The organism is Streptomyces sp. NPDC019396 (genome assembly GCF_040632375.1).
Classification (GTDB): Bacteria; Actinomycetota; Actinomycetes; order Streptomycetales; family Streptomycetaceae; genus Streptomyces.
Genome location: NZ_JBEYBS010000021.1, coordinates 1 through 115,343, shown reverse-complemented (window position 1 = coordinate 115,343; position 115,343 = coordinate 1). Strand labels below are relative to the sequence as shown.

93 protein-coding genes, 1 tRNA gene and 1 pseudogene (1 of these 95 running past the window's edge) are annotated in these 115,343 nt (G+C 70.7%); 51 read left to right on the top strand and 44 right to left on the bottom strand.

Translation table 11 applies throughout. The features are described from left to right. The 4 genes from fxsB to fxsT all read left to right on the top strand — a co-directional run. On the top strand, positions 1 to 809 hold the 3' end of the coding sequence (gene fxsB / locus ABZ532_RS23595) for a radical SAM/SPASM protein FxsB, inactivated metallohydrolase extension form (RefSeq protein WP_361287049.1). It extends 1,438 nt beyond the left edge of the window; the window shows 809 of its 2,247 coding nt (coding positions 1,439–2,247); the start codon falls outside the window, past its left edge; the stop codon is at positions 807 to 809. 25 nt (positions 810 to 834) lie between these two features. After that, positions 835 to 1,569 carry an AAC(3) family N-acetyltransferase gene (locus tag ABZ532_RS23590; RefSeq protein WP_361287112.1) on the top strand — a complete coding sequence of 245 codons (735 nt, stop codon included), beginning with the start codon at positions 835 to 837 and terminating at the stop codon, positions 1,567 to 1,569. Between the two features lie 81 nt (positions 1,570 to 1,650). After that, positions 1,651 to 3,033 (top strand): FxsC protein, encoded by a 1,383-nt coding sequence (fsxC, locus tag ABZ532_RS23585; protein WP_361287109.1) that lies wholly within the window; start codon positions 1,651 to 1,653, stop codon positions 3,031 to 3,033. Further along, on the top strand, positions 3,017 to 6,946 hold the full coding sequence (fxsT, locus tag ABZ532_RS23580; RefSeq protein ID WP_361287046.1) for an FxSxx-COOH system tetratricopeptide repeat protein: 3,930 nt from the start codon (positions 3,017 to 3,019) through the stop codon (positions 6,944 to 6,946). The genes fsxC and fxsT overlap by 17 nt, the downstream gene beginning before the upstream one ends. A 52-nt stretch (positions 6,947 to 6,998) precedes the next feature. Here fxsT and ABZ532_RS23575 read toward each other — a convergent pair whose 3' ends face one another. Continuing rightward, positions 6,999 to 7,874, bottom strand: a complete 876-nt coding sequence (locus ABZ532_RS23575) for an alpha/beta hydrolase (protein WP_361287043.1) — start codon at positions 7,872 to 7,874, stop codon at positions 6,999 to 7,001. 383 nt (positions 7,875 to 8,257) lie between these two features. On the opposite strand from ABZ532_RS23575, the gene ABZ532_RS23570 reads away from it, so the two are divergent. After that, entirely contained in the window at positions 8,258 to 9,343 is a 1,086-nt protein-coding gene (locus tag ABZ532_RS23570) for a S1 family peptidase (RefSeq protein ID WP_361287106.1), read from the top strand. Positions 9,344 to 9,407: 64 nt separating this feature from the next. Here the strand turns inward: ABZ532_RS23570 and ABZ532_RS23565 are convergent, their stop codons facing one another. After that, complete coding sequence (locus ABZ532_RS23565; protein WP_361287040.1) at positions 9,408 to 10,586, bottom strand: AI-2E family transporter; 1,179 nt, start codon at positions 10,584 to 10,586, stop codon at positions 9,408 to 9,410. Positions 10,587 to 10,793: 207 nt separating this feature from the next. On the opposite strand from ABZ532_RS23565, the gene ABZ532_RS23560 reads away from it, so the two are divergent. Together ABZ532_RS23560 and ABZ532_RS23555 are read left to right on the top strand one after the other, a co-directional pair. Then, the gene (locus tag ABZ532_RS23560; RefSeq protein ID WP_361287037.1) at positions 10,794 to 14,333 is read left to right on the top strand and encodes a DNA polymerase III subunit alpha; all 3,540 of its coding nucleotides are present in this window, start codon (positions 10,794 to 10,796) and stop codon (positions 14,331 to 14,333) included. Further along, entirely contained in the window at positions 14,330 to 15,316 is a 987-nt protein-coding gene (locus ABZ532_RS23555; RefSeq protein ID WP_361287034.1) for a hypothetical protein, read from the top strand. The genes ABZ532_RS23560 and ABZ532_RS23555 overlap by 4 nt, the downstream gene beginning before the upstream one ends. A gap of 29 nt (positions 15,317 to 15,345) precedes the next feature. Here ABZ532_RS23555 and ABZ532_RS23550 read toward each other — a convergent pair whose 3' ends face one another. Then, positions 15,346 to 15,780 (bottom strand): GNAT family N-acetyltransferase, encoded by a 435-nt coding sequence (locus ABZ532_RS23550; RefSeq protein WP_361287031.1) that lies wholly within the window; start codon positions 15,778 to 15,780, stop codon positions 15,346 to 15,348. Positions 15,781 to 16,064: 284 nt separating this feature from the next. On the opposite strand from ABZ532_RS23550, the gene ABZ532_RS23545 reads away from it, so the two are divergent. The 7 genes from ABZ532_RS23545 to ABZ532_RS23515 all read left to right on the top strand — a co-directional run bounded on the left by ABZ532_RS23545 (position 16,065) and on the right by ABZ532_RS23515 (position 23,829). Then, the gene (locus ABZ532_RS23545; RefSeq protein ID WP_361287028.1) at positions 16,065 to 16,895 is read left to right on the top strand and encodes an SCO2525 family SAM-dependent methyltransferase; all 831 of its coding nucleotides are present in this window, start codon (positions 16,065 to 16,067) and stop codon (positions 16,893 to 16,895) included. Positions 16,896 to 16,982: 87 nt separating this feature from the next. Beyond that, positions 16,983 to 18,824 carry an SCO2524 family protein gene (locus ABZ532_RS23540; RefSeq protein ID WP_361287025.1) on the top strand — a complete coding sequence of 614 codons (1,842 nt, stop codon included), beginning with the start codon at positions 16,983 to 16,985 and terminating at the stop codon, positions 18,822 to 18,824. Positions 18,825 to 18,827: 3 nt separating this feature from the next. Further along, positions 18,828 to 19,739 carry an SCO2523 family variant P-loop protein gene (locus ABZ532_RS23535; RefSeq protein WP_361287022.1) on the top strand — a complete coding sequence of 304 codons (912 nt, stop codon included), beginning with the start codon at positions 18,828 to 18,830 and terminating at the stop codon, positions 19,737 to 19,739. Further along, positions 19,736 to 20,695: an SCO2522 family protein gene (locus ABZ532_RS23530; protein WP_361287019.1), complete on the top strand. Its 960-nt coding sequence runs from the start codon at positions 19,736 to 19,738 to the stop codon at positions 20,693 to 20,695. The genes ABZ532_RS23535 and ABZ532_RS23530 overlap by 4 nt, the downstream gene beginning before the upstream one ends. A 1-nt stretch (position 20,696) precedes the next feature. Further along, a complete protein-coding gene (locus ABZ532_RS23525; protein WP_361287016.1) occupies positions 20,697 to 21,671 on the top strand; it encodes an SCO2521 family protein in 975 nt (324 codons plus the stop codon). Positions 21,672 to 21,724: 53 nt separating this feature from the next. Beyond that, the gene (locus tag ABZ532_RS23520) at positions 21,725 to 22,690 is read left to right on the top strand and encodes a DUF6879 family protein (RefSeq protein ID WP_361287013.1); all 966 of its coding nucleotides are present in this window, start codon (positions 21,725 to 21,727) and stop codon (positions 22,688 to 22,690) included. A 269-nt stretch (positions 22,691 to 22,959) separates the two neighbouring features. Continuing rightward, positions 22,960 to 23,829, top strand: coding sequence for an alpha/beta fold hydrolase (locus ABZ532_RS23515; protein WP_361287010.1), 870 nt, complete (start codon positions 22,960 to 22,962; stop codon positions 23,827 to 23,829). Between the two features lie 49 nt (positions 23,830 to 23,878). On the opposite strand, the gene ABZ532_RS23510 is transcribed toward ABZ532_RS23515, so the two are convergent. After that, entirely contained in the window at positions 23,879 to 24,820 is a 942-nt protein-coding gene (locus tag ABZ532_RS23510) for a lytic polysaccharide monooxygenase (RefSeq protein WP_361287007.1), read from the bottom strand. Positions 24,821 to 25,284: 464 nt separating this feature from the next. Here ABZ532_RS23510 and ABZ532_RS23505 point away from each other — a divergent pair, with 464 nt between their 5' ends. Then, on the top strand, positions 25,285 to 26,094 hold the full coding sequence (locus ABZ532_RS23505) for a serine protease (protein WP_361287004.1): 810 nt from the start codon (positions 25,285 to 25,287) through the stop codon (positions 26,092 to 26,094). A gap of 146 nt (positions 26,095 to 26,240) precedes the next feature. Further along, a complete protein-coding gene (locus ABZ532_RS23500; protein WP_361287001.1) occupies positions 26,241 to 27,338 on the top strand; it encodes a methyltransferase domain-containing protein in 1,098 nt (365 codons plus the stop codon). Here the strand turns inward: ABZ532_RS23500 and ABZ532_RS23495 are convergent. Further along, positions 27,319 to 27,837, bottom strand: coding sequence for a DUF402 domain-containing protein (locus ABZ532_RS23495; protein WP_361286998.1), 519 nt, complete (start codon positions 27,835 to 27,837; stop codon positions 27,319 to 27,321). The two genes, ABZ532_RS23500 and ABZ532_RS23495, sit on opposite strands and share 20 nt — an antisense overlap. Beyond that, entirely contained in the window at positions 27,818 to 28,747 is a 930-nt protein-coding gene (locus tag ABZ532_RS23490; protein WP_361286996.1) for a GNAT family N-acetyltransferase, read from the bottom strand. The genes ABZ532_RS23495 and ABZ532_RS23490 overlap by 20 nt, the downstream gene beginning before the upstream one ends. A gap of 64 nt (positions 28,748 to 28,811) precedes the next feature. Between ABZ532_RS23490 and ABZ532_RS23485 the strand changes: the two genes are divergently transcribed. Next, entirely contained in the window at positions 28,812 to 29,204 is a 393-nt protein-coding gene (locus ABZ532_RS23485; RefSeq protein WP_361286993.1) for a GntR family transcriptional regulator, read from the top strand. Positions 29,205 to 29,362: 158 nt separating this feature from the next. Here ABZ532_RS23485 and ABZ532_RS23480 read toward each other — a convergent pair whose 3' ends face one another. Genes ABZ532_RS23480 through ABZ532_RS23470 form a run of 3 tightly spaced genes read right to left on the bottom strand, consistent with a single transcriptional unit; the run spans position 29,363 to position 32,096 of the window. Continuing rightward, positions 29,363 to 30,172, bottom strand: coding sequence for a polysaccharide deacetylase family protein (locus ABZ532_RS23480; RefSeq protein ID WP_361286990.1), 810 nt, complete (start codon positions 30,170 to 30,172; stop codon positions 29,363 to 29,365). Continuing rightward, the gene (locus ABZ532_RS23475) at positions 30,169 to 31,179 is read right to left on the bottom strand and encodes a glycosyltransferase family 2 protein (RefSeq protein WP_361286987.1); all 1,011 of its coding nucleotides are present in this window, start codon (positions 31,177 to 31,179) and stop codon (positions 30,169 to 30,171) included. Before ABZ532_RS23475 ends, ABZ532_RS23480 begins: the two co-directional genes overlap by 4 nt. Then, complete coding sequence (locus ABZ532_RS23470; protein WP_361286984.1) at positions 31,176 to 32,096, bottom strand: glycosyltransferase family 2 protein; 921 nt, start codon at positions 32,094 to 32,096, stop codon at positions 31,176 to 31,178. Before ABZ532_RS23470 ends, ABZ532_RS23475 begins: the two co-directional genes overlap by 4 nt. 592 nt (positions 32,097 to 32,688) lie before the next feature. On the opposite strand from ABZ532_RS23470, the gene ABZ532_RS23465 reads away from it, so the two are divergent. Continuing rightward, positions 32,689 to 33,498: an SGNH/GDSL hydrolase family protein gene (locus ABZ532_RS23465; protein WP_361286981.1), complete on the top strand. Its 810-nt coding sequence runs from the start codon at positions 32,689 to 32,691 to the stop codon at positions 33,496 to 33,498. On the opposite strand, the gene ABZ532_RS23460 is transcribed toward ABZ532_RS23465, so the two are convergent. The 4 genes from ABZ532_RS23460 to ABZ532_RS23445 all read right to left on the bottom strand — a co-directional run bounded on the left by ABZ532_RS23460 (position 33,482) and on the right by ABZ532_RS23445 (position 40,017). Beyond that, complete coding sequence (locus ABZ532_RS23460) at positions 33,482 to 35,287, bottom strand: serine/threonine-protein kinase (protein ID WP_361286978.1); 1,806 nt, start codon at positions 35,285 to 35,287, stop codon at positions 33,482 to 33,484. The genes ABZ532_RS23465 and ABZ532_RS23460 overlap by 17 nt on opposite strands. 58 nt (positions 35,288 to 35,345) lie before the next feature. Next, positions 35,346 to 37,070 (bottom strand): hypothetical protein, encoded by a 1,725-nt coding sequence (locus ABZ532_RS23455; RefSeq protein ID WP_361286975.1) that lies wholly within the window; start codon positions 37,068 to 37,070, stop codon positions 35,346 to 35,348. A gap of 113 nt (positions 37,071 to 37,183) precedes the next feature. After that, positions 37,184 to 38,491: a tetratricopeptide repeat protein gene (locus ABZ532_RS23450; protein ID WP_361286972.1), complete on the bottom strand. Its 1,308-nt coding sequence runs from the start codon at positions 38,489 to 38,491 to the stop codon at positions 37,184 to 37,186. Beyond that, positions 38,488 to 40,017 (bottom strand): DUF4331 domain-containing protein, encoded by a 1,530-nt coding sequence (locus tag ABZ532_RS23445; RefSeq protein WP_361286969.1) that lies wholly within the window; start codon positions 40,015 to 40,017, stop codon positions 38,488 to 38,490. Before ABZ532_RS23445 ends, ABZ532_RS23450 begins: the two co-directional genes overlap by 4 nt. Before the next feature lie 275 nt (positions 40,018 to 40,292). Between ABZ532_RS23445 and ABZ532_RS23440 the strand changes: the two genes are divergently transcribed. After that, a complete protein-coding gene (locus tag ABZ532_RS23440) occupies positions 40,293 to 40,559 on the top strand; it encodes a hypothetical protein (RefSeq protein WP_361286966.1) in 267 nt (88 codons plus the stop codon). A 179-nt stretch (positions 40,560 to 40,738) separates the two neighbouring features. Here the strand turns inward: ABZ532_RS23440 and ABZ532_RS23435 are convergent, their stop codons facing one another. From ABZ532_RS23435 to hmgA, 7 genes are all read right to left on the bottom strand, one after another. Continuing rightward, positions 40,739 to 42,043, bottom strand: a complete 1,305-nt coding sequence (locus tag ABZ532_RS23435) for a M1 family metallopeptidase (RefSeq protein ID WP_361286963.1) — start codon at positions 42,041 to 42,043, stop codon at positions 40,739 to 40,741. Between the two features lie 54 nt (positions 42,044 to 42,097). Further along, positions 42,098 to 45,997, bottom strand: coding sequence for a Pls/PosA family non-ribosomal peptide synthetase (locus ABZ532_RS23430; RefSeq protein ID WP_361286960.1), 3,900 nt, complete (start codon positions 45,995 to 45,997; stop codon positions 42,098 to 42,100). Between the two features lie 260 nt (positions 45,998 to 46,257). Next, positions 46,258 to 47,451, bottom strand: a complete 1,194-nt coding sequence (locus ABZ532_RS23425) for a CaiB/BaiF CoA-transferase family protein (protein ID WP_361286957.1) — start codon at positions 47,449 to 47,451, stop codon at positions 46,258 to 46,260. Positions 47,452 to 47,461: 10 nt separating this feature from the next. Beyond that, positions 47,462 to 47,680 carry a hypothetical protein gene (locus ABZ532_RS23420; RefSeq protein WP_361286954.1) on the bottom strand — a complete coding sequence of 73 codons (219 nt, stop codon included), beginning with the start codon at positions 47,678 to 47,680 and terminating at the stop codon, positions 47,462 to 47,464. A gap of 106 nt (positions 47,681 to 47,786) precedes the next feature. Continuing rightward, complete coding sequence (locus tag ABZ532_RS23415) at positions 47,787 to 48,962, bottom strand: type ISP restriction/modification enzyme (RefSeq protein WP_361286951.1); 1,176 nt, start codon at positions 48,960 to 48,962, stop codon at positions 47,787 to 47,789. Between the two features lie 6 nt (positions 48,963 to 48,968). Then, positions 48,969 to 49,718, bottom strand: coding sequence for a GntR family transcriptional regulator (locus ABZ532_RS23410; RefSeq protein ID WP_361286948.1), 750 nt, complete (start codon positions 49,716 to 49,718; stop codon positions 48,969 to 48,971). A gap of 12 nt (positions 49,719 to 49,730) precedes the next feature. Beyond that, positions 49,731 to 51,083: a homogentisate 1,2-dioxygenase gene (gene hmgA, locus ABZ532_RS23405; protein WP_361286945.1), complete on the bottom strand. Its 1,353-nt coding sequence runs from the start codon at positions 51,081 to 51,083 to the stop codon at positions 49,731 to 49,733. Positions 51,084 to 51,360: 277 nt separating this feature from the next. On the opposite strand from hmgA, the gene ABZ532_RS23400 reads away from it, so the two are divergent. From ABZ532_RS23400 to ABZ532_RS23385, 4 genes are all read left to right on the top strand, one after another. Continuing rightward, the gene (locus tag ABZ532_RS23400) at positions 51,361 to 53,613 is read left to right on the top strand and encodes a molybdopterin-dependent oxidoreductase (RefSeq protein ID WP_361286942.1); all 2,253 of its coding nucleotides are present in this window, start codon (positions 51,361 to 51,363) and stop codon (positions 53,611 to 53,613) included. A 167-nt stretch (positions 53,614 to 53,780) separates the two neighbouring features. Then, the gene (locus tag ABZ532_RS23395; RefSeq protein ID WP_361286939.1) at positions 53,781 to 54,197 is read left to right on the top strand and encodes a hypothetical protein; all 417 of its coding nucleotides are present in this window, start codon (positions 53,781 to 53,783) and stop codon (positions 54,195 to 54,197) included. A gap of 206 nt (positions 54,198 to 54,403) precedes the next feature. Continuing rightward, positions 54,404 to 55,795, top strand: a complete 1,392-nt coding sequence (locus ABZ532_RS23390) for an aldehyde dehydrogenase family protein (protein WP_361286936.1) — start codon at positions 54,404 to 54,406, stop codon at positions 55,793 to 55,795. Positions 55,796 to 55,836: 41 nt separating this feature from the next. After that, the gene (locus ABZ532_RS23385; RefSeq protein WP_361286933.1) at positions 55,837 to 56,916 is read left to right on the top strand and encodes a Zn-dependent alcohol dehydrogenase; all 1,080 of its coding nucleotides are present in this window, start codon (positions 55,837 to 55,839) and stop codon (positions 56,914 to 56,916) included. A 93-nt stretch (positions 56,917 to 57,009) separates the two neighbouring features. On the opposite strand, the pseudogene ABZ532_RS23380 reads toward ABZ532_RS23385, so the two are convergent. Next, positions 57,010 to 57,620: pseudogene (locus tag ABZ532_RS23380) on the bottom strand (helix-turn-helix domain-containing protein); the annotation flags it as partial. Between the two features lie 57 nt (positions 57,621 to 57,677). Beyond that, complete coding sequence (locus tag ABZ532_RS23375; RefSeq protein ID WP_361286931.1) at positions 57,678 to 58,340, bottom strand: TetR/AcrR family transcriptional regulator C-terminal domain-containing protein; 663 nt, start codon at positions 58,338 to 58,340, stop codon at positions 57,678 to 57,680. 63 nt (positions 58,341 to 58,403) lie between these two features. Here ABZ532_RS23375 and ABZ532_RS23370 point away from each other — a divergent pair, with 63 nt between their 5' ends. From ABZ532_RS23370 to ABZ532_RS23360, 3 genes are all read left to right on the top strand, one after another. Then, positions 58,404 to 59,555: an acyl-CoA dehydrogenase family protein gene (locus ABZ532_RS23370; RefSeq protein WP_361286928.1), complete on the top strand. Its 1,152-nt coding sequence runs from the start codon at positions 58,404 to 58,406 to the stop codon at positions 59,553 to 59,555. Positions 59,556 to 59,665: 110 nt separating this feature from the next. Beyond that, entirely contained in the window at positions 59,666 to 59,953 is a 288-nt protein-coding gene (locus ABZ532_RS23365; protein ID WP_361286925.1) for a YiaA/YiaB family inner membrane protein, read from the top strand. 80 nt (positions 59,954 to 60,033) lie between these two features. Further along, the gene (locus ABZ532_RS23360; RefSeq protein WP_361286922.1) at positions 60,034 to 60,684 is read left to right on the top strand and encodes a TetR/AcrR family transcriptional regulator; all 651 of its coding nucleotides are present in this window, start codon (positions 60,034 to 60,036) and stop codon (positions 60,682 to 60,684) included. A gap of 34 nt (positions 60,685 to 60,718) precedes the next feature. Here ABZ532_RS23360 and ABZ532_RS23355 read toward each other — a convergent pair whose 3' ends face one another. The 3 genes from ABZ532_RS23355 to ABZ532_RS23345 form a co-directional block, all read right to left on the bottom strand. Beyond that, the gene (locus ABZ532_RS23355) at positions 60,719 to 61,180 is read right to left on the bottom strand and encodes a MaoC family dehydratase (RefSeq protein WP_361286919.1); all 462 of its coding nucleotides are present in this window, start codon (positions 61,178 to 61,180) and stop codon (positions 60,719 to 60,721) included. A 154-nt stretch (positions 61,181 to 61,334) separates the two neighbouring features. Further along, entirely contained in the window at positions 61,335 to 62,402 is a 1,068-nt protein-coding gene (locus ABZ532_RS23350; RefSeq protein ID WP_361286916.1) for an RNA ligase (ATP), read from the bottom strand. Between the two features lie 150 nt (positions 62,403 to 62,552). Beyond that, positions 62,553 to 63,164, bottom strand: coding sequence for a hypothetical protein (locus tag ABZ532_RS23345; RefSeq protein ID WP_361286913.1), 612 nt, complete (start codon positions 63,162 to 63,164; stop codon positions 62,553 to 62,555). Positions 63,165 to 63,408: 244 nt separating this feature from the next. Between ABZ532_RS23345 and ABZ532_RS23340 the strand changes: the two genes are divergently transcribed. Beyond that, entirely contained in the window at positions 63,409 to 66,234 is a 2,826-nt protein-coding gene (locus tag ABZ532_RS23340) for a penicillin acylase family protein (protein WP_361286910.1), read from the top strand. A gap of 48 nt (positions 66,235 to 66,282) precedes the next feature. Here the strand turns inward: ABZ532_RS23340 and ABZ532_RS23335 are convergent, their stop codons facing one another. After that, a complete protein-coding gene (locus ABZ532_RS23335) occupies positions 66,283 to 67,488 on the bottom strand; it encodes an alpha/beta hydrolase (RefSeq protein ID WP_361287103.1) in 1,206 nt (401 codons plus the stop codon). 260 nt (positions 67,489 to 67,748) lie between these two features. Between ABZ532_RS23335 and ABZ532_RS23330 the strand changes: the two genes are divergently transcribed. Both ABZ532_RS23330 and ABZ532_RS23325 read left to right on the top strand, forming a co-directional pair. Beyond that, positions 67,749 to 68,516 (top strand): SDR family oxidoreductase, encoded by a 768-nt coding sequence (locus ABZ532_RS23330; protein WP_361286907.1) that lies wholly within the window; start codon positions 67,749 to 67,751, stop codon positions 68,514 to 68,516. Between the two features lie 146 nt (positions 68,517 to 68,662). Continuing rightward, a complete protein-coding gene (locus tag ABZ532_RS23325; RefSeq protein WP_361286904.1) occupies positions 68,663 to 69,256 on the top strand; it encodes a TetR/AcrR family transcriptional regulator in 594 nt (197 codons plus the stop codon). A 91-nt stretch (positions 69,257 to 69,347) separates the two neighbouring features. Here ABZ532_RS23325 and ABZ532_RS23320 read toward each other — a convergent pair whose 3' ends face one another. The 3 genes from ABZ532_RS23320 to ABZ532_RS23310 form a co-directional block, all read right to left on the bottom strand. Next, a complete protein-coding gene (locus tag ABZ532_RS23320) occupies positions 69,348 to 70,580 on the bottom strand; it encodes an acyl-CoA dehydrogenase family protein (protein ID WP_361286901.1) in 1,233 nt (410 codons plus the stop codon). A gap of 8 nt (positions 70,581 to 70,588) precedes the next feature. Then, complete coding sequence (locus ABZ532_RS23315) at positions 70,589 to 71,611, bottom strand: phosphotransferase family protein (RefSeq protein ID WP_361286899.1); 1,023 nt, start codon at positions 71,609 to 71,611, stop codon at positions 70,589 to 70,591. Between the two features lie 105 nt (positions 71,612 to 71,716). Next, positions 71,717 to 72,628 carry an MBL fold metallo-hydrolase gene (locus ABZ532_RS23310; RefSeq protein WP_361286896.1) on the bottom strand — a complete coding sequence of 304 codons (912 nt, stop codon included), beginning with the start codon at positions 72,626 to 72,628 and terminating at the stop codon, positions 71,717 to 71,719. A 197-nt stretch (positions 72,629 to 72,825) separates the two neighbouring features. On the opposite strand from ABZ532_RS23310, the gene ABZ532_RS23305 reads away from it, so the two are divergent. Further along, complete coding sequence (locus ABZ532_RS23305) at positions 72,826 to 73,761, top strand: NADP-dependent oxidoreductase (RefSeq protein WP_361286893.1); 936 nt, start codon at positions 72,826 to 72,828, stop codon at positions 73,759 to 73,761. 79 nt (positions 73,762 to 73,840) lie between these two features. On the opposite strand, the gene ABZ532_RS23300 is transcribed toward ABZ532_RS23305, so the two are convergent. Genes ABZ532_RS23300 through ABZ532_RS23290 form a run of 3 tightly spaced genes read right to left on the bottom strand, consistent with a single transcriptional unit; the run spans position 73,841 to position 75,109 of the window. Next, positions 73,841 to 74,161, bottom strand: coding sequence for a DUF202 domain-containing protein (locus ABZ532_RS23300; RefSeq protein WP_361286889.1), 321 nt, complete (start codon positions 74,159 to 74,161; stop codon positions 73,841 to 73,843). After that, entirely contained in the window at positions 74,158 to 74,547 is a 390-nt protein-coding gene (locus ABZ532_RS23295) for a DUF202 domain-containing protein (protein ID WP_361286886.1), read from the bottom strand. Before ABZ532_RS23295 ends, ABZ532_RS23300 begins: the two co-directional genes overlap by 4 nt. Positions 74,548 to 74,557: 10 nt before the next feature. Then, entirely contained in the window at positions 74,558 to 75,109 is a 552-nt protein-coding gene (locus ABZ532_RS23290) for an NUDIX domain-containing protein (RefSeq protein WP_361286883.1), read from the bottom strand. Between the two features lie 156 nt (positions 75,110 to 75,265). On the opposite strand from ABZ532_RS23290, the gene ABZ532_RS23285 reads away from it, so the two are divergent. The 5 genes from ABZ532_RS23285 (at position 75,266) to ABZ532_RS23265 (ending at position 81,267) form a co-directional block, all read left to right on the top strand. After that, entirely contained in the window at positions 75,266 to 76,921 is a 1,656-nt protein-coding gene (locus tag ABZ532_RS23285) for an FAD-binding dehydrogenase (RefSeq protein WP_361286880.1), read from the top strand. A gap of 281 nt (positions 76,922 to 77,202) precedes the next feature. After that, positions 77,203 to 78,159, top strand: a complete 957-nt coding sequence (locus tag ABZ532_RS23280; RefSeq protein ID WP_361286877.1) for a hypothetical protein — start codon at positions 77,203 to 77,205, stop codon at positions 78,157 to 78,159. Between the two features lie 60 nt (positions 78,160 to 78,219). Continuing rightward, positions 78,220 to 79,791, top strand: a complete 1,572-nt coding sequence (locus ABZ532_RS23275; protein WP_361286874.1) for an APC family permease — start codon at positions 78,220 to 78,222, stop codon at positions 79,789 to 79,791. Positions 79,792 to 79,940: 149 nt separating this feature from the next. Continuing rightward, the gene (locus tag ABZ532_RS23270; RefSeq protein ID WP_361287100.1) at positions 79,941 to 80,660 is read left to right on the top strand and encodes a molybdopterin-dependent oxidoreductase; all 720 of its coding nucleotides are present in this window, start codon (positions 79,941 to 79,943) and stop codon (positions 80,658 to 80,660) included. Beyond that, positions 80,602 to 81,267, top strand: coding sequence for a cytochrome b/b6 domain-containing protein (locus ABZ532_RS23265; RefSeq protein WP_361286871.1), 666 nt, complete (start codon positions 80,602 to 80,604; stop codon positions 81,265 to 81,267). Before ABZ532_RS23270 ends, ABZ532_RS23265 begins: the two co-directional genes overlap by 59 nt. A 71-nt stretch (positions 81,268 to 81,338) precedes the next feature. Here ABZ532_RS23265 and ABZ532_RS23260 read toward each other — a convergent pair whose 3' ends face one another. After that, on the bottom strand, positions 81,339 to 81,860 hold the full coding sequence (locus ABZ532_RS23260) for a gluconokinase (protein ID WP_361286868.1): 522 nt from the start codon (positions 81,858 to 81,860) through the stop codon (positions 81,339 to 81,341). Positions 81,861 to 82,217: 357 nt separating this feature from the next. Here ABZ532_RS23260 and ABZ532_RS23255 point away from each other — a divergent pair, with 357 nt between their 5' ends. Further along, positions 82,218 to 83,681, top strand: coding sequence for an amino acid permease (locus tag ABZ532_RS23255; protein ID WP_361286865.1), 1,464 nt, complete (start codon positions 82,218 to 82,220; stop codon positions 83,679 to 83,681). Positions 83,682 to 83,843: 162 nt separating this feature from the next. Beyond that, the gene (locus ABZ532_RS23250) at positions 83,844 to 84,941 is read left to right on the top strand and encodes an S-(hydroxymethyl)mycothiol dehydrogenase (RefSeq protein WP_361286862.1); all 1,098 of its coding nucleotides are present in this window, start codon (positions 83,844 to 83,846) and stop codon (positions 84,939 to 84,941) included. Between the two features lie 30 nt (positions 84,942 to 84,971). On the opposite strand, the gene ABZ532_RS23245 is transcribed toward ABZ532_RS23250, so the two are convergent. Together ABZ532_RS23245 and ABZ532_RS23240 are read right to left on the bottom strand one after the other, a co-directional pair. Then, the gene (locus ABZ532_RS23245; RefSeq protein ID WP_361286859.1) at positions 84,972 to 85,880 is read right to left on the bottom strand and encodes a pseudouridine synthase; all 909 of its coding nucleotides are present in this window, start codon (positions 85,878 to 85,880) and stop codon (positions 84,972 to 84,974) included. Positions 85,881 to 85,985: 105 nt separating this feature from the next. Next, positions 85,986 to 86,073 (bottom strand) — tRNA-Leu (locus ABZ532_RS23240). A 190-nt stretch (positions 86,074 to 86,263) separates the two neighbouring features. Between ABZ532_RS23240 and ABZ532_RS23235 the strand changes: the two genes are divergently transcribed. The 3 genes from ABZ532_RS23235 to ABZ532_RS23225 all read left to right on the top strand — a co-directional run bounded on the left by ABZ532_RS23235 (position 86,264) and on the right by ABZ532_RS23225 (position 88,926). Then, positions 86,264 to 87,589, top strand: coding sequence for a M20/M25/M40 family metallo-hydrolase (locus ABZ532_RS23235; protein ID WP_361286856.1), 1,326 nt, complete (start codon positions 86,264 to 86,266; stop codon positions 87,587 to 87,589). A gap of 186 nt (positions 87,590 to 87,775) precedes the next feature. Continuing rightward, positions 87,776 to 88,009 carry a chaplin ChpH gene (gene chpH / locus ABZ532_RS23230; protein WP_361286853.1) on the top strand — a complete coding sequence of 78 codons (234 nt, stop codon included), beginning with the start codon at positions 87,776 to 87,778 and terminating at the stop codon, positions 88,007 to 88,009. 131 nt (positions 88,010 to 88,140) lie between these two features. Then, a complete protein-coding gene (locus ABZ532_RS23225) occupies positions 88,141 to 88,926 on the top strand; it encodes a chaplin (RefSeq protein WP_361286850.1) in 786 nt (261 codons plus the stop codon). A 79-nt stretch (positions 88,927 to 89,005) separates the two neighbouring features. On the opposite strand, the gene ABZ532_RS23220 is transcribed toward ABZ532_RS23225, so the two are convergent. Further along, complete coding sequence (locus ABZ532_RS23220; RefSeq protein WP_175410115.1) at positions 89,006 to 89,194, bottom strand: DUF5703 family protein; 189 nt, start codon at positions 89,192 to 89,194, stop codon at positions 89,006 to 89,008. A gap of 47 nt (positions 89,195 to 89,241) precedes the next feature. On the opposite strand from ABZ532_RS23220, the gene ABZ532_RS23215 reads away from it, so the two are divergent. Then, positions 89,242 to 89,913 (top strand): hypothetical protein, encoded by a 672-nt coding sequence (locus ABZ532_RS23215; RefSeq protein WP_361286847.1) that lies wholly within the window; start codon positions 89,242 to 89,244, stop codon positions 89,911 to 89,913. An 83-nt stretch (positions 89,914 to 89,996) separates the two neighbouring features. Here ABZ532_RS23215 and ABZ532_RS23210 read toward each other — a convergent pair whose 3' ends face one another. Together ABZ532_RS23210 and ABZ532_RS23205 are read right to left on the bottom strand one after the other, a co-directional pair. After that, positions 89,997 to 92,120, bottom strand: coding sequence for an ATP-dependent RecD-like DNA helicase (locus ABZ532_RS23210; protein ID WP_361286844.1), 2,124 nt, complete (start codon positions 92,118 to 92,120; stop codon positions 89,997 to 89,999). After that, entirely contained in the window at positions 92,117 to 93,100 is a 984-nt protein-coding gene (locus ABZ532_RS23205; protein WP_361286841.1) for an aldo/keto reductase, read from the bottom strand. Before ABZ532_RS23205 ends, ABZ532_RS23210 begins: the two co-directional genes overlap by 4 nt. 125 nt (positions 93,101 to 93,225) lie before the next feature. On the opposite strand from ABZ532_RS23205, the gene ABZ532_RS23200 reads away from it, so the two are divergent. Next, positions 93,226 to 94,275 (top strand): LLM class F420-dependent oxidoreductase, encoded by a 1,050-nt coding sequence (locus ABZ532_RS23200; RefSeq protein ID WP_361286838.1) that lies wholly within the window; start codon positions 93,226 to 93,228, stop codon positions 94,273 to 94,275. 266 nt (positions 94,276 to 94,541) lie between these two features. Next, entirely contained in the window at positions 94,542 to 95,327 is a 786-nt protein-coding gene (locus tag ABZ532_RS23195; RefSeq protein WP_361286835.1) for a ferritin-like domain-containing protein, read from the top strand. A 40-nt stretch (positions 95,328 to 95,367) separates the two neighbouring features. Here ABZ532_RS23195 and corA read toward each other — a convergent pair whose 3' ends face one another. Continuing rightward, the gene (gene corA, locus ABZ532_RS23190; RefSeq protein ID WP_361287097.1) at positions 95,368 to 96,360 is read right to left on the bottom strand and encodes a magnesium/cobalt transporter CorA; all 993 of its coding nucleotides are present in this window, start codon (positions 96,358 to 96,360) and stop codon (positions 95,368 to 95,370) included. A 70-nt stretch (positions 96,361 to 96,430) separates the two neighbouring features. Here corA and ABZ532_RS23185 point away from each other — a divergent pair, with 70 nt between their 5' ends. From ABZ532_RS23185 to mshC, 4 genes are all read left to right on the top strand, one after another. Next, positions 96,431 to 97,126, top strand: coding sequence for a histidine phosphatase family protein (locus ABZ532_RS23185; RefSeq protein ID WP_361286832.1), 696 nt, complete (start codon positions 96,431 to 96,433; stop codon positions 97,124 to 97,126). A 60-nt stretch (positions 97,127 to 97,186) separates the two neighbouring features. Then, positions 97,187 to 97,777, top strand: a complete 591-nt coding sequence (locus ABZ532_RS23180; protein WP_361286829.1) for a DUF3090 domain-containing protein — start codon at positions 97,187 to 97,189, stop codon at positions 97,775 to 97,777. Beyond that, positions 97,741 to 98,562, top strand: a complete 822-nt coding sequence (locus ABZ532_RS23175; RefSeq protein ID WP_361286826.1) for an SCO1664 family protein — start codon at positions 97,741 to 97,743, stop codon at positions 98,560 to 98,562. The genes ABZ532_RS23180 and ABZ532_RS23175 overlap by 37 nt, the downstream gene beginning before the upstream one ends. Positions 98,563 to 98,736: 174 nt before the next feature. After that, on the top strand, positions 98,737 to 99,966 hold the full coding sequence (gene mshC, locus ABZ532_RS23170) for a cysteine--1-D-myo-inosityl 2-amino-2-deoxy-alpha-D-glucopyranoside ligase (protein ID WP_361286823.1): 1,230 nt from the start codon (positions 98,737 to 98,739) through the stop codon (positions 99,964 to 99,966). A 260-nt stretch (positions 99,967 to 100,226) separates the two neighbouring features. On the opposite strand, the gene ABZ532_RS23165 is transcribed toward mshC, so the two are convergent. The 5 genes from ABZ532_RS23165 to ABZ532_RS23145 form a co-directional block, all read right to left on the bottom strand. Beyond that, positions 100,227 to 101,240 carry a PAC2 family protein gene (locus ABZ532_RS23165; RefSeq protein WP_361286820.1) on the bottom strand — a complete coding sequence of 338 codons (1,014 nt, stop codon included), beginning with the start codon at positions 101,238 to 101,240 and terminating at the stop codon, positions 100,227 to 100,229. 254 nt (positions 101,241 to 101,494) lie between these two features. Continuing rightward, positions 101,495 to 103,105, bottom strand: coding sequence for a glycerol-3-phosphate dehydrogenase/oxidase (locus tag ABZ532_RS23160; RefSeq protein ID WP_361286817.1), 1,611 nt, complete (start codon positions 103,103 to 103,105; stop codon positions 101,495 to 101,497). 15 nt (positions 103,106 to 103,120) lie between these two features. Next, complete coding sequence (gene glpK, locus ABZ532_RS23155; protein WP_361286814.1) at positions 103,121 to 104,650, bottom strand: glycerol kinase GlpK; 1,530 nt, start codon at positions 104,648 to 104,650, stop codon at positions 103,121 to 103,123. Between the two features lie 37 nt (positions 104,651 to 104,687). Next, positions 104,688 to 105,476, bottom strand: a complete 789-nt coding sequence (locus ABZ532_RS23150) for an MIP/aquaporin family protein (RefSeq protein WP_361286811.1) — start codon at positions 105,474 to 105,476, stop codon at positions 104,688 to 104,690. A 438-nt stretch (positions 105,477 to 105,914) separates the two neighbouring features. Next, positions 105,915 to 106,679 carry an IclR family transcriptional regulator gene (locus tag ABZ532_RS23145; protein WP_361286808.1) on the bottom strand — a complete coding sequence of 255 codons (765 nt, stop codon included), beginning with the start codon at positions 106,677 to 106,679 and terminating at the stop codon, positions 105,915 to 105,917. Positions 106,680 to 106,936: 257 nt separating this feature from the next. On the opposite strand from ABZ532_RS23145, the gene metH reads away from it, so the two are divergent. The 4 genes from metH (at position 106,937) to ABZ532_RS23125 (ending at position 115,188) form a co-directional block, all read left to right on the top strand. Beyond that, a complete protein-coding gene (metH, locus tag ABZ532_RS23140) occupies positions 106,937 to 110,515 on the top strand; it encodes a methionine synthase (RefSeq protein WP_361286805.1) in 3,579 nt (1,192 codons plus the stop codon). A 252-nt stretch (positions 110,516 to 110,767) separates the two neighbouring features. Beyond that, positions 110,768 to 111,469 carry an HAD family phosphatase gene (locus ABZ532_RS23135; RefSeq protein WP_361286802.1) on the top strand — a complete coding sequence of 234 codons (702 nt, stop codon included), beginning with the start codon at positions 110,768 to 110,770 and terminating at the stop codon, positions 111,467 to 111,469. 471 nt (positions 111,470 to 111,940) lie between these two features. Further along, positions 111,941 to 113,542, top strand: coding sequence for an ABC transporter substrate-binding protein (locus tag ABZ532_RS23130; RefSeq protein ID WP_361286799.1), 1,602 nt, complete (start codon positions 111,941 to 111,943; stop codon positions 113,540 to 113,542). Positions 113,543 to 113,601: 59 nt separating this feature from the next. Further along, positions 113,602 to 115,188, top strand: coding sequence for an ABC transporter substrate-binding protein (locus ABZ532_RS23125; RefSeq protein ID WP_361286796.1), 1,587 nt, complete (start codon positions 113,602 to 113,604; stop codon positions 115,186 to 115,188). The last annotated feature ends 155 nt before the right edge of the window (positions 115,189 to 115,343 follow it).

Genomic DNA, 115,343 nt, shown 5'->3' with positions numbered 1-115,343 from the left:
TGCCGGTCCCGGTGCCGTACGAGCACCGCGTGATGTATCTGCCCACTCTCGGCGAACTCCGGCTGACCGGGGCCGAAGAGCGCGGCACGGCGCGGGTGTGCGCCGTCGAGAAGGGCTTTCTGGTGCGGGTCGGCCGTGACGAGCGCCTGATCGTGCGCCCGGGCGAAGCTGCCGCCGGCTGGCGGCCGGTGCGCCGGTTCGGCCGGGACGGTGCCCCGGACCTCGTGATCGATGACCTCGATCCGTACCGGGACTGCTTCGGTGCACCCGTCGAGCCCAGGCTGGGCCTCGGTGAGGCCGCCGACTGGACCGGCCGGCTGGCCGCTGCCTGGAGCCTGCTCCGTGCACGCGTGCCGCGGCAGGCGGACACGGCCGCGGCCTGCCTGACCACACTCACTCCGCTCACCCGGCTGAGCGGCAACGGCCCCGTGGTGGGCCGGCACGGCCTCGGCGCCCTCGGGCTGCCGCTGCGCGCGGACAGCCGGGAACTGGCGCTCGCGCTGCTGCGCGGCCAGCGCAGGGCGCGGTTCCAGGCCCTGCGCGAAGTCACCGACCTGTACGCACAGGACGGCTGGTGGACCCACCCGGCGCCGTGGACGGACGCGCCGGTGCCCGTTTCGGAACTGCTGGCCGGCGCACACGAACGGGCCGGTCTCGCGGCGTTCGACCCGGACGCCGCCGAGCAGGCACTGCGGGCGCTCACCACCCTGGAGCGCGCCGCCGAACTGACCGTCAGCGGGAAGCGCCTGCTGACGCAGCTCGAGGACGAGCTGAGGGAAGAGGTGGACCGTGACCTGTGCCGCGCATGAGCGGGTTGGGCTTGCGTACGACCTCATGCGGTTGGGAATCGGGGCAGGGGACGTGGTCCTCGTCCATGCCGCACTCGGCGGCAGCGGGCTGGAGGCCGGTGCCGTACGCGACGCGCTGCTGACGGCGCTGGGCCCGGACGGCACTCTCGTCGTCCCCGCCTTCACCGCGGAGAACTCCGACACCTCCACCGCTCATCTGCGCCGGGTGGCAGGCATGACACCCACTCAGGCGGCGGCCTTCCGGGCAAAGATGCCGGCCTTCGATCCCGCCACCACGCCCTGCACGGGTGTGGGCCGATTGGCCGAGTGTGTGCGGACCACTCCCGGGGCGGTCCGCAGCACCCATCCCCAGGTCTCCTTCGCCGCGCTGGGCAGCCGCGCCGGGGAGCTGCTCACCGCACATCCGCTGGAATCGCATTTCGGTGAGGATTCCCCCCTGGCCGCCTTGTACCGGGCCGGGGCACGGGTGTTGTTGATCAACGTGGGCTTCTCCGCGTGCACCGCCTTTCATCTGGCCGAGTACCGCACCGGTTCGCCGTTGCGGAGTTATCGCTGTGTGGTGCGCGGCACGGACGGAAGCCCGGAATGGACGGAATACAAGGACGCCTCTCTGGACGACAGTGATTTCGCATGCATCGGAGATGCGTTCGATAGGCGTCGGGTGCAGAACGGACAAGTGGGAGGAACAGCCGCTCGATTGTTTTCGATCAAGGAAGCCGTGGATCACGCCGTGTTGTGGATGACCGAAAAGCGGCGCTGATTGACTGACGGTGAGGGGATGGAGCACGGTCAGCTCCGGAATGATTAATTCGCTCGCACTTCATCAGCCCTGAGAGTGCGAGTGCTCACACAGGACCAGGACGGGGGTCGTGTGCACGCGTCATCGCAGCAGCGAGCGGCGGACCATCGGCCGTACTTCTTTTTGAGCTATGCGCACACACCGAGGTACGGACCCGGGGGTCCCGACCCCGATATGTGGGTCGAGCGCCTCTTCCGTGATCTGTGCGGCCATGTGATGGCCATGACCGATCTGCCGGCCGGCGCCCCCGCCGGCTTCATGGACCGGGAGATACGCTCGGGCGAAGGCTGGTCGGAACGGCTCGGCGAAGTGCTCGCCACCTGCCGTGTCTTCGTACCGCTCTTCTCGCCCCGCTACTTCGCCAGTGAGATGTGCGGCAAGGAGTGGTATGCCTTCGCGCAGCGGGCCATCTACCACCAGGCCAAGAGCAACCGGCCCGCCGAGGCCATCGTGCCCGCACTGTGGGTACCGATACCGCCCGAACAACTCCCGGGACCGGCGGAGCGGTTGCAGTTCAATCACCGGGCCTTCGGCGACCGCTATGTCACCGACGGCCTCTACGGGCTCATCAAACTCCGGATATTCGCCGAGGAGTACGAGCGCGCGGTCTACGAACTCGCCAAACGCATCGTCAGTGTGGCGGACACCGCCGGAGTAGGCCCCAGCCGACCGCTCGACTACCGGCAGGCCCCGAGTGCCTTCGGCACACCGCGCGTGTCCGAACCGCGCAGCACCGGGCCCCGCCCCATCAAGGTCACCGTCGCCGCACCCACCCGGCACGACGTGCCCCGGGGACGCGATCCCGTCTACTACGGCGACATGCCGCAGGACTGGAACCCGTACCACCCGGAATCCGCCCGGGCCCTCGCGTATGTCGCACAGGACCTGGTCCGCTCCCTCAACTACCAGGCCACCATAGGGTCCTTCGACCACGACGCGACTCCCCTCGATGCCAAACAGCCGCCGACCCAGCCCGAGCTGCTGATCATCGACCGCTGGGCGCTGGAGGACGAGGAGAGACGGGCACGGCTCGCGGCCTTCGACGCCGAGCACCGCCCCTGGGTGAGTGTGGTCGTCCCCTGGAACCGCGACGACCACCAGAGCCGGGCCGCCGAGGCCGAGCTGGCCGCCAAGCTGGAGGCCACGCTGCCCACCAAACTCAGCCAGGGCAGGGCCGCCTGCCGCGCCGCAGCCCGGGGGGTGCCCAGCATGGAGGCATTCGGCCAGATCCTGCCGCAGGTGGTGGAGGCGGCCGCCCAGCAGTACCTCAGACACGCACAGGTCTATCCACCTGCCGGCGGCAGTCACACCGAACGCCCACGGCTGCGCGGTCCGATGGCGGCCGAGTACGCCACCACGCAGTTCATTCCCGACATGCTCGACCGTGCGCCTGATGCGGAGGACCCGGATGACAGTCAGTCGTGACGGACGCATCGTCACCTTCTACTCCTACAAAGGAGGCACCGGCAGGACGATGGCGATGGCCAACACGGCCTGGATACTCGCTGCCAACGGCAAGAGGGTCCTTGCCGTGGACTGGGACCTGGAGGCCCCCGGTCTGCACAAGTTCTTCCACCCCTTCCTCGACCCCTCCACGCTCGGCGCCACCACCGGTGTCATCGACCTGATCACCGAGTACGCCTGGGCCGCGACCAGCCCCGTCCAGCGCCCCGACGACTGGCACCGCGACTACGCTCGCATCCAGCCGCACGCCGTGTCCCTGACACCGGAGAGCCTGGGCTGGGAGTTCCCCGACGGCGGCACACTCGACTTCGTCTCCGCCGGAAAGCAGAACCGCGAGTACTCGGCGACCGTCTCCACCTTCGACTGGGACAACTTCTACGACCGTCTCGGCGGCGGGCACTTCTTCGACGCCCTGCGCGACGACATGAAGGCCAACTACGACTACGTCCTGATCGACAGCCGCACCGGCCTCAGCGACATCGCCGACATCTGCACCGTCCACCTTCCCGACATCCTGGTCGACTGCTTCACCCTCAGCGACCAGTCCATCGACGGCGCGGCGGCCGTCGCCCGCCAGATCGACGAGCGCTACGGCGGCCGGGGCATCCGGATCTTCCCCGTCCCCATGCGCATCGACGAGGGCGAGAAGGAGAAGGCGGACGCCGGACGGGCCCTCGCCCGGCTGAAGTTCGACCGCTTCCCGACCGGACTCTCCGGCGAGGAACTCACCTCCTACTGGGGCGCGGTGGAGATCCCGTACCGGCCCTACTACGCCTACGAGGAGACCCTGGCCACCTTCGGCGACGAGACGGGGCTCACCAACTCCCTGCTCTCCGCCTTCGAACGGCTCACCGCCGTGATCACCGAGGGCCGGATCACCGCCATGCCCGCGGTCGGCGAAGACGTCAGGCTGCGGATCCGGGACGCCTTCACCCGCCGCCGGCCCGCCCTGCCCGCCGACCTCTTCCTCAGCTATGTCGCGGAGAACCGGATGTGGGCCGACTGGATCGAGTCCGTCCTCACCCGGGCCGGGTTCCGCGTGGTCCCACGCGATGTCTCCGCCGAACCCTCCCCGGAGGACAGTGCCGTCCAGGCCGCCGAGACCGCCGCGCGCACCGTGGTGCTGCTCTCCAGCGCCTACCTCAAGTCCGCTCGGGCGATGGCGGTCTGGGAACGTGCCGCGTCCGAGGACCCGGGCGGCGGACGGCGCCATCTGCTGCCGTTGCGCGTCGGCGACGTACGCCTGACCACCCCCTACATCGACCGCAATCCCGTCGACCTGTTCCGGCTCGACGAGGTGCATGCCACCACGGCGCTGCTGCGCGCCCTCGACCGCCCGGTGCAGCTCGCCGACGGGGTCTCGCCCGGCCCGCGCTTCCCCGGCACCGTGCCCAAGATCTGGAACGCGCCGCCCCGCAACCCCGGATTCACCGGTCGCTCCGTCGTGCTCGAACGTATGCGTGACCAGCTCGGCGGTGGAATGGCCGTCGTCCTCCCGCAGCCGCAGACCCTCTACGGACTCGGCGGCGTCGGCAAGACCCAGGTGGCACTGGAGTACGTGCACCGCTTCATGGCGGACTACGACCTGGTGTGGTGGATCTCGTCGGAACAGGTCGACGACGTCATCGCCGGGCTCGCCGAACTCGCGGTCCGGCTCGGTGCCCAGGGCGGCGAGGACATGGCCGCCGCCTCCCAGGAGGCCGTCGACCTGCTGCGGCGCGGTGTGCCGTCCGCACGCTGGCTGCTGGTCTTCGACAACGCGGACGACCCCGAACAGCTCAAGCGCTTCTTCCCGACCGGGGGACACATCCTGGTCACCTCCAGGAACCAGACCTGGTCCCAGTACGGCGACGCACTGCCCGTGGACGTGTTCCTGCGCGAGGAGTCCATCGAGCACCTCCGGCGCCGCGCCCCCGGACTCACCGCACAGGACGCCGACCAGGTCGCCAGCGCGGTGGGCGATCTGCCGCTCGCCGTCGAGCAGGCCGCGGCCTGGATCGCGGAGACCGCTACCCCCGTCTCCGCGTATCTGGAACGGCTAGGTCAGCAGGCCTCCAGCGTCCTCGCGCTCAACCAGCCCGCGGGCTACCCCGAGCCGGTCGCGGCGACCTGGAACGTCTCCATCGAGCGGCTCAAGGAACGCTCGCCCGCCGCGGTGCGGCTCCTCCAGCTCTGCGCCTTCTTCGCGCCCGAGCCGATCTCCGCGAACCTGCTCTACAGCAAGGAGATGATCGAAGCCCTCAAGCCCTACGACGCCTCCCTCCAGGAGAAGCTGGTCCTGGGGCGGGTCATCCGGGAGATCGGCCGGTTCGCCCTGGCCAAGGTCGACCAGGTCTCCAACTCCATCCAGGTCCACCGGCTGGTCCAGGCCGTGATCAGGTCCCAGCTCAGCGAGCAGGAGCAGATGGACGCGCGCCATGCCGTCCACCGGATCCTCGCCGGCGCGCGTCCCGACGACGACGAGCCGATCGACAACCCCGAGACCTGGCAGCGGTTCGGCACCATCTGGCCGCACCTCGCCACGTCGGAGGCCCGCTACTGCAAGGAGCCGGAGACCCGCCGACTGCTCATCGACCGGGTGCGCTACCTGTGGAAGCGTGGCGACTGGCAGACGGCGGGAGAGCTCGCCGAGGACCTGAGGGACTCCTGGCGGGAGATGCTCGGCAACGACGACCTCCAGTACCTCTACCTCCGCTTCCACCTCTCCAACATCTTCCGCTCCCAGGGGCGCTACACGGACGCCAAGGAGCTGGACGAGGTGACCCTGGAGCGCCAGAAGGCGGTGCTCGGCACCTCCCACCCGCACACGTACATGACCACGTCCGGGCTCGCGATGGACCTCGGCGCGCTCGGCGAGTACGGCCAGGCGATGGAGCTGGCCACCGAGGCGCACGAGGGCTTCAGCCAGATCTTCCACGAGTCCCATCCGCGCACCCTGGCCGCTGCCAACAACCTCGCCCTGAACCTGCGGATGGTCGGCCACTACTCCCGCGCCCGGGAGATCGACCAGGAGGTCTTCGACCGGCGCACCGAGGTGCTCGGCCCCGAGCACCCGTACACCCTCTCCTCGGCCACCTCACTCGCCCGGGATCTGCGAGAGGTCGGGCACTACGAGGACTCGGTGACGCTGCTGTCGCGCACCTACGAGAGCTACAAGCAGACCCTCGGCCGGGCCTTCCCCGGCACGCTGGCCGCCGCCAAGAGCCTCGCCGTGTCGCTGCGCAGGGCGGGACGGCTCGAGGACGCGCGGCGGCTCACCACGGCTACCCGCAACCGTTACCGCGCCAAGTACACCTATGCCCACCCGGACTCACTGGCCTGTGATCTGAACCTGGCGGCCGACCTGTTCGCCGCGGGGGATCCGGTCGCGGCCAGGGACCTGGCGCAGGAGGTGGTCGACCAGTACATCGAGGCGCCGGGCGCGAAGCACCCCTACACCCTCGCCGCGATCAACAACCTGGGCATCTACCACTGGGGCTGCGGTGATCCCGAGACCGCGGACGAAGTTCTCCGGCCCACCGTCCGGAGGATGACCGGCATCCTCGGCAGCGCCCATCCCCACACCCTGTTCTGCACCGTCAACCTTGCCAACGGCCGGGCTGACCAAGGGGAGTTGGAGGAGGCGCTGGAAACCGAGCGGCGTGCGCTGAGCAAGCTCCGTGAGGTCCTGGGCGTCCACCACCCGGAGACGCTCGCCGTCGCCTCCAACATGTCCGTGACACTCGGCGCGCTCGGCCGCAAGGACGAGGCGGCGGCGCTGCGTGCGGAGACCGTCGAGGAGCTGGGGAGGCTGCTCGGCGACGATCACAACATGACGCGGATCGCCAGGGAGGAGCGGCGGATCCACCGGGATCTGGAGCCGCTCGCGGTGTGACGCGGCGCCTCGTGGTGCGGGGCTGGCCCCGCACCACGAGGCGCCGGGCGTGTCAGCGATCCGGCTCCAGCAGCCAGGTGAGGATCCCCGGCAGGGCATGCAGTGCGTCGAAGTGGGCGGCGGCCGGCTCCAGTACGGCCGTCGCGCCCGGGATGCGCTGAGCGAGCCAGCGCGAGTGGCCGACCGGTGAGAAGACGTCCTTCTCGCCGTGCCAGAGCAGCACCGGTGGCTTGATCTCGGCAGGGTCGAAACCCCACGGGCTACAGAAAGCGAGGGCGTCGTCGATCCAGCCGTACGCCGAAGTGCGCAGCGCTTCCTGGTAGTTGCGCAGCAGCATCGTCCGGACACCGGCATCCGCGACCACCATACGGTCGGAGTCGGTGAGCTCCCTGCGCAGATCGTCGAGGAGCTTGACCGGATCCCTGCGGATCTCGTCGGAGCGCATGATGAAGCGCTCCGTCAGCCGGTCCGGGTCCGTGGTGGCCGTCGAGTACTCGAGGACATTGGACGCGGCCATGCCCTCGAACCAGTCGAGACCCTCCGCGTCCCGCGGGGCCAGTGTGACCAGTGCGGCTGCCCTGGTCACCCGGTCGGGGATCAGCGCGGCACAGGCCAGAGCGTGTGGTGCGCCGCCTGAACGGCCCACCACGGCGAAGCGGTCCAGCCCGAGGGCGTCGGCGATCACCCGGATGTCCTCCGCGACATCGGCCACACTGCGGCCCGGCAATCGGTCCGAACCGCCGTATCCAGGACGGTCGTACGCGATCAGCTGCATTCCGCGCTGGTACAGCACCATGCCCCGCGGGGCCGGGCCGAGTCGGCTGCCCGGGGTGCCGTGCAGCAGGAAGACGGGCCTGCCACGGGGATCCCCGAGTCGCTCCACCATCAGGTGTCGCCGCCCGTCCGAGGCGCGCACGCGACGTCGCAACCCCCGCCTCCTTCACGCTATGAGCCCGTCGGTCCGTGTATCGGGCCGTATGTGCTGTGTGCAGCCATACTGTCCTGGCATTCCCCTCCCTCGTGATGATTACCCATCAACCGACCGGAAACAGTGGGCCCGACAGCGTCGAAATCAGGACAGGACTAGTCCTTACGGGCCGCCCACCGCCCGATTGCAACGGGTGTTCGCAAAAGGAACTGGTGGGTGATGTTCGACGGTTGTGAACGAACGAGGGGCACGTTCGGTCGGTCGTGTGTGCGTCCTGAAGTCGACCTTGTGTGTTACCGGCCGGTCTCGGAATAGTGGACGGCTCATCCTCCGTACTCGGCCACCCCACTTGGCCGCGCACGGTCCCCCACAGGAGGTTGATGTTGAAGCACCGCCGCATATCCCGGAAGCGCGCGACGATAGCGGGCGGCGCCGTCGTCGCGCTCGCCGCCGCCGGAGTCACCTTCCAGACTGCGAACGCCAGTGAGGAAGCCCCGAAGCCCACCCTCAAGACCCTGACGGCGACGGCGGCCGGAAATCTCGCGTCGACCCTGGTCAAGGATCTCGGCGGCGACGCGGCAGGCGCCTACTACGACGCCGAGGCCAAGGCCCTGGTGATGAACGTGGTCGACGAGGAAGCGGCCGAAGCCGTGCGCGAGGCGGGCGGCAAGGCCAGAGTCGTCCAGAACACCCTGGCCGAGCTGAAGTCGGCCCGGAAGACCCTGACCGACCGCGCCACCATCCCCGGTACGTCGTGGGCCACCGACCCGGTGACCAACAAGGTGGTCGTCACTGCCGACCGCACGGTCAAGGGCGACGCCTGGACCAAGCTCCAGGCGGTCGTGGAGGGCCTCGGCGGCAAGGCGGAGCTCAAGAAGTCGGCAGGCGAGTTCAAGAAGTACATCGCTGCCGGTGACGCCATCCACAGCGGTGGCGGCCGCTGCTCGCTCGGCTTCAACGTCGTCAAGGACGGCGCGCCGCACTTCATCACGGCCGGCCACTGCGGTGAGTCCGGCAGCGAGTGGTCCGAGTCCGCGGGCGGACCGGCCATCGGCTCCATGGTCGAGTCCCAGTTCCCCGAGAACGACTTCGCTCTCGTCAAGTACAGCGGTGACACCGAGCACCCGAGCGAGGTGAACCTCTACGACGGCACCACCCAGAAGATCACCAAGGCGGCCGATGCGACCGTCGGCATGAAGGTGAAGCGCAGCGGCTCCACCACCCAGGTGCACGACGGCGAGGTCACCGGTCTCGACGCCACCGTGAACTACGGTGACGGCCAGGTCGTCAACGGCCTCATCCAGACCAACGTCTGCGCCGAGCCCGGCGACAGCGGCGGTGCCCTCTTCTCGGACGACTCCGCGGTCGGTCTGACCTCGGGCGGCAGCGGTGACTGCACCGCCGGCGGCGAGACCTTCTTCCAGCCGGTCACCGAGGCGCTCCAGGTCCTCGGCGCGGAGATCGGCTAGGACCGGACAGGGCCCCCAAGCCCTGACGGACCTGCTGAGGGCCGAGCACGATCCCGAGCCCGGCTCACCCTGAGGGGTGGTCCGGGCTCGGTGCGTCCGAGTGCTCCGGCGTGTTCGTCCGGCGCAGGGCCTGGCGTACGGCCCAGAGCACCGACACCAGGGGCACGGCCACGATCGCGCCGATCACACCTGCTGCGATGGCCCCGCCGACGACCGTGAGGGCGACCACCACCGGGTGCAGCCGGACGGCCCAGCTCATCACGATCGGGTGCAGCACATGCCCCTCGATCTGCCCGATCACCACGATCAGCGCGATGACGACGGCCGCGATGACCGGGCCCTTGGCCGCCAGGGCCACCACCGCCGCCACGGCGAGCGCGATGGGGGAGCCGATCAGGGGGATGAAGGCGGCGAAGAACTCGAGCAGCGCCAGGGGCAGGGCGAGCGGCACGCCGATGAGGTAGAGCGCCACGCCGACGAGTACCGCGTTGGTCGCCGCCACCAGCACGATGCCGTGGGTGTATCCGGTGAATGTGCGCCATGCGGCGCGGCCCGCCACCGCCACCCGGTCCCGGACGGTCAGCGGCAACTGGGCGCAGAACCAGGCCCACTGCCGGTCACCGGAGTGCAGGAAGAACACCGCGCAGAACAGCCCGAGCGCGAGTGTCGTCAGCACCTCCACCAGTCGTCCGGCACCGCTGAGGGCCCTGCTGGCCAGTGTGGAGCGATGTTCGGACAGAAAGCGCCCGATACGTGACTGGATATCCGTGAGGGCCTCCGGGTCCAGCCCGAGCGGCGACTGCTCCAGCCAGCGCTGGATCCTGCCGATCCCGGCTCCGAGCTCCCGCTGAAGTGTGTCCCACTCCCTGGCGACCGTCTCGCCGACCAGTGCCAGGATGCCGAAGACGACGATGATGCTGCCGATCAGCGTGAGGGCGACGGCGAGCGGCCGTGGCAGCGTCCGGGCCAGCAGATCGGCCACCGGCCGCAGCATCGCCGTGCCGACGAGTCCCAGGAAGACGGCCACGGTGAGCTCGTGGAAACGCCCGAGCACCGAGAAGACCGCATAGACGACGATGCCCACGGCCAGCAGCCGCCAGCAGTAGGCGGCTGCCGTGCGCAGGGCGGGTGCGACCGCGGGTTCGCCGCCCGGGGCGGGGCGGGTCGGGCGTACAGGACGGCGCGCGGGGCGCGACGGCCGGTGCCGGCCGCTGCCGTGCCGCGTGGCGGATCGCCTCGGCATCTGCCGTCACCACCTCCCGGTACGCCCGGACTCGTACCACCCGGTGGGGTCGGTCCAACGCCTCCGCTCCGGTATTCCCCCGATGGCACCCCTTACGTCTGTGCGTCCCGGCTGGATGCCCGCCCCTGTGATTCGCACGGACGTTCGAAACTTGGTCTATGGTGGAGGTGAGGGGGAGGTGAGAGCGGATTGAGCCAGGAGGTGCGGATGCCCGGTTTCACGCATCTGCACAGCGCGTCCGGGTTCTCCATGCGGTACGGAGCCTCACACCCGGAGCTGCTGGCCGCGCGCGCCGCCGAGCGGGGCATGGACGCGCTGGCCCTGACCGACCGCGACACCGTCGCGGGGGCCGTCCGGTTCGCCAAGGCCTGCGCCAAGGCGGGGGTGCGCCCGCTGTTCGGCGCCGGGCTCGCCGTACGGGGCGGCGAGCGGCTCGGGGAGAACCCCGGGCAGCACGGGGTGCCGGGCGCGCGTGCCGCACGCCGGCGCACCCCGGTGCGTGGCGGTGCCTTCATCGATGAGTCGACTCCCCGGGTCACCTTCCTCGCCCGTGCCGGCGCTGCCGGCTGGGCGGAGCTCTGCCGGCTGATCACCGCCGCCCATGCCACCGCCACCGACGGCCTGCCCGCCCTCGAGTGGGACGCCCTGGGCGAGGCCGCCGACGGGGTCACCGTGCTGCTCGGCCCCGGTTCCGGGGTCGGCGGGGCGCTGGCCGCGGGCCGCCCCGACCGGGCAGCCCGGCTGCTCACTCCCTGGCGGGAGCGTTACGGCGACGCCCTGCGGCTCGAAGCCGTGTACCACGGGACCACGGGGACCGGGCCGGGTTCGCTGCGGCTCGCCGCCCGTACCGTCGGTTTCGCGGCCGAGCAGGGCGTCCGGGCGGTGCTGAGCAATGCCGTGCGGTACGCCGACCCGGGCCAGGGCCCTGTCGCGGACGTACTGGACGCTGCCCGCAGGCTCGTCCCGGTGGACCCGTCCAGAGGCCTGGACAGTGGGGAGCGCTGGCTCAAGGGGCCGGACGAGATGCACCGCACGGCCGAGCGGATCGCCGAGGCCGCCGGATGGCGGCGCGACGCGGCGCACCGGCTGCTCGCCGCCACGGAGGAGACCGCAGCCGAGTGCCTCGTGGACCCCGAGGACGACCTGGGCATGGGATACGCCTACTACCCGGAGCCGCATCTCGTCGGCGCCGACCGGCGCACCGCGCAGCGGGTCCTCGCCTCCCGGGCCGCGGCGGGAATGGTGCTGCGGGGATACGACCGGATCCCCGGCGCCCGCGCCTACTGGGAGCGTATGCACTCCGAGCTGGACGTCATCGCCGCCCACGGCAACGCCACCTATTTCCTGACGGTCGCTCAAGTGGTCGATGACGTAAGAAGGATGGGCATCAGGGTGGCCGCACGCGGCTCCGGGGCGGGCTCCCTGGTGAACCATCTGCTCGGCATCGCCCACGCCGACCCGGTCGAGCACCACCTGCTGATGGAACGCTTCCTGTCCAAGCGCCGGTTCGTGCTGCCCGACATCGACATCGACGTCGAGTCCGCGCGCCGCCTGGAGGTCTACCGCGCGATCATCGACCGCTTCGGCGGAGAGCGGGTCGCCGCCGTCGCCATGCCGGAGACCTACCGGGTGCGGCACGCGATCCGGGATGTGGGCGCCGCGCTGAGCATGGACCCGGCCGAGATCGACCGGCTCGCCAAGGCGTTTCCGCACATCCGTGCCCGCGATGCCCGCGCCGCGCTGGCGGAGCTGCCCGAACTGCGCGAGGTGGCACGGGAGTACCGGCCGGACGGAGGCAGGCACGGCAGGCTCTGGGAGCTGGTCGAAGGGCTGGACGCGCTGCCGCGCGGAGTGGCCATGCACCCGTGCGGGGTGCTTATCTCGGACGCCTCGCTGCTCCGGCGTACGCCTGTGGTGCCGACCAGCGGTCTGGTCCCGCAGGGCCTTCCGGGCGAGCCGGGCACCCCCTTTCCGATGTCGCAGTTCGACAAGGACGACGTCGAGGACCTCGGGCTGCTCAAGCTCGATGTGCTGGGCGTACGGATGCAGTCGGCGATGGCCCATGCCGTCGCAGAGGTCGAGCGGGCGACGGGGCGCCGGATCGACCTGGACGACCCGGAGCAGGTGGTGCCGGACGATCCGGCGACCTACCGGCTGATCCGCTCCGCCGAGACACTGGGCTGCTTCCAGATCGAGTCCCCGGGCCAGCGCGACCTCGTCGGCAGGCTGCAGCCCGCGGACTTCCACGACCTCGTGGTCGACATCTCACTCTTCCGGCCGGGGCCGGTCGCCGCCGACATGGTGCGGCCGTTCATCGAGGCCCGGCACGGGCGGGCGCCGGTCCGCTATCCGCACCCGGACCTGGCCGGACCGCTCGGGGAGACCTACGGGGTCGTCGTGTTCCACGAGCAGATCATCGAGATGGTGAACATCCTGACGGGATGCGGGCGGGACGAGGCCGACCGGGTGCGCCGGGGGCTCTCCGATCCCGAGTCGCAGGGGCGGATCAGGGTGTGGTTCGCACAACAGGCGGAGCGCAGGGGATACGCGGCTGAAGTGATCGAACGGGCCTGGGAGATCATCGAGGCGTTCGGTTCATACGGATTCTGCAAGGCGCACGCGGTGGCCTTCGCCGTGCCGACGTACCAGTCGGCGTGGCTCAAGGCCCACCATCCGGCTGCCTTCTACGCGGGGCTGCTCACCCATGACCCCGGGATGTACCCGAAACGGCTGCTGCTGGCGGACGCGCGGCGACGCGGGGTGCCGGTGCTGCCGCTGGATGTGAACCGGTCGGCGGTCGCTCATCACATCGAACTGGTGTCCGATGACGGTGATGGCGGGGTGTGGGGCCTGCGGCTGGCGTTCGCCGATGTGCACGGCATCAGCGAGTCGGAGGCCACCCGGATCGAGGCGGAGCAGCCGTACGCGTCCCTGCTGGACTTCTGGGAGCGGGCGCACCCCGGGCGACCCGTGGCGGAACGGCTCGCGCAGGTGGGTGCGCTCGACGCGTTCGGCGCCAACCGCCGCGACCTGCTGCTGCATATCGCCGAACTCCACCGCACCCGGCAGGGGCCGCCCTCCCACGGACGCGGTGGCCAGCTTCCGCTGGGCGGCGGTCGCAGGACCGCGTCCGTCGGACTGCCCGACCTCAACGAAGCCGAGCGGCTCAGCGCCGAGCTGAACATCCTCGGCATGGACACTTCCCGGCATCTGATGGCGGATCACCATGTCTTCCTCGACGAACTCGGCGCGATCCCCGCGAAGCGGCTGCGCGAGGCCGAACACGGCGCCACCGTGCTGGTCGCGGGGGCCAAGGCGGCCACCCAGACCCCGCCGATCCGCTCCGGCCGCCGGGTCATCTTCACCACCCTGGACGACGGCACGGGCCTGGTCGACCTCGCCTTCTTCGACGACAGCCACGAGGCCTGCGCCCACACCGTCTTCCACTCCTGGCTGCTGCTGGTACGCGGAGTGGTCCAGCGCCGCGGCCCGCGCAGCCTCAGTGTGGTCGGCTCCGCTGCCTGGAACCTCGCGGACCTGATCGAGATCCGCCGCGAGGGGGGACTCGACGCGGTGGCACGGCGGCTGGCCGCGGGCGGTCCGTCCACCGGTACTCCGTCCACCGGCCGCAGCATCCGTATGTCCACCGGCTACGAGATGAACGCATGGGCCGACCTCCGTCCGGCCGGTGAAGGCACCGCGTCCACCAGGAAGTTGTGGCACCAGAGCCCGGGGAGCGCGGGATGACGGCGGAACCATCGATCCTGTGCCTGCGGTTCCGCGTGGCCGGGGGCAAGCACCCTCCGGACGAGGCCGCCTACGCGGGACTGCTCGAGTTGCTCGGGGCGTTCACCCCCGTGGTGGAGGCCCTGCCACCCGACGGAGCACTCGCCGACGTACGGGGCGCGCTGCGGTACTTCGGCAGGGACGCGGCCGGACTGGCCGCGGTGATACGGGTACGGGCACTCGCCCTGTACGGGGCCGACTGCGTCATCGGCGCCGGCCCCAACCCGCTGCTGGCCCGGATGGCGGCACGCGAGGCCGGACCCGGTACCACCCTGGCCGTGGGTGACACGGCGGAGTTCCTCACCGGACGCCCGGTCGCCGCACTGCACGGGGTCGGCCCGGCGACCGCCCGTGTCCTGTGCGGATACGGACTCGACACCGTCGACCGGGTCGCCGCAGCGCCGCCGGCCGTACTCCAGCGCATCCTCGGCGCACGCACCGGGCGCGAGGTCCACGAGAAGGCTCATGGCACCGACCGCACCCGGGTCGTCCCGAACGCCGCGGCCCGCTCCACCGGCGCCGAACGAGCCTTCCCCCGGGATGAGCTGGACCCGGCCGAACACCGCCGCGCCCTGGTCTCGCTGGGTGAGGAACTCGGCGCCCGGATGCGCGCGAAGAGCCAGGTCTGCCGGTCCCTGAGCCTCACCGTCCGCTATGCCGACCGCACCACGACCACCAGGTCACGTGCCCTGCCCGAGCCGACCGCCCACTCCGCGTCCCTCACCGGCACCGCGTACGGACTGCTCGACGCCCTCGGCCTGCAGCGCGCCCGCGTCCGCGGCATCGCCCTGCGCGCCGAGGGACTGCTCCCGGCCGGGCGGGCGACGCAGCAGCTCACCTTCGATCCCGCCGACGAGAAGGCCCGCCGTATCGAGGCGGCGGCTGACCGGGCCCGTGCCAGATTCGGACCCCGGGCGGTCATGCCGGGCTCGCTCGCCGCGTGAGCGGGTGTGCCCCCACCCGGTCGCTCCCGCTACAACCTCAGCACCATGACCAACCGGTCGTCTCCGGGGCCGAAGTAATCCGGATAGTGGTCGACCTTGTCGAAACCCAGCGACTCGTACAGCTCGATGGCGGCGGCGTTGGCCGGTTCCACGGTCAGCCGGACCTCGCCCACCTCCTGCGCGCGTAATCGTTCCAGCGCCTCCGCCATCAGCCAGCGGCCGAACCCCCGGCCCCGCGAGCGGCGGTCGATGGCCAGCCCCAGGATCCAGCTGCGGGACCTGTCGGGCGCGGTGCCCATCAGCACGTACCCGAGCAGTTCTCCGCCGTCGTCGACCACCAGCAGCTGGTCCCCGTAGACGTCGTAGAGCTGGCGCAACACAAAGAAGGGGTAGGCGTGTTCGGCGAAGACCTCCTGGTCGAGCGTCGCCAGCGCACTGAGGTCCTCGTCGGTGACCGGTCTCACCCGTGGCGGCCGGCCCCGGGCGGCCAAAGGCACCGCGACGGGGCGCGACGGGGGACGATCTCCGGGCAGAGGAGTCATGCCACTCCCTCACGAAGGGGTCAGAGGCGATGCGCATCACCCACACGAGTGATACGGGCCGGGTGACCCGGTGCCGTGCCCGCCGGACCGCGGGCGGAGGTGGTCGGATCAAGCATTGCCCGCCCCAGCAGGACCTTCAAGGTGGGAACGGGCCGTCGACGGCTCCACGCACCGACGCGCCCCCCGTGCTTCGGAAGTTGTGCGTAGTGCAGGACCTGACGGTGTTTCTCCATTACCATTGGAAGATGGTTCTGAAACCGACTGGCCGTCCGGAGATCCGCGAGTCCGGGAAGCCGGAGCTCAACGACGAGGCTGACTGGAACTCGTTCGACTCCGACGCGTATGTTGATCACAACTATCGCGAGCTGCGTCCCGATGACGAGCAGATCATTCGCATCGTCCGTGATTACTTCTGTGATCACTTCCAGCGGAACCCGGGACTCCCTGATTCGGGCATTGACGTCGGTTCAGGTGCCAATCTCTATCCCGCCCTCACCCTGCTTCCCTGGTGCACGGGGATGACCCTCTTCGAACGGGCCGGGACCAACGTCCAGTGGCTGGAGCGCCAGGTCCCGGGCTACGACGCCAACTGGGACGCGTTCTGGGACGTGCTGTCCGAGCTGAAGCCGTACGCGGCGGTCGAGGACCCGCGCCCGGCGTTGCGCCTGGCCGCCCATGTCAAGCAGGGCAACCTCTTCCACCTGCCCGAGCGGCGCTGGGGCATCGGCACGATGTTCTTCGTGGCCGAGTCGATGTCCACCTCGATCGAGGAGTTCCGGGAGGGCGTACGGCGCTTCGCCGAGTGCCTGACCCCGGGCGCTCCCTATGCCGCCGCCTTCATGGAGGGGTCGAAGGGCTACTCGGTGGGCGACGAATTCTTCCCTGCGTGCAGTGTCGACGCGACTGACGTACGGGACAGCCTGGCGCCCTTTACGGAAGGGGAGGTTCAGGTTTCCCTCATCGGAATTCCAGAGGATCCGCTCCGGGTTGGCTACGACGGAATGATCGTGGCCTGCGGAAAGCGGAATTCCGCATAGCGCCGAGCGCTTCACACAGCTCGCTCAACCAGAACGGCCGATTCATTCACTTCACGCTGCCGGGCAGCAGTACGAGGGGTATGGGGGATGCAGATCAAGCCGCGCCAGCAATTGCTGGACATCTGGCGGGCCATTGCACGCCACTCGTTCAAGGACGGTGAATGGGACTGGGGTGAATGGGGCGGGCGCAGCAGCGTCGCGGACGCCGAGCGCCTGCTCTGCCTCATGTACCCCGCCACCGAGATCCCGGCGTTCCGCCTGGACGATCCGGACACGACGGACCGCGACGTGCAGGACACCCTCAAGGGCGTCGGCGGCCGGCTGGAGATCCCCGGGAAGCTCCTGACGGTGCTCGCGGAATTCATGCGCACCCACACCGCGGGTGACAAGCAGCCCAGCTTCGCGGGCGGCCACTACTTCGTGTCCGGCGACGCGGAACGTGAACTCACCAAAGAACAAAGGGAGTTGGGAGTCGTTGACTCCTTCTCCATGTCGATCACGCTGTCCCTCGCCACACTCGGCTTTCTCAAGGTCTACCTCAGCAAGCCCCGGCGCGCCGAGGTACGAGCCCTCGCCGACGAACTCAGAGCGGCCACCGAGGCACGGCTCACCGCCGCGATGGTCAGCCTGCTGCGCTCCTTCACCATCAACGTCTTCGACGCCGACGCGCCCCAGGGCCGCACGCTCTGCCGGCTCATCGGCCAGGACCAGGTCTCGGACCGGATCGTCGTCCAGCAGTTCCAGCGCCGCTTCAAGTCGCTGCGCGCGGTCCTGCGCGACCAGTTCGTCCTCGGTGTCGACGTCGCCGACGGCCTCAACGACGAGAACCAGCTCTTCGAATGCGGCTGGGCCTGGGGCCTGGTGCAGGACGCACCCATCGTGGAGACCAGCGAGCCGATCGGGCCGCAGCCCTCGGGCATCGCCAAGCCCGTCCCGTACCTCTACTTCACCGTGGTCGCCCTCGACGGCATCCAGGACCTCTTCTCCGACCGCACCCTCACCCTCGGCCTGCTCAATCCCGAACAGCAGCGGCTCGCCGAGGCCCTGCGACTGCGCTGGGAGATCACCCAGCAGTACTGGTCGGCCATCGCCCGTTTCGGGGACGGCGCCTGGCCACTCGAGGACATCCCCTGGCGTACCACCGGACAGCGGCTCGAATCGGAGTACTTCTCGCTCTGTGTGGCCGCCATCCTCGTCTACGACCTCGTACGCCGGCGCGCCACCGACGACGACCTCACCCGCACCGTCGCCATCATGGAACGCCTCGCCGAACGGGGCCGCGTCACCAGCCGGATGACCCAGCGGGACAGGGCCATCACCCTCCACAACCCCGGCATCGAACTGCCCTTGCAGGGCAGTGACGCACTCGGGCCGCCCATGCAGTGGAACATGACGGACTTCTCCGCACAGCTGCTCAAGCGGACCATCCAGCTGTGCGCACTGTCCCGCAACGTGTCCTCGCACGACCGGCTGCTGCGGCTGGGCGAGCGGATCTTCGACCATGTGTGGCAGCGCCGACTGCGGGTCGGTGAGGGCGTCGGCCTCTGGGACAATCCCCGCGCCGTCTATCCCGACTCACCGGAGCGCACCGGCCCGCTGTCCTGGAACGTCACCGAGCGCGTCACCGAGTGCATGGTCGCCGCGCGTCAGCTCTACACCCAGTCGCCGATCCGCAGCGCAGACCTCTCCATGCTCGCCGGCGATCTGCTGAGCGAGGCCACCCATCTCCTCGGCAGCGAACAGCTGGAACCGACCTCGGTCGCCGAAGGCTCCCGGGGCATCGCGCTGAAGAGCATCGAGGTCAAACTGCGGCGGGCTCGCGAGATCATCGACGAACAGCCGGGAACCGCCTACGCGTTGACCATCGAGGTGCTCGGGCAGCTCGACACCCTGGCCCTGGCCAGGCACACCGCTTCCAGGGGAGTGTGAACGGTGCTCGTCTTCGCCGCATCCGACAAGGGGGGCACCGGACGCTCCGTCACCAGCGCCAACCTCGCCTACCGGCGTGCCATCGCCGGTGACAACGTCTGCTATCTCGACTTCGACTTCGGCTCACCTACCGCCGCCGCCGTCTTCGACGTACCCGGTGCGCTGCGCGGAATCGACCACGGCGGCCTCCACTCCTACCTCCAGGGCAAGATCCCCGAGCCGGTGCGGATCGATGTCTGGGCCGAGACCGAGCACGACGTGCTGCGGCACCGCCCCACCGGTTCCGGCGACCTCACCCTGCTGCCCGGTGATCTCAGCGGCGGCGAGTTCGGTGTCACCAAGGACGTCCTGCGCCGCTGTATCGATCTCTTCCTCACTCTGAACAGCGAGTACGACCTGGTCGTGGTGGACCTCAGCGCAGGGCGCAGCTACGCCGTGGACATGGCCCTGGACGCCACGTCCCAGATGCGCAAGGTCAAGGCACGGTGGCTGGTCTACCACCGCTGGACCAGACAGCATGTCATTGCCGCCGCCGGTCTTGTCTTCGGCCAGCGCGGCATCGTCTCCGGGGGAGTCGCCCGCGGCCACGACGAGGAGGAACTGCGGGGCGCCATCCGCTTCGTACGTGCCGCGGTTCCCGACCCCGAGTCACCGCTCTGGTCCCAGGTGCCACCCGCGCAGTCCGCCTGGATGCGCATGTGCGACCAGGACCTCAACGACCTCGCGGGCGATCTCGACATCGGCTTCACCAAGGTGCTCGGCTCGGTGCCACTGGAGCCCGTGCTCCAGTGGCGGGAGCAGCTCATCACCGACGAGGACGTGCTGGCCAGCCAGATCGCCAACATGGAGACCTGGCAGGCGCTCGAGGAACTCGCCGCGAAGCTCACCGACGACGAGTCCTGGGGGCAGCCGTGAGCGATGCCGTGTTCCGCGAGACCACCGCGGAGCCCCGCACCCAGTCCGTACCGCTCTCCCATGTCTCCCTGGAACTGGGCCACCTGTACATGGAGGACTTCGAAGCCGGCCCCGAGCGGCTCGGGGAGCACTTCGCGATGGTGCGGCCCTGGGTCGAGGCGGTACGCGGCACGGCGGCCGGAAACAACGGCAAGCGGGCCCGGGTCAGCACCTGCTTTCTCATCGACGACTACTTCACCCGCTTCTCGACCCCGGCCGAGCTCGTACCGGTGCTGCTCGGCGAGGCCGAACGGCACGGGCTGACCATCGACTACCTGGCCCGGGAGTCCGGCTGCGCCGTCGCCGACGGCATCGGCATCGCCGAGATCGTGGAACACCGGCTGGTCGAGTCACCCCCGCCCGGCAGCGACGGATCCCGCCCGCCGGCCAGGGAGATAGGGTGGCTCGCCAACGGCGAACGCACACCCGGTGTGGAATCCCTGGAGGCCATGGCCAACGTGCCGTCGTGGCGCCCGCCCACCGAGACCGCCGCCCGCCGCCACTCGGTCTTCATGGACGTCGAGCTCTGGGACGACCTCGACCAGCGCCGCACCTGGTCCTGCCCCTTCCTCGCCGCCGTCTGGCAACTGGCCCGGATGGGGCTGCTGCGTTACCGGGGCGAACCAGTGCTGCGACCCAAGCCGTGGTCCGGCAAGGAGTTCCCCCGCCGCTGGGACGATCTGCCCCCGCTGATCCAGCTCAACGCGACCGCCGCGCCCTTCTGCGCGTACCGCACCCACTCCGTACTGCCGTCCCGCTTCCTGCCCGTGGAACACGCCGTACGGGTCATCCTGGGCCAGGTCGAGGTGGATGCGGTCGCGTTCGGCCAGATCGCCGAACGCTCCGCCCGCGAGGGGGTGTCCGTTCCCGACGGCATCGCCGACCGGGCAGGCTACGTGTTCTACCCGGGACCATGACATGGGCGGACCTGAAGAGCCCAGGACATACGCGCTGGCCTGCGGCGAGATCCGCACCGGTCTGCTCAGGACCCACCAGTCGCTGCCCGCGGCCGGGGCCCTGGAACTGCTGCGGCTGCGTGCCGACGAACGGGTAAGGGTCTCCGAACGCCCCAATCTGCACGCGGTGTCACCGGATGTCCTGACGGGCGTGGACTGCCGGCTGCCCACGGCGTCCGGTGCGAAGGTGCGCGTGGTCGGCACGGTCGCCGCGCATGCCGTGCTCACCGAGGGCCGGGTGCTCCAGGCCACCGCGTACTTCCGTGCCCCGGCCGCGGGCCCTGAGCAGCGGCAGCCCTGGGACCACTATCTGGTCCGGCCCGGGGTGATCGAGCCGCTGGGACGGCTCCCCGGACAGGACGCGGCCGAAGCGTTCCTGACGGCGCAGCAGCGCCCGGGGGAGCTCGACCTCGGCACCATCGCCGAGCAGCTCCTGGGGAACGTCATGCGCCATCCCCTCCTCGACCAGTCGCCGCCCTTCAAGTCGGGCCGCACCCGGCTGCGCTGGACGGCGCTGCCGTCCGGCGCCGCCGGACCGGCCCCGGCGATCGAGCGCTTCACCCTGGCCACGGACGGCCTGCGCACCGTGGAACTGCGAGTGCCCACGGACATGGAGCCTGCCGCGGTCGCGGGGCTCTGCGAGGACCTCGCCCTGCACGACTGGCTGCTGACGACCCTCGTCAGGATGGTCGAGCGTAGCCGGCTCGGGTCGGTGGACGGGCACGACGCCGTCATGGCGCTGCGGCCGGCCGTCGATCACCTGCTCCATCTGTGGATGCCCAAGGCACGTACGGACAGGGCCCTGTGCCCGCTCTGGGAGGTACTCGAAAGGGAGCCGGGATTCACCCGGCAGTGGCAGACGCTGGTCCAGCGGATCCGGGACCAGTTGGCTCTGCAGGCCATTCCGTTGCTGCGCGAGGCCTTGACGGCACGCTGACACACCGCTGGGAGTGTGGGCACGCGCGACCCTAACCGGGGGAGTAGACCGAAGTGAACGCATCGACGACAGCGCGCGGAACATCGGACTCCTTAGCGCGCCCGCAAGGGGGCGGCATACCACCGTTCCTGCTGAAGACCCTGATCACGGTGGTGATCGGCGGATTCACCTACGCCCTGACGAACGCCACGGACCAGCCCGAGGTGTGGAAGCTGACGGCTTCCATCTTCCTCGGCGGGGCCGCCATGATCATTCAGTACATGGTCGACTTCGAGCGGCGGCTGGGTGCCGTGGAGTCCAGCCTGACCGTACACAACTCCGAGATGAAGGGCCTGGTCGCCGAGGGATTCGCCAAGATCAACCAGGCTACGGAACTGTTCGGACTTGTCGAGGGGTCCGCACTGCGTCCCGACGGTGTGACCCGGCTGGTGCGCAATGCCACCTCGGTGGGTTCCGACGGGCCCCCGATCATCCGGGCCTTCGCACAGGCCGAGATCAACCGGCTCGCCACGCTGATGGCCAACCTCAACCAACAGCACACGGACTACGACGGCGAGGACCACGACTGGATCGTCTCGCTGACCCAGTGTGCGAGCGGCAGCATCGATGCCACCAGCACCTCGGTCGACCATGACTTCTGGCCCAGTGAGCTGGGTCAGCGCTACCTGCGGGCGCAGCGAGACGCCATCCGCAGCCGAGGGGTACGGATCCGCCGGCTCTTCATCGTGAACACCCCCGACCAGATCGACCGCGCGCTCGAGAAGCTCGTGGAGCGTCAGCAGAGCCTCGGCATCCACGTACGTGTGCTGGCGCTGTCCCAGCTGCCGCCGGAGGCCGGGATCGACACCACGAACGACTTCATCGTGTTCGACGACTCCCTGTCCTATGAGGTCGAGCCGGATCTCCAGGGAATGAACGCCAAGACCACGCTGGACCTGCGGGAGGACCGAGTGGCCCGGCGCGTCAAGCGCTTCGAGGAACTCTGGGAGGCAGGGGACGGAGACCCCGAGGGGGAGTGACCCCAGCGGCTCTGTGCCGGCCCAGGGCCGGCGACATCCGCACCTGCGACCACCGGGAGGCACCATTCCCGGTGGTCGTTCGCGTGTGCACTATCAGATCGCACGATGACGGGCGGTCAGTTTTTACCAACGCGTAACTTCCCAGTTCTGGTTACTCGTGCGTACGTTGGCAGTGGTACAGCTCTCACTTGTGGTCCGGGCCGCAGGGAATCCCCACATCCCCATCCCCAGTCGTCGCCATTTCCCTTGAGCCGCAAGGAGATCGCCCGATGCTGTCCTGGAAACGTGCCCTGAGACCATTCGCCGCACTCGCACTGGCCGCCGTCATCGGCTTCACCCCCGCAGCCACCGCGACCGCCGCCCCTGCCGTCACCGCTCCCAGCAGTGGCTGGAACGACTACTCCTGCAAGCCGTCGACCGCCCACCCCCGCCCGGTCGTCCTCGTCCACGGAACCCTCGGGAACTCCTGGGACAACTGGCTCGCCCTCGCGCCGTACCTCGTCCACCGCGGCTACTGCGTCTTCTCGCTCGACTACGGTCAACTGCCCGGCGTCCCCCTCTTCCACGGCCTCGGCCCCATCGACAAGTCCGCAGCGCAACTCGACGTGTACATCGACCGGGTACTCGCCGCGACCGGGGCTGGTGAGGTCGACATCGTCGGGCACTCCCAGGGCGGGATGATGCCCCGCTACTACCTCAAGTTCCTCGGCGGGGCGGACAAGGTGAACGCACTCATCGGCCTCGCCCCCAGCAACCACGGCACCACCCTGAGCGGGCTCACCGGCCTGCTGAAGTACTTCCCCGGCGCAGCCGACCTGCTGAACGCCGCCACCCCGGCTCTCGCCGACCAGATCACCGGGTCCGCCTTCCTCGCCAAGCTCAACGAGGGCGGGGACACGGTCCCTGGCGTGCGCTACACGGTCATTGCCACCAAGTACGACGAGGTGGTCACGCCCTACCGCTCGGCCTTCCTCAGCGGGTCCGACGTCAAGAACGTCACGCTCCAGGACCTGTGCTCCGTCGACCTCTCGGAGCATGTGGCGATCGGTCTGTGGGACCGGATCGCCTACCACGAGGTGACCAACGCACTGGACCCCGCGCACGCCCGACCCACCAACTGCGCGTCGGTCTTCGACTGAGCGGCAGCCGGGGTTGCCGCCCGTAGGGGCAACCCCGGCCCGTCGCCCGTCAGGTCCTGCGGCGCCTGGCCCCGAAGACCGCCGCGGCCCCGAGCGCGAGCACGGACGCACCGCCCACGGCCAGATAGGGTGTCGCATCGCTGCCACCGGTCTCGGCCAGGTCCGCACCAGCGCTGTTCACCCGAGGGGCACTCTCCGCCGGAGCGGCGTCCTGGCCCTCGGCGCCGTGGCTGCCATGCCCCGCGTGGTCCGCGGTGGACTTGTCGCCGCCCTCCGCTATCTGGTCCTCCGTCGGCGCGGACGCGGTCGGCGACGGCGCGCCCACCTCGGGGGACGGCGGGGCCGAACCGCCGCTGTCCCCGCCGAACACCACGTCCGAGCAGGTGTAGAAGGCCTCCGGGGAGTCGGAACGCTGCCAGATCGAGTAGACGAGATGGCGGCCGGACTTGTTCGGGACGGTCCCGTCGAAGACGTACTCACCGTTGACCAGCTTCGGGTCGCTGACTCTGGCGAACGGCGCCTTTTCCAGATCGGACCACGTGAGCGGCTTCGACGGGTCGTACCCGTCCTTGGTGATGTACAGCTCGAAGGAACCCTTGTGCGGTGCCGTCCCCTTGTAGCGGAAGGTGTGACGGCCGGCGGTCAGCTTCGACGCCGGCCAGTCGGCGCGCGGCAGATCAAGGCCCTTGTACTTGTCCCGGCCGGCGCTGCACAGCTTTCCGTCAGGGATCAGCTGCCGGTGGTTTCCGGCCGCATTGGCGATGTTGACCTCGTTCCAGTCGTAGAACGCCTGCGCCCCACTGGTGGCGACCGCGGCCCTGCACGCCGCCGACTCGGGGCTTTCCGGTCCTTCCGCGTAGCACGAGGACACGCGGCTCACCGGGTCCGTCATCGAGCCGTGCGCGACGGCCGGGGCGGCGGCCAGGACGGTCAGCACCACCGATACGGCACCGAATGCGGCGACCACGACGGTCCTGTGGCGAGCGGTCATGGCGGGGGATCTCCTTCGTCGGCGGCACGGGGGGAGGGGGGGCGCGGAGCGCCCCGTCTGACAGCAAGCTAGCCGCACATTCCGCTGAAAACCGCTGCTGGGAGCGGGTGGAGGGGATCCTTATGCTTCCTTTAAGGGGGGCGTAAGCAGGGGCTCAGGAACGCGCGGTGCGTTGGGTCGGCGGACACCAGCGGTCGTCCGCAGTGTCAGGAGTGTCACGCTGGCCGGGAACAGCCGCTTTGAATCAAAGAGGCTCCACGGCACGTCAGTTGTGGTGCCAGACCCTTGTCCATCGAGTGTTCGTTCCACATAATCGCTAGGCGCTCTGCGAACTCATCCCCCACTGGGTTCGGACGCCTTACGCCGTGCTGCCGTCGTTTCGCCGTGCAACACCGGTGGCGACTTCCGTTTCCCGGACGCGGGTCTGGGCTCGTGGCGCTCATCCCCCCACGAGAGGAAGTCCCTTGACCAGTTTCCTGAAGCACCTCAGGGCGGCGACCGCGATCGGTGCCGTCGCCCTCGCCGCCTTCAGCCTCCAGTCCAACACCGCCATCGCAGCCCCCGAGCCGACCCCACGCGGCGACCTGGGCCCGGCGGTCGTCGGCGGAACCCCGGCCGAGCAGGGCGAGTTCCCGTTCATGGTCCGGTTGTCCATGGGGTGCGGCGGTGCGCTGTACGCCAAGGACATCGTGCTCACCGCCGCTCACTGTGTCGACGGCAGCGGTCCCGACACGGGGATCACCGCGACCGCCGGAGTCGTCGACCTGGAGGACTCCGGCGCGGTCAGCGCGAAGTCCACCCAGGTGCTCCAGGCCCCGGGATACGACGGCAAGGGCAAGGACTGGGCGCTGATCAAGCTCGAGAAGCCCATCGACCTGCCGACGCTGCCGATTGCCGAGGACGACAAGCTCACCAACGGCGACTTCGACATCGCCGGCTGGGGCGCGGACAAGGAAGGCGGCTCCCAGCAGCGCTACCTGCTCAAGGCCAAGGTGCCGTTCATCGATGACGCCACCTGCCAGTCGGCGTACGGCGACCAGCTCACCCCCGGTGAGGAGATCTGCGCCGGAAACCTGGACGCCGGTGGCATCGACACCTGCCAGGGCGACTCGGGCGGCCCCATGTTCCGCAAGGACGAGGCCGGGGCCTGGATACAGGTCGGCATCGTCAGCTGGGGCGAGGGATGCGCTCGTCCCGGTAAGCCCGGCGTCTACACCGAGGTGAGCGCCTTCGCCGCGGACATCAAGAAGGCCGCCGGAGAACTGGGCGGCTGAGCGGGCCGCGTCCTGCCCGGACAGCCCCGGGCATCCGGTGCCGGCGGCGGCAACTCCCCGCCGCCGGCACCGGACTGCCGGTCGGCCGCGGCCGCCGGGAACCGGCCCGCGTATCAGTGTCAGTGGTGGCTGTGAACATCGGACCCATGACGACGATCGACTGGGACGCTGCCGCCGACACCTTCGACGAGGAGCCCGACCACGGGCTGCGTGACCCAGCCGTGCGGGCCGCGTGGGCGGCGCGGATGGCAGGGTGGTTGCCCGATGAGCCGTCCGACGTGCTGGACCTCGGCTGCGGCACGGGCAGCCTGGCCCTGCTCGCTGCCGACCAGGGCCACCGGGTGACCGCGGTGGACCTCTCGCCCCGGATGACCGACGCCGCCCGTGCCAAGCTCGCTGGCACAGGTGCCGAGGTGCTCACCGGGTCCGCCGAGCGGCCACCGGTGGGGCAGCGGCGCTTTGATGTCGTGCTGGTCCGGCATGTCCTGTGGGCGCTGCCCGACCCCGAGGCCGCACTCGGTGGTTGGGCGGCACTGCTGCGGCCGGGCGGCCGGCTGGTGATCATCGAAGGCGTGTGGAACGGCACCGGGCTACCCGCGCGGCGACTGACGGAAGCCCTCGCACCGCTCACGGTCCATGTCGAGCTGGAGCGGCTGTCGGGAGAGCCCGCGCTGTGGGGCGGACCCGTGGACGACGAGCGGTACGCACTAGTGGCACGGGTGGCGCCGCCCACGCGGCACCAGGAGGTGGTCGACGTACATCTCATTCTCCGCAGGGGCGATGAGATCCTGCTGGCCCGGCGCGCGGGCACCGGCTATGGCGACGGGTTGTGGAACGGGCCGTCGGGGCACGTCGAGGACGGGGAGGACGTGTGCCAGGCGATGGTGCGCGAGACGTCCGAGGAGATCGGTGTGGCGCTCGGGCGGGAGGACCTGCGGGTGGCCCTCGTGATGCAGCACCGGGGGCCCGGCGGCCCGCCCCGGACCGGCTGGTTCTTCGAAGCCGCGTACGGTAGTGGCGGCGAGCCCTACAACCGCGAGCCGCACAAGTGCTCCGAGCTGGCCTGGTATCCGCTGGACGCACTGCCGCGCGACGTGGTGGCCTACTGCCGGGCCGGGATCGAGGCCTACCGCGCCGGTGAGCGATTCGTCATCCACTGGCACGAGGACGGCGACCCGATCGGATACGACCCGGGCACACCCGATCGCGCGCTGTCGCTTCCCGTCACTCGAACAGCGACATGAACCGCCCATCGAGGGCGAGACGTTCAAGGGCGTCCAGCGCCCCGGTGGCCTCCCTGGCCGCCGCGGGGTCGGTCCGGGCGAGGCCGCTCGCGGCGAACTCGTCCTCGTCCAGCCGGACGGTCAGACGGCCGTCGGCAGAGACCCAGAGGTCCAGATCCAGGTCCTCCGAAACCACCTCGGTGGCCCCTGCTCGTTCCGTCACCACCACGGGCCTGGTGATGTCGCAGTACCAGCCCTTCAGCTCCCCGTCGTCCGCCCTTACCTCCTTCACGGCGTACCAGCGGTCGCGCCAGTAGTGCTCCGTGAACACATCGCCGGGCTCGAAGCGAACGAAGCCGAAGTCCCGTGCGCCCTCCCCGGCCCAGGGCGCACGGACCGTGATCCGGGAGCCGTCGTCCGAGACCAGCCGGGCCGGATAGCGGATCTTCGTGCGCCCCGCCTTGACGAGCACGACCTCCGCTTCTTCGGCTGCCCCCGGATCAGCCGAGTCCGCGGACATACCGCACCTCCGTGGCGCAGACCCGGTAACCGAACCAGCTGTTGACCGCCAGCATCGGGCCGTTGCCCGTGTCATTGCCGGTGAACGCCTCAGTGAGCCCCGCTGCCCTGGCCCGGTGCAGCGAGTCGTTCTTGGCGAGCTTGGCCAGGCCCCGGCCGCGGTAGGCGCGGGCGGTTCCCGTCATCGCGGTGGAGTAGCGGGTGGAGCCGTCGGTGTAGGCCGCGGTGAACGCGACGGGGCGGCCGTCGGCCACCGCCACGGAGGTCAGCTCGCGGTTGAGCAGCGGATGGCCCCAGGTCTGGCCCAGCCAGTGGTCGTAGTCGGAGAACTCCACGTCCACATCGCCCGGTTCGTCCGCCGTGGTCTCGGCGTCGAGCTCGTACAACGGCCGGGGGTCGTCCTCGAACGCCGTGCCGGGGACGATCTCCACGCCGGTCGGCGACTGCTGAAGCGGCGGCAGGGTGCCGTCCGTGAGATCGAGCCTGAGGAAGTGGGCGGCGCGGCTGGGACGGTAGCCGTGCCGCTCCGCGAAGGCACGGTTGGCTGGCTCGTCGAACACCCAGGAGTACACCGTCGTGACGCCCTCGTCCGCCAGATGCCGCTCGGCGGCGCCCACGATCAGCGAACCCGCGCCACGCCCGCGACGCTCCGGGTGCACATAGATGTTCGCCTGCCCCACACCGGGCTCGACGCTCTCGAAGTCGACGCTCACCTGCGCCGTGCCGATGATCTCGCCGTCCTCCTCCGCGACCAGCGGGCGCCAGTGTGCGTCGGGATGCGCATGGGTGCAAGCGAAGGCCACGGACTCGGCGGTGGCCAGCATGAACGGCACTGCCGCTCGCCGGACGCGGGCGAAGCCCTCGGTGTCCCGGGGATCATCCGGACGTAGATCACGCACGATTACTGTCATGGGCCGCCACGCTAGGCGCGGGCCGGGGCGTGCGCCTCCCATTTTCCGCCACCCGGGTGCAGGGATGGGGGACAATCGCCCGGTGACTTTGCACCTCGTCATCGAAGCCGGCTCCACCGCCGCGCCCTATGAACAACTCCGCGCCCAGATCTCCGAGCAGGCCCGGTCGGGTGCCCTGCCCGTCGGCTACAAGCTGCCCACCGTCCGGGGCCTCGCCGAGGAACTGGGTCTGGCCCCGAACACCGTCGCCAAGGCCTACCGCGCCCTGGAAGGCGACGGGGTGATCGAGACCCGCGGCCGTCACGGCACCTTCGTCGCCGCGGCGGGCGCCGCGGCCGAGCGACGGGCGGCTTCGGCCGCGCAGGCCTACGCGGAGGAGGTCAGACGCCTCGGGCTGCCGCGGGCCGCTGCGGCATCCGCGGTGGAGGAAGCACTGCGGGCGGTGTACGGGGACTGATGCGCACGAGGCCCCGGTGCCACGGGATTCTTCCGGTGGCACCGGGGCCCGGTCGAACAGCGGCGGGGCCAGGATCCGAACCCGCGCCTCTCCGGGTCATGAGCCTGTAGCACTGCCGAACTGCACCACCCGACAGCTTCCTGTGCCCGGACCACGCTCTACGGGACAACGGAACTGACCGCGGTGCGCAGCAGACGCACACCGCCGCGCGACCTGCGGACCATGGCGTATCCCTTCGTCAGGACCCGGTCCCGGGCGAACGAACGGGCCAGGGCGCGCCCCTCGACCAGCCGCTCGAACTCCTCGATGCCGGTGCTCCGCCGTACCGTCACCCGTTCCAGCGCCTGGGGCCCCTGCCTGCGGCGGGCCAGGGCGTTGCCCACGGCGAGCGACTGTGTGAAGCCCGCCGCGCGCACGATTCGGCGCACCCGGCTGCTGGAATAGCCGTACGGGTACGCGAACGAGACCGGGGCCGCGCCCAGTTCGCCGGTGATGATCTCCCGGCAGCGCCGGGCCTCGTAGCGCAGCCGGACGTCGTCGAGCTGGTCGAGCTGCGGATGGGTGTGGGAGTGGCCTCCGATCTCCGCACCGGTGGCGGCGAGTTCCCGCACCTGGTGCCAGTCGAGCATGGTGTCAGGGGCGTCGCCCGTCTCGTGTCCGCCCCGCAGCCAGCCGGTCGACACGAACAGCGTCGAGGCGAATCCGTGCCGGGCGAGTACGGGGAGGGCGTGGCGGTGCACGCCCTCGTAGCCGTCGTCGAAGGTGATGAGCACGGGCCGCGGCGGCAGCGGCTCACCCTGCCGCCACGCCCGGGCGAGCCGGGCCGTGGTGACCGGGGTGAAGCCCCGTCCGCCGAGCAGCTCCATCTGCTCGGCGAACGCCTCCGGGGCCACGGAGAGGCCGAAGGCAGCCGGCGCCGGCCGGTGGCCCACGGCGTGGTACATCAGGATCGGGACGGCCTCGTTCATGCCGAACCGCCTTCCGTCGGGACGGGAGCGTAGGCGGATACCGGGCCGTGTGAGAACGCCACAGCCGAGCGGGTGCGCAGCCCGGCGAGCAGGTATCCGGCCGCGGCGGTGGCCACACCCGCCACGATCGCACCGGCCCGTGCGGCCCCGCCGGGTCTGCCCAGCAGGGCGTCGCGCAGACCGCGCGCGACGCCCGCCGGAAGCACCCGCGTGGTGTACCTGCGTTCGGACTCCAGGCCCTTGCCGCTGCCCACGCTGCGGGAGACGAGGGCCTTGGAGAGTCCTTCGGCATAGGTCCGGGTGCGGAAGTAGCCGAAGCGCTCACGTGCGGAGGGGACCTTGTGGTGGATGACGGCACGGTCGTCGATCAGCAGGACCGCGTGCGGGATGGCCCGACTGAGCCGGATGCACAGCTCGGTCTCCTCGCAGCCCAGGGGCCGTTTGTCACCGTCGCGTCCGATCCCGGTGGCGAAGCCGCCCGAGGTGTCGAAGGCCGTGCGCCGGAAGGACGCGTTGCCGCCGAGGACATTGCGCACCCGCACCCTGCCGGGTGGCAGGCCCCGGTACGTGCAGCCCACCACCCAGTCGAACTCCTCGGGGAACCAGGCGGGGCGCCGGCCCGAGGCCCAGAGGGGCAGGGTCCTTCCGCCCACCGCCATGACCCGGGGGTCGCCGTACGCCTCGGCGAAGTGGCGCAGCCACTCACCGTCGGCCACGGCGTCGTCGTCGAGGAAGGCGACGAACTCGCCGTGTGCCGCGGCGATTCCGGTGTTACGGCCGGCGGAGAGGCCGCGGGGGCCCGCGTTGGCGAGCACCCGCACCTCTTCGCGGACGTCTGCGAACCGTTCGGTCAGCCGCTCCAGCAGCGCTGGGTTGTGGTCGACCACGACCAGCGTCTCCAGCGCGGGAAGCGACTGCCCGCGCACCGAGGCGACCGCGGCCAGGATGTCCTCCCAGCGGTCCTCGGTGTAGGCGCAGATCACCACCGAGAAGGTCCGGTCGCTCAAGAGAGCTCTCCCTGGGGCGCCTTGAGGGTGAGTGGCGGGGTGCTGCGCCCGGTGCGGCGCGGTATCCCCTTCTCCCGCAGGATCACCCGGAGCACACGCAGCCCGTCGCGCACGGCGCTGAGGTTGCTGACGCCGTGGATGCGCACGTACTCGTGGCTGGGCACCTCCTGGACCCGCAGTCCGGCTCTGACGACCCTGATGTTCATCAGGGTCTCGATCTCGAAGCCGGTGCAGTCCAGGGTGATCCTGTCGAGGCAGTGCCGCCAGAAGGCGTTGTAGCCGTAGCACAGGTCGGTGTAACGGGCGCCGAACTTGGCGTTGACCACGGCGCACAGGGCGCGGTTGCCGAGCCTGCGGACGGGGGTCATGTCGTCGGTGCCGCCGCCGTTGGCGAAGCGGGAGCCCTTGGCGAAGTCGGCCCCGCCGACAAGGGCGGAGACATAGCTGACGATCTCCTGGCCGTGGGCCGAACCGTCGGCGTCGACCATCACGATGATGTCCCCGGTGCAGGCGGCGAATCCGCTGATGAGCGCGTCGCCCTTGCCCTTGCCCGCCTGCTTGACGACCTTGACGCCGGGCCATAGACGTCTGGCCACGTCCACCGTGCCGTCGGTGGAGTTGCCGTCGACGAGGACGACTTCATGGATCCAGCCGGGGAGTGTGCCGAAGACGTACGGAAGGTTCTCCGCCTCGTTCATGGCGGGGATCACGACGCTGACCGGCGGAGAGATCGCGAGATGGGAGGAGATCGGACGGTACTGGGCGGGGTCGGCGGACTGGGTGAACTCGGCAGACCGGGTGAACTCGGTGGAATCGCCGTCCAGAATGGCGGTGGCGGTGGCGGTGGCGGTGGCCCCGGCCGCGGCAGAAGCCGCGGTGCCGGTCTCATGGACCGCCGGGCGCAGGATCGAACTCATGAGTCGGTTTCCCTCTCGTCCGGTGGACCGCCCGCCCCGGGCGGTCCGGATGAGTGTCCGGTTCGAAAGGGGGGTTCTCACCCCGGCCATGACGGCATCGAACTCCGTACCGCCGGGTGAGCTGGCATTGCTGGCCGCGCGGCCCGTGGACCGGCGCATGCGTGAGTACACGGCCGATCACGGCACCCCCCTACCGCGCTCCGCTCCGGACCATCGCGACGGTGACGAGCCCCTCCCCAGGAGTCGCTTTGCATGAAGGTCCGTTGCGGGTGGATGTACGACGGTATTGATGAATAGGACTGTATGACAAGACCTGGAACGAGGTCTCACCTTTTCGCTTCTTTATTCCTCCCCGGTGGAAATGTGCAAGCTGCTTCCGTATTTCGGTAAAAGGGGGAAGTGGGGAGATTGGTGCGATTGGCGCGATCGGTGGGGCGGTTGCGATGGCCGGCTTCACGCGGCTGCTTGACTGTGTTGACGGTTCGTCAGGGAGATCGCACTAAACCTGGATTGTTCTTGACGTGAACACTTCCAGTGAAGTATGCGCCGTGCTACGACAGTTGAGACAGAACTCCTGCTAAAGGGAGGTTCCATGAAACCGTCCCGAATCGCGGCATTCTCCTCCTCACTCCTCCTCGGTGCCGTCCTCGCTCTCACCGGCGCAGGCCAGGCACAGGCAGCCCAGAGCGCGGCAGCAGTGGACTACGTGGCCCTCGGGGACTCGTACTCCTCCGGTGTCGGAGCCGGTGCGTACATCGGTTCCAGCGGCAACTGCCTGCGCACCAAACGCGCCTATCCCGCGCTCTGGGCCGCGGCGCACTCACCCTCGTCGTTCGCCTTCACCGCCTGCTCGGGCGCTCGTACGAGTGATGTGATCGCCAATCAGCTCGGCCCCGTCACCTCCGCTACCGACCTCGTGTCCATCTCCATCGGCGGCAATGACGCCGGCTTCGCCGACGTCATGACCACCTGTGTCCTCCAGTCCGAGAGCACCTGCGTCGCCCGCGTCGCAGAAGCCAGGCGCTATGTCGACACCACCCTGCCGGGGCGGCTCGACTCGGTGTACTCGGCGATCAGATCGCGGGCGTCGGCGGCGCATGTCGTCGTGCTCGGCTACCCGCGCTTCTACAAGCTGGGGGGCAGTTGCCTCACCGGCCTCACCGAAGGGGAACGCGCCGCGATCAACGGCGGTGCGGACTACCTCAACGCGGCGGTCGCCAAACGTGCCGCCGACCACGGCTTCACCTTCGCCGATGTCGCCCCCGGCTTCACGGGGCACGAGATCTGCTCCGGTTCCGCCTGGCTCCACAGCGTCAACTGGCTGAACATCACGGAGTCATACCACCCGACCGCGTCCGGACAGTCGGGGGGCTATCTGCCGGCCCTCAGTAGGGCGGTGTGACGGCCTCACTCGGGTAGGACCGCCGGGAGGACTCACCGGAACCAGCACTACCCGTATCGCCGGTACCACCCGCATCACCAGCACCGTCGGTATGCCCCGAAGGGGACGGGGACTCCTCCCGCTCGCATGTCACCGAGAACGCCAGCCAGTTCGACCGTGCCCCGACCGGACTCCGGACCTCCACCCGGATCCGGTCGTGGTGTGCCGCGTCCTCGGCGTACGTCCGCTCGGTGTGGTGGACGTCCTGTGACGCACCCCCGCCTGAAGGGAAGGCGAGTGTCCGCCAGCCGTAGGCGGAACTCCGGCCGCTCTCGGTCACCCAGCGATAGGAGACGGTCGCCGGGACGCGGCCCACAGCGATCGTCGCACTGAACGAGGGCGCTTCCGCCTCGGGCGGCGGGCAGACCCCGTGGTAGCTGTCCCGCACCGACCGGGCGTACACCTGAACGGTCTGCGGCGGCAGGTGGGCAGGCGAACCTGCGCCGCCTGTGCCGGCTGCTCCGCCCGTGGCCTCCGGAGCGCCGGTCGACCGCGCGGACGAGCCGCTGCCGCTCGCGTCCGGTCCACTGGACGTCGCCCCCGCGTTCTTCGAGCCGCTGTCGTCCGCGGCGCCGCTGCTCGACGTCCACCCGCCGCGTGTTCCGCCCTTGCCGGTGCCGTCCCGTGCGTCGCCGTTCTTCACCAGCGAGTACGTCAGGCCGCCGATCGACAGCAGAAGCACCGTGATTCCGGCGACCAGCGCGGCCAGCGCACGTCGCGGCCTGCCGGAGCGCAGGGTGGTGGCACCGGTGGACGGGGTCGGCGGCCCGAAGCCCCCCACGGGTGTCGCGGCCCCGGTGGTCGCCGCCCCGGCCGTTGTCGCAGAGGTGGCGGGACTCGGGGCGGACGATGCCACGGTGGGGGCGTACCCGCCCGAGCGCGGCCGGGGAGTGGAGCCGGTGCGCGGCGCACCACCCGCTCCCACGATCCGCAGCTCGCGTTCCGCATCGGCGGCGGACACCCGCTGGGCCGGATCCTTGCGCAGCAGCCCCTCGATGACCCCGGCGAGTGCGCCTGCCCGGCGCGGTGGCGGCAGCTCCTCGTCGACCACCGCGCGCAGGGTGCTGAGCGCTGTGTCCTGACGGAACGGCGACCGCCCTTCCACCGCCGCGTACAGCAGCACGCCGAGGGACCAGAGATCGGACTCCGGGCCGGGAGTGCGCCCCAGCGCGCGCTCCGGCGCGAGGTACTCGGGGGAGCCGACCAGTTCACCGGTCATCGTCAGATTGGTGGTGCCCTCGACCGTGGCGATGCCGAAGTCGCTGAGCACCACGCGCCCGTCGTTGGCGATCAGCACATTGCCGGGTTTCACGTCGCGGTGCAGCACCCCGGCCTCGTGCGCCGCGCGCAGCGCGGCGAGCACCTCGGCTCCGATGTGCGCGGCGCGGCGTGGCGCCATCGGCCCCTCGGCGTCGAGCACGTCGGAGAGCGAGAGCCCCCGGATCAGTTCCATCACGATCCAGGGGCGTGCGTCATGCGTGGCCACGTCGTAGACCGTGACCACGTTGCGCTGGGAGATACGGGCGGCCGCCCAGCCCTCCCGTTCCAGCCGGGCGTACAACCGCCGAATGTCGGCGGTGCCGAGCGCGGCGGGCGCCCGGACCTCCTTGACCGCCACCTCCCGGCCCAGCGTCTCGTCACGGGCCCGCCAGACGACGCCCATCCCGCCTTCGCCGAGCCGGCTGAGCAGGCGGTAGCGGCCTGCGACCAGCACCTCGTCGTTCCGGCCGTCGCCCGGCACTTCGCTCATGACGAACCCCCCATCCGCAGCAGAGCGACCATCACGGTGGAAACCCTTCCAAGTTAGCTCAACTGATGGCGCCGGCGGCCCCCCTGAACACCAATCCACATCCCAGGACGAACACGGCGAGCGCCGTACTCAGCGGCGCGGTCCGCTGGACGAAGCCGAGGAACCGCCCGCTCGTACGGCTCGCGGCCCGCCGCCGGTCGAGCCATTCCGCCGCGCGTTGTCCGAGCCGTACGACGGCGAATCCGGCCGCGGTGAGGGTGAGCGCGAGGCCGGCCCCGTATGCCACGACGAGCAGCAGCCCGAACCAGGCGTGCCCCAGCGCGGTGGCGCCGACCAGCACCACGACGGCGGACGGGCTGGGCACCAGGCCTCCGGCGAAGCCGAGGAGCACGGTCCGGCGCAGTGGCTGGGAGGACGCGGATGCGGAAGCTTGCGCATGGGCGGCCTGATCGTGTCCGTGCGGATGGGCGTGACCGTGGCTGTGGGCATCGGCATGGACGTGACCGTGGCTGTGGGGGCGGGCGTGTTCGTGTGGGTGCTGGTCGTGGTCATGTGCCGCGCCGTGACCGTGATCGCCGCCAGCGGCGGCTGCGTCGTGCCGGTCCTGGCTGTGGGCGTGGCCATGGCCGTCCTCGTGGCTGTGGCTGTAAGCGCGTCCGCCCACCCAGTGCACATGGGTGTGCCCCTGCCCGCTGGCGCGTTGCCGCCATGCCCGGCGTACGAGCAGTGCGCCCGCCACCGTCACCAGGCAACCGCTCGCCACGCCCAGCCAGCCCACCACGGACGGGCTGACGGCCGCGCCCGTGGCCACGAGCGCGCCGAGGGCGAAGACACCGAGGGTGTGGGTGACGGTCACCGATGCCCCGAGGGTCAGGACGTCCCGGAGCGAGCTGCGGCCACCGACCGCCGCCGCGGCGGCCATCAGCGTCTTCCCGTGCCCGGGCGCCAGCGCGTGCAGGGCACCGAGACCGAGTGCGACCGCCAGGGCGAGGGCCGCGAAGGGCATCGTCAGCTCGCGGTGTTCGACCAGCCCGGTCAGCTGCTGCGTCCAGCGGTCCACACCGCGCGGCAGGATCGAGGCCGGAGCCGCGGTCTCCGTGCCGTCCTCCGCCAGTGCGGGCCCTCCAGGTACCGCCGTGACCTCGGCGGTCGTACGGTTCGGAGGGGAGTCCAGCAGCCCCTCCGGGTAGCCGGACAGCCGGTTCGACACGGAGTCCCGGGGCACGGACGAGGACTCCAGGGTCCTGCGGTCGCCCCGCGCGGTGATCTCGCGCCAGCCGGGACCGTCCGCACCCGCGGCCCGGAAGACCACGGCCGCCGCACGCTCGGGCAGCGGCGCGGTCATCCCGCACTCCAGGCGCAGGGTGGGCAACCCCGCTTGACCGGGACGCACTTCGGCCCGGGCCGGGCCGGGCTCGAGAGGCACCGGACGGCCGTCCACGCGCAGCTGCGACGTCCGTGCCGCCTCCGCGCAGCGCTCCGTCGCCCATGCCGCGAGACCGGATGCGGGGAGTTCCTTCGGACGCACCCTGGCGGTGGGTATCTCCGCCAGGTCCTCGACATGGTCGACCGCCAGCTCGTCCGGGTGGAGGACGAGCCCGTCGAACCGGTTGACCGTGAAGTTGCCGAGCGGATGCGCCAAGGCGGGCGTCGTGCCGCCCGCGAACAAGGCGGCGAGCACCAGACCCAGTACGGCGACCACCCGTGTGAGTGGCCGCCTCGGGCCGGCGGGGCCCGGCTTCCGGGCGGGGACGCAGGTGCCGACCGCGTACGTCGGCGACATACAGCCCACCCCCGCGATCGGCCCCGCGCCCCTGAGCAGTGGTGGCAGAGTCCCGCCTGGCTCGCCCTCCGGGCGGACGGCGCTACTTCTCAGAAACTGCCTGGGCGGGAAGTTCATGACCCCTCCAGGGCGTCGAGCGCGCGCCGGGCATCGCGCGAACCGAGTGGTGAGAAACCGGGGTTCAGCTCCAGGGCGAGGGAGAGCGAGGCCCGTGCGCCGGCCGTGTCACCGACTGCCCGCTCGATCATTCCGCGGTGGAACAGGAACGCGGCGTTGCGGTATCCGGTCGCCGTCGCAAGCTTGGCGTGTGCCAGCGCCTCCTTCGACTCGCCGGACCGGTGCAGTGCCCAGGCCAGCGCGTCCTCCGTGTGCACCGTGCGGCGCCGCTGCCACTCGGCCCGCGCCGCGCGCAGTGCCGCCGCCCTGTCACCGTGGTCGGCCGCGGCCAGCGCGGTGTCCAGGTCCGGGTTCACCCCGCCCGCACGGGCGAGACCGGTGTACGTTTCGACGACGGCGTACTGCTCCCGGGCGTGCTCGGGCTGGCCGGTCGCCTCGTACAGCTCGCCGAGCGCGACCAGCCGTCCGGGCAGCGGATAGCGCCCGACCAGGTCGTCGAACTCCTTGATCGCGCCCTTCAGATCTCCCTTTCCGGCGAGTGCCCGTGCCCGGCACTCGCCTGCTTCCGGGTTGCCCGGCTCGGCCTTGAGCGCGAGACCGCAACGCCGCAGCGCCTCCGTGTAGTCGCCCTGCGACCAGGCGAGCTGGCCCAGCGCCGTCGATGTGTAGGCGACGTCGGCCCGGCGGGCGGCCGAGTCCAGGGCGAGCTCCAGCACCCGGCGCGCCTCCTCGGTCTCCCCGCGCAGCTCCCGCACATAGGCGAAACGCGTGAATACCGGGATGCCGGGGCGGCGCGCGTCGGCCAGCTTCGCGGCGGCCAACGCGTCCGCATAGCGACCGAGTTCGACCAGCGCGTCGATCCGCACCGCCAGGGCGCGCTCGCTGTACGCGTTGACCGCCAGCGCACCGTCCGCCGCGCGGAGCGCCCCGGGGAAGTCATGGCGGGCGGCTGCGAGCGCGGCGCGGCCGGCGATGGCGTCCGCGTTGTCGTCGGGACGCAGCTCCAGCGACCGTGCGAGGGCCTTCTCAGCCTGCGGATACCGGGCCGCGTCCCCGCTGACCCTGGCTTCCTCGACGTACGCGGAGCCGAGTGCCGCCCAGGCGCCCGCGTCCTTGGGCTGTTCCCTGAGGTGCGCCTGGAGGGCGCGTACGCCCTGGCCGGCCGCCGTCCCCGTGGCGGCGGCCGGAACGGCGGGCACCTCGCCCTCGCCGCCGACGACCGCTCCCACGGCCGTCAGCACGAGCGCCAGACCCGCCACCCCGGCCGCGAGCCGCCCCGCACGGGCGTGCTTGCCGAGCTTCACAGAATGCCCCTGCTGCGCCGGCGCATCCGCCACCAGCCGAGACCCAGGGCCACCAGCACCACTCCGGCGCCCGCGGACACCAGCGACGTGACCACGAGCTTGTCGCCGCCGCCCGCCAGCGCCGAGAGCTCGGAGGCCCCGCCCTTCAGCTGGCTCTCGGCGCCGTTGCCCTTGGCCACCTGGCCGCGGGAGCCGGACGTCGGCAGCGCCACATACGGGAACTTCTTCTCGAACCCCAGGTCGTTCGCGTCCACCGCGTCACCCAGGTCGTTCTTCTGTCCCAGCAGTTCGCCTTCGACCACCTGGAGCGAGATGTCGATCACATCGTCCGTCAGCCGCCGCCCGTTGGGGAAGCCGGCCTTGTCGCCGTCCAGCACCCCGAGGCGCTTGGGGTCATGGGCCGGCGGGATCGAGGTGTTCAGACGCAGCGCCTCGGCGGGCTTGACCTCCGGCGGCTGGTTGAGGTCCTTGACCCCGGTCAGGAACACCGACACCAGATCGTCGCGGGGTGTCGCGGGAGCCTTGATCTTGTAGATGGACTCGATGAGCTTGGGCAGCTCGGGTTCGGTGACGAACGGCAGGAACTCCGCGTCGTTCCAGGGCGACGAGGCGTTGAACTTGTCCTTCGCCTTCACCGGTACGACGACCTCGTTGACGAGAGGCATGCCGAGGCGCGACACCTGGGTCCAGTCGCCGCTCGCGTTCTTCCGGGACGTGGTCGACCAGATGCCGACCACCGGCTGTCCCTCGGACTCCCGTATGTGCTCGGTCGGCACCTGGAGCGCGATGCTGTTGACGTTGTAGCCCTTGAGCGTGTCGTTGCCGACCTCGGAGAGGTCGCCGCCGTACAGCAGGTCGAAGACACGCAGGTCCAGGAAGAAGGGGTCGTCGGCCTGGCCGGCGAACACCGATGAGCCGTCCTCCATCCGGTGCACGGCCTGGGCGCGCAGCTGCGCATAGTCCGGCATGGACGCTTTGCCCACGTTCGAGGGGGCGACCGGCACATGGTCGGCGATCTTCGTGTGGGAGATCACATGCTGCTTGCGCAGCTTCAGCAGTTCGAGGTCGTAGGTCTGCGTGATGTTGAGGTCCGGGTCGTCGACGCTGGTCACCGGTCCCGTGTTGTACAGGAAGGTGTCACCGTTCTTGACCTGGTCGTGGAAGGTCCAGCGGTAGAGCAGATCGCCCTGTGCGTCGCCGTCCGAGTCGACGTGGATCTCGTAGCGGGCGTCCTTGGCGAACCGGTAGAAGTTCGGCCCGCCCCCGGGTTCCTCGAAGGGCAGCCAGTTGGCGACGATCGTCGTCGTGTCCGGCCGGTCCGGGCTCACGAAGGCGTAGACGTCCGTGTTGTCGAGCTGCGGCTGGCCCGAGATCAGCGGGGCCTCCCGGTGGCTGGAGGCGTGCGCGGCCCCCGGCGCGAGCGTGGTGGTGACTCCCGAGGCCGCGAGCCCCCCGGCTGCCAGCGCACCACAGACGAGCGCGGCAAGATTCCTGCGCCCCCGCGCGCTCCACTTGATAGCGGTCATCGAGTCCATCCCGTTCCTGTCCGAGGACCTTGGATCAGTCCTGCCTGATGACCGGTGTTCGGGGCAGGAGGCCGGATGGATTGGCGTGGATCGGAATCGGATTGGCGGCGCACTCGAAACTGTCCAACTCGCCCTGGAATCAGTTGGATTCGCTGAGTAACCGTCAACACCCGTACAGGGGTGGTGAATCCTGCGACCGGGATACACGAGTGTCACTACGGGACGATAGGGTTAACCTGCCCGGGCCGGGTGCCCTCGTACGGGTGGGGAGTGAAATGGAACAGATAACGGTGCGCAGCAGGGCGCGAGTGCCCGCGATCACCTGTGGAAGCAACGCGACCAGCTCGCGTCTCGACCGCCATCTCGCGGTGCTGGGCGGCCCTGTCGTCCCGCAGCGGGAGTCGGCGGAGGCGACGTCGCTGATGCGTGAGCTGACGACACGTGATGTGGCGCACACGCGTGCGAGCAAGAGTGAGCGGGTCTCGCTCTTCGCGCCGCTGCGCCGGCTGCGGCGCTCGCTGTTCGGCAGCCGCCGACACTAGGTCACACAGACCCCGCAGCTTCCGGCCTGGGTGGCCGGCAGGCGGAGCCGGGCTCGCGTGACCGCTTCACGCGCACCCGTCCCCCGCTCGCCCGTCCGGCTCCGATGCCCGCCCACCCAGGCCGTGCACCACACCGGGGCAGCCCCGGCCGGCACCCACCGCCCCGCCCGGACACCGCACTAGAGCGGCAGAGCCGGCAGCTTGGCCTCGTACAGCCACATCGCGAACAGCCTGTCCAGCGGTAGCGCCGAATGCCGCCGTGCCAGGGCGATGAACCCCTCGGTCGTCACCACCCCGTGCCGGTGGGTAGCGGTCCACTCCCGCAGCAGCCCGACGAACGCAGCATGTCCCATCTTCGTGCGCAGCGCGTGCAGGGTGAGCGCACCCCGTTCGTAGACCCGGTCGTCGAACAGCCGCCGCAGTCCCGGATCGGCGATCCGGATGTCCTGCCGCATCATGGCCAGCCGGGCGCGCGACCTGGCCGCCAGTGACGAGGCCGAAGGGCCGCCCGACAGCTCGGACCACAGCCACTCGGCGTACTTCGCGAAGCCCTCGTTGAGCCAGATGTGCCGCCAGTCGGCCACGGTCAGACTGTTGCCGAACCACTGGTGGGCCAGCTCGTGCGCGACCAGCCGCTCGCTGCCCCGCCGGCCGTCCACATGGTTGGCGCCGAACACCGACAGGCCCTGCGCCTCCACGGGCACGTCCAGCTCCTCGTCCACCACCACGACCGCGTAGTCGTCAAAGGGATACGGGCCGAACAGGTCCGTGAACACCAGCATCATTTCCGGCTGGCGCGCGAAGTCCCGCTCGAAGCGGCCCAGGAGGGTGCCCGGCACCGCGGCCGGCTGCGGCACCTCACCCGCATGCGGCACCTCCACCAGCTCGTACGGTCCGATCTGGACGCTCGCCAGATAGCTCGCCATGGGCGCGGGCTGCTCGTACACCCAGGTCGTCGTGGACGCGCTGATGGTGCGTGAGGCGAGTGTCCCGTTCGCCACCACCGTGTACGGGGACGGGGCGGTCACCGTGATCCGGTAGGCCGCCTTGTCGTCCGGGCGGTCGTTGCAGGGGAACCAGGAGCGGGACCCGTTCGGCTGAGAGGCCACCAGTGCGCCCTCGTCCAGCAGCTCCCAGCCCAGGTCGCCCCAGTCACGGGTGCGCACCGGCCGGGGGACACCCGTGTAGCGCACCTCCACCGTGAAGGGCGTCCCCGCGCGCAGCGGCTTGGCTGGCCTTATCCGCAGTTTGTCGCCGCGGTGTGTGTACTTCGCGGGGCGGGCGCCGTTCACCAGGACCTTGGTGAGCCGGAACTGCCCGAGATCGAGCACGATCTCGGGCAGCGCGCGTTCGGTTCCCACCACGGCGTGGATCGTCGCCCGGCCCGTGAGACGACCCGTCTGCGGACGGTAGTCCAGCTCCAGGTCGTACTCCGTGGTCCGGTGGCCACCGTCGCCGTGCTGCGGCAGATACGAATCCGTCACCGTGGTGCGTCCTTCGGTCGTGCCCTGTGCCCGTGTTCTGTGCCCGTGCCCTGCTCACGTCCGCCATGCGGCGATCGGGTTGCCCAGCCACCGCGTGTCGGAGGGCACCCGCTCCCCACGCATCACCAGCGACGCCGGACCGACCGTGGCACGGTCTCCGATCATCGCGCCGGGCAGCGCGATCCCATGCGGACCGAGTGTCGCACCCGCACCGAGAACCACATTGTCCATGCGCATGATCCGGTCGTGGAAGAGATGGGTCTGCACGACACAGCCCCGGTTGACACTGGCACCGGCGCCGATCGCGACGAGATCCGCCTCCGGCAGCCAGTACGTCTCGCACCAGGCGCCCCGTCCGATACGGGCACCGAGGCCGCGCAGCCACAGGTTCATCAGCGGGGTACCCGCGGTCGCGCCCACCAGCCAGGGCACGGCCAGCACCTCCACGAACGTGTCGGCGAGTTCGTTGCGCCATACGAACGACGACCACAGCGGCTGCTCCACGGCCCTGAACCTGCCCACCAGCAGCCACTTCGCGGCGATCGCGACCAGCGCCGCCACCACGCCGGAGGCGAGGACCACCACCCCGCCGAGCAGCACCGCGACCGCAGGCCCGAAGCGCCCCGCGACCAGGGTGAACGCGGCGAGTGCGAGCACGGCCAGCGCCACCCCGCACATCACCGGGACCACCCGGCACAGCTCCACGGCGGCGCGCGCCAGCTTCAGCCGGAGCGGTGGGGCGAAGGTGCGGCTCTGGTCGCCCTGCTCGGCGGCCCGCGGCAGCCTCATCGGTGGCATACCGAGCCACGAGGAGCCCGCCTTGGCACGCTTGGGCGCCGCCGACAGCACACCCACCAGCCCCCGCTTGGGCACCCTGCGCCCGGCCGCGGCCATCCCGGAGTTGCCGAGGAAGGCGCGCTTGCCGACCCGGGCCTCGGCGATGCGCAGCCAGCCGCCGCCGAGCTCGTACGAGGCGACCATGGTGTCGTCGGCCAGGAACGCCTCGTCGCCGACCGTCGCCATGCCCGGCAGCGCCAGCACGGTCGACGCCTCCACCCCTCGCCCGACCCGCATCCCGAGCGCCCGCAGCCACACGGGGGTGAACAGGCTGGCGTACAGAGGGAAGAGATGTACCCGCGCCATGTCCATCAGCCGCTCGGTCGCCCACGCCTGCCACGCGACCCGGCCGTGCACCGGATGGTGCCCTTCGCGCAGCCCGGTGCCCAGCAGCCGCACACCCGTCACGATCAGCACCGCGTACGCGGCCATGGCGACCAGCGTCGCCAGCGGCACCGCCGCGAGGGCCGCTGCCAGCGCCTCCCCGGCGCCGCCGCCGGTGCTTTGCAGGAAGTCACCGATCACCAGTAGACCCGGCAGCGCGGCGACCGCGGGCAGCAGCCCGATGAGCAGCGATGACACCGAGTAGATGACGGTCCAGCGGCGTCTGCGCACCGGGCGCCCGCCGCCGGGCAGGCCGCGCCCCGCCTTGCCTTGTCTGCACGCCGGGGCTCCGGCCCAGCGCTCGCCCGCGGGGACGGCTCCGGTCACGCCCGAGCCGGGGGCGACCTCCGCCCGCTTGCCGATCCGGGCACCGGGGAACAGCGTGCTGCGGGCACCGACGGTGGCCCCCGCCCCGATCCGTACCGAGCCGACGCGCAGCCGGTCGCCGTCCAGCCAGTGACCTGACAGGTCCACCTCGGGCTCGACGGCACAGCCCTTGCCGAGCCGCAGCAGCCCCGTCACGGGCGGCAGCGCGTGCAGATCCACATCGTCCCCGACGCGGACACCGAGAGCCCGCGCGTAGTAGGTGAGCCAGGAACCCGCGAGCCCGGTGGCCCCGCTGAGTTCGGCGAGCCGCTCCGCCGTCCACAGCCGCAGATGGGTACGGCCCCCGCGGGGGTACGTGCCGGGGCGCAGTCCGCGCAGCAGCAGCCGCGCCCCGCCCGCCGCGATCACGATCCGCCCGGGTGGACTGACCACGAGCAGCCAGCCGACCGCCACCCACCACCAGGACACCGTGGGCGCCCAGGGCAGCCCGATGACGTTGTTCACCGCGGCGGCGACCACCGCCCAGCGCAGGCCCAGGACGCCCATCAGCGGCAGCGTCAGCAGCAGCTGCACGACGCCCGTGCGCAGCGTCACCGGGCGCACGGCGCGGATCCTCGCACCGCGCCCGGACGCCGCCTCCAGGGTGCGTGCGAGGGCCCCCAGGGTGGGGTTCCGGTAGATGTCGCCGACCGAACCGGTGCCGTAGTGCTCACGGATCCGCGAGACCAGCTGGGCGGCGGCGAGGCTGCCGCCGCCGTTCACGAAGAAGTCGGCGTCGGGCCCGCCGGCCGGGGCCCCGAGCACCTCCCCCCACTGCCCGGCCAGCCAGGCCTCGGTCTCGCTCAGCCCGGCCGTGTCCGTGGCCCCGCCGCCCGGCAGCGGCCAGGGCAGCGCGTCGCGGTCCACCTTTCCGGACGTACGCGTGGGCAACTCGGCCACGACGGCGATCACGGGGACGAGCGCGGCGGGCAGCTCCTTGCGCAGCCGGGCCACGGTATCGGCGGCATCAAACGCGTCTTCGGCCTTGCCCGGCACCACGTACCCGACCAGCAGCTGATGGCCCGCGGCCGTGGTACGGACCGCGGCGGCGGCGCCCGCGACCCCGGGGAGCGCCTGGAGGGCCGCGTCGATCTCACCCAGCTCGATACGGCGGCCGCCCAGCTTGACCTGCTCGTCCGCGCGGCCGACGAAGACCAGGCCCTCGGACTCCGCGCGCACCAGATCACCACTGCGATAGGCACGCTCCCAGCCCAGCGCGGGCAGCGGGGCGTACTTCTCCGCGTCCTTGCCGGGGTCCAGATACCGGGCGAGACCGACACCGCCGATCACCAGCTCACCGGTCGCGCCCATCACTGCCGGCTCGCCCCGCTCGTCCACCACCGCGAGCTCCCAGCCGTCCAGCGGCAGCCCGATGCGCACCGGGCCCTCACCGGTCAGCGGGGCGGCGCAGGCGACCACGGTGGCCTCCGTCGGGCCGTAGGTGTTCCACACCTCGCGCCCCGGCACGGCCATCCGCTCCGCCAGCTCGGGCGGGCAGGCCTCACCGCCGAAGATCAGCAGCCGCACCTCGTCCAGGGCATCCACCGGCCACAGCGCGGCGAGCGTGGGCACCGTCGAGACCACGGTGATGCCCTTCTCGACCAGCCAGGGCCCCAGATCAAGACCGCTGCGCACGAGCGAACGCGGCGCGGGCACCAGGCAGCCGCCGTGCCGCCAGGCCAGCCACATCTCCTCGCACGAGGCGTCGAACGCGACGGACAGCCCGGCGAGCACCCGGTCACCCGGGCCGAGCGGCTCGTCCGCGGCGTCCGTGAGGAAGAGCCGCGCCTCCGCGTCGACGAACGCCGCCGCGCTGCGATGGCTGACGGCGACACCCTTGGGCTTGCCGGTGGAGCCCGAGGTGAAGATGACCCAGGCGTCGTCGTCCGGCGCGGGCCTGCCCTCCGTGTCCCCACCCGGGCTCCCGACCACCACGATGCGGCGCCCGGCCCCGATCACGGCTGCCACCCCGGCCTCCCCGAACACCAACTCGGCACGCTCGTCGGGGTCCTCCGCGTCCACGGGGACGTACGCAGCGCCGCTGGCGAGCACCGCGAGGATGGCCACGTACAGGTCGACGGTCCCGGACGGCACGCGCACACCCACCCGGTCACCGCTGCCGACCCCCCGCTCGGCGAGCCGCCGACGCAGCTTCTCGACCTCGTCGGCCAGCCCGCGGTAGGTGAGGGCCTCGCTGCCGTCGTCCACGGCCGGCGCCCCTGGGTGCCGCCCCGCGGTCTCCTCCAGGATGTCGAGCAGTGTCCGCTCCGCGGGAGCGACTCCCGCGGCGAACAGCGCCGGCAGGGGGGCCGCGCTCGCATCGAGGAGCGGGTCGAGCAGCGCCGGTGTATCCGGGACGACGGTCATACGGCGCGCCGTTCGCCCACCTGCATGACGCGGTTCTCGTTCCTGCGCATCGCTCACTCTCCGTCCGTGTCTGTGGAGTGCGCCGCGAATCGTGGAACCTCCGCGCGCATGGCAAACGAGGAGTTTATCGAGCGTTCACCCAGGTGGCCTGTCGAACGGGGAGTCCCGCGTCCGTAGGGCAGACGGGTGGCGCGGTGTGCCGCGCCCCGGTGGCCGGACGCCCGGGGCGCCGCACGGGGTGGTGCGTGCACGCCGGTGGCTCACCCCACCACTCCGTCCTTCCGCAGCGCCGCGATCTCCGAGGCCCCCAGTCCCACCTCCCGCAGCACCGCATCCGTGTGCTCCCCGAGTGCCGGGATCGGACCCATCCGGGCATCAGGGCCGCCCGGCAGGTTGATCGGGGGGAGGAGCGCACGCAGGGGGCCCGTGGGGGAGGGGACCTCGCGCCAGCGGGAGCGGGCCGCGAGCTGGGGGTGGCGGGCCAGGTCGGTGACGGTGTTGAGACGGGCGCAGGCGATGCCGCCCGCCTCGAGGCGGGCGACGGCGTCGTCGGTGCTGAGACGGGCCAGGGCCTCGCTCACCACCGCATCGGTCTTCGCCCGGTTCGCCGTGCGTGCCGTGTTCGTGGCGAAGGCGGGGTCCTCGCCCAGCTCGGGGCGGTCCAGCACCTGCTCGGCGAGCCGCCGCCACTCGCGGTCGTTCTGCACGGACAGCAGCACCTGGCCGCCGTCGGCCGTCGCGTAGGCGTCGTACGGCGCGATCACGGCGTGCGCGAGGCCGGTGCGGGCGGGGGGCGCGCCCCCGTGCATGCCGTGGTGCAGGGGATGGCCCATCCACTCGGCGAGCGACTCCAGCATGGAGATCTCCACCGGCCCTCCGAGCCCGGTCGTGGCGCGGCGCAGCAGGGCGGCGAGCACCCCCGAGAACGCGTACATCGCCGCCGCCACATCCGCCGCCGGGATGCCCGCCTTCACCGGCTGCCCGGGTGTCCCGGTCACGGACACCAGGCCCGCCTCGCACTGCACGAGCATGTCGTAGGCCCGCTTGTGGGCGTACGGTCCCTCGGCCCCGTATCCGGAGATGTCCACCGCCACGAGCCGGGGGAACTGCTCGCACAGTGCGGCCGCGTCCAGGCCGAGCCGCGCCGCGGCGCCCTGGGCGAGGTTCTGCACGAACACATCGGCGCCGGTGATCAGCCGGCGCACCACGGCGATTCCGCGCGGGTCCTTCAGATCGACCGCGAGTGACTCCTTGCCGCGGTTGCACCAGACGAAGTGCGAGGCGAGACCCTGCGCCGCTGTGTCGTAGCCGCGGGCGAAGTCACCGCCGTCCGGTCGCTCGATCTTGATCACCCGGGCTCCGAGGTCGGCGAGCTGGCGGGTGGCGAACGGAGCCGACACGGCCTGTTCGACGGCGACGACGGTGATGCCTTCGAGGGGCAGCGGCTGGCTCATATCAGCCGTACTACCGCTTGCCGGCCAACTTTGTCACGCCGGATACGGTGGGCGGCCAGATCATCCGGAAGACCGGCGGCGCCGCGAGATCCGTGATCACGTCCCCACGGGTGTGCTGCTCGACCCGGTCCGGGGACCGGTGCGCGATGTCTGTGGTGAAGGGCTCCAGGCGCACACGGCGGGGCACGAACGCCGCGTTCACCAGTGTGCGCAGCCGGGTGTTGACCACGCCCTGCGCCGTGTCGGCGAGTAGCCGACCGATGCGCTCCCTTCGCGGTTAGCTGATGCGAGCCTGCCCCGGACGGGATCCGGCCTGCCGGGGCACCGGTCGTTGCTCAGATCAGCGCGAACTGCCCTTCCGGGCCCTCCTCGTGGTGGTCCAGCACCGATGCGGGCCGGCGGGCGGCGTCCGTCACCGGTGCCAGTTCCGGGTCGGCCGGACCGGAGGCGGAGATGGCCTGCGCCAGCGCCTTTCGCGGGGCCTCCGACCTGCCCAGCAGCGCCAGCACGGTGATGAGTTCGAGCAGCTCCGACGTGCGTTCCTGGGGCCAGGCGCCCGGCCGGATCGCGTCCAGGGTCCCGGGCTCCGCCTCGGTCGTCGTACGCCGTTCGAACCAGCTCTCGAGCACCCGCACCCCGGCCACCGTGAAGTCCCACGCCTCCGCGGGGACGGGGGCGATCCGTCCCCCGCCGAGCAGCAGGGCCTCCTCGTCGGCGTCGTAGGCCATGCCCTGGGGCCGTGCCGGGAGCGATGCCCGTACATACGGCCGCTGGCCGCCGGGCAGCCTGGGCCGCTCGCCCCCGTGGGCGCCCCTGAGCTGGATGTCCAGCAGCCGCTGACCCAGCCGTACACCCTCCGCCCACACCCCGGGGTCCGGGGTGAACGGCACCTCGCACCCCCGGCCCGAGACCGACGGCTGTCCAGCGGCGACGATCCAGGCGAGGACCTCCGCCGCGGTGACCTTCTGTCCGTAGCGCGCACGCAGTGCATCCAGCACGCCCGCCGCCAGATTGGGCTCGGTCCCACCGGGCCGCCGGTACAGCGGCCGTATCCGCCCGGGCCGTCCGGCCGGTGACCGGCCGTCGGGCAGCGCCGCGGACACCAGCAGCGCGGGGCCCGCGGCTCCCGGCACCCGGCCCAGTTCCTGCACGAACAGCTGCCGCCCGTCGGCGACCCGCCACAGCTCCGGCCGGGCGTTGTCGATGAGGCGGTGGTCGGGGATCACCCACTGCTGGTCGAAGGGCCCGTGCATGATCGGAACGGGCTCGGGGCAGGGGCCGCTCTCCCCGGCGAACCGCGCGGTCCCGGTGGACTGCCCGGGCAGGGCGGCGACACCGCTGTGCAGCGTCCGCGCCCGCGTCTCCCCGAAGAGCGTCCGGCGTTCACCCTCGCCGGCCCGTATCAGCGTGTCCCAGCGGGCCCGCAGCGTCCGTGCCTCCGGGGCCACCACCCAGTCGCGGCCCAGCCTGAGGGGTCCCGCGGACCAGGGCATCAGATCGTCCAGCAGCATCGCGGATCACTCCGCCTCGACGGTCACCGAGAACGAGAACCGGTCCCCCCGGTACCGGATGCGCGCCACGTCCACCACCCGCCCCTCGTCGTCGTAGGTCACCCCGGTGTAGTGCAGGATCGGCGACAGCAGCGGCACCTGGAGCAGCTCGGCCGTCTCCGGGTCGGCGAGTCTCGCCTCCACCGTGTCCGTGATCCGGCTGATCCTTACCCCGACGACGTCCCGCAGCACCTTCGTCATCGGCCAGCGCTCGAGGTCGCCGACCTCGAGCGCCGCCGCGATGTCCGGCCGTACCGCGTTCTCCGCCCAGTTCGTCGGTTCGCCGCTGTCCCCGTCGCAGCGGAGCCTGCGGTACGTCACGACCTCGTCCACGTCCGTGAAGAACTCGGCGAGCTCACCGGGCACCGTGGACGTCCCATGCCCCAGGACGGTGGTCCGCTCGCCCGACTGCTGGGCCACGATCGCGTCGATCGAGCCCAGCAGCCGCCGGGGGGCACTGCGCCGCGCCCCCGGCTCGATGAACGTGCCGCGCCTGCGGTGCCTGCTGATCAGCCCCTCGGCCTCAAGCTCCTTCAGCGCCTGCCGCATGGTCAGCACGCTCACGCCGTAGTGCTCGGCGAGCTGCTCCTCGGTGGGCAGCCGCAGCGGGTCGTGCGGCCCGCGCCCGAGTATCGAGGCGCGCAGGGACTGCGAGACCTGGTACCACAGCGGCAGTTTGCGGTTCAGGACGAGCGAGTCTGGGGCGAAGGCGGTCACGGCATCTCCGTACTACGACCGGAAGTGGCGCTCAAGACCCTGCCACACGTCGTCGTACCCCTCCTGCAGATGTCCGGCGCTCGCCGCCTGCTCCGTCGCGGTCACCGGCCAGCGCGTCTCGAACATGAACGCGAGACCGTCGTCGATCTTCTGCGGCTTCAGCTCGGCGGCACTGGCCTTGTCGAAGGTCTCCCTGTCGGGGCCGTGCGCGGACATCATGTTGTGCAGCGAGCCGCCGCCGGGGACGAAGCCGCCCTCGCCCGCTGTCTTGGCGTCGTAGGCGCCCTCGATCAGGCCCATGTACTCGCTCATCACGTTGCGGTGGAAGTACGGCGGGCGGAAGGTGTCCTCGCCCACCAGCCAGCGTGGCGCGAACACCACGAAGTCCACACTCGCGAGCCCGGGGGTGTCGGTCGGCGAGGTGAGCACGGTGAAGATCGACGGGTCGGGGTGGTCGTAGGAGATCGTGCCGATCACATTGAAACGGTGCAGGTCGTAGACATACGGCAGATGGTTGCCGTGCCAGGCCACCACATCGAGCGGGGAGTGGTCATAGGTGGCGGCCCACAGGTTGCCGCAGTACTTGTTGACCACCGCAACAGGGCCTTCGACGTCCTCGTACGCCGCGACCGGGGCGCGGAAGTCCCGGACGTTGGCCAGGCCGTTGGCGCCGATCGGTCCCAGGTCAGGGAGCTGGAACGGCGCGCCGTAGTTCTCGCAGACGTAGCCGCGGGCGGTGTCGTCGAGCAGCTCGACCCGGAAGCGCACGCCGCGCGGGATCAGCGCCACCTCGCCCGGCCGGGCCGCGAGCAGGCCGAACTCGGTGCGCAGCAGCAGCCCACCGTGCTCCGGGACGATGAGCAGTTCGCCGTCCGCGTCGCTGAACACGCGGCGCTCCATGGAGGCGTTGGCGTGGTAGAGGTGCACGGCCATTCCGGTGCGCTGGGCGGCGTCGCCGTTGCCGCCGAGGGTCCACAGGCCGGCCAGCCAGTCGGTGCCGGGCGCGGGCTCCGGCAGCGGGTTCCAGCGGAGCCGGTTGGGGTCCGGCACGGTCTCCGTGAAGGGCGCGGAGCGCACCGCGTTGTTGTCGACGCGGACGAACGGCGGGTGGGTGGCGGACGGCCGGATCCGATACAGCCAGGAGCGCCGGTTGTGGGCGCGCGGCTCGGTGAAGGCGGAGCCGCTGAGCTGCTCCGCGTAGAGGCCCAGCGGGGCCCGCTGCGGCGAGTTGCGGCCCAGCGGCAATGCATCCGGCACGGCCTCGGAGCTGTGCTCGTTGCCGAAGCCCGACAGGTACTCCAGGCCTTCGGCGGTCTTCCTGGCCTGCTCGGTGCTGTTGCCGCCGCTCGTCCCGTTGCCGCTCATGCACACTCCCGATGCGTCCGCTGAGGAATCCTATGCTTGACAGTAGGATTCCCTGGCCGGTCACGTCAACGGCATCGCCCCCCGACACCGAAGAGCGACACGAGGGGCGGCGCCTCCGCCGTGGCGCCGGCGGTGCCTCAACCTGGCGCCCGCGGCGACTCGGTCATGTCGCCGGGTGGCCTCCCCGGTCGTCGTGCTACCCCTCGCCGTCATGCATACCGGTCGGTATGCTCGGCACTGCCCGCGCGCCAACGCCGCCGCCCACGGGGAGGCCCCCATGCCGGAAACCGATGCCACCCGCACCGCCCTGCGGATCTGTCCACTGTGCGAAGCCACCTGCGGGCTGACCCTGACCATCGAGGGCGGCCGTGTCACCGGCGCCCGGGGCGACCAGGACGATGTCTTCAGCCAGGGCTTCCTCTGCCCCAAGGGCGCGTCCTTCGGCGAACTCGACGCCGACCCCGACCGGCTGCGCACGCCCCTGGTCCGCGCCGCATCCGGTGAGCTGCGGGAGGCGACCTGGGAGGAGGCGTTCGACACCGTCGCCGCCCGGATCCGGCCGCTGATCGAGGAGCACGGACCGAACGCGGTCGGGATCGTCCTCGGCAACCCGAACGTGCACACCATGGCGGGCGGGCTCTATCCCCCGGTCCTGCTCTCGAGCCTGCGCACCCGCAACCTCTTCACCGCCTCGACGCTCGACCAGATGCCCAAACACGTCTCCAGCGGACTGCTCTTCGGCAGTGCGACGGCCATACCCGTCCCCGATCTGGACCGCACCGACCATCTGCTGATGCTCGGGGCCAATCCGCTGGAGTCCAATGGCAGCCTGTGCACCGCGCCCGACTTCCCCGGCAAGCTCAAAGCGCTGCGCCGCCGCGGCGGCAGTCTCACCGTCGTGGACCCGCGGCGCACCCGCACCGCCCGGCTCGCCGACCGGCATGTGAGCATCCGCCCGGGCGCGGACGCCCTGCTGCTCGCCGCACTCGCCCATGTCCTTTTCGAAGAAGGGCTCACCAATCTCGGCGATCTTGCCGGGCGGGTGGAGGGAGTGGACGAGGTCAGGGCGGCCGTACGGGACTTCGCGCCCGAGGCCGTCGCGGCGGCCTGCGACGTGGACCCCGCGGAGATACGTGCCATCGCCCGCGAGCTGGCCGCCGCCCCGACCGCGGCCGTGTACGGACGCATCGGCAGCTGCACCGTCGAGCACGGCACCCTGGCCAGCTGGCTCGTGGACGTCCTCAACATCCTCACAGGCAACCTCGACCGGCCCGGCGGTGCCCTCTTCCCCCTCGCCGCCACCGACCGGGCGCCCCGCCCGGACGGCCCGGGCAAGGGCTTCGTACTCGGGCGCTGGAGCAGCCGGGTGAGCGGCCATCCCGAAGCCAAGGGTGAATTTCCCATGTCGGCACTGGCCGAGGAGATCGAGACCCCGGGCAGCGGGCGGATCCGGGCCCTGATCGCGATCGCCGCCAACCCCGTGCTCTCCGCGCCGGACGGGGACCGGCTGGACCGCGCCCTGAGCGGCGGCCTCGACTTCATGGTCAGCGTGGACCCGTATCTGAACGAGACCTCGCGCCACGCGGATGTCGTGCTGCCCCCGCCGCCCCCGTCCCGCAGCGCCCACTTCGACTTCGCCTTCAACGCCTTCGCCGTACGCAACCAGGCGCGCTACACACCCGCCGCCATCCCGCTCGACCCGGGCGCGATGGACGAGTGCGAGATCCACGCCCGGTTGATCCTCGCCGTGGGCGGGATGCACGGAACCGACCCCGCCACGGTCGACGAGACGGTCATCGAGGCCTCGCTCGTCAAGGCCGTCGCCGACCCGCACTCACCGGTGCACGGACAGGACCCCAAGCAGCTGGCCGCCCGGCTGGCCGGCGCCACCGGGCCCGAGCGGCGACTGGACATGATGCTCCGCCTCGGCCCGTACGGCCTCACTCTCGGCGATCTGCTCGACCGGCCGCACGGAGTCGACCTGGGCTCGCTGCGCCCCCGGCTCGGCCAGGTGCTCAGGACCCGCAGCGGACGCATCGAGCTGCTGCCGGGGCCCGTCGCCGCCGATCTGCCGAGACTGCGCCGCGCGCTGGGGGAGCGGGGCGGGGGGCTCGTCCTGGTGGGCCGCCGACATCTGCGCTCCAACAACAGCTGGCTGCACAACGTCCCCGCGCTGAACGGCGGTTCCAACCGCTGCACCCTCCAGGTGCACCCCGATGACGCCGCCCGGCTCGGTCTCGACGACGGGGTCGCCGCCGTGATCGAGGCGGGGGGCGGACGGCTGGAGGTGCCGGTGGAGGTCACCGACTCCGTGCGCACCGGTGTGGTGAGCCTTCCGCACGGCTGGGGACACGACCGCCCCGGCACCCGGATGACGGTGGCGGCGGCGCGGCCCGGAGTGAACGTCAACCAGCTGCTCGACGGCTCGCTGCTCGACCCGTTGTCCGGCACGGCCGTGCTCAACGGCTTCGCCGTGGACGTCGCCCCTGCCGCGCTTCCTCTCTCCGTCGATGAGCCTTCTGTTCGATGAATCGCTCTCGCGTTCGTGCGCGTGCTGAACGCGAGATGGTGCCCCTGCGTACTAAGGGCTGTCCGCGTCCGGAACAGACGCGGCGGTACCTCTCACTCCGGCGGGTCTCTCCGGGGCGCGGTTCCCCGGTGCGGTGACACGTCTGAGCGCGAACGACAGGAGCGGCAATGACTGATGGTGACGGGCCGATCATCCACGGACTCCCGGACGGTGGCGCTGAGTTGTCCGTCGTCCTGCGGCTGCGCTGGGACGATGTGGCCGCACTCGGCCGTGAGGCCAGCCGGCTCGCGGAGCAGCGGGGGACACCGGTGAGCCTGGACGAGGCCGCGAGTCACCGGCTGCGCACCTGGTCGTCGGTGGCGAAGGGGCCGGACGAGAAGGCCCAGGCCGCACACGGCACCCCCGCTGCCGCCCAGTCCGCTCCCACGGCTGCGGCGATCTCGGCGGCGCCCGCCGGCGACCGGTCGCGGGTCCAGGTGGGGCCGATCGGCGAGTCCGCCCGGGTCGCCTCGATCTCGGCGTCGCCCGTCGCGGCCCGCCAGGTGCAGGCGGCCCCGGCGACGGCCGGCCAGACGCCGGCCTGAAACCAGCCCGCGCAGGGCTCGGGCCGCATCCCCGGAGTCTCCCCACCCCGCTACAGGAAGGAGCGGGGTGGGGTGGGGGAAAGGCGTGAGTAGGGGGAGAATCACAGCACCACCCGGGCACGTGGACGTGGCGCTGGAAAACTAACACCGCTAGTTTGGGCGTCGGATCGCGAGTACTGCCGTGCCACGCCCAAAGGAGACAGCGGATGAAGGCCCACGACGGGATGTACATCGGCGGCGCCTGGGAGCCCGCCGCCGGTAGCGACACCATCGCGGTGGTGAACCCAGCGGACGAGCGGGTCATCGCCCATGTCCCGGCCGGTACGGCGGAGGACGTGGACGCGGCGGTACGCGCCGCCCGCGCCGCTTTCCCCGCCTGGGCCGCCACGCCGCCCGCCGAGCGCGCGGCCGCCATCACCGCGCTCCGCGACGCGCTCGCCGCCCGTACGGCCGAGATCGCCGAGACTGTCACCGCCGAGCTCGGTGCACCCGCACAGCTGGCCCAGACCGTGCACGCGGGCCTTCCGGTCCTGGTCGCCGGCTCGTACGCGGAACTCGCCGCCTCCTGTTCGTTCGAGGAGCAGATCGGCAACTCCACCGTGCTGCTGGAACCGGTCGGCGTCGTCGGCGCGATCACGCCCTGGAACTACCCGCTGCACCAGATCGTCGCCAAGGTCGCCCCGGCACTGGCGGCGGGCTGCACGGTCGTGCTCAAGCCCGCCGAGGACACTCCGCTGACCGCCCAGCTCTTCGCCGAGGCCGTCCACGAGGCGGGCCTGCCGGCGGGAGTGTTCAACATGGTCACCGGGCTCGGCCCGGTCGCCGGACAGGCGCTCGCCGCACACCCCGGAGTGGACCTGGTCTCCTTCACCGGCTCCACCGCCGTCGGCCGCCGGATCGGCGCGACCGCGGGCGGCGCCGTCAAGCGCGTGGCTCTGGAGCTCGGAGGCAAGTCCGCCAACGTGATCCTGCCGAGCGCCGATCTGGCCAAGGCCGTGAGCGTCGGCATCGCCAATGTCATGTCCAACTCCGGCCAGACGTGCAGCGCCTGGACCCGCATGCTCGTGCACACCGACCAGTACGACGAGGCCGTGGCGCTCGCCGCGGCGGCCGTCGCCAAGTACGTGCCCGGCGAGCGCATCGGCCCGCTCGTCAACGCGAAGCAGCAGCAGCGGGTGCGCGGCTACATCGAGCAGGGCGTCGCCGAAGGCGCCCGGCTGGTCGCCGGCGGTCCCGAAGCCCCGCACGACACCGGTTACTTCGTCGCCCCGACCGTCTTCGCCGACGTGACGCCCGAGATGGCCATCGCCCAGGAGGAGATCTTCGGGCCGGTCGTCTCGATCCTGCGGTACGAGGACGAGGACGATGCCCTGCGGATCGCGAACGGCACCGTGTACGGCCTGGCGGGCGCGGTGTGGGGGGAGAGGGACGAGGCCGTCGCGTTCGCCCGCAGGATGGACACCGGACAGGTCGACATCAACGGCGGTCGCTTCAACCCCCTGGCACCGTTCGGCGGTTACAAGCAGTCCGGCATCGGCCGCGAACTCGGCCCGCACGGTCTCGCCGAGTATCTGCACACCAAGTCCCTCCAGTTCTGACCCGTCCGACCAGTTCTGAAAATCACCGAGGAGTGCTCAGCGTGGTCCGCGCCGCCGTACTGCCCGCCATCGGCTCCCCCCTGGAGATCATCGGGATCGAGCTCCCCGAGCCCGGTCCCGGACAGGTGAGGGTCCGTATCGCCGCCGCGGGGGTCTGCCATTCCGATCTCTCGCTGTCCAACGGCACCATGCGGGTGCCGGTACCCGCCGTGCTCGGCCACGAGGGCGCGGGCACGGTCGTGTCCGTCGGTGAAGGCGTCACCCATGTCGCGCCCGGCGACGGGGTCGTCCTCAACTGGGCGCCGTCCTGCGGGAAGTGCCACCACTGCTCGATCGGCGAGGTCTGGCTCTGCTCCGACGCCCTGACCGGCACATCAAGGGTGCACGCCGTCGCCGAGGACGGGACCGAACTCCACCCCGGTCTCAACGTCGCCGCGTTCGCCGAGGAGACCGTCGTCGCCGCCAACTGCGTCCTGCCGGTCCCGGACGGGGTGCCGCTCGTCGATGCCGCGCTCCTCGGCTGCGCGGTGCTCACCGGCTACGGCGCCGTGCGCCACAGCGCCCGGGTCCGCGAGGGCGAGTCGGTGGTCGTCCTCGGTGTCGGCGGGGTCGGGCTCGCGACCCTCCAGTCCGCCCGGATCGCCGGCGCGTCCACGATCATCGCCGTGGACGTGTCCCCCGAGAAGGAGGCACTGGCCCGCCGGGCCGGTGCCACCGAATATGTCGTCGCCTCCGACACCACCGCCCGTGAGATCCGCAAGCTGACCGGTGGCCAGGGCGCGGACGTGGCCGTCGAGTGCGTGGGCCGCGCTGAGACGATCCGCACCGCCTGGGACTCGACGCGGCGCGGCGGCCGCACGACCGTCGTCGGCATCGGCGGCAAGGACCAGCAGGTCACGTTCAACGCCCTGGAGATCTTCCACTGGGGCCGGACCCTCTCCGGCTGCGTCTACGGGAACTCCGACCCGGCGCGTGACCTCCCGGTGCTGGCGGAGCACATCCGCACGGGCCGGTTCGACCTGAGCGCGCTGGTCAGCGAGCGGATCGGCCTGGACGGCATTCCGGCCGCCTTCGACAACATGATCGCGGGGAGGGGAGCCAGGGCGCTGGTCGTGCTCTGAAGCGGCGCGTGCGGCGCGGCCGGACGCCCGCGGCTTGTCCGTGCGCGCCGTCGTTCTCCGCAGCGTTCTGCTCACCGCAGTGCCTCGCTTTTCGATAGCCAGGAGCTCGCCCAGCGCCCGCTCCCCGTCAGGTGTGACCTTCACGGCCCGCTGCGATCCGATGCGTACGCACCATCCGACCGCAAGTGCGTGCCGGCACAACTCCGCGCCCGCGACCCCGGCCAGATGCGATCTGCGCTCCGTCCAGTCCAGACAGGCCCGGCCAGCGGTCGGCGTCCGCCGCGCGGCAGAGCGATCCCCGCGTCCCGGAACCATGCGAGACCGGCGTCGGTCAGCGCGAAACCGGTGTCCTGGAGCAGCAGTCCGCGGGCGGTCATGGCTTCGGTGATCGCGATGCCTAGGCGCCCCGCGAGATGGTCGTAGCAGGTGCGCCCCCGTGCCATGGCGCTCTGGGCGTTCGCCGCGCGCAGCGAACGCGGGGGCTCGGCCACGGGAGCGGTGCAGGCGGCCAGCTCCTCCACGAGGTGCGCGGCCCGCCCGTGGGCCAGTCGTACATAGCGGTGCCGCCCCTGCCGCTCCTCGGCGAGCAGACCGCCCGCGACCAGCCTGCCCAGGTGCTCACTGGCGGTCGACCGGGCCACCCCGGCGCGGCGTGCCAGTTCCCCCGCGGCCCAGGCCCGGCCGTCGAGCAGGGCGAGACACATGGCGGCGCGTGCCGGGTCGGCGAGCAGCGCGGCCAGTGCGGCGACAGGGTCCCGTGCCTACGCTTCGGTGTCGGCCGAAGTGTCCGATCGCCGTTCGTACTGCACCGCGAGCCCGTCCAGCAGCGCCCGCAGTCCCGTCGTGAAAGCCCCCTCGTCCACCTGCTGCTGCCGGTCGGCGAGCAGATGGGCCTGGCCGAGGTGCGGATAGTCGGCCGGGTCGTAGGCGGCCTCGTCGTCGACGAAACCGCGGGCGAAGGAGCCGAGCGCCGAGCCGGTGATGAAGTACCGCATCAGCGCGCCGATATGGGTCGCCTGGGGAGGCGGCCAGCCGGACCTGACCATCGCGCCGAAGACGGTGTCGGCGACCTTCAGGCCCGCGGGCCTGCGGCCGGGGCCGCGGGCGAGTACCGGGACGATATTGGGATGCTCGGTGAGGGCCGCGCGATAGGAGAGGGCCCAGTCGTGCAAGGCCGTGCGCCAGCCGCGGCCGTCCGACGGGTCGAACATCGACAGGTCCACCTTGGCGCTGACGGCGTCGGCCACCGCTTCCAGGATCTCGTCCTTGTTGCGGAAGTGGTTGTAGAGCGATGGGCCGCTCACGCCCAGCTCTGCGGCGAGGCGGCGGGTGGAGACCGCGTCCAGTCCTTCGGCGTCCACCAGCGCGCTCGCCACCCCGACGATGCGGTCTCTGCTGAGGAGGGGCTTGCGCGGTCGGGCCATGCGGCACATAGTAGGCCCTGCGAATCATAAACTAGCAGTGTTAGTTAAAGTGGGGAGTGCCCGGTGGATCTGGAACTCGGCGACGAGCACGAGGCTGTCCGGAAACTCGCCCGCGACTTCGTCGAGCGGGAGGTCACGCCCCATGCGGCCGCATGGGACCGGGCCGAGGCCATCGACCGGGCGATCGTGGCGAAGCTGGGTGCCGTCGGCTTCCTGGGGCTCACGATCGACGAGAGGTACGGTGGTTCGGGCGGCGACCACCTCGCGTACTGCCTGGTCACCGAGGAGCTGGGACGGGGCGACTCGTCGGTGCGTGGGATCGTCTCCGTGTCCCTCGGGCTCGTCACCAAGACCATCGCGGCCTGGGGGAGCGAGGAGCAGAAGCGGCACTGGCTGCCCCGGCTCGCCTCGGGCGAGGCCCTCGGCTGCTTCGGTCTCACCGAGCCCGGTACCGGATCCGACGCCGGGAGCCTCGGCACCACGGCCGCAAGGGACGGCGAGGACTACGTCCTCAACGGTTCGAAGATGTTCATCACCAACGGCACCTGGGCCGACGTCGTGCTGCTCTTCGCCCGCACCAACGGCAGCCCGGGCCACCGGGGCGTCTCCGCGTTCCTCGTGCCCACGGCCACCCCGGGACTGAGCCGCCGCGCCATCCACGGCAAACTCGGGCTGCGTGGTCAGGCAACCGCCGAGCTGGTCCTCCAGGATGTCAGGATCCCCGCGACGGCGATGCTCGGGCCCGAGGGAAAGGGATTCCCGATCGCCATGTCCGCGCTGGCCAAGGGGCGGATGTCGGTGGCCGCCGGTTGTGTCGGCATCGCTCAGGCGGCGCTGGACGCCGCCGTCGGCTACGCGGGTCAGCGTGAGCAGTTCGGCAAGCCCATCGCCTCCTACCAGCTGGTGCAGGAGCTCATCAGCGACATCGCCGTCGACGTGGACGCGGCGCGGCTGCTGACCTGGCGGGTCGCCGATCTCGTCGACCGGGGCGAGGACTTCGCCACGGCCGCGTCCAAGGCCAAGCTGTTCGCCTCCGAGGCCGCGGTGCGCGCCGCGAACAACGCACTCCAGGTCTACGGCGGATACGGGTACATCGACGAGTACCCGGTGGGCAAACTGCTCCGCGACGCGCGGGTGATGACGCTGTACGAGGGCACCAGTCAGATACAGAAGCTGATCATCGGCCGTGCGCTGACCGGGGTCTCCGCGTTCTGAGTACCGAGCCGCCGCACCGAAGCTGCCCGCAATCCGACCGATCATCTGAGCTGTTCATCTGAGTACCCGTACGGATGTGGCGGCCGTCACGCGCGCCGATGCTGGTTCCCATGAGCGACAGACAGATCACCCAGCAGAACACGGCGGCCTACTACGCCCAGGCCGCGATCTCCTTCGGTATCGCGCTCGGTGCGGTCACCCTCGGCATCGTCAACCTGGACGCCGATGTCTGGGTGCGCGCCTTCCTCGGCATCGCCGTCCTGTACCTGACCACCTCGTCCTTCACCCTGGCCAAGGTCGTACGGGACAAGCAGGAGGCAGGTCAGATCGTCAGCCGGGTGGATCAGGCCAGAGTGGAGAAGCTGTTGGCCGAGCACGACCCGTTCCAGAAGCTGTGAGCGTGTTCTAAGCGCTTGCTCAGGTTCAGGGTATGGTGTTCGTCCGGCCGGGAGGCGGAGACGAAGGGGCGGAGCGAGCGATGAGTACGGCGGAGGAACGGGCCGGCGTCGATGACATGCCGTGGGGCGAGGTCACTCCGGAGGCGGCCAGAAGGCTGCTCGTCGCCGCCGTCGAGGCCTTCGCCGAGCGCGGCTACCACGCCACCACGACGCGCGACATCGCCGGCCGTGCCGGGATGAGCCCGGCCGCGCTCTACATCCACTACAAGACCAAGGAAGAGCTGCTCCACCGGATCAGCCGCATCGGGCACGACCGTGCGCTGGAACTCCTGGAGGAGGCGGCCGGCGGGGAGGGCACGGCGGCCGAACGGCTCGCCGACGCCGTCCGCTGCTTCGTCCGCTGGCACGCCGAGCGGCACACCACGGCCCGGGTCGTGCAGTACGAGCTCGACGCACTCAGCGAGGAGCACCGCGCAGAGATCGTCGCCCTGCGGCGCAAGTCCGACGCGGTGGTCCAGCGCCTCGTCAACGAAGGCGTCGCGGCAGGGGAGTTCGACGTGCCGGACGTCCCGGGCACGACTCTCGCCGTGCTGTCCCTCTGTATCGACGTGGCCAGGTGGTTCAGCGCCCAGGGGAGCCGTACGCCGGACGAGGTCGGCGCCCTCTACGCCGACCTCGCGCTGCGCATGGTCGGTGCCACTACCGCTCAGGAGAAGCGGCGGCTCGGGTAGTGGCTCGAAGGCGGCGGCCCGGGAGGCGTGGGGCTCAGAAGAAGTAGCGCGACACCGACTCGGCCACGCAGACCGGCTTGTCGCCGCCCTCGCGCTCCACGGTGACGACAGCCGTCACCTGGACGCCGCCGCCCGCCTCCTCCACGCTCTTGAGCACCGCCGTGGCGCGCAGCCGGGAGCCGACCGGCACGGGTGCGGGGAAGCGGACCTTGTTGGCGCCGTAGTTGATGCCCATCTTGATGTCCTCGACCCGCATGACCTGAGGGACGAGCGCGGGCAGCAGCGACAGGGTGAGATAGCCGTGCGCGATGGTCCTGCCGAACGGGCCGGCGGCGGCGCGCTCGGGGTCCACGTGGATCCACTGGTGGTCGCCGGTGGCATCGGCGAAGAGGTCGATCCGCTTCTGGTCGACCTCCAGCCAGTCGCTGTACCCGAGCTGCTCACCGACCCCGGCGACCAGTTCATCGGCGGACGTGAAGATCCTCGGCTCGGCCATGTTTCTTCCCTGCCTCTCATCCGTGGCGACGCGCATCTAAGCGACTGCTTAGCATGGTGGGCCGCCGGTCGTCTGTCAACGGATACCCCGGCCGGGAAAACGGTGGCGCGGGGTGGCCCGCACCCCCGTGCCGGGCCACCCCGCGCCGGACCGGTCACTCGTACTCGGTGCCGCCCTTGCGGGTCAGATACGCCGGGCTGACCGCCTTGGCTATCGCCCGGCCACCCGTCACCGGGCTGTAGCGCTCGGCGGCCGGACGGATCACCACGCCCTCGCGCAGATGCAGCTCCCGGCCGGAGACGGTCTCGCGACCGCTCGCCAGCTCCAGAACCTTGCCCAGCGTGAACGGGCCCTCGTACAGCCTCGGGACCAGGGGCAGTTCACCGTCGAGCAGCTCTGCCGCGTCCAGCCACTCCACCCGCCCGCCGGTCTCGGCGCACACGTCGAACGCCGCGAAGCCGAGCGCGGCCGAACGGGCGTCCGCGCCGTACACGAGGTCCTGCACCCCGGCGCCGTACACCTCGCCGAAGATGCCCACCCGCTCCGCGCCGAGCCGCTCGGCCAGTCGTGCCGCGACCTCCGCCACGCCATGGCCCCGCACGGCGCGCCAGTACAGGTTGCGTGGGTCCTCCCTCAGGGCGAGCCCCTTCGACCCGAAGCCCTTCGACGACACCAGCAGCCTCCCCGTCGAGGCGACATAGGTCACCAGGCAGGCCGTGCCGTGCAGCTTCTCCGTGAGCACCACGGGCTCATCCGGAGCGAAGATGTCCGGATAGCGCTGGAGATTCTCGATGTCGACCCAGCGCAGCAGCTCAGGAGCCGGCTCGACCTCGCCGCTCATCGTGGGAGGGATCGGCGGCGACCACTTGGTGATGCCGAGCAGCCCGGCGAAGTCGGTGCCCTCGGTGGCCGCGCGCTCCAGGTCGGCCTCCGTGAGCGCCTTGGGTCGGCACACGATCCCCTGCGACAGCTCGCCGCGCAGGCGCACCGCCTTGACCCGGTCGGACGCCCGCCCCGCCAGCCGTCCGGTCAGCCCCAGCTCCTCGATCAGCCCGGCAGGCAGCACGGCCTGCTCCGGGATGTAGACGGCGATGTCGCCGCTGCGGTAGGCGCCCTTGGCGACGACGGCCCGGTACAGGCCCACCTGGGCCAGTTCAAGGGCATCGGCGTTCGGATGATCATGGATGGTCAGCACTTCGGCGGTGACGCGCAGCGTCGACATGTCACGGCTCCCTGGACGTGGTTCGCATAACAACGCCACTGTCGCCGTGGGGAATTGCGGTGAGCCACCGAATTTCGCCCTGCTACGGTCTCACCGCGGCGCAGGGGACCGGCTTCGCACCGCCGGTGCCCCGCGCCCGCTGTGTGCGAGTCAGGCCACCGACGCCAGTGCCCTGCCGCGCGTCCGCTTGGCGGTCCTGAGTGCCTCGTTCGTCAGCACGGGCTGGGGCACCACGACCCCGCAGCCCGCGCACACCGGACCGAAGCCCGGATCGTGTTCCAGATCCTGCCGCCAGACGATGCGCCGGTCCGCACACACCGGGCACACCGCACTCGGGCGCGACCCCAGCGCCTTGATCAGCCGGCGCAGCACCACGTCCAGTGGGTCCGTGGGGTGCACCTCCGGGTCGTCGCACCGCGCGATCCCGTTGCCGCCCCAGGTACGCCGGTGCCAGTCGTCGATCGACCCGGGCCGCCGCAGCCCGTCGTGCTTCTCGCGTTTACGGCGCTCTGCGAAACGCTCCTCGTAGGCGAGCCATACGGCCCGCGCCTGCTCCAGTTCGTTGAGCGCGGCCACCAGCCGCGCCGGATCGGGAGCCCGGTCCTCGGGCTCGATACCGTGCCTGCTGCACAGATGATTCCAGGTCGCCCGGTGTCCATAAGGAGCGAACCGCTCCAGGCACTTGCGCAGGGAATAGCGCCGCAGCGCCAGATCACCTCGCGGGTCGCGGACCTGTCTGGCAAGACTCCGGAAACCGGCCATCGCACGCCACCTCCGTCGCTCGTACTTCATGGCTCGTACTTCCGCGTTGAGGAATGGACGTACGACTACCCAATCCGGCTCCCTCGAACATCCGTCCCCGGATGCGGGGCTGAATTCAGCCGGATGGTCGGAACAAGCGGCGCGAGAAAGCGCGGACGCAACAGAAGAAGTGACGGTCACTCATCTTACCGACGGGTCATACGGCCAGTAGCCTGCGCCGCACCGGCTTCACCGAGGAGCACCCATGCGACGAATCACCGGACACCCCACCGGACGACTGAGAACCGCCTGTGCAGCCCTCGTACTCGGCACGGCCCTCCTGGCGCCGCTGCCCCAGGCCACCGCCGCCGAGGACCCCGCCCCCGTCGTGGACCACTGCCTCGCACAGGGGCAGAGCCAGTGCGCCGACATCCTGCCACCAGGACAGAACGGAAACGCCACCCTCACCGACATCCTGCTCCACCGGCTGTTAGGTACCCGCCCCGGCCACAGCTCCGACCAGCTCGGGCGCTATGACGCACTGGCCGGCGGGTACGGCGGGCTCACCGACGCCAAGCTGACCGAATTCTTCAACGACGCCTCCTTCGGCGTCGCGTCGAACCAGGTCGAGTCGGTGGCCACCCCGCGCTCGGACGTCAGCATCACCCGGGACAAGAAGACCGGTGTCCCGCACATCAAGGGCACCACCCGGTACGGCACGGAGTTCGGCGCGGGATACGCCGCCGCCCAGGACCGGCTCTGGATGATGGACCTCTTCCGGCACATCGGCCGCGGCAACCTCACTCCCTTCGCCGGGGGTGCGCTGGCCAACCAGGGCCTTGAGCAGCAGTTCTGGCCGGGGGCCCCCTATACCGAGGCCGACTTCCAGGCCCAGATCGACCGTATCCGCACCGGCGAAGGACCCCGGGGCGCGCAGGCGATGGCCGACGCACAGGCCTACGTCGACGGCATCAACGCCTATCGCACGCAGTCCAAGAACGGTCGCTACTTCCCCGGGGAATACGTCCTCACCGGTCATATCGACGCGATCACCAACGCCGGTGAGATCGCGCCCTTCAGCCTGACCGATCTGATCTCCATCGCCTCCGTCGTCGGCGGCCAGTTCGGCGGAGGGGGCGGCGGCGAGGTCCAGGCCGCGCTGGCGCTGCTCGCCGCCCAGCAGAAGTACGGCGTGGCCGAGGGAACCCGGGTCTGGGAGTCCTTCCGTCAACGCAACGACCCGGAAGCCGTCCTCACCGTCCACGACGGCGCTTCCTTCCCCTACGCGCAACGGCCCGAGAACCCGCGCGGCACCGCCCTGCCCGACCCTGGCTCGGTGCGTGTCGAACCGCTCGTCCACGACCGCACCGGCTCGGCCGGCACCAACGCCAAGACCCCGGTGCGCAACCCGGGAGCGCTGGCGCCCGCCCAGGGCATCTTCGACCAGGGCGTGCTGGCGCCCGGGGCACTCAACCCCAGGCGCGGTATGTCCAACGCCCTGCTCGTCTCCGGAGCCCACACCGCGAGCGGCCACCCCGTCGCCGTCTTCGGCCCGCAGACCGGCTACTTCGCTCCTCAGCTGCTGATGCTGCAGGAGATCCAGGGGCCGGGGATCTCCGCCCGCGGTGTCTCCTTCGCGGGCGTCGGGATGTACGTGCAGATGGGGCGCGGCCAGGACTACGCCTGGTCCGCCACCTCCGCCGGTCAGGACATCACCGACACCTACGCCGTCGAACTGTGCGTGCCCGGCGGCAGCACACCCGGCCTGGACGCCGACCACTACCTCTACCGGGGCAGTTGCACCCCGATGGAGAAGCTGGAACGGCGCAACGCCTGGAAGCCGACCGTCGCCGACGGGACCGCGGTGGGTTCCTACCGGCTCCAGGTGTGGCGCACCCGGTACGGCACCGTCACCCACCGCGCCACGATCGGCGGCAAGCCCGTGGCCTACACCTCACTCCGCACCACCTATGGGCATGAAGCCGATTCGATCATCGGCTTCCAGATGCTCAACGATCCCTCGTTCGTGACCGACGCCGCATCCTTCCAGCAGGCCGCACACCAGATCGACTACGCCTTCAACTGGTTCTACGCGGACTCCCGCACCGCCGCCTACTACAACAGCGGCATGAACCCGGTGCGTGCCCCGGGCGTCGATCCGGCCCTGCCGGTGAAGGCCGAACCGGCATATGAATGGCGCGGCTTCGACCCGGTCGCCAACGCGGCCGAGTACACCCCGTTCGCCGAGCACCCCCGTTCCACCGGCCAGGACTACTACATCTCCTGGAACAACCGGCAGGCCAAGGACTACAACACCGCGGGCTTCGGGATGGGCGCCGTCCACCGCGGCGACCTGCTCGACGACCGTGTCGCCCAGCTGGTCCGGAGCGGCGGGGTGACCCGTGCCTCGCTCACCCGGGCCATGGCCGAGGCCGGTGTCACCGATCTGCGCGGCGAGCAGCTCCTGCCCGAGCTGCTCCGGGTCGTGAAGAGCTCACCCGTCACCGACCCCCAGCTCAGCGCGGCGGTCCAGCAGCTGGAGTCATGGCGGACCGCTGGAGCACAGCGCAAGGAGACCACCTCCGGCTCGCATGTCTACGGGCATACCGACGCCGTACGGATCATGGACGCCTGGTGGCCGCTGCTGGTCGGCGCCGAGTTCAGGCCCGGACTCGGTGACGCTCTCTACCAGGCCCTGGCGGCGAACCTGCCCATCGACGAGTCGCCCGCAGCTTCCCACGGCCCTACGGGCGGGCACAGTGGCTCGGCCTTCCAGTCCGGCTGGTGGGGCTTCGTGGACAAGGACCTGAGGCAGGTCCTCGGTGACCCGGTCGCCGGTCCGCTCGCCGCGACCTATTGCGGTGGAGGCCAACTCGCCGCCTGCCGGGATGCGCTGCTCACCACCCTGAGGCAGGCGGTGGCGAAGCCCGCCACCGAGGTCTACCCGGGTGACACGAGCTGCCAGGCCGGTGACCAGTGGTGCTCCGACGCTGTGATGCACCGTGCCCTCGGCGGGATCACCCATCCGGCGATCAACTGGCAGAACCGCCCGACCTACCAGCAGGTCGTGGAATTCCCCTCGCACCGCTGACAGGGGACCGACCACGCGGGACCCGGATCGGGTGCTCCCGGCGCCGCCTCAGCGCCCGATCCGGCCCGCGCGCAGCACCACCCGGGCCAGCTCCGGATGGAGGATGTCGCTGTGCGCTCCGGACGGCGGCCCGCCGCTGCACACCACCGTCGCCGTGTCCACGCTGACGCAGCCAGAGGCGGGAAGCCCTTCCCGTAACGCCGCCTCCAGGGTCAGTCGCCGCGCGCCGGTGACCGCCTGTATGCCGTCGTGGCCCACGGCCCACCAGCGTTCGTCCAGACCGACGATGGTCGAGGAGTCCCTCGCCATCCGTGACGCCAGGGGGTAGAGCACTCCGAGCGCGGTGTCATGGCGTGAGTAGCACCCGACCACCGGGCCGTCCACCCGTGTCTCCATGGCGCGCAGCGCCCCGCCGCTGCCGCGCGCATGGGGGAGCGACGGTGCGAACGCGTAGTGCGAGAAGGCGCCCTGGAGCAGCGTCACCGACTTCACCGTCCGAATCCCGTCCGGCAGCCCGCGCAGCGCGAAGGCCACCAGCCGGGCTCCCATGCTGTGCCCGACGAGATGGATCCGGGTCCGGGGCGACGAGCGGGCCAGATGACCGATCACGGGCCCGAGACCCCGCTCGCCGACCGTCCCCGCCCGCCGCTTCATCGTGTAGTACGTGGCCTGGCGCAGCACCTCACGCCCGCCCTTCCACAGTCTCCTGAGCCCGGTACCGAGGGCCAGGGACGGCTCCACCCCGTCCAGGGCCTCGGTGAACACCCGGCACACCTCGACCGGGTCCTCCTCGAGGAAGGCGGGCGCATCCTCCCCGTCCGGATCGCTCAGATCGCCGGCACAGCCCTCGGCCGGATCGGTGCGGACCAGCTCCCGCACCAGCGCCCCGAACTCCTCGAAGGCCGCCCGCTCCTCGGGCTCGTCCGCGAGCAGTGCTGACAACCGTGTGAGCACACGATCCTGACCTGGGAAGACCCCGGCGAGGGTGTCGAAGTCCGGGATCGGCTCATCGGTGAACATCATCGAGGGCCAGACGACGCCCACGTAGCCGACGGTGGCCCCGCTCGCCACGAACCGGGGGAACGGCTCGAAGAAGCGCGTGTAGAAGCCCCGTGCCACGGACGGGGAGTTGTTCCATCCGTGCGCGAATATCACCAGATCCGTGACCTTCAGCGCCGCCAGCGCGTCCCGCTGGGCGCGGTGCACATCCCCCTGCGCGTCGAACGTGAGCTCCCGATACGGCTCGGCACCCATCTCGGTCACGAGCGTGTCCCTTCTCCCCGCGCACGTCCCCAGGAATCGCACCAGGGGCGACGCACGCCGCGAAACGGCTGTGCGGAAAGCATCCCGCGAGGAGGGATGGACGACCAGAGCGTTGGCGCACACACGCCAGCAGAACCCTTTCCGCTGCGGCTTCGCAGGGCTTTCGTCGGACATACCGACTGGTTAGTCTGTTGCCGAGACGGTCACACCGCCGAGCCGTCCCAGTCGAGCCGTTACCGAAGGCAGGTCCCATGAGCAAGGTGCAGGGTGCGAACGTGGTGGTCACGGGTGCGGGCGGCGGCATCGGGGCCGCACTCGCCCGCAGGTTCGCCGCAGAGGGCGCACGGGTCGTCGTCAATGACCTCGACCCCGGCAGGACCGCGGCCGTCGCCGACGAGACAGGCGCCATCGCCGTCCCCGGCGATGCCTCCGCCATCGTGGAGCAGGCCCGTGAGGCGCTCGGCGGCACCGTCGACATCTACTGCGCCAACGCCGGACTCTCGGCCGCGGGCGGCGCCCTCGCCGACGAGGACGCCTGGGCCGCGGCCTGGGACGTCAACGTCATGGCGCATGTGCGTGCCGCGGGCGCCCTGCTGCCCGACTGGCTGGAGCGCGGCAGCGGCCGCTTCGTCTCCACCGTCTCCGCCGCCGGGCTGCTGAGCATGGTCGGCGCCGCCCCGTACAGCGTCACCAAGCACGGCGCACTCGCATTCGCCGAATGGCTGTCGCTGACCTACCGTCACCGCGGACTCAAGGTCCACGCCATCTGCCCCCAGGGGGTGCGCACGGACATGCTCACCCAGGCCGGAACGGCCGGTCAGCTCGTCCTCGCGCCCGGCGCCATCGAGCCCGAGGACGTCGCCGAGGCCCTCATGGACGGCATCGGAGCCGACCGCTTCCTGATCCTGCCGCACGTCGAGGTCGCCGGGTACTACCAGGCCAGGGCCACCGACACCGATCGCTGGCTGGACAGCATGAACCACATCCAGCAGAAGTGGGAAGGCATGGGTGGTGCGTGAGCGGAGCGCACGGGAAGGCGACACCCGACTGCGAGAAGCTCCCGATCGCGACTAGTGGGAAGATCTCCGGACGGGAGTCGCGTTCCCGAACACGAACGGCACCGGATGCCGGCACGGAAGACGTTACGGAAGGGCGGGTGGCGGCAATGGCCAGGACAACGGACGGGAACGGCACCCCCGTCCCCCAGAGGCTGCTGGCCACGGCCACCCGGCTCTTCGCCGGACAGGGCTACGACCGCACCTCCGTCCAGGAGATCGTGGAGACGGCCGGAGTCACCAAAGGCGCCCTCTACCACTACTTCGGCTCCAAGGAGGACCTCCTCCAGGAGGTCTACGCCCGAGTGCTGCGTCTCCAGCAGGAGCGTCTGGACGCCTTCGCCGGGGCCGACGCGCCGGTCGAGCAGCGCCTGCGCGCCGCGGCCGCCGATGTCGTCGTGACCACCATCGAGAACCTCGACGACGCCTCGATCTTCTTCCGCTCCATGCACCACCTCAGCCCGGAGAAGAACAAGCAGGTCCGTGCCGAGCGCCGGCACTACCACGAGCGTTTCCGGGCGCTGATCGAGGAGGGTCAGCGCAGCGGGGTGTTCTCCGACGCGACCCCGGCCGACCTGGTCGTGGACTACCACTTCGGCTCGGTCCACCACCTGTCCACCTGGTACCGGCCCGACGGGCCGCTCAGCCCGCAGCAGGTCGCCGACCACCTCGCCGATCTGCTGCTGCGGGCCCTGCGTCCCTAGGCCGTGTTTGAGTACCCGTCCGCCCGGCGGGCGGGGCTCGCGGCGTCCGGTGCGTGCCATCGCCAGGCGGTGGGGGTACCCCACTCAGGCGCTACCGGTACTTCTTCAGCTCCTGCCGCGCCAGCGACCGCTGGTGCACCTCGTCCGGACCGTCCGCCAGCATCAGCGTCCGCGCCCCGGCCCACAGCTCGGCCAGCGGGAAGTCCTGGCTGACGCCGCCCGCACCGTGGACCTGGACCGCCCGGTCGAGGATGTCCACGACGGCACGCGGAGTGGCGATCTTGATGGCCTGGATCTCGGTGTGTGCCCCCCTGTTGCCCGCGGTGTCCATCAGCCAGGCGGTCTTGAGCACCAGCAGCCGCAGTTGCTCGACCGTGACCCGCGCGTCCGCGATCCAGGACTGGACGACACCCTGCTGGGCGATCGCCTTGCCGAACGCGGTACGGGACACCGCCCTGCGGCACATCAGCTCGATGGCCCGCTCGGCCATGCCGATGAGCCGCATGCAGTGGTGGATACGGCCCGGCCCGAGGCGTGCCTGGGCGATCGCGAAGCCGCTGCCCTCCTCGCTGATCAGGTTGGACGCCGGTACGCGCACGTTGTCGAAGACGACCTCGGCGTGGCCGCCGTGCAGATGGTCCTCATAGCCGTACACCGTCATCGCGCGCCGGACCTCGAGCCCGGGGGTGTCGCGCGGGACCAGGATCATCGACTGCTGACGCCGGATGTCGGGATTCCCGGGGTCGGTCTTGCCCATCACGATGAAGATCCTGCAGTTCGGGTTCATCGCACCGGAGATGTACCACTTGCGGCCGTTGATGACGTACTCGTCCGTGCCGTCCGTGCCCTGCGCGGCCCGCTCGATCCGCGTCTCGATGTTGGTGGCGTCCGACGAGGCCACGGCGGGCTCGGTCATCGCGAACGCCGAGCGGATCTCGCCGGCCAGCAGCGGCTCCAGCCACTGCTTCTTCTGCTCGTCGGATCCGAAGAGCGCGAGCACCTCCATGTTCCCGGTGTCCGGGGCGGCGCAGTTCAGCGCGGTGGGAGCGAGATGCGGGGAGCGGCCCGTGATCTCGGCGAGCGGTGCGTACTGGAGATTGGTCAGCCCGGCCCCGTACTCCGAATCCGGGAGGAACAGGTTCCACAGCCCCTGCCTGCGGGCCTCCGCCTTGAGGTCCTCGATGACCGCGGGGGTGTCCCAGGGGGAGGCCGACCGGACGAGCTGCTCGTGCGCGACCGCCTCTGCCGGATACACGTGTTCGTCCATGAAGGCGAGCAGCCTGGCCCGCAGTTCCTCGGTGCGTGCGTCGAACGCGAAGTCCATGGGGTTGATCAGCCTTCCTGAAGGGTGGTGAGGCCGTGCTCGATGAAGACGGGCACGAGTTCGCCGATGCGGTCGAAGCCCGCGCCGACGGTCTGGCCCAGGGTGTAGCGGTAGTGGATGCCCTCCAGGATCACGGCGAGCTTGAACCATGCGAAGGCCGTGTACCAGGCGATCGCGGAGGTGTCCCGGCCGGAGCGGGCGGCGTAGCGCCCGACCAGCTCGGCGGGGTCCGGATGGCCCGCGGCCCCGGCCGTCGTGCTGATGGGAGAGCCGGGCAGCTCCAGCTTCTGGCTGTACATCACCAGCAGCCCGAGGTCGGTGAGGGGATCGCCGAGTGTGGACATCTCCCAGTCGAGGATCGCCCTGATCCGGTCGTCCTCGCCGATCAGTACGTTGTCGAGGCGGTAGTCGCCGTGGATGACGGTGGCCCGCGGTGACGCCGGAAGCGAGCGGCCGAGGGTGGCGTGCAGCTCGTCGATGCCCGCCAGCTCCCTGCTGCGGGAGGCGTCGAGCTGCTTGCCCCAGCGGCGCAGCTGCCGGTCGAGGAAGCCGTCGGGGCGCCCGAAGTCGCCGAGCCCCACCGCGGAGGGCTCCACGGCGTGCAGCTCGACCAGCGTGTCGACCAGGCCGAGCACGGCGCCCCGGGTGCGCTCCGGGCCGAGCGGAGCGAGCTCTTCGGCAGTGCGGTACGGGGTGCCGTCGACGAACTCCATGACGTAGAACGGCGCCCCCATGACCGTGTCGTCCTCGCACAGCAGCACGGGCCGCGGCACCGGTACCGCCGTGGGGTGCAGCGCGCTGATGACCCGGTGCTCGCGCCCCATGTCATGGGCGGTGGCCAGGACGTGTCCCAGTGGGGGCCTGCGGACCACCCAGCGGTTCGAACCGTCGGTCACGGCATACGTGAGGTTGGACCGGCCGCCCTGGATCAGCCGGGCACTGAGCGGTCCGCTCACCAGGCCGGGCAGCACGTGGTCGAGATGGCCGCGCAGCCGCTCGGGGTCGAAGCCTGGCGGGGGGACTGAGCTCATGGGGCACCTCCGGTGGGGCTGCGGGTCGTCTCCCCCTCATCATGACCGACCGGTCGGTATGTCGTCCAGGGTCCGGCCGGCCGGGACCCGCTGAGAGCCCTGCGATCAGGCGTGGCAGGCCACCGGCACCCCGCCGTTCAGCACCGCCATGTCCCCGAAGACGGCGACCGGATCGAGCGGCGAACCACCCGGCAGACCGTCGAGCTCCGCGTAGGCGCGGTGCAGGTTCGCCACCAGCCGCTCGCTCTCGCGCAGGTCCCCGAACTCACCGAGGTCAGCCCCCTTGGCCGCCTCCAGCGGCGTCAGCCCCTTGGTGTGCGCGACCTCGGCGATCTCCGCGACGAAGCGCAGATAGCGCTCGGTCGCGTCGTAGGCGCCGGGGTCGGTGACCGGACCGTGCCCGGGTACGACGACCGTGGCGTCCAGCGAACGCAACAGCTCCAGCGCCTTCAGCGAGCCGGTGAGCGAGCCCATCGGGATGAACGGCGTACCCCCGTTGAAGATCAGGTCCCCCGTGAAGACCACACCGTGCTCCGGCAGGTGCACGATCGTGTCGCCGACGGTGTGCGCCACACCGGGGTGGATCAGCCGTACCTCGGTGCCCCCGGCGTACAGGGTCAGGCGCTCGCTGTACGTGACCTCCGGCGCGGTGATCGCGATGTCGCCGAAGTCGGTGCCGGGCCAGATGAGGTGGAGCTGGTGCCCGGCGGCGATGACCTCACTGCGGCAGGCCTCGTGGCCGACGACCGTCGCCTCCGGGCGGAAGACGGCGTTCCCGTAGGTGTGGTCCCCGTGGTGGTGCGTGTTGACGAGCAGCCGCGGCGCCGGGGCGCCTGTCGCGAGCAGCGCCTCCCGCAGCAGCAGGGCGCGGTGCTCGGTGGCGGTCGTGTCGACGAGGAGGGTGGCATCCCCGTCGCTGACGAACCCGGCGTTGTTGAGGCACCAGCCGCCGTCGGGCTGGACGTAGGCGTACACGGACGGTGCGAGCGGAACGGTGTACGGATCGGTCGCGGGCACTGCGGCTCCCCGGGAGAGTCGTCGGCTGAGGTCGGGTCGCGGCCGGTCGGCGTCGGTGGCGGCCGGCTGACGGGAGCAGCCTTCCCGGCCGGTCGGCGCCCGTCCAGTGCTCCGCCCGGTGGAGGCTGCCCCTGCCTGGGCCGTGTCCACGGCGCTTCTGCTTGCACACGGCCCCCTCGAGCCCGAGTGTCGGACCCATGAAGGCGATCAGCTACAGCCGCTACGGCGGTCCCGAAGTCCTGGAGTACGGGGAGCTCCCCGAGCCCAAGCTCGGACCCGACAGCGTCCTGGTCAAGGTGCGGGCGGCGGCCGTCAACCCGGTCGACTGGAAGTGCCGCGAAGGCTACCTGGACGGGCTCATCGACGCCGTCTTCCCGGTGATTCCCGGCTGGGACGTCTCCGGGGTCGTGGTGCAGCCAGGGGCTTCCGCCCCCGAGTTCTCCGTCGGTGACGAGGTCATGGGTTATGTCCGCGAGGACTTCCTCTCCCGGGGCACCTTCGCCGAATACGTGGCCGCCCCGGTCCGCACCCTCGCCCGCAAGCCCCGCAACCTCAGCTTCGAGGAGGCGGCCGGCCTGCCTCTCGCCGGGCTCACCGCCTACCAGGTCCTCACCCATGACCTCGGTGTGGGCACCGGTGACACCCTCCTCGTGCACGCCGCGGCCGGCGGGGTCGGCTCGATGGCGGTACAACTCGCCCGCCACTTCGGCGCCCGGGTGATCGGCACCGCGAGCGAGTCGTCCCACGCGTACGTGCGTGAGCTCGGCGGGGAGCCGGTGACCTACGGCGAAGGGCTCGCGGACCGCGTGCGGGCCCTCGCGCCCGACGGTGTGCAGGCCGTCTTCGACACCATCGGCGGCGAGGCGCTCAGCGCCTCCGCCGAACTGCTGGCACAAGGCGGCCGGATCGCGTCCATCGCGGATCCGGCCGTCACCACCCTGGGTGGGCACTACGCGTTCGTGCGCCCCAACACCGCGGACCTCTACCGGCTCAGCGAGCTCGCCGAGGAGGAGGTCATCTCCGTGCACGTGGCCCGCAGCCTCCCGCTGGAGGAGACCGCCGAAGCCCACCGGCTCAGCCAGAGCGGGCACACCCGCGGGAAGATCGTCGTCACCGTCGACTGGGAGAGCTGACGCGCCCCGCGCATACGGCCCCGGCGCGCCGGCCCGGCAGGGGAGCAGGGCGGGGCAGGACGGCACGGGGCAGGGCGGATCACCAGACGATCGCCACGGCGAACGCCGCCAGCGCGAGAGTGCAGGCGGCGGCGCCGAGGGCCTGGGCCGGTGGCATCGCACCCGGTGGGCGCGCCATGGCCATCGCCCCGATGCGCCGGTGAGCCACCGTCAGGAACCCCAGCCACACCAGCGCGCTCAGCCCGAGCGCCACCAGATCGCCGCCCCGGATCTCCTCATGGTGGACGACCTGCCGCGCCGCCAGCACCGCGGCGACCGTGAACGCCAGCGTCGTACGCCGCCATGCAAGCCGCGTCCGCTCCGGCTGCAAGCCCGGGTCGCGTGCCGCGTCGCCGCTCACCGCGGTCCCCAGGCGATGACCACCACCATCGTGACCGACACAGCGCCCACGACGAGCGCCAGCACCGTGGGGAAGCGCGACACCGGCAGATCCTCGCCCCGCCGCATCGCCCGCTCGCACCGCACCCAGTGGTTGACCCCGCGCAGGGCGCACAGCACGCCGGCGCCGATCAGCGCCAGGGACAGACCTACGCGCACACCCCAGCGCAGCTCCGGCAGGAACTGGTCGACGGCGAAGCCGCCCGCGATCAGGGCGAGCGCCGTACGGATCCAGGCGAGGAACGTGCGCTCATTGGCGAGCGAGAAGCGGTAGTCGGGAGTCTCGCCCTCTTCCCGGATCCGCCCCGGCGACACCCACAGCCGCAGATTCCGTACGAATTCGCTCACGCGCCGCACCCTACCCGCGGTGGGCGCGCAGACGTTCGTAGGCGGCCAGGCCGTCCGGTACCCACGCCCAGGTGCCCAGCCGGGCATCCAGCTCCTGCTGCGGCAGGAAGTCGTACCAGGCGACCTCCTCGGCCTGCGGACGCACCGGGAGCAGGCACGGCACCTCGTACACGGCCGACCACCACGTCTGCCGGATCCCGTCCCGGCCGGGGGCGGAGGCCTCGTACAGGAACCTGAAGAGCGGGACCGGACGCGGGAGCCCACTGACGCCCAGCTCCTCCTCGGCCTCACGCAGCGCCGCGTCGTCGTACGACTCGCCCGCGCCGACGACACCACCGACGAACATGTCGTACAGCGAGGGGAAGACCAGCTTCGTCGCCGTGCGACGGTGCACGAAGATCCGGCCCTGTGCGTCCCTGGCCTGGACGAACACACAGCGGTGGCGCAGACCGCGCGCGTACGCCTCGCCCCGCGCGGCCCGGCCGATGACCTCGTCGCGCTCGTCGACGATGTCCAGGATCTCCTCGGAAGGGCCCGGAGCGGCGTCGGTGTCGTCTCTCATGCCGTCCATCCAATCAGCAGCCCGAAGCCGGTTCGTCCAGCCGGTTCGTCCAGCCGGTTCGTCCCGGACTGTTGACGAGTTACCCGCGCGTACCGAAGATCGGAGCCACCGCAGAGGTCCGCGCCGCAGGCGCCCGCTCCGAGAGGGTCCCAACCCATGGCGTACGACGCCGATGTCATCGTGATCGGGGCAGGGCTCTCGGGCCTCGTGGCCACCGCCGAGCTCGTGGACGCGGGCCGCCGCGTGATCCTGCTCGACCAGGAGCCGGAGCAGTCCGTCGGCGGACAGGCGCACTGGTCCTTCGGCGGACTGTTCCTCGTGGACTCGCCCGAGCAGCGCCGAATGCGTATCAAGGACAGCCACGCACTCGCCCTCCAGGACTGGCTGGGCACGGCGGGTTTCGACCGTGACGAGGATGTGTGGCCGCGGCGCTGGGCCGAGGCGTACACCGACTTCGCCGCGGGCGAGAAGCGGTCCTGGCTGCACGCCCAGGGAGTGCGGTTCTTCCCGGTGGTCGGCTGGGCGGAGCGCGGCGGCTACGGGGCGATCGGGCACGGCAACTCGGTGCCGCGCTTCCACATCACCTGGGGGACCGGGCCCGGACTGGTCGAGCCGTTCGAGCGACGTGTCAGGGCGGGCGCCGCACGCGGCCTGGTCGATCTGCGCTTCAGGCACCGGGTGACCGGGCTCGGCCGCACGGACGGCAGTGTGGACACCGTCACCGGGGAGATCCTGGAGCCGTCCGCGGTGGCGCGAGGGGAAGCGAGCAGCCGGGAGGTCACCGGCTCCTTCGAGCTGCGCGCCCAGGCCGTGATCGTCACTTCCGGCGGCATCGGCGGCAACCACGACCTGGTACGCGCCCAGTGGCCCGAACGGCTCGGCACGCCGCCCGCCAAGCTGCTGTCCGGTGTGCCCGCCCATGTCGACGGGCTGATGCTCGGGATCGCCGAATCCGCCGGGGCGAGCCACATCAACCGCGACCGGATGTGGCACTACACCGAGGGCATCGAGAACTGGAACCCCATCTGGGCGCGGCACGGCATCCGCATCCTGCCCGGCCCCTCCTCGCTCTGGCTGGACGCACGCGGAAACCGGCTCCCTGTACCCCTGTTCCCCGGATTCGACACGCTCGGGACGCTGGAGCACATCATGCGCACCGGCCATGACCACACCTGGTTCGTCCTCGACCAGCGGATCATCGGCAAGGAGTTCGCCCTGTCCGGCTCCGAGCAGAACCCCGACCTCACAGGCAAGTCGGTGCGCGGGGTCATCGGGCGCGCCCGCGCCGAAGTGCCGGGACCGGTCAAGGCGTTCATGGACCACGGTGTGGACTTCGTGGTCGAGAGGGACCTCGGGGCCCTGGTGCGCGGAATGAACGCGCTCACCAAGGAACCGCTCATCGACGAGAACCGGCTGCGCCGCGAGATCACCGCACGCGACCGGGAGATCGCCAATCCCTTCACCAAGGACCTCCAGGTGACGGCGATCCACGGAGCCCGCAAGTACCTCGGCGACAAGCTCATCCGCACCGCCGCGCCGCACCGCATACTCGACCCGGCCGCCGGGCCGCTCATCGCCGTTCGGCTGAACATCCTCACCCGCAAGTCGCTGGGCGGCCTTGAGACCGACCTGTCGTCGCGGGTGCTCACCGCGGACGGGGAGCCGCTGCCCGGGATGTACGCCGCGGGGGAGGCGGCCGGCTTCGGCGGAGGCGGTGTGCACGGCTACCGCGCTCTCGAGGGCACCTTCCTGGGCGGCTGCATCTTCTCGGGCCGAGCGGCGGGGCGTGCGGCGGCGAAGGCGGTCGGCTGAGGAGGCGGTACGGGCGACGCGCGCCGGGCGGGGTGGGTGCCCGCGACGCGTGCGACCGAGGAGCGGATGCCCGCGGCGCGCGCCTGACGAGGTGGGTGCCCGGGCGGTGCGGGCCTGACGGGGATACGGGGCCAACCAGCCATATCCACAAGTGTGTTGCTCATCCGCGGGGCCGCCCTTGACGCGGAGCCTTGCCTACCGCTTTGCTGTGCGCGACCGTTCGCTCACATCCCGCGTTCATCACGTGAAGCGCTCATCACACGCAGAAGGAAGCCCAGCGGATGCCCCCACCTCCGCCGCTCGGACGTGCACGACGTCGCGGTGCGCGCACCGGGCCCGCCTTCGACCCGGCACTTGGCGACCTCGAGCTCATCGCCACCCGCACCAAGCTGGCCCAGGGCCGGTGGACGGCCGCGCGTTCCCTGCTGGCCGCGACCAGGGACGACTGGGATCGCAGAGGACACCGTCTGCTGGCGCTCGGTGATGCCCCGTCGGCCGCCGCCTGGGCGCGTGAATGGCTGCTGGCGGAACCCGGCAGCCCCGATGCCACCGCGCTGCTTGCCAGCGCGTCCGTCAGCGCGGCCCTGCGCCGTACGGAGCACCCGGACCAGGCGCGTACGGCCTGTCTGACCGCCGCCGGACTCGCTCCCGAGGATCCGAGCCCCTGGCTGGCGTTACTGGTGCTCGCCCGCAGCCTCGGCACCGAGGGCGAGGTGGTGCGCCTTTTCGACGAGGTCCGGGCCCGGTACCCCGAGCACCACCACGCCCACCATCTGATGGCCGCCCGGCTCGCCGAACGCCACCCCGACGCGGGCCAGGACCCGCTCCACGAGGTGTACGACTTCGCTTCCTGGGCCGCCGAACAGGCTCCGGCCGACTCCCCGCTGGCCATCCTTCCGGTCGTCGCCCACGCCGAGCGCTACCGGGTGCTGGCGGCCAGCGGCAGTGAGTCCGCCGACCCGCTGACCTCGGGGCACTGGACCGGCCGCCGTGCTCGGCAGGTCATGAAGGCCGCCTTCGACTGGTGGCTCGAGTGGGAACGCGAGGACCACCCCCGCAACCGCGTCGACCTCAACTTCCTCGCCCACGCCAAGTTCTGCGAGGGCCGGCCCGCGGAGGCCGCCGCGCTCTTCCACCGGATCGGCTCGCACGCCACTCCCGCTCCCTGGTCGTATCCGGACCAGGATCCGCACCACGCGTTCCAGGCCGCGCGCAGAGCCGCGCTCGGCACCGTCTGACCGAACGCCCCTTCGACTGCTCTGACTGCTCCGACTCCGATCTGAGAGGCCGAAACCGCCATGTCGCCGAGCACTTCGCATACGCGCGCCGCCACCTCCACGAGCGCCGCGTCCAGTGAGTCCAGTGAGATCAACACCTACAAGGGGCAGGACCGCGCCCTGCGGGCCGACCGGCTCGGCACCGCCGGTCTGCTGCTCTCGGTACTCGCCGCCAGCGCGCCGCTGATGGTCGTCGCCGGGGTCATGCCCACCGTGTTCGGTGTCATGGGCATGCTTGGCCAGCCGCTGCTCTATGTCATCCTCGGCGTCGTCCTGATGCTGTTCGGGGTCGGATACTCCGAGATGAGCCGCCATGTGCACAACGCCGGCGCCTTCTACGCGTACATTGCCCGCGGCCTCGGCCCCACCGCGGGCGCCGGGGCCTCCTACGTTGCCCTGGTGGCGTACAGCGCCATGCAGGTCGGCATCTACGGCATCCTCGGCTTCGAGATCTCCGGCCTGATGGCCACGCATCTCGATCTGACGGTCGCCTGGTGGATACCCGCCCTGGCCGCCGCTGCCCTCGTCGCCGCACTGGGCTGGCTCAAGATCGACCTCAATGCCAGGGCCCTCGGCGTACTCCTCGTCATCGAGTGCACCCTTGTCGTGATCTTCGATGTCGCCGCGCTCACCGATCCGGGTCCCGAGGGGGTTTCGTTCGCCGCCTTCGACCCCGGCACCCTCGCCGGGGCGGGGCTCGGCACCGCGCTGTGCTTCTGCATCGCCGCGTTCATCGGCTTCGAGCAGTCCCCCGTGTACGCGGAGGAGACCAGCCGTCCCCAGGTGATCGTCTCGCGGGTGATGTTCCTGGCCGTGGGATTCGTGGCCCTGTTCCTGGCGCTCGGTGCCTGGGCGCTCACGGTGGCCACCGGACCCGGCGCGGTCGTCGACGCGGCGGCCGAGCAGGGGCCGGGGCTGCTCTTCTCACTCACCGAGACCCGGCTCGGCGGCACCTTCACCGATGTGCTCCACGTCCTCTTCGTCACCGGCATGTTCGCGGCACTCCTGAGCTTCCACAACGTGGTGGCCCGGTACGCCTTCGCCATGGGCCGCGAGGGGCTGCTGCCCGCCGCCTTCGGCCGCACGAGTTCGGCGAGTGGCGCCCCCGCGACCGGATCCCTGCTCCAGTCGGCCGTCTCGGTCCTCGTCGTCATCGCCTTCGCCGCGGGCGACGGACTTCCCGCAGGTGATCCCACCACCCCCGTGCTGCGTCTGTTCACCTGGATGGGCAACGTCGGCGCGCTGGGTGTCATCCTGCTCATGGCCGCCGCCTCCTTCGCCGTGATCGCGTTCTTCGCCCGGCGCGGCGCCGCGCGGGCGCAGGCGTGGCGGCTCACGGCATCCGCGCTCGCGGGCCTGGCTCTCGTGGGGGTCGCGGTCTACACGGTGAAGGACTTCGACGTGCTGATCGGCGCCGGACCCGGCTCCTCGCTCAACTGGATCCTGCCGGGGATCATCGGCCTCGCACTGGTCGCCGGTCTGCTCTACGGCGTGGTGCTCAGGACCGTACGCCCCGAGGTGCACGCGCGTATCGGCCTGGGCAACGAGGCCTTCCAGCTCGAGCGGGCCGCGGAGCGCGGGGAGCCCCGCTGAACTTACGAAAAGATCAGTAGAGCCGATTCTTAAGGAAGTCTGACAAACGCCCGCGGTCACTGGATTCCCGTGACCGCGGGTGTTCGAATCGCCATGTGAACGACCCGAACCCCGGTCCGGATCCCACTCCGGAGCCGGACCCGACCCCCATCCCGGACCCGGACGGTCAGGGCACGCCCCTCGGGCGGCGCGTCCTGCTCTCCGTGCTCGGCCTCGGCGCCGCAGGCGTGGCCACCGCCCCGTACCTCCAGCGGGGCCTCGAGTCCGTCCTCGGCTCGATCGCGGACAAGGACCCCACCAAGCTCACCGGTCTGCTCCCCAACGGCGGCGGCTTCCGCTACTACTCGGTCGCCTCCTCCGTACCGCACAAGGGCGAGGCGGACTACCGTCTCACCGTCGACGGACTGGTCGAGCGGCCCTCGACGTACACCCTCGACGCGCTCCGGGCCCTGCCGCAGACCCGGGTGGAGCGCGACGTCCAGTGCGTCACCGGCTGGCGGGTGCCCCGCACGCCCTTCGAAGGCGTGACACTTTCCGCGCTGCTCGACGCGGCCGGGGTGCGGCCCGAGGCCCGGGCGATCCGTTTCACCTGCTTCGACGGCACGTACAGCGAGAGTCTCACGCTGGACCAGGCGCGCCGCTCGGATGTCCTGGTCTGCCTGCGGATGCAGGACGAGCCGCTCAGCCACACACACGGCGGCCCGGTGCGCCTCTTCGTGGCACCCATGTACTTCTACAAGTCCGCGAAATGGCTGTCCGGAATCTCGCTGACCTCCAAGGTGCAGCCCGGCTACTGGGAGGAGCGGGGCTATGACATCGACGCCTGGGTCGGCCGGTCCAACGGCCGGGACGACGCACCCACCGTCTGAGAAGGACCCGAAGGCACGCAGGTTCAGCCGCGCCGAGCGCTGGGTCCACCGCGCCACCGCCTTCCTGATGCTGCTGTGCGTGGCCACCGCGGCCTGTCTGTACCTTCCCGAGCTCGCCGAGCTCGTCGGCCGCCGCTACCTCGTGGTGACCCTGCACGAGTGGTCCGGACTGCTGCTGCCGGTGCCGTTCCTGCTCGGTCTCGCCTCGCGTGCGTTCCGGACCGACCTGGGCCGGCTCAACCGCTTCGGGCGGCACGACCGGCAGTGGCTGGCCGCGGTGCGGCGCCGGCTGCACGGCCCCGCGCACCGCCCCGCGGGCAAGTTCAACGCCGGGCAGAAGATCTTCGCCGCCTGGATCGCGGGCGCGGTGCTGGTGATGCTCGGCACGGGGTTGCTGATGTGGTTCACACACCTCACGCCACTGGTGTGGCGGACCAGCGCGACCTTCGTCCACGACTGGCTGGCGCTCACGGTCGGCATCGTCATCGCCGGGCACATCGGCATGGCCGTCGCCGACCCGGAGGCGCGCCGCGGTATGCGCACCGGGTCGGTCGAGCGCCCCTGGGCCAGGCGGGAACACCCGCTCTGGGACCCCGACAGGGACTGACTCCCAGGGCGGGTCCCGCATGGTGCTCCCCCAGGACCTGACCGGGGCCGAGATCATCACCCGTACGCGGTTCAGGACCCTTCGAAGCCCCCGGTCCGTTGCAGCGCCGCGACGGCCCGACCGGTGATGTCGCCGGGAGACCCGGTCACATCGACGGTGACACCGGACTCGTCCTGCTCGAGCGGCTCCAGGGTCGCGAACTGGGAGTCGAGCAGCGCGGTCGGCATGAAGTGCCCCGCGCGCTCCGCCATGCGCCGTTCGATGAGCGCGCGGTCCCCGCTGAGGTGGAGGAACACCACCCCGGGGGCCGCCGCGCGCAGCCGGTCGCGGTAGCTCCGCCGCAGCGCCGAGCAGGAGACCACTCCGCCCCTGCCCGCCCTGCCGGCCGCCCAGCGGCCGATCGCGTCGAGCCAGGGCAGGCGGTCCGCGTCATCCAGCGGGATCCCGGCCGACATCCTGGCGATATTGGCCTGCGGATGGAAGTCGTCGCCTTCCGCGTACGGAACGCCCAGGTGTGCGGCGACCAGGGGAGCGATCGTGGTCTTCCCGGTCCCCGCCACACCCATCACCACGACGACGGGAGCATTGCTCATCGGTGCCTCGCTGTCTCCATCGACACGAACCCGGCTGCTGCTGCCGTCATCATCCGATGCCGTCCTCGTCCAGGTCGCCGAGGCCGTTCGCGAAGGCGACGCGGATCTCGCCCGTTGATATCGGGTGCACAGCGGAACTTCTTGAATACCTTGCATCACTTGTCGAAACCTCTGAAAAACCTCAGATTCATACCTTAGTGAGCTTGATCACTGCCAAAATCCCAGGGTTGCCGTGAGTATGTGGTCTCGGGCCCTCTGCGCCCCCATGCCTTGTTGCGGTGACCGACCTTCTCCACAGCGAAGGCCGCCCGGTGGACGACCGGGACCGCACACCCCCTCACGAAGGCGAACAGCTCTATGAGTGACCGCACTATGACTGCGGCCGAAACGCCCATCGCCGGGACCCCCGCCACGGGCACTCCCCACGTGGACGCCGGTGACGCCGGGTACCGCAAGGACCTCAAGTCACGCCACATCAACATGATCGCAATCGGTGGCGCCATCGGTACAGGCCTCTTCCTTGGTGCCGGTGGCCGAATGGCCAACGCCGGCCCCTCGCTCTTCATCGCCTACGCGGTCTGCGGTGTCTTCGCCTTCTTCGTCGTGCGCGCGCTCGGCGAGCTCGTCCTCTACCGGCCGTCATCCGGTGCCTTCGTCTCGTACGCCCGCGAGTTCATGGGTGAGAAGGGCGCCTACACGGCCGGCTGGCTGTACTTCCTCAACTGGTCGACGACCGCTGTGGCGGACATCACGGCCGCGGCCACCTACGCTCACTTCTGGGCGATGTTCAGCGACGTCCCGCAGTGGGTGCTCGCCTTGATCGCGCTCGCCGTGGTGCTCGCCGCCAACCTCATCTCGGTGAGGTACTTCGGCGAGATGGAGTTCTGGTTCGCGATCATCAAGGTCGCCGCGCTGGTGGTCTTCATGCTCGTCGGCATCTACCTGGTCGCGACCCAGCACGAGGTCGGCGGCCACACCCCGGGCCTCGCCACCATCGCGGACAACGGCGGCATCTTCCCCAACGGCATGATGCCGATGCTGCTGCTCATCCAGGGCGTCGTCTTCGCCTACGCCTCCGTCGAGCTCTGCGGCGTCGCCGCCGGTGAGACCGAGAACCCCGAGAAGATCATGCCGAAGGCGATCAACTCGATCATGTGGCGCGTCGGCCTCTTCTACGTCGGTTCCGTCGTGCTGCTCGCCCTGCTGCTGCCGTACACCGCGTACTCCGGCGACCAGAGTCCGTTCGTCACCGTCTTCAACAAGCTCGGCATCCCCGGTGGTGCCCATGCGATGAACCTCGTGGTGCTCACCGCCGCCCTGTCCAGCCTGAACTCCGGCCTCTACTCCACCGGCCGCATCCTGCGCTCCATGTCGCTCTCGGGCTCCGCGCCCAGGTTCACCGGTGTGATGAACAAGGGCGGCGTCCCCTACGGCGGCATTCTGCTCACCGCGGGCTTCGGCGTCGCCGGCGTGCTCCTGAACTACGTCATGCCCGGCGAGGCCTTCGAGCTGGTGCTCAACTTCGCCTCGATCGGCATCATCGGCACCTGGGGCATGATCATGCTCTGCTCCCTGCTGTTCTGGCACCGTTCCAAGGACGGCCGGGTCACCCGCCCGGGTTACCGGCTGCCCTGGGCTCCGTACACCCAGCTGATCACGCTGGCGTTCCTCGCCTCCGTGCTGGTCCTGATGTGGATGGACGGCGGCATCAGCCGCACCACGGTCAACCTCGTCCCGCTGATCGCGCTCGTGCTCGTCGGCGGCTGGTACCTCGTGCGCGGCAAGGTCAGCAGGATCGCCGCGGGCCGGACCAAGCGCTGAGGCCACCAGGCCCGGGGCGCGTTCACAAGCCCCCGCACGCTCGGGCCCCCCGACGGAAGATCCGTCGGGGGGCCTCGCAGTCGGCGCCTCCCCGAGCATGGTGATGCGGTACACATGCAGTACGCACCTGTCCCGAGGATCCCGAGGAAGGGAAGCACCGCAATGCCGCAGCAGGTCAAGGGGGTCGTCGCCCCAGGCAAGAACGAGCCCGTCCAGGTCATGGAGATCACCATCCCCGACCCGGGGCCCGGCGAGGCCGTGGTGAAGATCCAGGCCTGCGGGGTCTGCCACACCGACCTCCACTACAAACAGGGCGGCATCAGCGACGACTTCCCCTTCCTGCTCGGCCATGAGGCTGCGGGCATCGTGGAGTCGACCGGACCGGGTGTCACCGACGTCGCCCCCGGCGACTTCGTGATCCTCAACTGGCGCGCCGTGTGCGGCCGCTGCCGCGCCTGTCTGCGCGGCAGGCCCTGGTACTGCTTCGACACCCACAACGCCCACCAGAAGATGACGCTGGCGAGCGGACCGCGGGCGGGCACGGAGCTCTCCCCTGCGCTCGGTATCGGTGCCTTCGCCGAGAAGACCCTGGTCGCAGCCGGTCAGTGCACCAAGGTCGACCCCGAGGCCAGCCCCGCCGTGGCCGGGCTGCTGGGCTGCGGAGTCATGGCCGGCATCGGCGCCGCGATCAACACCGGAAACGTCGGCCGTGGCGACTCCGTGGCCGTCATCGGCTGCGGCGGCGTCGGCGACGCGGCGATCGTGGGTTCCCGGCTCGCGGGAGCCGCCCGCATCATCGCCGTCGACATCGACGACCGGAAGCTGGAGACCGCCCGCTCCATGGGCGCCACCCACACCGTCAACTCCCGTACCACCGACCCGGTCGAGGCCGTACGCGAGCTCACCGGCGGCTTCGGCGCCGATGTGGTCATCGAGGCCGTCGGCAACCCCGAGACCTACCGCCAGGCCTTCTACGCCAGGGACCTGGCAGGCACCGTCGTCCTCGTCGGCGTGCCCACCCCGGAGATGAAGCTCGAACTCCCGCTCCTGGACGTGTTCGGCCGCGGTGGCGCGCTCAAGTCCTCCTGGTACGGGGACTGTCTGCCGTCCCGCGACTTCCCCATGCTCATCGACCTGCACCGGCAGGGCCGTATCGACCTGGGTGCCTTCGTCACCGAGACGATCGGCCTGGGCGACATCGAGAAGGCCTTCGCCCGGATGCACGAGGGCGATGTGCTGCGCTCCGTGGTGGTGCTGTAGCCGTAGCCCAGGATGTGACCTGGTGGGTCGTCACCAGGCTGCGAGTGCCAGCCTGCTCTCGAAGCGGCGCTCCCGCCCCGTGAGCGGATCGACGAACTCCAGCGACCGCGCGAGCAACTGCAAGGGCAGGGAGTAGTCCGTCCCGCCGCCGGGCTCCTCGTCCCGCACCACCGGATACACGGGGTCGTGCAGGATGGGGAGCCCCAGCCGGTTCATATGCACCCGCAGCTGGTGGGTCCGGCCGGTCGCCGGCACAAGCCGGTACCGGCCGAGCCCACCGCGGTGCTCCAGCAGCTCGATACGGCTCTCGCTGTTCGGCTCGCCGTGCACCTCGCGGGCCGCCAGCACCCCCCGTTCCTTCTCGATCCGGCTGCGGACCGTGACCGGAAGCGCGACCGCGGGGTCGAACGGCGCCACCGCCTCGTATTCCTTGCGCACCAGCCGGTCCCGGAACAGCGTCTGGTACGCCCCGCGGTCCTCGGGCCGCACCACGAACAGCACGAGACCCGCCGTCAGCCGGTCGAGCCGGTGGGCGGGCTGCAAGCGCGCCAGCCCCAGATCCCGCCGCAGCCGGGCGAGCGCGGTCTCGGTGATGTGCCGGCCGCGCGGAGTGGTGGCGAGGAAGTGCGGTTTGTCGGCGATCACCAGGCGCTCGTCCCGGTACACGATCCCCACCTCGAACGGCACCCGCTCCTCGGCCGCGAAGTCCCGGTGGAACCACAGCTGACGGCCCGCGGTGTACGGCTCGTCCGCGGCGACGGGACCGTCCGCCGAGACGAACCGTCCCTCGCGCAGCATCGCCTCCACCTTCGCGGCGCCGATCGCCGCGCCGAACCGCTCGACGAGATGCTCCCGCAGGCTGGGCCAGGCCCCCTCCGGGTCGGCGGGCAGCCGGATGCGCACGGGGTCGATCCCGTCCCGCTGCGGCAGCGGTGCCACCGGCGCCGTCCGTCGTCTGCGTCCCACAGTTCCCGCACCCAGTGCCCAGTAGCTCGCCAGAAGGCCCAGAAAAGCAGAAAACCCCTGATCAACAGGGGTCCTCGCTGGTGTCCGAGGGGGGACTTGAACCCCCACGCCCGATAAAGGGCACTAGCACCTCAAGCTAGCGCGTCTGCCATTCCGCCACCCGGACAAGGTGTCTGTCTTCCGGCCCGCGGCCGTTCCGACGTGGAAAACCATAGCAAACATTCGCGGGTGCTCGATCACGTCCCCGGCTGCCGGCCCGGGAGGTGCCGCATGCCGGTAGGCGGGCGCTCTTGGGGCGCGGGCACGGTGCGCGGGAGGATGTGAGGGACCACCGAGCGACAGCGGGAGGAAACAGCGTGAGCGAGTCGAGCACCGGCCGGACGATCGCCGGCGAGGACGAGGTCGTCGACCTCTGTCGCGATCTGATCAGGATCGACACCAGCAACTACGGCGACCACTCGGGCCCGGGGGAGCGGGCAGCCGCCGAGTACGTCGCGGAGAAGCTCGCCGAGGTCGGCCTGGAGCCGAAGATCATCGAGTCCCACAAGGGACGGGCCTCCACCGTGGCGCGAATCGAGGGCGAGGACCCGTCCCGGCCCGCACTGCTGATCCACGGCCACACCGACGTCGTGCCGGCCAACGCGGACGACTGGACCCACCACCCGTTCTCCGGGGAGATCGCCGACGGCTGCGTCTGGGGGCGGGGCGCGGTGGACATGAAGGACATGGACGCGATGACCCTCGCGGTCGTACGGGACCGGCTGCGCAGCGGCCGCAAGCCCCCGCGTGACGTGGTGCTGGCCTTCCTCGCCGACGAGGAGGCCGGAGGCCTCTACGGTGCGCGCTACCTCGTCGACAAGCATCCGGATCTCTTCGAAGGCGTGACGGAGGCGATCGGCGAGGTCGGGGGGTTCTCCTTCACCGTGAACGAGAACCTGCGGCTCTATCTGGTCGAGACGGCGCAGAAGGGCATGCACTGGATGCGGCTCACCGTCGAAGGCACCGCGGGGCACGGCTCGATGACCAACAGCGACAACGCCATCACCGAGCTGTGCGAGGCGGTCGGCAGGCTCGGGCGGCACACCTGGCCGGTGCGCGTCACCAAGACCGTACGGTCCTTCCTGGACGAGCTTTCCGACGCGCTCGGCACCCCGCTCGACCCCGAGGACATGGACGCCACCCTCGCCAAGCTGGGCGGGATCGCCAAGATGATCGGCGCGACGCTGCGCAACTCGGCCGCGCCCACCATGCTCGGCGCCGGCTACAAGGTGAACGTGATCCCGGGGCAGGCCACCGCGCATGTCGACGGGCGCTTCCTGCCGGGGTACGAGGAGGAGTTCCTGACCGATCTCGACCGGCTGCTCGGGCCTCGGGTGAAGCGTGAGGACGTGCACGCGGACAGGGCGCTGGAGACCAGCTTCGACGGCGATCTCGTGGACGCGATGCAGTCGGCGCTGAAGGCCGAGGACCCCATCGCGCGGGCTGTGCCGTACATGCTCTCCGGAGGCACCGACGCCAAGTCCTTCGACGATCTCGGGATTCGCTGCTTCGGTTTCGCACCGCTGAAGCTGCCGCCCGAGCTGGACTTCGCCGGGATGTTCCACGGGGTGGACGAGCGGGTTCCGGTCGAGGGGCTGAAGTTCGGCGTCCGGGTGCTGGACCGATTCCTCGATGCGAGCTGACGGGCTGTTCCGGGCGCGGGGGCCGCTCTGAGCTGCCGGATTTTCAGCCGTTCCCGTATTCGGCCGTGCGTACGTACTTGACTGAAAAGAGTGAATGGGACCATACGCTAGTAGCTCCATTACTTCCCCCTCGTTACAAGGTGTGCGGTCCGCGGCTGGGATCGCATTGCCAACAAGGAGGAAGTAATGATCAAGAAGGTCGTCGCTGCTGCGGCTGCCACCGGTGGTCTGGTTCTCGCGGGTGCGGGGATGGCCGTCGCCGACTCCGGTGCTCAGGGCGCTGCCGTGCAGTCCCCGGGCGTGCTGTCCGGCAATGTCATCCAGGCGCCGATCCACGTTCCGGTGAACGTCTGCGGCAACACGGTCTCCGTGATCGGGCTGCTGAACCCGGCCTTCGGCAACTACTGCCAGAACGCGTGACGTTGCACCTCGATTCCTGAGGAGTCCGGCGGCCCCGGAGTGCGCGCCGCGTGCTCCGGGGCCGTTGACATTCCGCCTCCGGGCGACAGCGCCCGGGGGTGTTCCGGAAGTCAGAAGGCAGGGAACTACGTATGCGACAGGTCACGCGAAAAGGCCTGATCACCATGGCTGCCGCGGGCGGAATGCTCGCCCTGAGCGGTGGCTACGCACAGGCGCACGGTGGCGCTGATGCCCACGGCAGTGCGTCGAATTCACCGGGGGTCCTCTCCGGAAACGCGGTCCAGGTTCCGGTGCACGTCCCGGTCAACGTCTGCGGCAACACCGTCAATGTCGTTGGGCTGCTGAACCCCGCGTTCGGAAACCGCTGCGCCAACGGCTCGGGTGAGGGCGGCGGCGGAGCCCACGCCGGTGGCGGGACCACGAACTCGCCGGGGGTCGGATCCGGAAACACGGTCCAGGTTCCTGTCGATGTTCCCGTGAATGCGTGCGGGAACAGCGTGACGGTCATCGGCCTCGGCAATGCGGCCGTCGGCAACGGCTGCCGCAACGGCGAGGGCACCGACGTTCCGGGAGAGCCCGGCGAACCTGGTGAGCCGGGGGAGCCGGGAGAGCCGGGTGAGCCTGGGGAACCTGGGGAACCTGGTGAGCCGGGGGAGCCGGGGGAGCCGGGGGAGCCGGGGGAGCCGGGGGAGCCGGGGGAACCTGGTGAACCTGGTGAACCTGGTGAGCCGGGCCAGCCCGGAACGCCGGAGACGCCGACCGTCCCGAACACCCCGGGAACCAACACCGTCACCCCGCCCAGGGCCACGGACCAGCTCGCGCACACCGGTGCGGGCTCGCTCGGCTTCGTGCTCCCCGCGGGCGCCGCACTGCTCGGCGGTGCGATCCTCTACCGCAAGGCCCGCGCCTCAGCGTGAGCGAGACGCTACCCAGCGGCGTGTAAACGGATCGGGCCCGCAGCAGCGGGCCCGATCCGTCTTTTCCTGCGGCAGGGACTCACCATGTGGCGCGAACCTGACGAATGATGCGCCGGCGCAGCCGCACCTTGCGGCTGCCATCCCGGCGGAGACTCAGTCGGTCCAACTCCCAGTGTCCGTACTCGGCATGGTCGGTCAGCAGACGGGTCGCCTCCTTGCGAGAGACCCCGCGCGGCACATACACGTCGACAAATTCGTATTCCGGCATCGCATCTATTGTGCGGGCAGAGCCCCGGTACGGATAGCGTCTTCCCTATGTCTGATGCATCCGCTCCTGAGCAGCCCGCAGCTGCCGAGGTTCGCGCCGCCGCCGAGGCGGTCAAAGCCGCGCTGGACCGTCACCTCGAAGCGGTCGAGCGCCGCACGGGAGAGGACGACCCGGCGGTATACGACGCCTTCAACGCTCTCGCCGCGGCAGCCGAGGCCTATGACGAACGCCTGTATGACCGCTATGACGAAGTCACCCCCTTCGAGATTCCCGGAGCGGATGACTCCCTTCCGTCCTATGCCGGTCCCGAAGAGCCAAACGCCCTGAGCGTGCTCATCCGGCGTGACTACGCCGTGGCTCACCCGCAGCGACTGCTCGCCCAGGCCCAGCGCATCGCCGATGTGGACCGGGACGACACCCCCGACCGTACGGCGGCCATGGTGGGCACCAGCGTGCACGCCGCGCTCGGCGTGCTCTTCGGTGAGTACGAAGCGGATGAAATCGCGTCCCGGCACAAGGAGTTCGGCCTCGAGGAGGGAGACTCCACGCTGTGGGTCTCCGCGCTGGACGAGCTCCCCGAGCCGGGGGAATGGCTGAGTACGCCGTTCGACCAGGCTGACCCCGAGCGGGTGGTGTGCCGCTTCGACGTCAGCGCGGTCTTCGACGAGGACGATCTCGACGAGGACCTCGACGGCGACCTGGACTCGGCGGACACCTGACCGGCCCCGAGGACGCTTCGGTCCCGGACCGCCCGCCCGAGCCGCCGTCAGGCGGGCGGTCCGCTGGCCGGGGGCATGTGGCCTTATGCGTCCTGCGCGGCCAGCAGCCCCTCCAGCAGGGTGCGCAGACGGGTCGTGCGGGCCTGGGCCGGGACCTGGGCGACCGCGTGCGCCAGGGCCTGCTCCACGCCGTGGACCACCGAGAGGTGCTGCTCACCGCGGCTGAAGGCGGTATAGACCCAGGGACGACTCAGGCCCTGTGCGGCGTCTCCCGGGAGCACGACGACAGCGGCCGGCCAGCGGCTTCCCGCCGCCTGGTGTGCAGTGAGCGCCCAGCCGTGCCGCAGCGCCGCTCCGAGCTGCTCCCGTGGGACGACCACGGGCGTCCCCTCGCAGTCGATACTCAGGCCCTCCCTATCCGCCGAAACGACCGTGCCGCACAGGGTCCGCCCGGGACCCGGGGCATACGCCACCCGGTCACCCGGATCGAAACCCCCGAAGCGACCAGGGCCGGGATTGAGCCGTTCCTTGAGTGCCGCGTTGAGCGCGCGGGTGCCCGCCGAGCCGCCATGGCCGACCGTGATCACCTGGGTCCGGTCCGACGGGACGCCGATCGCCCGCGGCACCGAGTCCGCGACCAGCTGGACCGTACGGTGCACGGCCTCGGCGGCGTCCCTGACCGGGACGATCACGACCTCCTTGCCCGGCGCCGCCACCTGGTTCAGCTCACCGATCCCGATGCCCGAGACCAACTCACCGATCGGGCCGGGGTCGGGCACCCGCGAGGCGATCTGCGGACACACCCGGGCCGCCAGCACATCGGCGAAGACCCGCCCCGCACCTGCCGAGCCCAGCACCCCGGGGTCACCGCTCAGCATCAGCCGGCTGCCGTCGGAGAGGGACTCCACCAGCGTCGCGGCGGTCTCGACATCGAGCTGCGGCGCGTCGAGCACGGCAAGCACGTCGAGCGCGAGGCTGCCGTCCTCGTCCCGGCCGGGACCCTGGGCGCCGGAGAGCAGCCCCCGTACGGTGACCGCCTCGTCGCCGGCAGCCAGCCGCCGGCGGCCGTTCTCGCTGTGGGTCGCGATCACCGCACGCAGCCCCTGCGCGCGGGCCGCCTCGACCAGCGCCAGGGCCTCGGAGCGCGCCGCCTCGCCGCCCGTGTGCACGATCAGCCCATGGCCGGCGGCCGCCCGCACCAGCTCGGGCCCTTCCCAGGTGTCGCCCGGACCCGTCCGCACCAGGCGGGCCATGCCGTCGGCAAGGCTCTCCTCCGCGAGGGCGTAGCGGTCGAGACCCACGAGGACCGGCACTTCCGGCCGATCCTTCCCCGTGTCTCCGCCGTGCTCCGCCTCCCCGGATCCGTCCGCCCCCTCCTGGGCCCCTTCGTCCTCGTAGCCGTCTTCTTCCAGCCCGTCCTGGAACACCAGAACGGCGCCTTCGGCGATGACCTGCTCGAGCGCTTCCCGGGGGTCCGGCATGGAGCGTGCACCGAGCGCCTCGTGCAGGGCGGACGCCTCCAGCGCGGTGTGGCCCTGCCGCGCGGCCTGCTCCAGCAGCCAGGTCACCAGACCCACCGCACGCCGTGTGTCGCCCGGTTCGCACTCGGCGCCGAGCAGGGCCCTGGCGAAACCGTCGGCCTGCTCCGGCCGGACACCCGGCACGCCCAGCAGCCGCCAGGGATCGTCACGCAGCACCTGTGCGGCCCGCTCCCCGAGCACCCCGGCGACCCGCTCCGCGAGTCCCTCGGGGGCACCGCCCGACACGAGCACCTCCAGCACCGCGGCGACCGCCGCGGGGTCGGCCTGCCGAGGCCCGCGCTCCGGTTCCCGAGGCCGCGCCGGCCGGGGCATGGACGAGGCGGCCGGCGGCCTCGGCGCGGTGGCCTGCTCGAACGCCGCGCTCCCCGTCTGTCCGCTCTCCACCGCCCGCACCGCCGCCAGCAGGTCGGCGGCCGTTCCGCTCAGCTTCGCCCCCGCCTCGACCGGGCCGGCCTTCTCGGCCTTGCGCCGCTCGATCTTCGCCCTCAGCTCCCGCTGCGCCGCCAGCTCGGCCTCCGTCTCGGAGAGCCCGCCCCCGCCGTCCTGCTCGCTCTCCTCGGACGGGGGCTCCCCGGCTGCCTCCCCGGTGTCCACGCCGTCCAGGACTGCGGCGTCCTCGTGCTCGTCCTCCGGGGGGCCGGGGTTCGCCCCGGGTTGCGCAGTCACAGCGTGCTCCAGTCCTGGTCGGGATAGCGGTGCACGGGCGCCGACACGTCGTCGAGCGCCTGGCAGATTTCGTCAGGCAGACTAAGGCCCTCCACTGACAACGCCGCCTCGAGCTGCTTCGCGGTGCGTGCCCCGACGATGGGCGCCACCACTCCGGGACGGTCGCGCACCCAGGCGAGCGCCACCTCGAGCGGGGTGGTCGCCAGGCCGTCCGCCGCCGTGGCCACCGCGTCGACGATGCGGCTCGCCGTGTCGTCGAGATAGGGCTCGACGAACCCCGCCATCGTCTCCGACGCCCCGCGCGAGTCCGCCGGCGTCGCCGTCCGGTATTTGCCCGTGAGCACCCCGCGCCCCAGCGGGGACGACGGCAGCAGCCCCACACCCAGGTCCATCGCCGCCGGCAGCACCTCGCGCTCGACCCCGCGCTGCAGCAGCGAGTACTCCATCTGCGTGCTCGCCAGCCGCGTCCGTATGCCCGGAGCGGCGAGCTGCCACGTGGCCGCCTTCGACAGCTGCCAGCCACAGAAGTTCGACACACCCGCGTATCGCGCGCGTCCGCTGCTCACGGCGAGGTCAAGGGCCTGGAGGGTCTCCTCCAGGGGGGTCAGCGGGTCGAAGGCATGGATCTGCCAGAGATCGACGTGGTCCGTGCCGAGGCGGTCCAGCGACGCGTCCAGGGCGGCCAGCAGATGGCCGCGAGAGCAGTCGAACCTGCGGTCCGGCTCCAGCACGCTTCCCGCCTTCGTCGCGATGACCAGATCACGACGTGGCACCAGCCGTTCCATGAGGCGCCCGAGCAGGTACTCGGCCTCCCCGCCGCCGTACACGTCGGCCGTGTCGACCAGCGTGCCGCCCGCCTCCCAGAAGGCCTTCGCCTGCTCAGCGGCGTCGTGCTCGTCGGTGCCGCGCCCCCAGGTGAGGGTGCCGAGCCCGATCCGGGACACACGCAGGCCGGTACGGCCGAGATGCCTCTGCTCCATGCGGCGAGATTACTGGCCAGGGCTCCACCCGAATCCACCCTGTGGATAAGTCACTCCTGACGAATCCGGGACCGTCGCGCTAGAGTCCGCGAAGAAGGACGTTACTCATCGGTAAGGGGAGCGGTATGCGGCTCGGGATCAATCTTGGCTACTGGGGCGCCGGCATGGACGGCGACAACCTCGCCGTCGCGCAGGAGGCGGACCGCCTCGGCTATGACGTGTGCTGGGCCGCCGAGGCATACGGCTCCGACGCGCCGACCGTCCTGGCCTGGGTCGCCGCTCACACCGAGAGCATCGACATCGGCTCCGCGATCTTCCAGATCCCCGCCCGCCAGCCCACGATGACCGCCATGACCGCGGCCACCCTCGACACCCTCTCCGGCGGGCGTTTCCGGCTCGGCCTCGGCGTCTCGGGGCCGCAGGTCTCCGAGGGCTGGTACGGCGTGAAGTTCGACAAGCCCCTCGCCCGCACCCGTGAGTACGTCGAGATCGTCCGCAAGGCCCTGACCCGCGAGCGCCTCAGCTACGAGGGCGAGCACTGGACCCTTCCGCTGCCGGGTGGCCCGGGCAAGCCCATCAAGCTGACCGTGCACCCCCAGCGGGAGCAGATCCCGGTCTACATCGCCGCGATCGGGCCCAAGAACCTCGAGCAGACCGGTGAGATCGCCGAAGGCGCCCTGCTGCTCTTCGCCGCCGCCGAGCACATCGAGGACACCGCGATCCGCCACATCCGCGCGGGCCGCGAGAAGGCCGGCAAGACCATGGACGGCTTCGACGTCTGCCCGACCCTCCCGCTCGCCCTCGGCGACGACGTCAGGGGCCTCGCGGACATGTTCCGCCCGTACACGGCTCTGTACGTCGGCGGCATGGGCAGCCGGAAGCAGAACTTCTACAACCAGCTCGCCCAGCGCATGGGCTACGAGAAGGAAGCCGCGGAGATCCAGGAGAAGTACCTCTCCGGGGACAAGAACGGCGCAGCCGCGGCCGTGCCGCACGAGCTGGTCGACTCGACGGCGCTGCTCGGCCCCGTGGAGCGGATCGCCGAGCGGATGCAGGCCTACGCCGCGGCCGGGGTCACCACGCTGACGCTCGCCCCGGCGGGCTTCACCCTGGACGAGCGGCTCGCCGCCCTGCGGGCCGGCACCGACGCCCTGGAGCGCTCCGGGCTCGCCTGATCCGGCCCGGGACGCGTGATCCGACGTGGGTGACATGCCTGCGGCCGTGGTGGGGGCTCGGGGGTCATCCCCGCCACGGCCGTCACGGCGTCCAACGCGTCGGGCGTCCGCGGGTCACGGCGCCAGGGGCAGCCGCGTGGATGCGCGCTCTCCGGCGCCCCCGGCGCGCTCCTTCTTTTGGCTGAGTCCTCCGCTCCCTCGGTTGCCTGACTGGCCGGTCCGCATTTGACTCGTTCATTGCGGGTGTCCGACTGGAGGTGGCAGTGATGCTCTCGGCCCGAAGCCTGTTCCAGGAAATCCTCGACAGCGATGACTCCTACCAGCTCTTCTGCTCGATCGCGGCCAGCGGCGAGACGCAGGGCGGCTGGGAGAACGGCAGGATCGCGGCACTGGTGCCTGACTCCATGTGCGAGCTAGCGCCGAAGATCACCCGGCACGGCGCGGACGAGGACAAGCACGGGCGGATCTTCAACGGGCTGCTGAAGAAGCGTGGGCTCGATCCGGTCGACGTCCCGCCCGAGACGGACTACACCATGCTCCTGGAGCGTCAGGGCATCGGCCTCGCCCACGACAAGCTCCGCCAGGACCAGCGGCTGAGCGAGCGGGACATCATCGTCTATCTCTCCCACAGCCGGGTCACGGAGCAGCGCGCGGCCGACCAGATGGACATGCTGGTCAGGTACTTCGGCGACCACCCCGAGGTCGGGAAGGCCATCCGGCAGATCTGCCACGACGAGGACAACCATCTGGCCTACTGCCACGAAGAGTTGCTCCGCCTCGCCCACGCCGGGCACGGGCGTGCGATCCAGCGCACCCTGCACGAGTGCGCCCTCACCGAGATCACCGTCTACCGGGACGTCAGCCTCGCCGTCATGTCCCATATGGGCAGGCTGCTGCGCTGGCCGAAGGCCAAGTCGGCGGCTCTCGCCGCGGGCATCCACGCGATGTACGCCTATGAGCGCGCCGGAGGCTGGCGGCGCATGGTCAGCCTGAAGATGCCCGAACGGCGCAATGCCCTCGGCGGCCCGGCGACGACGGCTCCCGTCATCTGACCACCGTGAACCGGGCACGCGGGTGCGGCCCGCACCCGCGTCACAGCCATCCGCGACGCTTGAACAGCCGGTACAGCCCGTACACCACAGCCGCCATCAGCAGCAGGACCGCCGGATACCCCCAAGTCCAGCCCAGCTCGGGCATGTGCCCGAAGTTCATTCCGTAGACCCCCGCGACCATCGTCGGAACGGCGACCATGGCGGCCCAGGCCGAGATCTTCCGCACGTCGTCGTTCTGCCGTACGCCCATTTGCGCGAGGTGCGCCGCCAGGATGTCCGAGAGCAGCCGGTCGAGCCCCTCCACCTGTTCGTTGACCCGCATCAGATGGTCGCTCACATCACGGAAGAACGGCTGGGCGTGCTCGTGGACGAAGGGGACCGTCGCGTTCGTGAGCCGTTCCACCGGCGCAGCCAGCGGTCCGGTCGCCCGGCGGAACTCCAGCACCTGGCGCTTGAAGGTGTAGATCCTCGCCGCGGTGTTCCTGGAGCCGCCCCCCTCTGGCGCGAAGACCTCCGCCTCCAGGCCCTCCATGTCGATCTGGAGCTCGCTCGCGACCTCGATGTAGTGGTCCACGATCGCGTCGCAGACGGCGTAGAGCACTGCGGTCGGACCGTGTCTGAGCACGTCCGGAGAGGCCTCCAGGCGCAGCCGTACGGAGTGGAGCGGCGCGCTCTCCCCGTGCCGCACCGTGACCACGAACGAGTCCCCGATGAAGACCATCACCTCATCGGCGGAGACGGTGTCGGTCTCGGCGTCGTACTTCAGCGGCTTGAGGACCACGAAAAGCGAATCGTCGTACACCTCCAGCTTGGGCCGCTGATGCGCGCTGAGCGCATCCTCCACGGCCAGCGCGTGCAGTCCGAACTCGCTGCTGACGCGGTCGAACTCCGCCGCCGTCGGCTCGTGGAGTCCGATCCACAGGAAGGCGTCCCCGCTCGCCCGGGCCTCGGCGAGGGCATCGGACAGATCATCGGGACCCTTGGTGCGGCGGCCCTCCCGGTAGATGGCGCAATCCACGATCACGGCGCGCATTCTTCCGCGCCCGGCGCCCGCCCGCACCCGGACGGCTCCCCGCCGCCCGGTCGGCATTACGCTGACCGGCATGGCCACGTTGATCCTCGTACGCCACGGACGCTCCACCGCCAACACCGCCGGGGTACTCGCCGGCTGGACGCCCGGAGTCGGCCTCGACGAGCGTGGTGGGCTCCAGGCCGCCGCGCTGCCCGGACGCCTCGCCCCCGTGGCGCTCGCCGCCGTGGTCACCAGCCCGCTCCAGCGCTGTCTGGAGACCCTCCAGCCGCTCCTGGACGCGCGACCGGGACTGCCGCTGCACACCGACGAGCGGATCGGCGAGTGCCACTACGGCGACTGGTCGGGGCGCAAGCTCGCGGAGCTCGCCGACGAGCCCCTGATGCAGGTCGTCCAGCGGCATCCCTCCGCGGCGGCGTTCCCCGGTGGCGAGTCGATGCGCGCCATGCAGGCACGTGCCGTGGACGCCGTACGCGACTGGAACTCACGTCTGGCGCAGGAGCACGGCGAGGACGTGGTCTATCTGATGTGCTCGCACGGCGACATCATCAAGTCCCTGGTGGCGGACGCACTCGGCATGCACCTCGACCTCTTCCAGCGGATCCATGTCGAACCGTGTTCCGTGACGGCCATCCGCTACACGCGCACCCGCCCCTTCCTGCTCCGGCTCGGAGACACCGGGGACTTCGGCACTCTGGCGCCCGCGAAGCACACCGCGGAGGCACAGGACGGAGCGGCCGTGGTCGGGGGCGGCGCGGGCGCACGGTGATCGGTTGGCGCAGTAGGGTGGACGGGCCGAAAGCCCGCTGATTCTCAAGGGAGACAGGACGTGTCCCGTCAGGTATTCCTCTACGACCCGCCGGACCGCTTCGTGGCCGGTACGGTCGGGCTGCCTGGACGCCGCACCTTCTTCCTCCAGGCTTCCGCGGGCGGACGCACCACCAGCGTCGCCCTGGAGAAGACCCAGGTCGCGGCGCTCGCCGAGCGGATCGACGAGTTGCTCGACGAAGTGGTGCGGCGCACCGGGGGCAACGCCCCCGTGCCGGCCATGGCCCCCACGGACGTCGCCGACACCGCACCGCTCGACGCTCCGGTGGAGGAGGAGTTCAGGGTCGGCACGATGGCGCTGGCCTGGGACGGCGAGGAAGAGCGCATGATCGTCGAGGCGCAGGCGCTCGTCGAGCTCGACGCGGACTCCGAGGAGGATCTCGCCGAGGCCGAGGAACGGCTGCTGCAGGACGAGGAGAACGGACCGCCGATGCTGCGCGTCCGGCTGAGCGGGGCGCAGGCGAGGGCTTTCGCCAAGCGTGCCCTGGACGTCGTGAACGCGGGGCGGCCGCCGTGCCCCCTGTGCAGCCTGCCGCTCGACCCGGAGGGACACGTATGTCCGCGCCAGAACGGATACCGTCGCGGAGCGTGACCGCCCTCGAGCTGCTCACCAAAGGTGAGCTGACGGTGAAGGGGCGGGTCCGCGAGGCGTCCAACGCGGTGCTGTTCTGCGCCGTCGCCCACGACGGCGAGGAGGCGCACTGCGTCTACAAGCCGGTCGCCGGTGAGCGGCCCCTGTGGGACTTCCCCGACGGGACACTCGCGCAACGCGAGGTCGCGGCGTACGAGATCTCCGAGGCGACCGGGTGGGGTCTCGTGCCGCCGACCGTGCTGAGGGACGGCCCGTACGGCGAGGGCATGGTCCAGCTCTGGATCGAGGCGGATCCTTCCGCCGACGGGCTGCTCGCCCTGGTCGACACGGACGAGCCGGGCGACGGCTGGAAGGCGGTAGGTCTCGCCGATGTGGGGGAGGGCCGCACAGCGCTGCTCGTGCACGCCGACGATCCCCGGCTGCGGCGGCTCGCCGTGCTCGACGCGGTGATCAACAACGGTGACCGCAAGGGTGGTCATCTGCTTCCGACGGCGGACGGTCGCCTGTACGCGATCGATCACGGCGTCACCTTCAACGTGGAGGACAAGCTCCGCACCCTGCTGTGGGGCTGGGCGGGGGAGCCACTCACAGCGGACACCAGGGAGGTCCTCGGGGCGCTCGCCACCGCACTCGGTGATGGTTCGTGCCTCGCGGGCCGGCTGGCGAAGCTGCTCACGGCCGCCGAGGTGGCGGCCGTCCGGTCGCGGGTGGCCGACCTGCTGGCGGACGGACACCACCCGGAACCGTCCGGAAACTGGCCCGCCATCCCCTGGCCGCCCGTCTGACCCGGCCGGGGCGTTCCGGCCACCGATGCGGCCCCGCCACCGGTATGGCCCCTCGGTACCGTCTCCGCAACCAGCGCCATACCGCCAGCTCACCGAACCGCGCAAGAGTGCCCAACCAGCCAAGAGCCGATATCCGGTTCGTATCCGGAAGCCGCATCCGGTTACGCTCATGGCATGCATGCCTGGCCCGCTTCTGAGGTCCCCGCCCTGCCCGGCAAGGGCCGCGACCTCCGGATCCACGACACGTCGACCAGGGGTCCGGTGACCCTCGACCCCGGTCCCGTCGCCCGTATCTACGTCTGCGGTATCACCCCGTATGACGCGACCCACATCGGTCACGCGGCGACCTACAACGCGTTCGACCTCGTTCAGCGTGTGTGGCTCGACACCAAGCGGCAGGTCCACTACGTCCAGAACGTCACGGACGTCGACGATCCCCTGCTCGCCCGTGCGAAGCGGGACGACGAGGACTGGATGGCGCTCGCCGAGCGCGAGACCTCGCTGTTCCGGGAGGACATGACCGCGCTGCGGATGCTTCCCCCCAAGCACTACATCGGCGCCGTCGAGGCGATACCGGGAATCGTCCCGCTCGTGGAGCGGCTGCGCGACGCGGGTGCCGCGTACGAGCTGGACGGCGACGTCTACTTCTCCGTGGAGTCCGACCCGCACTTCGGTGAGGTCTCCCGCTACGACGCCGAGGTGATGCGGGCCCTGTCCGCCGAGCGCGGGGGCGACCCCGAGCGCCCCGGCAAGAAGAACCCTCTCGACCCCATGCTCTGGATGGCCGCCCGCGAGGGCGAGCCGAGCTGGGACGGGGGCAGCCTCGGACAAGGACGCCCGGGCTGGCACATCGAGTGCGTCGCCATCGCCCTCGACCACCTGGGCATGGGCTTCGACGTCCAGGGCGGCGGCTCCGATCTGGCTTTCCCGCACCACGAGATGGGCGCCTCGCACGCCCAGGCCCTCACCGGCGAGCACCCGTTCGCCAAGGCGTACGTCCATGCCGGAATGGTGGCGCTGGACGGCGAGAAGATGTCGAAGTCCAAGGGCAACCTGGTGTTCGTCTCCACGCTGCGCCGTGACGGGACCGACCCGGCCGCGATCCGGCTGGCGCTGCTGTCCCACCACTACCGCGCCGACTGGGAGTGGACCGACCAGGTGCTCCGGGACGCCGAGGGCCGTCTGGCCCGCTGGCGCGCCGCCGTCTCGCGGCCCGACGGACCGTCGGCCGACGCCCTCGTCGAGGAGATCCGCGAGGCCCTCGCCAACGACCTGGACGCTCCTGCCGCACTGGCCGCCGTCGACCGCTGGGCCGCGCGGCAGCAGACCGACGGCGGCACGGACGAGGGCGCCCCGGGCCTCGTGTCGCGTGCCGTGGACGCCCTGTTGGGTGTCGCTCTCTGAGGGCTGTCCCGTAATCCCCGGTGGATCAGCGCACGGCGTCAGATGCGGTGCATCGCAAGGCGGAGGGTCGTCCTCATACTGGGCGTATTCGGGCGATTCGACAACGCAGCGGAGGTGCCGTAGCTGTCGTCGTGCGCCCGCCGGGGAATACGGGACAGCGCTTAGGCCCGGGACAGGACCTGGAACGACGGCGCAGGCGACACACAGGACACGACAGCGGGGCGGTGCCGGTACGGCACCGCCCCGCTCGGTCCCTTCGCTCAGTCCTCGGACGAGTCCCGTGAGTCCGGATCATCCCCGGACTCCTGCTCCGGATCCGGCCGCTGCGGTCTGGGCGGGCGGGTCCGCCCGCTCGACGGATCGCGCAGATAGGAGCCGCCGTCGCCGCCGTCCGTCGCGTGCCCGCCCGGCTGCCCCTGTCCGGAGGCCGGACCACCGTCCCGCCGCCGCAGATAGCGCTCGAACTCGCGCGCGATCGCTTCGCCGGAGGCCTCGGGAAGCTCGGCGGTGTCCCGCGCCTCCTCCAGCGTCTGGACGTATTCCGCCACTTCGCTGTCCTCGGAGGCGAGTTGGTCGACACCGAGCTGCCAGGCCCGTGCGTCCTCCGGGAGTTCACCCAGCGGAATGCGGAGGCCGATGAGGTCTTCCAGCCGGTTCAGCAGGGCCAGCGTCGCCTTCGGGTTGGGCGGCTGGGAGACGTAGTGCGGAACAGCAGCCCACAGGGACACCGCCGGCACACCGGCATGGGTGCACGCCTCCTGGAGGATGCCGACGATGCCGGTCGGGCCCTCGTAGCGGGTCTCCTCCAGATCCATCGTTCTGGCCAGGTCGGGGTCCGATGTGACTCCGCTGACCGGCACCGGACGGGTGTGCGGAGTGTCGCCGAGCAGCGCGCCCAGGATCACGACCATCTCCACGCCCAGCTCATGGGCGAAGCCCAGCAGCTCGTTGCAGAACGAGCGCCAGCGCATGGACGGCTCGATCCCGCGCACCAGTACCAGGTCGCGGGGTTTCTCGCCGCCGACCCGGACCACGGAGAGCCGGGTGGTGGGCCAGACGATCTTCCGTACCCCGCCGTCCAGCCACACAGTCGGCCGGTTGACCTGGAAGTCGTAGTAGTCCTCGGCGTCAAGCGCCGCGAACACCTCGCCCTTCCACTCCCGGTCCAGATGCGCGACCGCGGTGGAGGCAGCGTCGCCGGCGTCGTTCCAGCCCTCGAACGCGGCCACCATGACCGGGTCGATCAGCTCGGGAACCCCCTCGAGCTCGATCACCCAGTGCCTCCTTCCGACGTTTCCTTGTGTACGGACCAACCTTACGGCTTCAGGGAAGCCCGCCCGAGCCCCTGTGCACGGCCGGGTGAACTTCGATCCCCAGTGCCCCGACGAGCAGTTGGGACTGCACGGCCGGTGGCGTGCACAGGGGACGCACAGAAGACGGGGGCGGCTCGCAGTACGAGCCGCCCCCGTCGCCGCATCCGGCGCGGAACCTCTGGTTCAGACCCTGCCCGGACCCAGCCCAGGCCCTGTCAGGGCGTGCGCTCCAGCAGGTCCTCGACCTTGGTGCGGATGTCGTCCGTGGCAAGGCCGCGGATCGTCAGGGTCGTGCGCCGGCGCAGCACGTCGTCCGCGGTCTCGGCCCACTCATGATCGCGAGCGTAGACCACCTGAGCCCAGATCTCCGGGGCGTCGGGGTGGATCCGCTCGCCGAGCTCGGGGGACTGGCTCACCAGGCGCGCGATGTCGAACGACAGCGAACCGTAGTGCGTGGCCAGGTGCCGTGCGGTGTCGGCGGCCATACGGGGGCCGGGCGCGGGCCCGTCCACCAGCAGCCGGTGGGCCACCGCGCGGGGATTGGCTATGCCCGGCAGCGGGAGCTTCTTCGGCAGCTGCGAGAGCGGCTCCATGTCGTCGGCCAGCGGCCGGCCCGGCAGCGCGGCCAGCTTGGCCATCACCGTGCGCCCGATGTGGCGGAATGTCGTCCACTTTCCGCCGGCCACCGACAGCATCCCGCCGCGACCCTCGGTGACCACCGTCTCGCGCTTGGCCTGAGAGGTGCCGCCGGGGCCACCGGGCAGCACCCGCAGACCCGCGAACGAGTAGGTGATCAGATCGCGGGATAGCTGCTGGTCGCGGATGGAGTAGGCCGCCTCGTCCAGGATCTGCGAGGTGTCCTTCTCATTGACCGAGACATCCGCCGGGTCGCCCTCGTACTCCTCGTCGGTCGTACCGAGCAGGAGCATGTCCTCCCAGGGGAGGGCGAAGGTGATGCGGTACTTGTCGATCGGGGTCGCCAGAGCGGCCTTCCACGGGGCCGTCCGCTTCAGTACCAGGTGGGCGCCCTTGGAGAGACGGATGGAGGGCGCCGCCTTCGGGTCCTCCATCTTCCGCAGGTGGTCCACCCACGGTCCGGTCGCGTTGAGCACCAGCCGGGCGTCGACGCCGAACTCGGTGCCGTCCGTGCGGTCCCTGAGCTCCGCACCCGTGACCCGGCCCTGGGTGAAGCGCAGACCGGTGACCTCGGCGTGGTTGAGCACGACCGCTCCGGACTGGACGGCCGCGCGGACCGTCATCAGTGCCATACGCGAGTCGTTCATCTGGTCGTCGCCGTACACGGCCACGGCCCGCAGGTTCTCCGTGCGCAGCTCGGGCACATCGCGCTGTGCCTTCCCCGGGGAGATCACATGGCCCACGCCGTCACCGAACGCGGAGAGCGCCGAGTAGGCGAAGACTCCCGCGCCCAGCTTCGCGGCGCCGTGCGGTCCGCCCTTGTAGACCGGAAGGTAGAAGGTCAGGGGGTTCGACAGATGGGGGGCCACCTGCCGGGAGACCGCACGGCGCTCGAAGTGGTTCTCCGCGACCAGCTTGACCGCGCCGGTCTGGAGGTAGCGCAGACCGCCGTGGAGCAGCTTGGAGGAGGCGGATGAGGTGGCGCCGGCGAAGTCGCCGGCGTCCACCAGGGCCACCCGCAGTCCGGCTTGCGCGGCATGCCAGGCAGTGGAGATGCCCAGGATGCCGCCGCCGATCACCAGGAGGTCGTACGTCGCCTTGGCAAGCTGCTCCCGGGTCTCGGCGCGGCTCGGCAACGAACCGGAGGCCGGGTGCGTCCCCGGGACGGGGACGCTCTGGAGGGTGGTCATCTTTGGTGCTCCTCGTCAGCTCTCGTCGTGCTCGATCCAGCCCATGGTCCGCTGCACGGCCTTGAGCCAGTCCTTGTACTCCCTGTCACGCTTGGCAGGGTCCATGTGGGGGGTCCACTCGGCGGCCCGGCGCCAGTTGGCGCGCAGGGCGTCGGTGTCGGGCCAGAAGCCGACGGCCAGGCCGGCGGCGTAGGCCGCGCCGAGGCAGGTCGTCTCGGCGACCATCGGCCGCACCACCGGTGCGTCGAGGAAGTCGGCGAGCGTCTGCATCAGCAGGTTGTTGGAGGTCATTCCGCCGTCGACCTTGAGCGAGGTGAGCTCGACGCCGGAGTCCTTGGTCATGGCGTCGGTGATCTCGCGGGTCTGCCAGGCGGTGGCCTCGAGAACGGCGCGCGCGATGTGCGCCTTGGTGACATAGCGGGTCAGTCCGGCGATCACACCGCGGGCGTCGGAGCGCCAGTACGGGGCGAACAGGCCGGAGAAGGCGGGGACGAAGTAGGCGCCGCCGTTGTCCTCGACCGAGGACGCGAGGGTCTCGATCTCCGCCGCCGAGTTGATCAGGCCCATCTGGTCGCGCATCCACTGCACGAGGGAGCCGGTGACGGCGATGGAGCCCTCGAGCGAGTACACCGGGGCGTCGTCGCCGATCTTGTAGCCGACGGTGGTGATCAGACCCGAGTACGAGTTGATGATCTTGCTGCCGGTGTTCATCAGCAGGAAGGTGCCGGTGCCGTAGGTGGACTTCGCCTCACCCTCGGCGAAGCAGGTCTGGCCGAACAGCGCCGCCTGCTGGTCGCCGAGCGCCGAAGCGACCGGGACGCCGTCCAGGACGCCGCCCTTGACCTGGCCGTACACCTCGGCGGACGAGCGGATCTCCGGCAGTACCTCCATGGGTACCTCCATGGACTGGGCGATCTTCTCGTCCCACTCCATGGTGTGGAGGTTCATCAGCATGGTGCGCGAGGCGTTGGTGACGTCGGTGACGTGGTGTCCGCCGTCGACACCGCCGGTGAGGTTCCAGATGACCCAGGAGTCCATGGTGCCGAAGAGGATCTCCCCACGCTCGGCGCGCTCGCGCAGACCCGGGACGTTGTCCAGCAGCCAGCGGACCTTGGGGCCGGAGAAGTAGCTCGCCAGCGGAAGACCGGTCTCACGGCGGAATCGATCCTGCCCGACGTTGCGGCCGAGCTCCCTGCAGAGCGCGTCGGTGCGGGTGTCCTGCCACACGAGGGCGTTGTGGACGGGCTCGCCCGTGGTCTTGTCCCACAGCAACGTGGTCTCACGCTGGTTGGTGATGCCGATGGCCTTGACGTCGGCGGCGGAGATGCCGCCCTTCTCGATGGCGCCGGCCACGACCTCCTGGACGTTGGTCCAGATCTCGCTGGCGTTGTGCTCGACCCAGCCCGGCTTCGGGAAGATCTGCTCGTGCTCCTTCTGTTCGACCGAGACGATCCGGCCGTCCTTGTCGAAGACGATGCAGCGTGAGGAGGTGGTGCCCTGATCGATGGCCGCGATGAACGGGCCGGCGGTGTGTGCGTCGGTCACGGTGTACTCCCGGAAATCTGAGGAAAGGACGTACGGCTCACGCGAATGCGATGTTGTAGATACCCGCGGCGATGGCCGCACCGATCAGCGGACCGACGACGGGGATCCAGGCGTACCCCCAGTCGGAGCCACCCTTGTTCGGCAGCGGCAGCAGGGCGTGGACGATGCGGGGGCCGAGGTCACGCGCGGGGTTGATCGCGTAGCCCGTCGGTCCACCGAGAGACAGACCGATGCCGACGACCACCAGGGCGACCATCAGACCGCCGACCGGGCCGAGACCCTTGCCGCTGTCGTTGAGGCCCTGGGTGAGTACGGCGAGCACCAGAACGAAGGTGCCGATGATCTCGGTGGCGAGGTTCTGCCAGACGACACGGATCTCCGGGCCGGTGGAGAAGATGCCGAGCACCGGACCTGCCTTGGGGGCAGCCTTCTCGCTGACCAGACCTTCCTCGTGCGGCGGAGCGGAGATGATCTCCGGATCCGTCAGATGGGCCTTGAACTGTCCGGCGTACGCGAGCCAGGCCACGAAGGCGCCGATCATGGCGCCGATCAGCTGGCCCAGCCAGTAGAGCCAGACCTGGCTCCAGTCGCCGCTGGTGATGGCGATACCCAGGGTGACCGCTGGATTCAGGTGGGCACCGGACAGCGGGGCGGAGATGTAGACAGCGGTCAGGACTGCGAAGCCCCACCCGAAGGTGATGGCCAGCCAGCCGGCGTTTTGCGCTTTGGAGCGCTTGAGCACGACGGCGGCGACAACGCCGGCGCCGAGCAGGATGAGTGTGGCGGTCCCTATGACCTCGCCGATGAAGATGTCGGAGCTGGACACCCGCGACTCCTTAGTACTTGCGTCCAGGGCAAGACGAACCAGCGGGTCCCCTCCGCGGTTCGCGCCCTCGAGGAATGAGAGCGGTACCGGCCTTGGCGTTGCCACACTCTAGCGTGTAATACCGGTAGGTGTTCGACAATGCCGACCGTTGAACGGCAGTTTTGCCCTGCGGTTAACACGGCGTCAAGGGTTGTGTGGCTGAAAACCCGATCGTTATCGATGATGCGCCTGAACGATCAGAAGCGCCTGGTGTGGGGGGTTTGTGCGGGTTCGCAGGGGCCCGACAGCAGGCCTTCCGTGGCGGGATCCGGCCAGCGTCCCGCCGCCGGGACGGCATGATTCGGCGGGCCGCCCCACGTCATGGCGGGGCGTGCCGATCGTCGCGCCGGCGACTCTACGGACCCCGGCGTATGTCCCGGCCCGAGGGGCCCGGCCCGGTCAGAAGCGCCCCGCGCCCAGATCGCGGGAGACGGCGCGGGCGCAGTCCCGTACCGCCGCCACCAGCTCGGAGCGCAGCTCGCCGTCGTTGCACACCCGCTCCACCGCGCCCGTGATGGCCACCGCGCCGACCGGCATCCGGCGACGGTCGTGGATGGGTGCGGCCACCGCCGCCACGCCCTCCCAGGTCTCCTCGAGATCCGCCGCCCAGCCGCGCGCCCGGGTCAGATCCAGCAGCTCCTCGAACTCCGAGGGCCTCGTGATCGTGCGGGGGGTGAACTGTTTGCGGTCGATCTCCAGCACCTCGCTGTGGGCCACGGGGTCATAGGCGACCAGTACTTTTCCCAGTGCCGTGGAGTGCAGCGGCTGCATCGCGCCGACCTCCAGCACCTGGCGGCTGTCGTCGGGGCGGAAGACGTGGTGGACGATCAGCACGCCGTGCTGGTGCAGCACCCCCAGGTGGACACTCTCGCCGCTGGAACGGGCCAGGTCGTCCGTCCAGACCAGGGCCCGCGCCCGCAGCTCGTGCACATCCAGATAGCTGTTGCCGAGCCGGAGCAGCTCCGCGCCCAGCTGATAGCGGCCCGACGCGTCGTCCTGCTCCACGAAGCCCTCCGCCTGGAGGGTGCGCAGGATGCCGTGCGCCGTGCCCTTGGCGAGGCCGAGGGACGAGGCGATATCGGACAGCCCGAGCCGGCGCTCGCCGCCCGCGAGCAGTCGCAGCATGGCCGCCGCCCGTTCAAGCGACTGGATGTTCTTCGCCATCGCCCGGACCTTTCTCCCCGTGGGTTCGACAATGCTGAACACTATCGGCCGATGCCGAATAGGTGTTACCGCGAGGACAGTGTGTCAAGACCGCGCGGTTTCGGACATCATCGGGTCATCACCTGATTGCCGGTACGGCATGCCGTCCACCGGCTGGGACAGCGCCCCACAGATCGAGACTCCCGGCTAGGCTGGCCGGGTGCGGCGCCCCCGAGGGTCCGCAAAGCCGACAGCCGTCGCATCCCAGGGAGCAATCCATGGCCTCGTTGCCAACCCCTTCCGCCGACAGCACGACACCCGCGGCGACGCCCGCGGGGTCCGCAGTCCCTGCAGTCCCCGCCGAGCACAGGGTCCGGGCCGACGCCCTCCGTGAGGCGCTCGCCACCCGTGTGGTGGTGGCCGACGGAGCCATGGGCACGATGCTCCAGGCGCAGGACCCCTCACTGGACGACTTCCAGAACCTCGAGGGCTGCAACGAGATCCTGAACGTCACCCGCCCGGACATCGTCCGCTCGGTGCACCGCGAGTACTTCGACGTCGGCGTCGACTGCGTCGAGACCAACACCTTCGGTGCCAACTTCGCCGCGCTGGCGGAGTACGAGATCGCGGAGCGGGTGTACGAGCTGTCGGAGGCCGGCGCCCGGATCGCCCGCGAGGTCGCCGATGAGTACACGGTCGCCACCGGACAGCAGCGCTGGGTGCTCGGCTCCATGGGCCCCGGCACCAAACTGCCCACCCTCGGCCACGCCCCGTACCTCACACTGCGCGATGCCTTCCAGCAGAACGCCGAGGGGATGATCGCCGGCGGCGCCGACGCGCTGCTCGTGGAGACCACGCAGGACCTGCTCCAGACCAAGGCCGCGATCATCGGCGCCCGCCGCGCCATGGAGGCCACCGGCCTCAGCCTGCCGCTGATCTGCTCGGTCACCGTCGAGACCACCGGCACCATGCTGCTCGGCTCCGAGATCGGAGCGGCCCTCACGGCGCTGGAGCCCCTCGGTATCGATATGATCGGGCTGAACTGCGCCACCGGGCCCGCCGAGATGAGCGAGCACCTGCGCTATCTCGCCCGGCACTCGCGGATCCCCCTGTCCTGCATGCCGAACGCCGGCCTGCCGGTGCTCGGCAAGAACGGAGCCCACTACCCGCTGACCGCCTCCGAGCTCGCCGACGCCCAGGAGACCTTCGTCAGCGAGTATGGCCTCTCCCTGGTCGGCGGCTGCTGCGGTACCACCCCCGAGCATCTGCGGCAGGTCGTGGAGCGCGTACGCGACCTGGCGCCCGCCGAGCGCCGGCCGCGCCCGGAGCCCGGCGCCGCTTCCCTCTACCAGACGGTGCCGTTCCGCCAGGACACCTCGTACCTCGCCATCGGGGAGCGGACCAACGCCAACGGGTCCAAGAAGTTCCGCGAGGCCATGCTGGAAGGCCGCTGGGACGACTGCGTGGAGATGGCCCGTGACCAGATCCGCGAAGGCGCGCACATGCTCGACCTGTGCGTCGACTATGTGGGCCGCGACGGTGTCGCCGACATGGAGGAACTTGCCGGGCGCTTCGCCACCGCCTCCACCCTGCCCATCGTGCTCGACTCCACCGAGGTCGAGGTCCTCCGGGCCGGGCTCGAGAAGCTCGGCGGCCGGGCGGTCATCAATTCCGTCAACTACGAGGACGGCGACGGACCGGACTCCCGCTTCGCCAAGGTCACCCGTCTGGCCCAGGAGCACGGAGCGGCTCTGATCGCGCTCACCATCGACGAGGAGGGTCAGGCCCGTACCCCGGAGAAGAAGGTGGAGATCGCCGAGCGGCTCATCAGGGACCTCACCGCGAACTGGGGCATCCACGAGTCCGACATCCTCATCGACACGCTGACCTTCACCATCTGCACCGGCCAGGAGGAGTCCCGCAAGGACGGCATCGCCACCATCGAGGCCATCCGCGAGCTCAAGCGCCGCCACCCGGACGTCCAGACCACCCTCGGCCTGTCCAACATCTCCTTCGGCCTCAACCCGGCCGCCCGCATCCTGCTGAACTCCGTCTTCCTCGACGAGTGCACCAAGGCGGGCCTGGACTCCGCGATCGTGCACGCGTCCAAGATCCTGCCCATCGCGCGCTTCGACGAGGAGCAGGTCGGCACCGCACTGGATCTGATCTACGACCGGCGCAGCGAAGGCTACGATCCGCTGCAGAAGCTGATGGCGCTGTTCGAGGGGGCCACCGCCAAGTCCCTGAAGGCGGGCAAGGCCGAGGAACTGGCGGCGCTGCCGCTCGAGGAGCGCCTCAAGCGGCGCATCATCGACGGCGAGCGCAACGGCCTGGAGGCCGACCTGGACGAGGCCCTTCAGCAGCGCCCGGCCCTCGAGATCGTCAACGACATCCTGCTCGACGGAATGAAGGTGGTCGGCGACCTCTTCGGTTCCGGCCAGATGCAGCTCCCGTTCGTGCTCCAGTCCGCCGAGGTCATGAAGTCCGCGGTGGCGTATCTGGAACCGCACATGGAGAAGACCGAAGGTGAAGAGGCGGGCAAGGGCACCATCGTGCTCGCCACCGTCCGCGGCGATGTCCACGACATCGGCAAGAACCTTGTGGACATCATCCTCTCCAACAACGGCTACAACGTCGTCAACCTGGGCATCAAGCAGCCCGTCTCCGCGATCCTGGAAGCCGCTGAGGAACACAAGGCCGATGTCATCGGCATGTCGGGGCTCCTTGTGAAGTCCACCGTGATCATGAAGGAGAACCTGGAGGAGCTCAACCAGCGCAAGCTGGCCGCCGACTATCCGGTGATCCTCGGCGGTGCGGCCCTCACCCGCGCCTACGTCGAGCAGGACCTCCACGAGATCTACGAGGGCGAGGTCCGCTACGCCCGTGACGCCTTCGAGGGACTGCGCCTGATGGACGCCCTGATCGCGGTCAAGCGCGGCGTCCCCGGCGCAAGCCTCCCCGAGCTCAAGCAGCGCAGGGTACGGGCGACCGCGGTGGTGACCGAGGAGCCCGCCGAGGCTCCCGAGGGTTCCGTACGCTCCGATGTGGCGACCGACAACCGTCTCCCCGAGCCGCCGTTCTGGGGCACCCGGGTGATCAAGGGCATCCAGCTCAAGGAGTACGCCTCCTGGCTCGACGAGGGCGCGCTGTTCAAGGGCCAGTGGGGCCTCAAGCAGGCCCGCCACGGCGACGGCCCGTCGTACGAGGAGCTGGTGGAGACGGAGGGCCGCCCCCGGCTGCGCGGCTTGCTGGACCAGCTGCACACCCAGAACATGCTGGAGGCGGCCGTGGTCTACGGCTACTTCCCGTGTGTGTCGAAGGGCGACGATCTGATCATCCTCGGCGAGGACGGCTCCGAGCGCACCCGCTTCACCTTCCCGCGCCAGCGGCGCGGGCGGCGGCTGTGCCTGGCCGACTTCTTCCGCCCCGAGGAGTCGGGCGAGACCGACGTGGTCGGCTTCCAGGTGGTCACCGTCGGATCCAGGATCGGTGAGGCGACGGCGCAGCTCTTCGCCTCCGACTCCTACCGCGACTACCTGGAACTGCACGGGCTCTCCGTGCAGTTGGCCGAAGCACTGGCGGAGTACTGGCACGCCCGGGTGCGCGGCGAACTCGGCTTCGGTGGCGAGGACCCGGCGGACATCGAGGACATGTTCGCGCTCAAGTACCGGGGAGCGCGCTTCTCCCTCGGCTACGGAGCGTGCCCCGACCTCGAGGACCGGGCGAAGATCGCCGATCTCCTCCAGCCCGAGCGGATCGGCGTACAGCTCTCCGAGGAGTTCCAGCTCCATCCCGAGCAGTCCACGGACGCCATCGTGATCCACCACCCCGAGGCGAAGTACTTCAACGCGCGATAGGACGAGTTCAAGACCTGGGCGCCGTCCGCCCGGAGGGCGCCCAGGCGGGGGTTCTCACACACGGCCTGGGCCCCCGCCGGGCCTGGAGCGCCCGCTCAGCGCCGTCCGGGCGCTCCGGGTCGCCCGGAGGGCCCGGAGTTTCGACGGCGCACTGCGGACTCCCGCGACGTACACTTATCGGTCCAGTGCAGGCCGGTCGCCCTCCCTCACCGGGAGGCGGCCGGCCTTCTCGTCCCTCTCGGAGGTGTGCCGATGACCAGTACGGTCCCCGCGTCCTCGACGCACACGCGTGCGGGCTCCGCCCTGCAAGCCGTCTTCCTCGACATGGACGGCACCCTGGTGGACACGGAGGGCTTCTGGTGGGACGTGGAGGTGGAGGTGTTCGCCGACCTCGGGCATGCGCTGGACGCGGCCTGGCGGGACGTGGTGGTCGGCGGCCCGATGACCCGCAGCGCGGGCTATCTCATCGAGGCGACCGGGGCGGACATCACCCTCGCGGAGCTCACCGTGCTGCTGAACGAGCGCTTCGAGCGGCGCATCTACCGCGGTGTACCGCTGATGCCGGGCGCCGAGCGGCTGCTCACCGAGCTCGCGGCGCACAATGTGCCCACGGCGCTGGTGTCGGCTTCGCACCGGCGCATCATCGACCGGGTGCTGGCCTCCCTGGGCGCCGACCGCTTCGCGCTCACCGTCGCGGGTGACGAGGTCGCCCGGACGAAGCCGCACCCCGACCCGTACCTTCTCGCGGCCCGGGGCCTGGGTGCCGACCCCGCCCGCTGTGCCGTCATCGAGGACACCGCGACGGGGGTCGCGGCGGCCGAGGCCGCCGGCTGCCGCGTGGTCGCGGTGCCGTCCGTCGCGCCCATCGCCCCCGCCGACGGCCGGGTGGTAGTGACCTCGCTCGAAGAGGTCGACCTGCCCTTCCTGCGCACCCTGATCACCCGGATGAACTGAGGCGTGCACCGACGGTGGCCCGTAAATCGTCCGGAAACTCTGGGCATCCGGACGTGTCTCTTCCGTAATCACGACAGAACGTGAGGTTCCTCACTCCAAGTGACCTCATCGGGGACTGGTCATACGGGCAGGTCCTGCCGCAAGCTCGTTCGCGAGCGCCTTTGTGTCCTGGTTCCCCGCTCGACGTCCGGATTGCCCTCCCGCATGACTATCGATGCACCACCATGCCTGCTCACTCGGTGACAGCGGCCCAACTCGGGTCCGGTCCGGTGTTCGTGGCGTAGCCCACTAATCTCGACGCGAGCACTTCGCCGCAAACCCCCCTGTGTCACGGGCCACACCCATAGCCCCACGTCACAGGTCCGATCGCGCTGTGTCCCGACCCGATCGCCCCGCCCCGACCGGGCCCCCGCGGCGAAGTATCCGTACGCCGCTGTATCCCAGTGTGGGATGAGGAAGAGAACATCCAGGATGAACCGCAAGACACTGGCGCTGCCGCTCATGGCCGGCCTGCTCGTCCCCGTACTCGCCGCCTGTGGGGCGACCGTCGGCGGAGTGGACAAGGACGGCGCCATTGTCGTGGGAACCACGGACCAGTTCGTCGCCAACGGTGACAGTCCGGCGCCCTTCGACCCCGCCTACGCCTACGACACCGGTGCCTGGAACGTGCTCCGCCAGACCTTGCAGACGCTGATGCACGTGCCGCGCGGCGGCGGTGACCCGGTACCGGAGGCGGCCTCCCGCTGCGCCTTCACGGACAACGCGAGCGAGAGCTACCGGTGCACCCTCCGTGACGGTCTCCAGTTCTCCGACGGCAAGCCCGTCACTGCGGAGGACGTGAAGTTCTCCATCGAGCGCGTCCTCGAGATCAGGTCCGACAACGGCGCTGCCGGTCTGCTCGCCAACATCGACACCATCGAGGTCAAGAGCGACAAGGAGCTCGTCTTCCACCTGAGTACCCCCGACGCCACCTTCCCCTACAAGCTCTCGACGCCCGTCGCCGGCATCGTCAGCCGGGATGCGTACGACGGCAAGAAGCTGCGGGAAGGCTTCGACGTCAGCGGCTCGGGCCCATACACCCTCGAGACCGAGAGGGACGGCGACAAGCTCGTCAGCGCCGTCTTCACCAAGAACCCTCACTACAAGGGGGATCTGAAGGTCCGCAACGGCAAGGTCGAGCTGCGCTCCTTCGCCGACGCCCACGGCATGGGCAGTGCGCTGGATTCCGGAGACATCGACGTGATGGCCCGGGCCATGGCCCCGGACCAGATCGCCGAGCTCTCCGAGAACCCCCGCAAGGACATCGCGCTCACCGAGATGCCCGGCCTGGAGATCCGCTACCTCGGCTTCAACACCAAGGACCCGTCCGTGAAGGACAAGGCGGTCCGCCAGGCCATGGCCTCCGTCATCGACCGCGGAAACATCGCGGACAAGGTGTACGGCGCGACCGCGGAGCCGCTCTACTCGCTGATCCCGTCGTCCATCTCCGGCCACACCAACTCGTTCTTCAACCGGTACGGCGAGCCGAGCCGGGAGAAGGCCGCCGCCATCCTCGGCGAGGCCGGGATCGACACCCCCGTCAAGCTCACTCTCAACTACACCACCGACCACTACGGTCCCGGAACGGCCGCCGAGTTCGCGGCGCTGCGCGACCAGCTCAACGCCACCAAGCTCTTCAGCGTGACGATCAAGGGCGCCGAGTGGTCCAAGTTCCGCCCCGCCCAGAAGCGCGGCGACTACGCGGTCTACGGGCTCGGCTGGTTCCCGGACTTCCCGGACCCGGACAACTTCATCGCCCCGTTCCTGGACAAGGACAACTTCCTCAACAGTCCCTACGTGAGCACCGTCGCCCGCGACCAGCTCATCCCGGCCTCGCGCCGCGAGGCCGACCGGGAGGCCGCATCCGCGTCCTTCACCAAGCTGCAGGACATCGTGGCCGCCGATGTGCCCGTTTTGCCGCTGTGGCAGGGCAAGCAGTACGTCGCCGCCCGGTCGGAGGTCACCGGCGTCGAATGGGCGCTGAACTCGTCGTCAGACCTCCAGCTGTGGGAGCTCGCGCGGGGCTCCGCCTGAACTTCAGCACCAGGCCGCGAACGTCGCGGTCGGCATCCGAGAGCAAGAGGCAAGGTTCTGTGAAGGCACGACTCATCAAGAGGACGGCCCCGCTCGCCGCGGGGCTCTCCCTCGTCCTGCTGGCCGGCTGCGGCGGGGAACAGGGCGACGGCGCGTCCGAGGAAAGCCGGGTGGTCGTCGGTATGTCCGACGAGGTCCTGGCCACCGACCCGGCCGACGGGTACGACCCCGGCTCGTGGCTGCTGTTCAACAACGTCTTCCAGTCCCTGCTGAGCTTCCCCAAGGGCGGCACCACCCCCGAGCCCGACGCGGCCGAGGACTGCGGCTTCTCGGGCGGCGCGAGCACCGTCTACCGATGCACCCTGCGCGAAGACCTCAAGTTCAGCAACGGCAATGCGCTGACCTCGGAGGACGTGAAGTTCTCCTTCGAGCGTGCGATCAAGATAGCCAGTGACTCCGGCCCCGGGCCGCTGCTCGCCACCATCGGCAGCATCGAGACCCCCGACGCGCGGACGGTCGTCTTCCGGCTCAAGAGCCCGGACGCCACCTTCCCGAGCAAGATCGCCTCCGGTGCGGGCTCCATCGTCGACCACCGCGAGTACGACGGCGGCGGCCTGCGTTCCGACGGCAAGGCGGTCGGCTCCGGCCCGTACAAGCTGGACTCCTTCAACGACGACGAAGCGGTCTTCTCGGTCAACCCGGACTACAAGGGCAACGCGACCGTGCGCAACGGCGGCGTGACCCTCAAGCTCTTCCACGGTGACCAGGACAAGCTCGCGGCCACGCTCAAGAAGGGCGAGGTCGACGTGGCGTACCGAGGCCTCACCGCCAAGGACGTCGCCGGGCTCCAGGGCGACGCGTCCGCCAGCGACCAGCAGATCTCGGTCATCGAAGGCGACAGCGCCGAGGTCCAGCACCTCGTCTTCAACATGAAGCACCCGGTCGCGGGCAAGCTCGCGGTGCGCCGGGCCTTCGCCTACCTGGTGGACCGTGACGCGCTCGTACGGGACACCTACGACGCCACCGCCGAGCCGCTGTACTCGATCGTCCCGGCCGGCATCTCCGGACACAACACCGCGTTCTTCGAGCGCTACGGCGACCGCCCGCAGCCCGACAAGGCCCGTCAGGCGCTGCGGTCCGCCGGTGTCACCGACAAGGTCCAGCTGACCCTGTGGTCCACGTCCAGCCGCTACGGCCCGGCCACCGACCAGGAGCTCCAGGCCATCGCCAAGCAGCTCAACGACAGCGGTCTGTTCAAGGCGGACGTCAAGTCCGTCGAGATCGACCAGTACGAGAAGGACATCAAGGCCGGCAAGTACGGCGTCTATGTGAAGGGCTGGGTCCCCGACTACCCGGACCCGGACAACTTCACCCAGCCGTTCTTCGGCCCGGACAACGTCCTCGACAACAACTACGAGAACAAGCAGATCTCCGGCAAGATCATTCCGGAGACCTCGGCCATGACGGACCGCGCCGCGACCGAGAGCAAGTTCGCCGAGCTTCAGAACCTGGTCGCCGAGGACGTCCCGGTGCTGCCGCTGTGGCAGGGCAAGCAGTACGCGGTCGCCCACGGCAACATCACCGGCCTGGAGTGGACGCTCGACGCCTCCACGGTCTTCCGTTTCTGGGAGATCAAGAAGGGCTGACGGGCAGAGCAGGCACCCACTGGGGAGGGGGGGGGGGGGCGGCGGGGGCGCCCCCCCCCCCCCCCCCCCCCGGGGGCCCCCCCCCCCCCCCAAAAAAGGGTGCCCGCGGGGCCCCCCCCCCGCCTGAATGCGGGGAACCGCCCCGGCCGCCCGCG

What these genes read in the sequence shown, in the direction of transcription:
- ABZ532_RS23590 (WP_361287112.1), top strand. Translation starts at nt 835, where the DNA reads ATGCGGTTGGGAATCGGGGCAGGGGACGTGGTCCTCGTCCATGCCGCA.
- fxsT (WP_361287046.1), top strand. Translation starts at nt 3,017, where the DNA reads ATGACAGTCAGTCGTGACGGACGCATCGTCACCTTCTACTCCTACAAA.
- ABZ532_RS23565 (WP_361287040.1), bottom strand. Translation starts at nt 10,586, where the DNA reads ATGCCGAGGCGATCCGCCACGCGGCACGGCAGCGGCCGGCACCGGCCG.
- ABZ532_RS23560 (WP_361287037.1), top strand. Translation starts at nt 10,794, where the DNA reads ATGCCCGGTTTCACGCATCTGCACAGCGCGTCCGGGTTCTCCATGCGG.
- ABZ532_RS23555 (WP_361287034.1), top strand. Translation starts at nt 14,330, where the DNA reads ATGACGGCGGAACCATCGATCCTGTGCCTGCGGTTCCGCGTGGCCGGG.
- ABZ532_RS23540 (WP_361287025.1), top strand. Translation starts at nt 16,983, where the DNA reads ATGCAGATCAAGCCGCGCCAGCAATTGCTGGACATCTGGCGGGCCATT.
- ABZ532_RS23525 (WP_361287016.1), top strand. Translation starts at nt 20,697, where the DNA reads ATGGGCGGACCTGAAGAGCCCAGGACATACGCGCTGGCCTGCGGCGAG.
- ABZ532_RS23515 (WP_361287010.1), top strand. Translation starts at nt 22,960, where the DNA reads ATGCTGTCCTGGAAACGTGCCCTGAGACCATTCGCCGCACTCGCACTG.
- ABZ532_RS23510 (WP_361287007.1), bottom strand. Translation starts at nt 24,820, where the DNA reads ATGACCGCTCGCCACAGGACCGTCGTGGTCGCCGCATTCGGTGCCGTA.
- ABZ532_RS23500 (WP_361287001.1), top strand. Translation starts at nt 26,241, where the DNA reads ATGACGACGATCGACTGGGACGCTGCCGCCGACACCTTCGACGAGGAG.
- ABZ532_RS23495 (WP_361286998.1), bottom strand. Translation starts at nt 27,837, where the DNA reads ATGTCCGCGGACTCGGCTGATCCGGGGGCAGCCGAAGAAGCGGAGGTC.
- ABZ532_RS23490 (WP_361286996.1), bottom strand. Translation starts at nt 28,747, where the DNA reads ATGACAGTAATCGTGCGTGATCTACGTCCGGATGATCCCCGGGACACC.
- ABZ532_RS23485 (WP_361286993.1), top strand. Translation starts at nt 28,812, where the DNA reads ATGGGGGACAATCGCCCGGTGACTTTGCACCTCGTCATCGAAGCCGGC.
- ABZ532_RS23480 (WP_361286990.1), bottom strand. Translation starts at nt 30,172, where the DNA reads ATGAACGAGGCCGTCCCGATCCTGATGTACCACGCCGTGGGCCACCGG.
- ABZ532_RS23470 (WP_361286984.1), bottom strand. Translation starts at nt 32,096, where the DNA reads ATGAGTTCGATCCTGCGCCCGGCGGTCCATGAGACCGGCACCGCGGCT.
- ABZ532_RS23465 (WP_361286981.1), top strand. Translation starts at nt 32,689, where the DNA reads ATGAAACCGTCCCGAATCGCGGCATTCTCCTCCTCACTCCTCCTCGGT.
- ABZ532_RS23460 (WP_361286978.1), bottom strand. Translation starts at nt 35,287, where the DNA reads ATGAGCGAAGTGCCGGGCGACGGCCGGAACGACGAGGTGCTGGTCGCA.
- ABZ532_RS23455 (WP_361286975.1), bottom strand. Translation starts at nt 37,070, where the DNA reads ATGTCGCCGACGTACGCGGTCGGCACCTGCGTCCCCGCCCGGAAGCCG.
- ABZ532_RS23445 (WP_361286969.1), bottom strand. Translation starts at nt 40,017, where the DNA reads ATGACCGCTATCAAGTGGAGCGCGCGGGGGCGCAGGAATCTTGCCGCG.
- ABZ532_RS23440 (WP_361286966.1), top strand. Translation starts at nt 40,293, where the DNA reads ATGGAACAGATAACGGTGCGCAGCAGGGCGCGAGTGCCCGCGATCACC.
- ABZ532_RS23430 (WP_361286960.1), bottom strand. Translation starts at nt 45,997, where the DNA reads ATGACCGTCGTCCCGGATACACCGGCGCTGCTCGACCCGCTCCTCGAT.
- ABZ532_RS23425 (WP_361286957.1), bottom strand. Translation starts at nt 47,451, where the DNA reads ATGAGCCAGCCGCTGCCCCTCGAAGGCATCACCGTCGTCGCCGTCGAA.
- ABZ532_RS23415 (WP_361286951.1), bottom strand. Translation starts at nt 48,962, where the DNA reads ATGCTGCTGGACGATCTGATGCCCTGGTCCGCGGGACCCCTCAGGCTG.
- hmgA (WP_361286945.1), bottom strand. Translation starts at nt 51,083, where the DNA reads ATGAGCGGCAACGGGACGAGCGGCGGCAACAGCACCGAGCAGGCCAGG.
- ABZ532_RS23400 (WP_361286942.1), top strand. Translation starts at nt 51,361, where the DNA reads ATGCCGGAAACCGATGCCACCCGCACCGCCCTGCGGATCTGTCCACTG.
- ABZ532_RS23395 (WP_361286939.1), top strand. Translation starts at nt 53,781, where the DNA reads ATGACTGATGGTGACGGGCCGATCATCCACGGACTCCCGGACGGTGGC.
- ABZ532_RS23390 (WP_361286936.1), top strand. Translation starts at nt 54,404, where the DNA reads ATGAAGGCCCACGACGGGATGTACATCGGCGGCGCCTGGGAGCCCGCC.
- ABZ532_RS23375 (WP_361286931.1), bottom strand. Translation starts at nt 58,340, where the DNA reads ATGGCCCGACCGCGCAAGCCCCTCCTCAGCAGAGACCGCATCGTCGGG.
- ABZ532_RS23365 (WP_361286925.1), top strand. Translation starts at nt 59,666, where the DNA reads ATGAGCGACAGACAGATCACCCAGCAGAACACGGCGGCCTACTACGCC.
- ABZ532_RS23360 (WP_361286922.1), top strand. Translation starts at nt 60,034, where the DNA reads ATGAGTACGGCGGAGGAACGGGCCGGCGTCGATGACATGCCGTGGGGC.
- ABZ532_RS23355 (WP_361286919.1), bottom strand. Translation starts at nt 61,180, where the DNA reads ATGGCCGAGCCGAGGATCTTCACGTCCGCCGATGAACTGGTCGCCGGG.
- ABZ532_RS23350 (WP_361286916.1), bottom strand. Translation starts at nt 62,402, where the DNA reads ATGTCGACGCTGCGCGTCACCGCCGAAGTGCTGACCATCCATGATCAT.
- ABZ532_RS23345 (WP_361286913.1), bottom strand. Translation starts at nt 63,164, where the DNA reads ATGGCCGGTTTCCGGAGTCTTGCCAGACAGGTCCGCGACCCGCGAGGT.
- ABZ532_RS23340 (WP_361286910.1), top strand. Translation starts at nt 63,409, where the DNA reads ATGCGACGAATCACCGGACACCCCACCGGACGACTGAGAACCGCCTGT.
- ABZ532_RS23335 (WP_361287103.1), bottom strand. Translation starts at nt 67,488, where the DNA reads ATGGGTGCCGAGCCGTATCGGGAGCTCACGTTCGACGCGCAGGGGGAT.
- ABZ532_RS23330 (WP_361286907.1), top strand. Translation starts at nt 67,749, where the DNA reads ATGAGCAAGGTGCAGGGTGCGAACGTGGTGGTCACGGGTGCGGGCGGC.
- ABZ532_RS23325 (WP_361286904.1), top strand. Translation starts at nt 68,663, where the DNA reads ATGGCCAGGACAACGGACGGGAACGGCACCCCCGTCCCCCAGAGGCTG.
- ABZ532_RS23320 (WP_361286901.1), bottom strand. Translation starts at nt 70,580, where the DNA reads ATGGACTTCGCGTTCGACGCACGCACCGAGGAACTGCGGGCCAGGCTG.
- ABZ532_RS23315 (WP_361286899.1), bottom strand. Translation starts at nt 71,611, where the DNA reads ATGAGCTCAGTCCCCCCGCCAGGCTTCGACCCCGAGCGGCTGCGCGGC.
- ABZ532_RS23305 (WP_361286893.1), top strand. Translation starts at nt 72,826, where the DNA reads ATGAAGGCGATCAGCTACAGCCGCTACGGCGGTCCCGAAGTCCTGGAG.
- ABZ532_RS23290 (WP_361286883.1), bottom strand. Translation starts at nt 75,109, where the DNA reads ATGAGAGACGACACCGACGCCGCTCCGGGCCCTTCCGAGGAGATCCTG.
- ABZ532_RS23285 (WP_361286880.1), top strand. Translation starts at nt 75,266, where the DNA reads ATGGCGTACGACGCCGATGTCATCGTGATCGGGGCAGGGCTCTCGGGC.
- ABZ532_RS23280 (WP_361286877.1), top strand. Translation starts at nt 77,203, where the DNA reads ATGCCCCCACCTCCGCCGCTCGGACGTGCACGACGTCGCGGTGCGCGC.
- ABZ532_RS23275 (WP_361286874.1), top strand. Translation starts at nt 78,220, where the DNA reads ATGTCGCCGAGCACTTCGCATACGCGCGCCGCCACCTCCACGAGCGCC.
- ABZ532_RS23265 (WP_361286871.1), top strand. Translation starts at nt 80,602, where the DNA reads ATGACATCGACGCCTGGGTCGGCCGGTCCAACGGCCGGGACGACGCAC.
- ABZ532_RS23260 (WP_361286868.1), bottom strand. Translation starts at nt 81,860, where the DNA reads ATGAGCAATGCTCCCGTCGTCGTGGTGATGGGTGTGGCGGGGACCGGG.
- ABZ532_RS23255 (WP_361286865.1), top strand. Translation starts at nt 82,218, where the DNA reads ATGAGTGACCGCACTATGACTGCGGCCGAAACGCCCATCGCCGGGACC.
- ABZ532_RS23250 (WP_361286862.1), top strand. Translation starts at nt 83,844, where the DNA reads ATGCCGCAGCAGGTCAAGGGGGTCGTCGCCCCAGGCAAGAACGAGCCC.
- chpH (WP_361286853.1), top strand. Translation starts at nt 87,776, where the DNA reads ATGATCAAGAAGGTCGTCGCTGCTGCGGCTGCCACCGGTGGTCTGGTT.
- ABZ532_RS23225 (WP_361286850.1), top strand. Translation starts at nt 88,141, where the DNA reads ATGCGACAGGTCACGCGAAAAGGCCTGATCACCATGGCTGCCGCGGGC.
- ABZ532_RS23220 (WP_175410115.1), bottom strand. Translation starts at nt 89,194, where the DNA reads ATGCCGGAATACGAATTTGTCGACGTGTATGTGCCGCGCGGGGTCTCT.
- ABZ532_RS23215 (WP_361286847.1), top strand. Translation starts at nt 89,242, where the DNA reads ATGTCTGATGCATCCGCTCCTGAGCAGCCCGCAGCTGCCGAGGTTCGC.
- ABZ532_RS23205 (WP_361286841.1), bottom strand. Translation starts at nt 93,100, where the DNA reads ATGGAGCAGAGGCATCTCGGCCGTACCGGCCTGCGTGTGTCCCGGATC.
- ABZ532_RS23200 (WP_361286838.1), top strand. Translation starts at nt 93,226, where the DNA reads ATGCGGCTCGGGATCAATCTTGGCTACTGGGGCGCCGGCATGGACGGC.
- ABZ532_RS23195 (WP_361286835.1), top strand. Translation starts at nt 94,542, where the DNA reads ATGCTCTCGGCCCGAAGCCTGTTCCAGGAAATCCTCGACAGCGATGAC.
- corA (WP_361287097.1), bottom strand. Translation starts at nt 96,360, where the DNA reads ATGCGCGCCGTGATCGTGGATTGCGCCATCTACCGGGAGGGCCGCCGC.
- ABZ532_RS23185 (WP_361286832.1), top strand. Translation starts at nt 96,431, where the DNA reads ATGGCCACGTTGATCCTCGTACGCCACGGACGCTCCACCGCCAACACC.
- ABZ532_RS23175 (WP_361286826.1), top strand. Translation starts at nt 97,741, where the DNA reads ATGTCCGCGCCAGAACGGATACCGTCGCGGAGCGTGACCGCCCTCGAG.
- mshC (WP_361286823.1), top strand. Translation starts at nt 98,737, where the DNA reads ATGCATGCCTGGCCCGCTTCTGAGGTCCCCGCCCTGCCCGGCAAGGGC.
- ABZ532_RS23160 (WP_361286817.1), bottom strand. Translation starts at nt 103,105, where the DNA reads ATGACCACCCTCCAGAGCGTCCCCGTCCCGGGGACGCACCCGGCCTCC.
- ABZ532_RS23145 (WP_361286808.1), bottom strand. Translation starts at nt 106,679, where the DNA reads ATGGCGAAGAACATCCAGTCGCTTGAACGGGCGGCGGCCATGCTGCGA.
- metH (WP_361286805.1), top strand. Translation starts at nt 106,937, where the DNA reads ATGGCCTCGTTGCCAACCCCTTCCGCCGACAGCACGACACCCGCGGCG.
- ABZ532_RS23135 (WP_361286802.1), top strand. Translation starts at nt 110,768, where the DNA reads ATGACCAGTACGGTCCCCGCGTCCTCGACGCACACGCGTGCGGGCTCC.
- ABZ532_RS23130 (WP_361286799.1), top strand. Translation starts at nt 111,941, where the DNA reads ATGAACCGCAAGACACTGGCGCTGCCGCTCATGGCCGGCCTGCTCGTC.